Raw genomic sequence first — 110,042 nt, 5'->3', positions numbered from 1 at the left:
TCTGGGAAGGGCAGCTCGAAGCTCCGCCACAGGCCACCTTCGACGGCGGCATGAACGAGTACAGCATCAGCGCCTATGCTGCCGACGACCCGAACAACGAGAGGGGCGCGAATTTCAAGTTCCGACCAGGCTATCCCAACGCGAAGAACAAGGACACGGGCGATCTCATCGGCGGGATGCCGACGGAGTGTCCTGAGTCCATCCGCGTTCAGGTCGAATCGACGAACCTCTCGCAGTTTGAGGTGCTGGCACTACTCCAGTCGTTGGCGTCACACCTCGGCATCGACGGCGGGTACTTCCAGCGCCCTCACGAGTGGTCGTCGATCTACGCGTTGGAACTCTACGGTCGGATCGACCGTGAGACTGCAACCGGCTGTATCGCCGGCAAGGGCGGCGTACTCGAACACATCGCCCAGTTCTCGAACGGTCGAGGTCGTGGCGAGCACAAGTGGGACCACGAAGATATCAAGGGCCACTACGAGGCTGTATCGCTGTCTCCTGAGAACTGGCAGCGGCTCCTGCCCGAGCAGTCGCTCGCGAAGCGCCTGAAGTGCTACCAGCCCAAATGGGTCCGTTCGGAGGACACCGGCGACGATCCGCTGTATCACCACAAGATCGAGTGTCAGTACTGGGCGGACTACTACCCTGACGGCGAGTCACCGATCCAGTGGACCGGCTACGAGTCCGCCGTCGGCGAGTTCCGGGAAACCGTCGTGAACGCGTTGCACTGGGCTGGCGTCGACTTCGCACCGGACTCGGACGTGTGGATCGAGGACCCGTACTTCGAGCCCGGACAGGCCGACGACGCGGTCGAGGTCTATCCGAACCCGATGCCCGATCTCGAACAGCAGACCCGTGCCGATGCAGTCGACCAGCTCCGTGGCCCGGAGACCACCGAGAGTGAGTGGGACGTGCTGGTCGCGATGACTGACGGTGGCGGGCGACACTACCAGGATGTCGCTGAGGAAGCCGGGAAGTCGGCCTCAACGGTGTACCGCGCCGCCGAGAAGTTCTCCGATATCATCGAGATCGACAACGGCATGGTCCAGTTCCGCGACGGCGTCGTTCGCGACCAGATCGAGACTGTGGCCGAGCGCTGGCAGGCCGCGAAGGACACGACGATGGACGCACTGGAGCGGGTCGCCGAACGTGCGTCACCGTTCTCACGCCGTAGCGAGGACGACGATCCCAGCGCCCTGGAGCGATGGGCCAACCGCCACGGCATCGTCGTCCATTCGACGCAGGACCCGATGGAGATGGAGCTGAAGCGACCGGTCAGCTTGCAGGAGATCTTGAAGATACTCCGTTCGGGGCTCGATGCTGCGGAGGGTTCATCCGTGCCGACCGAGCGCTTCGAGAACGCGCTCATCGACTGGACTGGTCTCGATGGCGAGGTGCGGAAGGACCGCCGGATCGTGAACAACGGCCGGTTCCTCGGTAAGCACAACGTGGACCGACCCATCTGGTAGACGGCTCCGGCAGAGAGGCATCACTGTTCAGCGGTGTCGTTCCTTTATAAGTAACCCGCGTTCCGGGCCGTTCGTCGGTGTAATTTTTTGGGGTGGTCGCCTCACCAGCACCGGTTGTCGCGGTCGCTTTCGCACCAGTTGGGCAAGGCCCCCTTCGGGCGTGTACCGAATGGTACAGAATCCAAATACCCACCCCTCCCTTCGGTCGGGCTGGACCGCACCGCAAAACCGCAATACTACCGCCCCCGCACCGCAGACTCCAGATGAACCAGGAGAAACGAAGGGGTTGTCAGAAGGAGCGTCAACGACGGCCGCAGGCTGGACACCAGCCCGTCCGCCGTTGTTCGGCTGCGCACCGCACGCAGGCGACCAGTGTCGACTCGTCGAGCTTGCTCATGGCAGGACCACCCGGAGCCCGTCAGCCACGAGATCGAACCCATCTGCGACCAGCCGTCCCAACACTGTGAGGTTCGCATCGACGGATATCTGAAGCCCCGGAACCAGCCCAGACGAGACGACAACGAACACGAACAGGAGTACGCCAGCAACGCGAGCTGCGAGGCCCAGCGTTCCGAACAGCGCCAGAATCTCCCGCCCGTGTTTCAGTCCGACCAGCGCCACAGCTATCGTGACGATGGACCCGCTGACACCCAGCGAGTGCAAGAGGTCAGCGACGACCATTACTTCCGGTTTTCACCTCGTTCGCTGCCGCCAAGACTGAACGACCGATTCACGACGACCTGGGGACGCCCCCAGCGACGGACGGCGAGATAGCCGAGTGCACCCACGACGATCAGTGCCAGCGGCATCGCCTCGGCCAACCCGAGCCCGACACCTTCGAGGAACCGGGCGAAACCGACCGCGATACCGCCCGCCAGCGAATACTGCGACAGCAGCTCTAAGGCGAGCACACCGCCGACGACGGCCTCCGCGACGAACAGCGTCTGCCAGCCCAGGTTTGCGTCGCCGAACTGCCGAGAGATGACCCACGCGCCAGCGATGACGACCGCGACCACGACGATGATACCCACATCACCGAGCGAGGTCGACCCGACCGCACCCTGTGCGGCACCGGAGAGTTCGTCGAGACTGGTTGGGCCGGTTTCGTTGGTCGGCCCACTCGATCCGGTGTCGTCGATCAGGAACGCCAGCGTCTCGTCGCTGTCGTCGTCAGTCAGTGTGATGGGCGAGTTCGCCGTTCCCGAATCTCGGACGATTTCCTCAGTGGCCGACCAGAGGACGTAGTCCGTGTCGTCTTGGGCGTTCAGATACGTGAACGCGACCGTGTCGCCCGAGCCGCCGGGACCAGGATCGACGACGAACTCCGGTTCCGATCTGGTCGGGTCCTCGACACTGACTCTCGCGCCGCCGGTCTCGGCGTCAACCTCTACTGGGATAGTCGAGACGCGGGCGAGCGAGCCGCCCGACGCGCCCGGCATGTAGAGGCGCTGTTCACCAGTCTCGTAAATCTCCACGTACTCGTCGGGAGCTGACCAGGACTCGTTGTAGGTGTAGCGAACGAGGTCACTGCTGTTGCGGACCTTGATGTAGCTGTCCGAACTCCACGAGTCCATTCGAATGGCCGTATCGAGGCGTTGACCGGGAGCCGTCGTTTCCTCGACGGTGATCTCGCCGTTGTGGACCTGTACCTTCGAGGCGGCATCGCGGACTTCGACCGTGTCGCCGGCCTGGACATCGCCGATATCGGCCCGAACAGTCGTCCCGTTCAGTTCGTAGGCCTGGCTGGTCAGTTCCTGCCACGAACCGCCGTTCGTCCGATACTCTAGCGAGCGGACGGCGACGATCTCGCTGGAGTGGTCCAGATCGACTGTGACATCGTTCTGTGATGCATTGAACTGTTTCTCGACGTTGTAGCGCTCAGACCATGTTTCGTCCGTGTAGGTCTGGTTGATCCGGTCGGTCGCGTCGTGGGTGTAGACCATCTGGACCTGCGGGTTCGGTGCGTCGCTGCTGACACCCTCACCGACACGGACCTCAACTGTATTGTCTCCCGAGGCCAGCCACGAGCTGGAGCCGTCGACCTGTACCGTCTGACCGTCGTCGAGTGTTCCGGTGTAGCCCGCTCGGTTCCCGTTGATGATGATCGCCGGGTCGACCGAGCGCTGGCGCTCTTTGAACCGGAACGACACATCCGATGTCCCAGCTGCCGTCGAGACCGTCGCGCTGCTGGTCGAGGTCGAGAGGTCGGCGAGTTCGTACGTCTCGGTCGCCCCCGGCGAGATGATGCCCGAATGGCTAACCTCGGTTGAGCCGTCGCCGTCCAGATCGACGCTCGGATCTTCGGTGTGGGTGCGGCCAGTCGCCGAGACCGTATAGTCGACAGACCCAGCCGTCAGCGAGGTTTCGAGCGTCGTCGACCCCTCGCTCAGGGTCTCGGCACTGACCGACGCTGTCTCGCCCGAGCGCAGGATGCCGGAATAGCTGGCATCAGTGACGCCGTCGCCGTCGAGGTCGAGGCCTGGGTCCTCGCTGGCCGTTCGCACGGTCATGTCAATATCTACGTCGACCTGGTGGCCCGTCGAGACGCTGGCCGTGTGCGAGCCAGTCGAGAGGTCCGAGACGCTCGCCGTATGCGTCTCGCCAGATTTCAGGACGCCCGTGTAACTGGCGTCAGTCGACCCGTCGCCGTCCAAGTCAATCGACGGGTCCTCGGTTGCGGTTCGCTCAGTCCATGACAGCGACCAGTCCGGTTGTGGGCCGTTCGTTGTCGAAGTCGAGACGCTGTTATCCCCGACTGAGAGACCGCCGACGGACTTGGTGGTTGTCGACGCCCCGGCCGAGTATATCCCCGACCAACTGGCTTCAGCGGTCCCGTCTCCATCGATATCAATCGATGGGTCCTCGGTCGCGGTCCGTTCCGTGTAATCTAACGTGAAATCGTACTGCCCACTGTTTGCACTGACGCTGAGACTTGTGGCTGACTCGGTGATGTCGAACTCTTTAGTTACCGTCTCTCCGTTCGACATACTGCTGAAACTTACCGATGTTCCGTCACTTGCGCTGATTGTGGGCGAACCCGGCGGTTCGACGTAATCAACAGCAGAAAAAACCCGCAGGCTTGCTCGATCACCCTTCGCTATCGAACCCCCGACGTACTCACCAATGGCGACGATGTTTCCGTCTGCGTTCGATACCTCGTTATTCGAGAAATCTTCTAATGGAACGGGGTAGTCCGTGTTTGTGGCATCCGGAACCACTACCGCGTATTCCCCGGTGCCCTGCTCCCACGGGATAGTAACTGTTTTGCCGTTGTTTGGGTCCGCTGAATAGCTAGTCAGTAGATCGCCGTCGCTTTCTCGTCTGACCTCAATCTCAGTTGCCCCTTCCAGATTGGGCGCTCCGGTCAGTTTGAGTTCCTCGATGGAACTCTTTTTAACATCAATTAGTATCCCATGAGTGTTAGGATCGTATTGATCGCTGGGGAAATTCCACGAGGCCGCTCCGGGGGAGTAATTCGACGCCGTTACTTGGATTGTGGGTTCGCCGTTGGCCGACGGGCCATTCGGGTCGAGATTGCTCGTTAGACTGATTGAGTCCGATCCTCCCGCGGGTATAGACCCGCTCAGGGTCTGAGAGGTCGTCGACGTGTCTCCCGTAACCGACACGCTCTCGTCGGTCGGTTGGAGATTCCCGCCAACGTCGACCGACCCGCTTCCGGTCCCGCTACCGGACCCGCTGGCTGTTGTCGAATCTCCGGTAAACGTCACTTGTGGGTTCGTTGCTGGGATATTCCCGCCGACGCTGTAACTGAACGAATCGCCGTTCGCAAGGTTCGACTGTGAGACGGTTCGAGCCGTCGTTTGCTCGGTCCCGGTGAACTCGACGGTCTCGGCGTCGGGGTCGACGTTCCCAGGCACCGAGACCGATTTCGTCGAGCCGCTGGTCGCGCCGGTCGCCGACGCTGACCAGGATGTCGTTTGTTCAGTCCCAGTGAACTCCACGACCGGCTCGCCATTCACCGACGGCCCGGTCGGGTCCTGATCGCCGGCGACAGACAGGTCGAGACTCGACCCGCTACTGACGCCGGCCGAGGTCTCGTTATCCCATTCGGTCGCTGTCTCGCCGGTGAACTCGACTGTCGGCGTCGAGGCCGAGTCCAGATCAGTCAGGTCGTAAGAGAATGTCGTGCCATCGGATGCTGGTTGTCCAGACAGCTTGACTTCACCGGTGAACGAGACATCGCCAGCACCCAGTGCTGTCGTCGCTGGCGACGCGAGTAACAGCAGCGCGAACAGCGCGGCAAATGCACGATTACGCACCGAACTCACCCCCTCCCCCCTCCAGTCCATTTAATACCCGCGCGCGTAGGGGGCGTGCTGAGAGTGGGCAGCTCCGAACCGCTATCGGCGGATTCTGGTCGACCCCAGTTCTGAAATAGTGCTCATTTCTGCCTTGAGCCGCTGAGCCGACTGTAATCGGGCGATTACAGGGCATGAATCGCCTCCTCTCGTCGGGGGTAGCGGATACTGATTTCCCCACGGAACTGATAGCCTTCGTCCTCGCCGAGACGGAGCCGCCGGTACGGATTCGGCCAGGAGATATCAGCGAAGTTCTGGTTGCGCCAGACCACGGCTTCGCCGGTCGAGAAGTCCCGTTTGCCCGTGTAGTTCGTGTCGACCGGGACGTTCCCGATGCCCGAGAGCGACTGACTCGGGGCCGGCGTGTTCGGCATCGTCGCGAACCAGCGGTTTTTCTCCCTGACACCTTCGTCAACGCGGGCGATAGAGTGCGACAGCGAGATGACCGAGAGGTTCTTTTTCCGGGCCTTGCCGAGCGCCACCGGGTAGCCCTTCACTTTCGTGTTCGTGTCAGACTCGTCGTTCTCCGGATTCAGCGGCACGAGGTCGCCGAACTCGTCGGCGATGATGACCGTCGGATGCAGGAACTCGTCGTCTTTCGCACGGGACTCCAGCAGCGCGAAGATGTTGTCTCGGAGCGGCGTCACTTCGGCCGGTTCCTCGACCTCACGAGCCGGGTTGAACGCCGCCCGACAGAGTTTCTCGCACCCGCGGAACAGCGGGTCCGGCAGGATGGCGTAGAGCCCGCCCGGCACGATCTGCTGCATGAGGTCCCGCGGTGACGAGTAGGTCAGCGTCGAGCGGAACACGTCGGTTAGCTCGATCTCGACTGCCGGCAGCGACGGGTTCCGTGGCTTGGCCTCGACGACGTACTCGATGCCCTCGGGAACCGCGACCTGCATCCACGGAGCCAGCGGCAGACACTCCAGCTCGTCGAGCGTCAGCGGCCAGAGGACTGTCTCGTTGTTGACCTCGGGCATCCGGACGCCGCCGATGACGTTCGCGAACGAGGTCTTACCCTCGCCGGGCTCGGAGTGCGCCCAGATCTCCGTGCCGCCGTCACCCATCGCGCTCAGGACGTGTGAGTTCTCCTCCTGGGCGAGCCATCGCAGCACCTTCCGGCGCGTGGGCGGCGCATTGGCGATGATCGGATCATCCAGCCGACCGTCCTCCAGCGCCCACTTTTCGCTGTCGTCGAGATGCAGTAGGGCGTTCAGGTACGCCTCCGGATGCCGATACACTGGATGTGCTTCCTCGATCCCGTAGCGGCGTGCTGTCCGGGTGAGCGAAGCCAGCACCTTGTGCATCGGCTTCATGTGGGTGCCATCGTCCCAGACGAACTGCTGGTAGATGTGTTCGCCATCGTTGCGGTACTTGCCGAGCCGGTCGTAGGACTTCTCCTCGTCGTCGCTGTGGTGGAGTGCTTGCCGGCTCTTCGTCCACGCCTTGAAGTCGGCGTGGAGCATGTCGAGAACGTCCTGTTTGCCTTTCTCGCGTCGTTTCTGTGCGGATTTACTCATGTTCTGAAGGGAGTGTGCGTCGTCGTGTCTTCGTCTGCCTGTTCAGTCGCTGCTGCCGCGGTCTGTCGGAGTGCGGCGTTCATCGGCCGCAGGAGGTCATCGGCCAGCATCAGGTGGAGTGTCGCCGACGAGGGATCGCCACGAAGTGCGTCCAGCCGATGGGGCGACCAGAGGAACTTCTCGGTCGCGCCCTGGTCGTGGCCTTTCGTCGCCCGGATCACCGAGCGCACCCACTCGCGAACGTCTGCCCGCGAGCCCAGTGGCTGCCCGAAGCCGAGCGGGCGTTCCAGTACCTCGCGCTGCCGGTCGGCGAGATCGTCGACTGCCGGGCGCATCGCGAGATAGGATTGTTTCGAGGTATCGACCGCCTCGCCGGTGTACTCAGACGAGGACCGTGCGAGGACGGTCATGCCGGCGCGACACGCCTCGACCAGCGAGTCGTCGGCCAGCACTGCCCGCTCGACCGCGGCACGGTCTTCGGGTGCGACGGCTTCCGAGGCCGCTTCACGCTGGTTGCTGTCGGCCAGCAGCGCGGTCAGCCGGTATCGGGTCGCGAAGAGGTCGGCGAACCAGCCGTCGGGGAGCTGGCCGAGCGTCCGGAGGCTGGCGTCGTGACACCACAGGAGGATCTCCTGGCGACTCTCGAAGCCGTCGTGGAGGCGCTCGAACAGGTCGTCCTGTTTGCGCGTGAGATCATCCAGCGCCGGCTCGACAGAGGTTGGGGAGGGAGTACTGCTAATCGTCGCTCACCCCCGCATCGGTCGCCGGCGTGTCCATCTCGACGGATGGCTCGGACTGCTCTGGCAGCCCACCGGCGTCGTCGCCACCGATGAGCCGGTCGATCTGGCCCCGCAGTTGGCCGATGTAGGCTTCGGCAATATCGACGGCCTGTTCTGTCGTCGTCGCGTCGGCTTCGGCCATCTTCTGCTGGAGTTCCTCGAACGTCTCGGCGATGGCGAGTTCCTGCTGTTCCGTGACGACACGCGCTTTCGCGGCGGTCGCATGGGCCGGTGCCGGGTCGAACGAAGCGGTCCCGTCGACGCGCCGGACGGTGGCCGCGAACATCCCGACGGTGAATCCGAGGATGCCCATCCCGACGCCGCCGAGTGCGACGTTCGCGGCCGCACCCGTCAGCAGGCCGAACAGACCTGCACGGGTGAGTCGGTCGCGGTCCCACTCGTTGGTGGTGACTGTGCGTTCCTCACCCTCTTCGACGCCGTCGTCGCCGGGAAGGCCGACCTGCTCAACCTGCCGACGGAGGCCGTCGGGACCGAACTGGAGTGCCGGCCACTGGATGTAGACCAGCTCCGGATCGGCCTCGATGTCCTCGTCTCCCTCGGGTTCGCTTCCGTAGAACTTCTCGTCCTCAGGCGAGGAGCCGCGACTTTTGACTCGCGTCTGGAGATCGGTCAGTGACAGTGTCGGCGGCTTCGCGCCGGCCAGCAGCGTCACGAAGTACGTCAGCGAGGGTTTGACCAGCGCAAGCCCGTCATCGCGCTGGACGTAATGCAGGTGCTCGGCCCACTCCTCGGAGATGTCGGGGAGATCGTCACCGAGCGGGTTCTGGGCGTCCGTCGTGACGATACTCTCGAACCGCGCTTCCTCCGTTGGATCGGCGAGTTCGAGCGTGGCGACATAGGCGATCACGTCGACGAACACGCCCATCACCCACGGCGCGCTCGTCAGCAGCAAGGCGACCGACCGATGGCTGAAGTACAGCGCGAGATACGAACACAGTCCCAGCGCGATGAGCCACCAGACGACGCCTTTGCCCGGCCCCGTATAGGTGTAGTCCAGGGTCTTGTACGCGCCAGCGATGGCGACCGGCACACCAATCGCGGTAATCAGCAGGAACCGCGTGCTGAACCACGAGAGGTACGCGCCCCAGGACTGTCCGAACGGCACAGTATCAGAAAGCGCGACCGGGTCGTGCGGGAACGTCCAGCGAGCCGACGGATACTCCTGTACGAACATGGTGATTCGCTGGGGTTCTTCGGTATCCGGCAGCGAGACGGTCGCCGTCTCGAACGCGTTTGAGAGGGTTACCTCGGTCGTCTGCCGCCGGACGTTCGTCGCGACGGTCTCCGTGGTCGTCGTGTTGCCCTCCGTCACCTCACGCTCCTCGACGTTCCACGAGAGGACGACAACGTGAATCGTCTCCTCGCCACCCGTTGACGGCCGGTTGAAATGCATCGTCACCTCGTTCGTATCGACCGTCTTGTCCGGGCTGACGACCTTGTCGACCGCCCAGTTGGGCTGCTGCGCGCCCATCTGCTTGACGAGGTTCGTCTCCTGATAGCTCATATACACGGACCCGCGCTCGCCGAGCCAGCGACGGGACGGATCCGCGCCGTCGATCTGCTGACCGCCTTCAGCCAGCTCGCCGACGGTCATGTTCTCCGTCGAAGTCGTCGCGAGTGACTGCCCGCCAGCCGCCCCGAGAACCGCCGGGACAAGAGCCAGAACGACCAGCAACCCGACGAGCGCGCGCCGCATTATGCGCTCGCCTCCTCCGCGCTGGCGTCGGCGTCAGTGTACTCACCGGCGCGGACTTTCTTGACCGTCCTGAGCCCCGACAGCACTCGCGGCGCACCAACTCGAAGCGCCAGCAGGCCGACGACTGTCGCTGCGGCTCGGCCCGCGAGTGCGTAGGAGACAACCAACGTCCCCGACACGGCCGTCGCGTCTTGAATCAGGAGGTAGCCCCCCAGCGAGACGACGAGCCCGAACAGCAGCCGTGCAGCGGCGTCTGCCGGCTCGGCCTCGGCCAGCGCTTCGGCTTCGACGGCGGCCGCGTCGACCTGGTCGCGGAGCCAGCGAACGATTGTCTCCGCGCCGTGATGGGTCTCGAATGAGGTCATCCGTCGGCCCCTCGTGCGACACCCGTTGCGACGATGACCAGCACCGCCAGCACGGCGATTACTTCGACCGACAGCAGGCCCGATGCGCCACCGATGCCCAGAATACCGATGATGAACTGCCCGGCGAAGGCCGGTGCTTGACCGAGCACATCGACCAGGGCGTCACCGAACCCGAACAGGATCGTCGCGACCGTGCCGAGGACGACCGTCGTCGTGTTGATGAATCCGCGGCTGGCCGTCGACGCCCGTTCACCAGTCTTCTCGACCGCGTCGGTAAACTCGTCGTCGTCCTCGACTTCGTCGAGCGCCCAGTAGCCGATGAGCCCGATGATGACGAGCCCAGCGACCAGCCGGAGGTTCGCCGTCAGCATGGCGACTGGGCCGGCGACAGCGGCCGCCAGCGATGTGTTCAGGACGACCCACAGGCCGCCCAGGACCGCGACGACAGCAAGGACAGTGCCAACCGGGCCGAGTCGGTTCAGTGGCACGGCTGTCCCTCCTGTCGTCGGTATTTGTGTGCGATACGTCCGTTCGTGCGATGTGTCTGGTTCATGAGTCGTCAGTTGCGTTGTTGATGAGATCGGCGGCGAGAATGCCCGCGTAGGCCAGCGCACCGATCAGGAACAGTTGCTCGAACAGTCCGGTCGGGAGCGCCGGGACGACGCCCGCGACTGAGCGGAGCGTCGATAGCAGCGGAAACCACGTCGTTACGGTCGCGGTCAGGAACGCCAGCAGCGGCTCAATCATGTCGACCGAGCCGACCAATGCCGTCGCGACAGCTGCAGTCGCAGCGGCCGGATGGGTGAGCCAGTAGCTGAGGTCGCGGTCCTCGCTCATCGGCCGATCCCCCTGAGCCAGCGTAGTAGGTCTCCGAGCTGCGGGACCACCGAATCGACGAGGATCGCGACCACCTCGACGCGGACGTAGATGATTATAGCAGCAAGACCGAACATGATGATCGGGCCGAACGGACCAGCAGCAGCGACGAGTGCACCAGCCAGATCGGCCACGATTCCGATGCCGCCGATGAAGATGCCGCCGATAGCCCTACCAGCATCGAGGATTCCTTGCGCAGCCAAGACCGGCGCATTCGCCGCTTGCTCGAACGCTTGGAGGAGCAGGTCGACTAACTGTGACAGCACGTCGAGAATCCCGCCGAGGACGAACGACAGCACGACATCGAGGATGATGTCTCGAAGCGTCCCGGTCGGGTCCTCAGCGAACGACGTGAGAAATCCGACAACGCCAGCGAGCGGAGCCAGTCGCCAGACGAACCCCGGCACTCTCTGGTCCTCACTCATTCGATGGTCACCCACAGGTACAGCGCCAGCAGTGCGATGGCGATACCGAGCGGGCCAGCGCCGATGCCAAACGGTTCGAGCCACGCGACCGCGGCCCCGAACGAGAAAATCGACTCGACGATCCCGAGGTATGCGCGATACAGGTCGCCGTAGAACGACCCGAACCCGTCGGTCAGCATCAGCAGCGCCGAGCCAGCTCCGCCGAGCACCTCGGCGAGACCAACCGCCGCAGTGAGCAGCCAGCTCCCCAGCGACAGCAGTGCGAGTTTGCCCCAGCGGATGGTCGTTGTCTGACCGTCGTCGTTGGTCACCGACAGCCACCCGCGCAACATCTCTGCGCGCTTCTCATCGGCCAGATTGTAGAGCTTGGTATCGCTGTCGCTACCCGACATAGTTACCCCCGTAACGAATCGTCGAGTGCGAGCAGGCCGATGCGGGCATGGTTACGTGTCGTCCTCGCCGTCGACACCGCTGCTGTCTGACTGGAACAGGAAGTCCGGCAGGTCGATGACCAGCCCGAAAATGTCCGTGTCCACGACATCGAGGAAGTACATGAACTCCCACAGCATGACGAGGAACACGAACACGCCGAGTGGTCCCTGGAACGGCCCAAGCAGCGCTGTCCAGCCGCTGCCGAACGAGCCACCGGTCGCGTTCAGGACGCCGCCAATGAAGTTCGCGAGCCCGCCGAAGATGGCGACGTTGAGTTCGGCGACGCTGAACCCCAGCGCATCCAGAATGGCGATTGGGACATTCAGAACCGCGTTCAGGAGGTCCACCCCGCCGAAGATGATGGCGAGGAAGATCGTCCCGAACGCGGACTTACCGAGACCCTGCCAGCCCTGTTCTTTGATGATGCCGCTGGTCCGACTCAGCAGCCTGAAGCCGTACTCGCTACGGCCACTATCCCCCGAACTCGCAGACATAGTTAGCTGAGCCTCTTGAGGAACGCCGCCAGCGTGGCGATGATGCCACCGACCAGCGGGATGTTGTTGCCGAGCCCGCCCATCGCACCGCTGCCACCGCTACCGCCCTGGGCGACGATGTTGTCGAACTGGTCGGGCGTGAGCTTGTACGTGTACTTCAGCACGGAGGTCTGACCGACCTGGATCGTGTCGTCGACCGTGACGCTCGATCCTTCACCGGAGTACGAGCCGGTGACATCCGTCCAGCTCCCGTCGGAGATGTTGCCGAACTCGGTGTCGCTGACACCTTCGGCGTACTCGACGGAGATTAGCCGGTCACTGTTAACCGACTGCGTGTCCGTCAGCGCGGCCCCAGAGAAGGCAAGATCGTAGGCGTCAGGCAGCGAGAGCCGGACGTAGACCGTTGCCGTTCCCTTGTAGCCGGGGTAGTTCCCACTCTCGACGGACTCGTCTTCGGTGCGCTCGACCATCACGTCCTCACTGCCCGCGAGTTCGCCGGTGAACTCCATCGGGGCCGTGAGATCGTGGATGCGCGCGTCGGAGAACGACGAGCCCAGCGTGTCCAGGGCCCTCAGCGAGACTGCACCGCCGGCGTAGTCCTCACCGATATCGACGGTTTCGAGCGATCCGTCACCGTCGGTGTCTTTCTGCTGGTCGCCGAGGTCGTACGGCGACATCTTCTCGGCGTTCAGCCCGACGAATGTCAGGCTGGCGTCGGCATCGGAGACGACGATCTGGAGCTGCTGAATGTCGTCGAACGTGCCGTCGCCCGAGCCCTCGGTGGCGATGTTGCCGAGTTGCTCCTGGGTGACGACGCCGTCAACGGCGGTGCTGTTCGAGACGACCGTCTTGTAGTCGCCGTCACTGTCGACGTATCGGAGTTCGTAGGTGACGCCCGAGTCGGCGCTGTTGGCGTTGTAGACGGCCTGTGCGAAGCGCTTGTCTTCGTCACTCGTCACCGAGAAGTTGCTGAAGGTGAACGTCGCCGCGTCACCGCTGGACTGGGACGACGTTGAGATGCGAACGCCCTCGACACCGGGCGCGGTCTCGACGTTCTCGACCGTACCAGTGCCGGCGGAGCCGCTCATGTCCTTCGTCCACTCACCGGCGTCAATCGCCGACACGTCGCTTTTGTCGTGCGGGAACGCGCCGTAGTCGGTGTGGTTGACTTCGGTGTAGTGGAACGTATAGGGGTTCTGGGCGGAGGTGTTGACCTCGGCCTCGACTTCGGTCAGCGAGCCATCATCGCCCTCGTAGGTGCGGACGGCCTCGGCCGACTGGCCCCAGGCCATGTTGTGGACGGCTTTGGTCACGTCGACCTCTGTCTGTGCCTGGGGTGCGGTGTCAGCGCTCCAGTTGAGCGACTGTCCGGCCGCGGCCGCCGGCGCGGTCGTCGCGACCAAGAGTGCGGTCAGTAGCGTCAGCATCGCGAACGCTCGACCGCCGAGTCGCTCACGAATCATGCTGCCCTCCGCGTGGATAGTTGCGTACTGTACTGCCGTTCGAATGGATGTGCGTACATCAGTTCTGAGAGCGGTTCCGGTCGCTACCCGTGGTTTCGAGTTCGTTCAGAAGCATGTCGTCGCGGACCGCGCCGCTGCCATGTTCGTCGATGGCGTCGACGAGTTGCTGGCGACGGGTTCGGCCGTCGCCGTCGGTCGCTGCGAGCCGGCTGGCTGCTGTCTCTGTGTCGCCTCTCGACGGGAACGTCATCCGACGCCGTTCAGCATCGGCCTCGGCACATGCTCCCGAGCAGTAGAGGAACTCCGCTCCCCGACGCTGGAGCACCGCAGAGATCGGACCCAGTCGCCCACGGCGCGGGTCTGAACTGCAATGGACGATGATGTCCTCGTCGTAGCCGGCACGACTGGAGTGAGTGACCACGCGCTCGCCGCAGTGGTCGCAGACTCCGTCAGCCTCCGGCGTGGCACTCTCGTAGGCGACAGCGCCGCCGAGGAGCACAGCCCCGAGGCCTGCGGCCAGCCCTGGAAGGACTTCGCCGCCAGCGACTGCCCAAGACATGAGCGTCCAGCCTGCGAGCCCGATCCCGGTCACAGCAGCACCGACACCGAACCACCCCTTTACCGAGAGGTCGGATCGGCGAGCACCATCGACGGCGATGAAGCCATCGGATTCTGGACTCACGCGCCACCTCCGACCAGTTCCCTGGCAGGGAGATCGCGGCTCGCACCGGCGGCTTCGTGCCGGGCTCGCTCGCGGCGGCGCTCGTCGAGGTTATGCCAGTCGATTCGATACGGTCGATGCGCGGTCTCGCCCGCGCTATCCGGCGGATTCCGCCCACCGGATCGGTTAGTCGTCATGGGTAGGGGTACTCCCCCGCGGCTGGGCCGCGGGTTGGCCGCCGATGTCCCCATCAGTCCATATACCCCTCGTTGAGTTACAGAAAATGGGGACGAATGTTACACAGAGGTTACACAGAAGCTACGTTTAATAGCCAGAAACTGGCCCCTCCACTATGCAGAAATTACAGAACCGAAGCGGCTCCGGACTGGTGACGCTCCCGAAGGACTTCCTCGAACGCGATGGGCTGCTCAACAGCGATGGCGATCCCGACGAAGCGCATCTGACCGTCGACCGGCTGGGCGAGCGAGCCTACGTGGTTCGCGTGTGTGATGGCGACGTGCCCGAGTTGTCCGAGTGCGAGGCGATCCAGCGGCTTGCCGCTGAACGGATGGTCGACGAAGACGTGTTCGGGCAGCAGAAAGGCGAATGAACGACGACATAGATGAACTGGTGGAGGTTGCTGTTCTACTTGTTGGCGGCTACGTGGCCCTGATGCCGACGATTAACGTGCTTGAGGCAGTGTCCAGTCTGACCGCGGCTACCGCCAGTTCGTTTCTGGCTGTTTCTTCGATGGTACTCCCGCTACTGCCTGTATTGTTGGTCGCCGGGATCGGCTTCGCTGTTGTGCATGCCTTAAGGAACTCGCCGCGACCCTACGACTCGCTGGCAGTAGGCGAGCGGCGTCGCGTTGTCGAGACTGAGAAATCAGTATCGGAGTGTGTGAACTGCGAACTCGAAGGCGTCGATGGTGTTCTCCGTGAGGCACGCCACGAGTTCGCTCTTTTCGGGTGGGTCGGTCGGGTCTACGACACGACGGTGAACGAGGAATGTACGGTCTGCCACGAGGCCGACACCGTCGAGTACGGCCTCCGGGCGGCCCAGGCCGATCCCGCGCCGCCTGGTGGCCACGACGAGGAGACGACCGACGAGACAGAAGCCAAGCGCGAGGGTGACCTCACGCGGATTATGCACGTCGGCGACGCGGTTGCGCGGAACCTCCGACAGCACGGCTTTGAGACGGTCGCCGACGTTCGTGACGCGGACCTGGAAGAACTGGTCGACGTGCCACGTATCGGGGAGCAACGTGCCGAGGATGTTCAGCTCGGTGCGACGCATATCGGCCTGGAGTTCGGTGTCGACCTCGCGCGCCGGCTCGACCGCGAGGGCTTCGAGACTGCGGCTGATATTCGAGCGGCGAGCGTCGAGGAACTGACCGAGGTTCGCGGTGTCGGCCAGGTGACTGCGAAAGGTATCAAATCGGCTGTTCCGGAGGTCAGTGCGAGTGAACACGACGTTCAGGAGATTACAGAATGACATTCCTCAAGTCGCTCGCGAAGCAGCTCAACCCGAACGTAGTCCGCTGCCCGAAGTGTGGTGAGCCGAACTCCCGCACAGACTACCGGAAAGACATGATCGGGACGGCGCTTGCCGCCTACTACTGCCCCAACTGCGGCGAACGGGTGTTCCCCCAATGACTGGAAATCTGCCCTTACGAGCTATTCTCGTCACTGTCACGGTCCTGTTGGCTGGTTGTTCAGGCATCGGACTGAGCGGTCAGCAGTCGCCAGAGGCGGCCACACAGACGCAAGTGCCCACTGAAGCCCAGACCCTCACGATTCCCAATGAATCGGGATTAGAACCCAGTAACACGACGGTCGAATTCAAGGGCGATATCACTGAAACGCCGGAAAACAGCCCAGTCGACGCTGGTACTGTCGAGCAGGAAATCAAACGAATGGGCCATGCCGATGAGGTGAAAGTGAGAGAGAAACGGTACGGCTACGCCGTACTGGTCTATCGGAACACGACCGACATGAGCGAATTAGGTCGGACTATGAAAGCGACGTATGAAGCCATCTACCGGCTACATACTGCCGGAGATGTTGGAGAGGTGAAGGTAACACACACCTGGGAAGCAGCGCCTCCGCGCCAGCAAACCATCAATCAGACAATGCTCACTAAGTTCGAATCAGGCGAGTGGGATACAGCCGAGTTTGAGGCACAGATCGGGCTGACCTCAGAACCAGTCAACGAATCGGAGTGGGACGAATGACCGAGAACACGCGGTGGCCAGACGACCTCAGCAACGCGAGCGAAGTGTACGATATCGAACCGACGGCGAACTCGGATTTCAGGCTGTCCGGGGAGTCGTTCGACGCATACGTCGAAGAGATTCAGGCCCGATGGCGCGTCGACGAGATCTACGGCGGATTCGTCTATCTCGGCGGACTCTGGAAGGGTGAGTCGCGGCGCGCGTCGACCGGTGCGAGGCTCGATCCGGACAGCGCTCGCGAGCTTGGTCGGGCGCTGGTCCGGGCGGCGGAGTACGCTGACCGGCAACAGGGCGATGAAGAATAAGCTAAAAGTCAAAAATTACTAAATCAGGCGCTTTATCCTCTATTTCATGGAGGTACTATACTGTCATTCCTGTGGGTGGAACGGTCACTCTGAATGTGACTGGTGCCCAGAGTGTCGCTCGCCACTGTTCGAATCATCATAACCGATGGTAGCCGTCCTTACAACCCGACTTTCTCGAACGCGTCGTCGATCACGTCCTCGCTCGGGGCGTTCAGATAGGGCTCGATGGCGGCGAAACTGTCCCAGCCGCCGACAGCCATCACCACACGCGGGTTCATCTGTTCGTCGACCAGGAGGCGCTGGGCGAACCGGCGGCGGAGATCGTGCGTGCTTACCTTCTCAAAGTCGGCGTCGCCGGTCGCCTCGGCAGCTCGGGCAGCAGTGCGACGGACGACCGCGCGAACACCGGGCTGTTTCAAATCGATAAAGGGGTCTTTCGGCGCGATGTTGTGCTCGTTCTGGTAGCGCTGGAGGTCGCGCTCGACGCTATCGGGGAGGTAGGCATCGCGCGGCTTCCCGCCGTTGCCGCTGGTGTCCTTCCCGGCGCGGACTCGGAGGCGGTACTGGTCGCTGTCGGTGGCTTTCACGTCGACGGGACGGACCTGTGGAATCTCGAAGGCGCGCAGGCCGACGAACGCGCCCAGTTGGATGATGAGGTCGTCGCGCTGGCTGTTCGTCGCTCGGCGGAGGTCCTCGATCTCGCTGTCGGTGAGCCAGACCTTGTGTTCGTTCCCTTCGGTGGCTTCGATTCGCATTACGATTCTTTCAGTTTCCGTTAGGATAGTGGTTGCGGACGGTGTGATCGGCGCGGGGACACACCGGATTTCGAGTGAAAAACGCGGTGTCTGTTACGACTTGTTACACAAGTCGTTATTTCTTGTTTCAGGTGTATCATAGAGATATAGCCGCTCGGCATATCTGTGAATTGACCATTGATTACCTATCAATTCCAGATAAAGCTCGAAGCGCCGTGCAAGATACAAGGCGCGTATGTTGCATGAGGGTGATTGATGTTTCCGGACTGTGAGATCCCCTGCCTTCGATAAAAATATTAGCTTCTGTGATTTATTCTCGATTTGTTGCCAGTTGAAACAGTATACGAGAATATTATTAAAATCGACCTATAAGGAGTGAAACAAAGTGGCGGATATTAATGTCTCAACGCTTGTCCCGCTAATTCTGCTGGTTATCGCGGCACTAGCCAATACATCACGACAAGTCAAAATTATTGAAGTCGCTAACGAGGCGCACAACGATGTCTACCTGCTTGATGCTGGACCCTTCGAGGCTTACGTACGAAGGATCATGGACCGATCACTCTCACCAACCGATAGGGCTGCTACCCTCAAAGAGGACGAACTGAGTGGTAAAGAGCCCAAACTGGGACGTTTCAATCATATTCATGCGTTCAACTCATTTCTGATCGCAGTTTCACAGATACTTATCGTCCTTTCTGAAAATTCGCTATCGGGCGCAATACTGGCGGGGACGATCGGTGTCTTCTGGATGGTTTTACCGATAATCGAGATCGAAGAATATGACCTAATGCTTCGCACCTTCGAACCGGATGACCCTTTGTACTCATTAACAATTCATATGGTTTTAACGTTCATTCTAACAGTTCCGGCAATTGCGCTATCGCTTGTCGATGTCAACTCTTATTCAGTTCCATTGACACTTAGCGCGGCTGTCGTGTATATTGTGGCGAGTGTATTCGTTGGGAACCTCTACCAATCGTTTCTAGACGACGAACTTGAAATATTGCGGCAGCGAGGGATCCAGAGTACAGAAGAAAAATGAAGCAGTAAAGAACGTTCCGAACGAACGGTCAACAGAGTGATTATAAACCAACGAGGACAGAACTTCTACCTGTCAATCTTGTGGGTTGGCGTAACGAGTTCGTGGAATGATAGACAGACCCTCTGTACTGTCCGCTACAGCGGCTTGTCTAACAAGTCGTTACTGGAGAATTTCGCCTTATTTCCAGTATCAATCAGGCGAATACACTGGCCAATCTATGTGCGTACTGACCATTGAAACAACCACACTATTTTATCCTATGCTAATAGATAACATAGTGGCGGCCCTGATAAGATGGTTGGGGCCGAGGAGCGCACTTAGGGCCAACACTCCTCACCTATAGATAGTGAACGGGGCGACTGCTGCACGTAGCGATTAGTGTCCTGTATTGACCAGGTTGCGGTTTGTGTAAGATATCGTTATTCTGGATCAAGCTCAGGATTCGGTTCACCAGGAGATCCTTCTAGCTGACTGGTGTGTTGTAGTCCCTCTCGTTCAACGTAGACATCGACATCTTCAGCCAGTTCCTCTAGCTCTGCCATGAGCTCATCTTCATGCGTTTTCAACGTCTCCTGCATTTCTTGTGTCAGCTGGTCTTTCAGAAGATCTGTATACGCAACCCGGTATTCGAACGGTGCATCTCGAATCAATCCAGATTGCGCTCCTTCGATAATACCACGGTGTTTTTGCACGTCTCGATCGGTCCAGCCTTTAAGCTGCCAGATAAATCCACTCTCAATCTGGAGCTTTTCACGATCGCTTTCGACAACCTGATTGTGCCACTGTTTCACCTGGTTAACGACCTCTCGTCGGAACGTCCAATCAAGTTCATCTAAACTTCCCGAATCAACGGCTACAAAGACATCTCCTGAGAAGACGACACTCATATTAGCGAAGATGTCTGTTCGAGTCTCTTTTTCGCCCTCTTTCGTCCGCTCGCTCACTTCTCCAGTTAGCAGCACCCGGATAGCGTCTTGATGGATGATTGGAAATGTATCCCGTTCTTTTCGGGTATAGCCATAGATCCCTCCTCCAGTGGCCACAATCCCGAGTAGAGTCCAGAGGATGCCAGCGCCGCCAATCCCAAGTAGCAGCATCACAACTCCCAAAATCGCGCTCGCGGCTCCATGCGGGCCATAGGGTCTGTATTCTAATTCGCCATTGCCGACTTCGAGCCAATCTGAATCGGCTCTCAATCTGCCTTTTACTGTTCCCGTTTTTTGTCCAACCTCTTCGCTTTCAATCTCAAGATCAGCATTCTGGGTTCCTTCGGTTTCGTATTTGAATCCATTGGGGTCCTGAATCTCTTCGACTGCCCGTTTTAATTTCCGATAGAAGGATCGAGGATTGATACCGCTGTAATCACCCTCAACAAATTTCGTTGCCTTTCGGAGGTCTTGTCGAGTGAAACTCTCTAATCCACCCTCATCGGCCTCTGTCATTTCTATATCAAAATCATTAACCTGAGGTATAAGTGTTGGGTGCTATAATCAATTTTGATTTCTTTCGTCAACGGTTCTGACCAATTCTCGGCTGGTATGAGAAGTCGTTACCACAGACATAGCTTCGAGTCAAAATCATTGATTGTTTCTCCACTATTTCACCGATAACTTCCCAACCGGTTCTATTTCGTCAATAGCAGTTGAGTCCAAGATTAAGTCTCTGCGGCCGTTATTAATGAAATCATTTGCATCAGTGGTTGCAAGCACAGTTTCTCCATCTGTGTTCACAGCTAAATCATGCGCATCAATGCAGACCCACATATCCTCTTCTTTAGATTCTTTTATTTGCTTGAGAGCATCTTGGACATCTGGATAGTCCTCGCTCCGGGCCCATATTCCAACATAGTCATCAAAATCTGATTTTCTTTTTTCAGCTCTCGATTCAATATCATTTGCTAAATCACGGAGTCGCTCAGTCAATTCATGTTTCCGAACAAATGATCCCACTTCTTCAGAATACCAATTCAATAAAAATCTGCGGGCATCGTTTTTTGAATGTATCATCTTCTGACAGTCTTTCAAATCAGTGGGCCCTAATTGGTCTGGAAAGTTTCCCCTCTTTATATCTGCTTGATGTTCAAGTATGTCGGTTGATAGCTCTCTCGATATATCTGATTTCTTTTTATTGAATATGGTGTCTATTTCTTGGGTAATATACAAATCGGAATCGGAATCCTCGATGTATTCATCACATTCTGGGTGGAATTCGTGGATAGTAAAGCAATAAGCAATTACAAGCCCGTTATCGAGGAATACAGATACCATTCTTAGATTTTTTCCATAATTACTTCGTCGTATATGTGCGCTATAGACTCTAACTCTCCGCTCTGTTCCCTTCGAGATAAGCACTCCTTACGAGTCTCTTCAATACCTTCATTTAGTTGTTCGATTTTATCATCTCTTGCCTCCTGCCAACTTTCTAATCTCTCTTCGGGGATTGCATGGTTGTGTTCAAACCGGAGAGTGATTTCACTCAACTTCTCGACGAACAATTCTAAAAACACCTTTTGTTCGTGGATGCTCCTATTCTGTTCTACAAGCATCCGCATTGTGTCGTCCCATCTCAAATATAGACGATATACATCGGGGTATTTCTCTCTGGGATAGGTGGTAACCATCTTATCCAACAGTTTCTCTATATGATCTCTCTCTTCATTCTCAATGAAATCATGTAAATCAACCTGCCGGGTGTTATCGTTGTCCTCTGTTATGCTATCTAATTTCTCCAGGTGTTCACGCAGCTTGCTATAGGATTCTATGAAATCATTCGGAGCAAACTCATTGTACTGTATCTCTTTGAGGCCTTGCGCACTCTTATCTTGGTATTCTCTGACCGTTTCAAGTGCTGCTTGGCGAATGACTGTCTTCCTTTCATTATCGACCTCAAAGGCGGTTTCTGGGATCTCTTTCGAATGGTACTCTTGACCTTGCCAAAATCTGGCCTTTGGAGCTTTGAAGAAGTCTCTTGTCAGTGAGTGGGCTTCGCCCACTTCCCCATATTTGTACCAATGCCGGGGGAAACTAATATCAAGACTATATTCTCTTATCAGGTGACGGTCAGTCAGACAACACAATTTCCAAAAGACTGAACGAGAAATAGGCTGTCCACCTGTCTCCTCTCTTATTCGGAGGACCCAATATCCTAAATATTCTTTCTCTCCTAGTTCCAATTCATCTAAGCTTTCATCTGGTTCTGTGCTATCTCTGTCACCCCCGTCTGGACTCTCTCCATTGTTATTATCCCGGCTATCTGTAGACATCTCTTATCTTGTTTAACGAGAATTAGAATAAGAACCTTCTCATTTCTTATTTATAAAGTTTCTTTCTGAGTGGAAATCAGTAACTTATGAATAAGATTTAGATATACAAGGACCCTCTAATCCCTTGCGTGTGATAGACTGAACTCAGGTGTTAAGACAAGCGATAATTCACCTCAAAAGGGCCGAAATCCCAAACATGGAGTTCTCCAACGATTCGTTCCGCAAGATCCCTACCCTTGAAAACGCCGACCTGACGTGAGTGAGTTCCTTTGGCTCTGTAGTTTCGGTACACAGCGGTCGATTTCACGGAAATCTCACGCTCCGACGGAGGTTGTAGACGGTGGCTTTGAGCAGCATTTCTCGGAACTCAAGCCACCAACTCCGCGCACGCACGGCAGCGCCGAGCGTGCGCTTGATGCTTGAGAAGACGGTTTCAGACATCGAACGCTGGTGGTACCGATCACCGTCCATGCGGGCGTTATGAGCGTGATCGAGTGAGTTGAACAGACGGTGTTTAATCAGCGGACGGATGCCGTTTTGACGGAGTTCGTCACGGAAGGCTTTTGCATCGTACCCTTTGTCAGCAGCGAGGCTCCGCAGGTCGCCCGCGTTCCGGCGGGCGACCTGCGGGCCGATCTTGGCGTCGTGTTTCTTCGAGGTAGTCGAGTGGATGTCAGTGATATACAGCGTTTCGACATCCACCAAAGCAGTCACTTTCAATGCTCGGACGCGGTAATCTGTGCGGTTGGCGTAGTGTCGGCTTGGCTGGTCACGATCAAAGCCAGTTGCATCGATCGAAGCGTGGCCTGTGCGTTTCTCGGCCGACGCGCCGAGAAACGCACGCCACGTCTTGGTCGGAATCCGCTCAAACCACGTGCGGAGAACCGTGTAGTGAGGGAGTCGCGTGAGCCCAATCTCGTCAAGAACACCGGGCATCTCGCTGAGCAAATCCACTGCGACGCGGTATGATTTGTTGAGTTCGGTGCGCAGGACATGCAACGTGAGCATCGCCCATTTGGCGAACCCGCCACCCCCTTCGGGGTCGGCGGGTTCGTCCGGGTTAGAGACAACTGATTTAGCTTTTGCCACCGTAACACGGGTGAGGAGACGGAATTCCGAAGTCAAAGCATTCTGTCTCTTCGCTTTCTACGGCAATAACGCAGTCGTCGCCGTTGCGTCTAGCGAAACTACAGTGCCGTTCCTTTTTATAATGCCTCTGTTGTCAGCAGGATTTCGTGGGCGGTGACCTGCCCGCTGCGGCCGTTTGTGTTTGGATTCCCCTCAAAACGAACAGTTTCGCCAGCACTCACCTCCGTTTCGTTGGTCCAGTAATGGCCGATAACTTCGTCGGCGTCGTTGTATACCTTCCCGACAAACTCCAGATAGTCGATTTGGGTATCGCGCGTATTGGTGGCGCTGGCCCGGACGATCACTTCTTCGGAACTGGCACGGTGTTGGGCATTCGACACCGTCACACCCTCGGGGCCAAAGGCCGTTGTAGGACGTGCTTGTCCCGGCGAGACTTCGAAACTATCGATTGCGTCGTCGTTGTCAACATCGATGCTTGGGCTGGCACGCGCTAACCATGTCTCGCTAGCTCGCAGGCCGCGTGTCCTGACCGATGTTGAGGCCAAATAGTCATCGTTGGCATCAAACCAGTCCACCGTGACAGTGGCTACGCCGGCGATCCCGCCACCGGTGTTGGTCACCGCCACCTCGGCCATCTGGATTGAGTCGTATCCCAAATCCACTTCGACCAGTCCCGACCGGCCGACTTCGAGACCGGCATCTGGCGCGACCACTTCGTATGTGTGGCCGGCGTCGGCGTCGAGGACGGTGTATTGGACTTCCATAGGTTGGTCGAACGTGATAGGGTCACTCGTTAGAGTTTCAGTTTCTCCAGGTTCGATGGGGCCGATTTCGATATCAGTCTCGTTCCAATCCGTTGTTTGTGAGGTTGAAAACCGGATCCGTCCCTGATACGTTCCTACCGTGTCACCAGTGTTCCTGACGGTTATTTCCAGGCGGTGCTCCTCACCGACAGATACCTCGTCGGGACCCTCAAATGATTCGACAACAAACGATGCTGAGGCATCCGACTCTGTTGGCTCCGGAGTGGGTGTGTTGGGTTCTGTCGGTATGTCGGTCGCTGTATCCGTTGGCGGCGCTCCACCGCCGTCAGAAGTAGGTGTGGCTCCGCTATCGTCACCCGAGCTACCACACCCTGCGAGGAGACCAGTCCCGACAAGTGCCAGATACGTTCGTCGACGCATGATATGTCAATTTAAACGATAGATAAGTAAAACTTCGCCCTGTTGATATGAAACGGGCGTAATACTGTGGAGTTGGCTGCTTAGTTTCTCTTTCAGTGTGATGTTGGATCTGTCGATCAACTCTAACAGGGTAAGCGTTCAGCCACAGTACTTTCTGATTTTATTCTCAATATGCCACAGACAGACCCACTTTCACTTTCACTCCGGATGGCGCGCTCTTTTCATCGAATCCCGGCATCCATCTACCACACCATGATTACCGACGCCAGAGCGCTCCGGCCTGAGTATGTTCCCAGAGATCTCCACCATCGTGATGGACAGATCAACCACCTCTCTTCGATTCTCGCCCCGTCAGCACTGGACCGTACCGAAGATATCTGTCTGTTCGGTCCCAGCGGCGTCGGCAAGACCACCATCGCGAAGTTTGTCCTCGACCAGCTCGAACGCGAGATGTTGGATCTGCGGTGGGGCTACGTCAACTGCATGCGCGACAACAGTGCGAGCGCAGTCCTCCACGAGTTCGCCCGTGAAGTGGGAATCGGCGCTGATCTCCGGCGGGAAGGTACGTCTCGCTCGGTCGTGATCGACCGGCTCCGGGACCGTGACGAGCAGTTCATCGCCGTCCTCGACGAGGTCGCCGTGCTCGACGAAGAAACTCTGCTCGCCCTCTATGAGGTCCCGAACGTATCGCTCATCTGTATCACAATCAAGGAGGATCAGTGGATGACCTCGCTGGGACAGGCCGCCACGTCGCGGATGCACAGCGCCGCGACAGTGCAGTTGGATAAGTACAGCCACGCCGAACTCACGGACATCCTTGATGCTCGTGTTGTGCATGGGCTGGTCTCGTCGCGGGTCGCCGACGGGGCTGTCGAGTACATTGCGGATTTGGCGGCTGGCGACGCTCGGGATGGGATTGCATTGCTCCGACGGGCCGCAGTCTACGTCGAGAACAACGAGATCCGTGAGCTGACAACAGAGGTTGTCGATGCGATTTCCGAGGATGCTCGCCGCGACGTGCTTAAGGATCGAGTCCGCTCGCTGGGGACTCACCAGCGACTTCTGTGGCGGATCATCGACGAAGCTGGCGAACTCGATTCTGGAACGTTGCACGCTCGCTACGAGGACCGGGCGAACTCGCCGAAGTCGAAGTCATCCCGACGCCGATATCTTGAGCACCTGGAACACTACGATCTGATTGAATCGGCTGGCTCGACTCGCGGTCGCCGTTACCGGTCGACTGCCTCTTTCGCCCACAACTGAAATCACCAGACGGCAGTCCTTTCGCTCACATTCGCCCACGTATTCGCCCACGCCTTTTCATGTGGTACAGCCGCTATACGGCCAGATTCAGTTCAGAAAGCGGCAATCTGCTCACTTTCGCCCACGCGCCCGCCGCAGTCCTTTTACATACCACATCGTCGCCACGAGTATGTCGCGTACTCAGACGCCAGACCGAATCGAGAGCGAGACAATCGATGGCATAGACACAAAGGTCTATATTTTCCACAGTGACCCCGAGTACAGCAGTCGCATCGAAGTCGAGCGCGAGGACTCCTGGGAGTTCGGCATCGATAGCGAGGCCGTCGCAACGCTACTCTCGACCAGCGAAGTATCCGACGACCTGCTCGCCGAACCCGACCTGCCCGAGTGGCTGATCGAGTCGCTGCTGGGGCTGGGTATCGAGGAGATCGAGGGGGTGGCCTGACATGGCGGACGCAGTCTTTCCGTTCCCTGGTGGGAAGAGCCGGCTCTCGTCGTGGATTCTCGACGCCGTGCCGGAGCATCGCTGTTTCGTTGAGGCGTTCGGTGGCGCGGCTGGCGTGCTCGCGAACAAGGACCCGGAAACAAGCACGGTCGAGGTGTACAATGACCTCGACGAGGACCTCGTGCACTTCTTCCGGGTGCTACGCGAGCAACCCGGCGACCTGGTCGAATGGCTCTCGTCGGTCCCATACTCGCGGTCTATTCATTCTGAGTGGGCGAAAAAGTACTATCGCGGCTACCGTCCCAAGGATAGCGTGAAGCGAGCCGGACAGTTCTTTTACCTCCGGTATTCGCAGTGGGGCGGCGGGTATGATTCGTTCAACGGATTCGCCACGAGCAAGGTATCCAGTCGGGCACTGAGTTTCGCAAACAAGATCGACCGGCTTCGGGAGTTTGCCGAACGGTTCGATGAGGTTGTCATCGAGAACCTGCATTGGCGGGAGCTCGTTGAAAAGTACGACAGCACGGATACGGTGTTTTACTTCGATCCGCCATACGTCGGAACTGAGGATTACTATCCGACCAGCGAGATTGAGCACGAGGAACTTGTCGACACACTCAATCAACTGTCCGGATTTGGGCTGTGTTCGTACCAAGACCTACCAGAGCAGGTCGATGGGTTGTGGGTTCTCTCTCGTGACAGCAAGAACTACATCAACAATGGCACAAGCGGGTCCGCGAATGAGACTTCTGAACGCCTGCTCTTGAATTTCGACCCTGCGGAGGTGGTGTCATGAAGCGCCGTCGTCAGGGGACCGCAGATGAGAGCCTTCCCGAACTGGAGCCGGGCCTGACGCTACTGGAAACACCTGATCCTCGATCAACCGCGCTCCACCAGTTGGCACTCAACACGATCCAGCAAACCGACGGGATTGCGTACTGGGTGGACGCCCGGAATACCAGTTCCTCGTACACGCTCCACGACATGGCACCGCATCGGCGTATTCTCCGTCGAATTCGCCTTGCGAGAGGCTTTACTGCGTACCAGCATTTTCAGGTGGTCCGCCGCGTCGTCAATCAGGCCACCGGACGAACCGGGTCGATCATCCTCCCGAACCTGGCATCGCTGTACCGTGACGATGATGTCCCGATGCACGAGTCTGAGCCGATGCTGAACGCAGTTCTCGGGGCGCTTTCCGAGGTGGCCGATGTGTACGATATTCCGGTCCTTGTGACTGACGCGGCTGCCGATGCATTCACCGAGTTGGTCGCGGAGCAGGTTGCTACCTCGTACGAGTGTGAGCGGACGCCGATGGGCTACCGATTCGTCGGAGACGACTATGAGACGACGGTCTACTGGGCAGACGGGTACTGGCAGACGACGATTCCCTACTGGGTGGACCTCCTTGGGGTCGCAGAGGAACAGGCTGACACCGCGGGAATCGGTCCGATCACACCGGCCACGATGGGTGGTACCTGATGGGCCGAACCAACCCAACCTATCGTGACTTCGTCGGCCGCTTCGAGGACCGATGCCAGCCGTTTCGGCGGGCGCTACGCCGGGAGTCCAAACCGGCTTTCGATGAAATCTTTGAGCAGGCGAAACAGCACGCCGATGCCGCCGGCTATCTCAATAGCACCGACCCCGAGTTTGCCTTGCTCCTTTCAGTGCTGGTCGCTCAACAGCGGGAACTCCAGGTACTTCGTGAGGAGGTGCAGGACTGACCCATGCCGCTCCTCACGTGCGAATTCAGAGCGGACGGGGTTCGAGAATGGCATGCCACCAGCGACGGGGTCGAGCGTCACCACAATCGTGACTACGAACCCGCGTTGATGGTCGCGGGGAACGGTCTGGATGCTCTGAGGGACCGGCTTCGATCAGACCCGAAAGTCACCAGCACGCGATACGAAGAGTGGTTCACCTCACTGAGTTCAGAAACGAAATCGACAGTCCTCCGTGTCGGTCTTGAACGGGCGACCGAGGTACGAACGCTGGCACACGAAATCCGGCGATTGTATGAGATCGAGCAGTTCCACCCCGGAGCGTTCCGACTGTTCAACGTCGACCTCGCGCCACAGTTCCGCTACTGCGTCGAGACGGGGACCTCTCCGGTACCGGAACGTGACCTTCGTGTTCTGGACCTCGCTATTCCGGAGACTGCGCTCCGCGACCAGGATGTGACTGCGCTGACCGTCGACGGTGATCGGCTTGGAGACAGCCCGGAGGCAGTTCTCACTGCCCTCGATCGGCGGGTACAGACTGCGGATCCAGATGTGTTACGCTGTTCGACGGCGCGGATCATCCCCTTCTGTCATGAGCAGGCCAACGAGCTTGGGATCGATGACTTCCGGTTAGGTCGAGCAGATGGCTACGAGAAACTGGCTGGGTCCAGTACGTACGAGAGCTACGGACAGGTCGGGCACTCGCCAGCTCGCTTTCGTGTGCCGGGACGGGCCGTTGTCGATGAGTCGAACTCGTTTCTGTTGGACGAGTCGGGCATCCCGGGCTTGCTTGACCTCGTGGAGCGGTCTTGGCGGCCGCTTCAAGAGACAGCTTGGGGATCGATTGGGACGATATTGACAGCGATTCAGGTCCGCACCGCGCTCGAACGTGACGTACTGATACCGTGGAACAAGTGGGAGCCGGAGCAGTTCAAAACCGTCGCGACGCTACACGAAGCTGACCGTGGCGGCTTCACCTTCGCACCGGATGTCGGGATGCACGAGGACGTTGTGCAGATCGACTTCGGGTCACTGTACCCGAACATCATGTGTGAATACAATATCAGCCCGGAGACGGTCTGCTGTGACTGTCACGACTCCGATGATGTCCCCGGAATCGGATACAGTATCTGTGACCGGGACGGGTTCATTCCCAATGTCCTCCGTCCAATCATCGATGATCGCGCCAGCATCAAGCGGGAGATCGCCGCGACGAGCGATCCTGACCGGCGGCAGAACCTTCAGGCCCGGTCGAACGCCCTGAAGTGGATTCTGGTCAGTTGCTTCGGGTACCAGGGCTATCGAAACGCCAAATTCGGCCGGATCGAGTGTCACGAGGCGATCAATGCCTTTGCTCGGGAGATTCTGCTGGACGCCAAGGAGACGCTTGAAGCGGGGGGCTGGCGGGTGGTCCACGGGATCGTCGACAGTCTCTGGGTCCAGCCCGTCGACGGGGAGAGCCAGACACCGATTCCGGAGCTGTGTGACCGCATTTCTGAGCGGGAGTCCATCCCGCTGGAGCTGGAGGACCGGTACGACTGGATCTGTTTCGTCCCGCTTCGTGATTCCGACGCGGGAGCACTCACGAAATATTTCGGTCGCGTGGCCGGTTCGGACGAGCTCGTCACGAAAGGGATTGAGGCGGTCCAACGAAGTACACCGACGTTTATCGAGGCGCTTCAACGCGACCTCATCTGGACACTTGACCGCGAGCGGTCACCAGAGGCTGTCTGTGAGCGTCTGTATCACGGTATCCAGACGCTTGAAGCGGGCGATGTTGACCCGCAAAACCTGCTAATCAGAAAACGCGTCTCCAAATCGGTCGAGGAGTACGACCAGCGAACACAGACGGTGGCCGCCCTCCAGCGGGCGAAGGACCAGGACCTCCCGCGGCATCCCGGCCAGGATGTCGAGTATCTCGTTGTCGACGACAGCCGTCGGTCGAAGGAGCGGGTCAGATTAGCCCACGAGCCCCTCCGCGAATTCGACACTGAGGTCTACCGGACATTGGCCTTGCGAGCCGGTGAGAGTGTCCTCCGTCCGCTGGGGTGGGACCGCTCCGACTACCGCCGCTATCTCAACGGCATCACGACGTTGTCTTTGGAGGGATTTCAGTGAGGATGGAGGCACTGACTCTACGCGTTGCGGTCGATCCACTCACAGAAGGCGTCGAAGTCGTTCGCGCCGGCGCTGTCGGCGATGTTCCGAAGCGTTCCCGTTCGGAGTTCGTCGTGGAGTGGGACCGTAACCTGCCGGCGGTCGTCCTCGTTGGTCGGGTGCTCGTAGTAGAGTTGAGCGTGATCGCCAGTCGTCCGTCGCCACTCGAAATCCCCGACGTTCACGAGAACCTTCACGACCTCTTTGCCGGAAAACGTACGCCGCCCCATTTACTGCATGAAGTCGGGGAGTTCACCGTCTCCGGTGGTGTTATCCTCGGGGTCAATACCCATCTCTCGGAGTTCCTCGTCAGTCGGCTCGTGACCGATCTCGCCCCTGTGGAGTGCGACCGCTTCGTCGAGCATCTCCAGGGCCTCCTGACGGGTCTCGCCCTGCGTGGTGACGCCGGTTTCGATGTGGGTGATGACCCAGCCATCGCCCTCGGGCCACATTCGGATCTCGTCCTCGTGGACATCTCCGTCACGCGTCGAACTGGCCATTATAGTCGTATTTGCCGTATCAGCGGCATAAACGTTCGGCTGAGAAACGATGAACGGAGATGGGGGAAGTGGGAATCGGTCGTAATGGGGTTAGGGGGTGATGATAACGACCGAACTCCCATTCGCCGGTCTGAATGCTTGGTTGATAAAGACTACTTATTGGCTTGGGTCCGGCTCGTCACGAAGATCGGCTTCCCCTTCGAGATACGCTTCGCCGCGTTCAGTAATAGCGTAGTACTTCCCTTTTCCGGGAAGAATCCTCACGAGATTTGCCTCTTTAAGCTTTGGCAACCTTCGAGTGATAGTTTTATACGAGATCTCGATTCCTCTATCCTCGAAATTGTTCGCGATTCCTTGGTAGTTGTGACCGGCACCGGTGTCGTTCAAAAATTCCAGGATAGCATCATCGCTTCCTGTCATCCAATTTGCTCGGTGCCGAGGCATAGGCCTATCCCCGAAGAGCCATCTAAAACCCTCTTCGGAATTTCTCAAATTGTCCATAAATCTAGACATACTGTACAATCATTACCCCAAAGCCTAATAGCTATGGGAAATCATTTGGACACTACAGTCGACGCGACGCTCCTTCAGGGTTGTAGCGCTCCGGAAAACGGAGTGCGACGCCGTGTCACCAGCACGGGCGTCGCGTCGGTTGCAGGAGCAACCGTGATAAACGCAACACGCGGGGGCGACAAAAGCCTCCCGCACGATTTAACCGGTTACGAACAGGCTACTAACTGGAAAGTAAACGTTTCCTGTCCATTTTGTGGCACGCCCGTCGATGGGCTCGCCGCGGACGACCGGACGACCATCGACCCCTGTGGCCACAGCGCGGCCGCATTGACGACTGAACGCGTTTTGGAGCAAGCATGAGTGAAACTACCGACAGCGACGAGCGAACCGACAGCATCGGACTGCGCGACATTGAGGACATCGGCGTCGCCGACGGCGAGTCCTGGGCCGACGCCGCGGCGCGACTTCGCGGACGTGACGACGACCGCTGGCACTATTGCGTCTGTGGCGCGCGGTATCGGTCGCGTGGCCCCGCGCTTCGGTGCTGTAGCGAGCGCTTTGCGGAGATCGTCACGGACGGCGGCACACCGACAGCCACAGAGACCAAGCACTACGCCGACGGCTCGTTTGTCACCTGTCCTGACTGCGGTGGCGACCTGCAGTACCAGAACCGGGAGGTCGTCATCTGCCCTAACTGCGATGCCGAGTTCAGCCACTTCTACCACACCGACGGGACGAACCAACTGTTCCGAGCTCCGGATATGGAGCAGGTGACGACGGTCTACGATCCGGCCGACGACCAGCGCGATGGTGACGAGCATCTCGTCACCGACGGTGGGCAAGACCAGACACCTCTGGATCGCCTCTTCGTCGAGGATGCCGACGACCGGCCCGACGAGATCGTCGTCGAGGACCTGACGACGATGGATGCCGACGAGTTCATCGCCCGCCTGGAGTCGCTGGCCGAGGCTGCCGAGACGGTCACCGATATGACTGCTGATCTTGAACGACTCCGGGAGACTGGTCTCTCAGATGACGACGCACGAGATCTCATTTACGGGCGAAACTCGGGCGTGGCGAAGCGAGATATCGAGTCGCTGTTCGATGCTGTGGACCAGCTGAAGGACGGCCGGACGAAGCGCGACCCGGCCGAGCGGCTGCTGGCGGAGGTGTCCGGACTGTCGCTCTCGGAAACGTCGGAGCTAATGGACGAACTCGACCGCCTCCGGCGTCGCTACGGAGGTGACGACTGAGATGCCGACCTGCCAGGGCTGTGGGTCGATGGTCACCGACCAGTACGCTCGCGTATTCACGCCGGACGATGTCGACCAGCCGCGCACCTGTCCGTTCTGTGAGGAGATGATTCGAGACGGTGCGGAGGTCCGAGAGGCGCGGTCGCATCGTGGTGGCGACGGTTCGGACTCGGTTCGGTACGAGCCGGAAAAAGCCTGACAGCGGACAGTAGCAACTCGGCGGTTCTGACTCACTGGTGGAACTCGGGTTCGATTCCCGAGGGGTCATTCGACAGTGGGCGCGTCTAGCTTGGAACCCTGGCCGCGCCCGCTGTCATCAACAGAGACCCATGCAAACGCACACAGACCACGGATTTGGTAGTTTCGGCGTATCGACCAGAGGTGGATCGGCGTGAGCGGTCGCCGTCGCCCCAACCCCGAGGACCTCTCACCGCGTGACGCAAAGGAGCGATATCTCCGACGACGCCAGTCGGATTCGACCGAGAAGAGTGTTCACGGCTGGGAATACCGGCTCAAGCTCTTCGTCGAATGGTGTGAGGGAATCGGCATCACGCGGGTCAGCGACCTTCGGAGGTACGATATCGACGAGTACTACGAGTTGCGGAGCGCGAAGGTCGCTCCAGTCACCCTCGAAGGTGAGATGTGGACGCTGAAGATGTTCTTCGAGTTTCTGGAGGATATCGGAGCCGTTGAGGACGGCTTCGCCGAGAGCGTTCGCATCCCCGATATCGATGCCGAGGAGCGCTCAAGCAACAAGAAGCTCCACGCTGACGACGCCAAACTTCTCCTAACACACTATCGGCAGTCGGAGCAAGATTACGGGACCCGCCAGCACGCGTTTCTGGAACTGGCGTGGTTCACCGGTGCTCGACAGGGTGGGATTCGCGGTCTCGACATCCGGGATGTCCACTTGGACGAGAACCCGTACGTTTCCTTCCGGCACCGACCTGATAGCGGCACACCGCTGAAAAACAAGCGCCGCGGTGAGCGGCCAGTCGGCTTGCCACCTGAGACTGTCGATGCCCTCCAGACGTACATCAACGAGAACCGCCATGACACCCGTGATGACAACGGCCGCCAGCCGCTCCTGACGAGTCTTAGGGGACGGCCGAGCAGCAATACTGTCCGTATCTGGAGCTATCTGGCGACGCTCCCCTGCACGTACAACGCTTGTCCTCACGGGAAGGAGATCGCGACGTGCGAGTGGCGGGACCGCGCCCACGCAAGCAAGTGCCCGTCCAGTCGGTCACCGCACCAGATCCGGACGGGCACGATCACGTGGCTGTTGAACCTCGGCTGGCCCCCGCAGGATGTCGCGGAACGCGTCAACGCGACGCGCAAGACCATCGAGGAACACTACGACAAGGCCTCCCCCGAGGAGCGGCGGCGACGCCAGCGCGAACGCATGGAAGACCGCCGCCGACAGCTCGTCAACCAGCTTGATTTCACCCCTACCGATGATCAGTAACACCCACTCTCGAAAACCCACGAATCACCCAGCACAGCACCCGCAAAACAGCGAACAATCCGAATCGCGCCGGCCCATTTTTCAACTTCGCTTCTGGAGAGTACCGAGACCCTCTCCCCCTCTCGAATAGCAGTCGTCGTTCCGGCTCCGAGTGACTTCGCAGCCTGCCCGCGGAACCGGAATCACCGACTGTTCGTATCGTCCCCGAGCACGCCGTCCACGGTCCGTTCGCCGGTCTCGATGACAACGCGATGCACGTTGCCAGACAGGAATGGGTAGGCGTTACGAAACTCGCCATTGTATGCGGCGAACCTGCCGCTCGCCATCACCTGTTCGGCGATAACCTCCTCGTCCGCGCTGTCAGCGCGCGCCAGCGTGAACGTCGCGTCGGCCGAGCGCATCTCGTCGCCGTAGCGGCCGGTCGTTACCCTTCGAGTGTCGCCGTCACGCGCTGTCGATGCACGTAAGTCGCCGACCGGCTTCGAACCTGTATGCGCCAGTTCGTCATCATCGGCCACGACGCCCCGACGACGCCGGAGTTCTCCCTCGACGACCTGGCCGGCGCTGCCGGCCGGCTCGATGTGCTCTGTCGGTGTGTCACCAGCGCGTTCTTCCTGAGCCACGCCATCCGCGAGGACGTGCGGGTCCACCTGATTCTCTCGGACGAGTACACCGTCACGTTCGAAGGAAGCGACCTCCGCCGGCTGAATCCCGATGAGCGGTCCACAGCGGCGCTGATACGGAAGGCCCTCGAAGAGCGCGAAGAGGCCATCGGACACATGCCGGTCGAAACATCGCCCGGCGTGTCGCTCACGAGGCGGGGGTTCGAGGGGACGCTCGACGACGTGGCCCGTCGCGGAACCGTCGTCCAGTTACACGAAGACGGCGACCCCGTCGTCGACGTTGCCCCACCGTCGGACCCGGTGTTCGTCCTTTCGGACCACCGCGACTTTCGGGACGAGGAAGCGGCGTTCTTAGCCGACCATGTGGAAAAGCGTGTTTCGCTGGGACCGAAGTCCCTCCATGCGGATCACGCTATCACGGTCGCGCACAACTACCTCGATACGGCCGGATTCAAGCAGTACTGATCCCCTGCCAGAAGGGTTTTCCCCTGCGATTCGCTGAAAGGCGTATGGGATTATTGGGCTCGGAAACCTGCGATCGTCGGAGTTTTAGACGATTGACACGACATCGACAGGGGGACCGATGAGCGACAGCGAGCGACTCTCTCGCCGCGCGGTCCTGCAGTCCGTCGCCGGGGTCGGTTTCGCGTCTGTCGCCGGCTGTTCGGCGTTCGAAGGCGGGAGCGATGACGTAGCGACACCGGTAGACAACGAGCGGGCCGCGGAACTCGCACGCAGGTTCGCACCGACGCTGTATTTCGACCAGGCAGAGCCGTGGTTTCCGACGGACCCACGACCTTACACTAGCGAGCAGGACGGCGAGACCATCGTCGACGGGTTCGACGCCTTCAACGGGTACCACGAGCGGATGACCGACGGCGAGCCGCCAGACCCGACGGCGTTCTACAACGCTGTCGAGTACGAGAACTCGCCGCTTGCGGTCGTCCAGTTCTGGTTCTACTCGGCGTTCGATCAGTTCACGACGAACTTCCACTGGCACGACTGGGAGGTCCTGCACGTGTTCGTCGACACCGAGACCGAGGATCCGCAGTTGTATGTCGCCAGTTCTCACTCCCGGAAGGTCCCCAACAACGAGTTTCTGGACCCCGACCCGGAGATGGTCCCGCGCATCCTCTCGGAACTGGGCTCGCACTCCAGCGCACTCTCGGTGAACGATGTCCGCGACCGATTCACCCGGCTGCCGGAGGGCGACCGGTTCGCGGACATCACGAACAGCGCCGTCGAGACTATCGAGGACCTCGCCGAGATCCCCGTCGCCTACGGGCTCCCGCGCGACGAGGGCTCCCGGCTCCCCTACCTCGTCCCGGAGTACGAGGGCGCGCCGCTGTACGAACACGAGCGGCTCCCGTCGGTCAGCCGCGAGGACCTCGTTTCGGAATCGCTCACCGTCCGCTCGTTCGACAGCCTCACCCAACCGCCGACAGATCTGCCGACGAGAGAGACGGGGCTGGTCTTCCAGCACACCGACCGAGGTGAGGCTGACCCGGATATCGAATACGACCTCGTGCCGAGCAGCGAACTGGAGCACATCGCCGATTTCACCGGGCCGCAGTTGAGCTTCGAGTTCGCCGTGCCAGAGTTCGCCGAGGACGCTGTCTCGGGCCACATCACCACGACGGGCGCGCCCTGGAACCAGCCGCGGTACGAGAACCCCGCCGCGGACATCTCTGAGCCGAACCACCGCGCGGCACTGGCCGAGCGCTACGACGCCATCGGCGAGCCGGCGGAGATACGGACCCTCGTCGCCAGCCTCTCGGAAGCCGTTTCGAACGACGACGCGCCCGAAGACGAGGGACTGACGACCTAGGACACGTCCGTCGAATCTGTCGCCCTGCTGGAGAGCGATCCCGAGGCCGTCCCGACCTTTTCGGGACTGTCAGTTATTCAGGACGTGCCCGCGGGCGAGCACCGATTCACCGTCAACGGGGCCGGCGTCGCGCCACACAGCGAAACGGTGTCTGTGTCCGACGCGGAGACAGCCGACGGGCCGACCAGAGCGGGCGTCGACGGTGAGGTTCCACTCGTCGCTCAGGAGAACGCCACTCGCCTCGAAGTCGATCCGTCCGGAGCCGACAGCGATCTCACCGACCTCGCTGTGGAGGACGACTTTGCTGGCCGGCTGTACGACGCCCCGCTCTCGGAACCCGACGCCGTCTACGTCCACGGCGGCGGCGCGTACACGACGGAAGTCCGGGACAGCGACGACGAGGTCGGTGCGTTCCGGGTGAATCCGGACCCGTCCGCGGATGTCGCCGCCCAAATCGACGAACCCCGAACCGGCAAGGCCTCACTCGCCTCGTTCCTCGTCGATATTGCCGAGGAAACCCGGGAGTCGGTGGCCGAACAGCTGGACGACGACGGCGACGATGGAGACACTGATGGCGACGATGACGACACTGGGAACGGCAACAGCGGCGGTGGCTCCGGGAACGCTGTCCAGGGCCTCGAACGGGCACTCGCCGCCGTCGTCGAAGCCGCGAGACGGGCGACGGAACGCGCCGAAGCCGGGGACCGCGGGAACGCCGACAAGCAACTCCAGGCCGTCGCCGACCGACTTCAGCGCGCCGCAACCAGAATCGAGGACGCCAGCGACGACCTCGACGACCCACTGACGAACGCTGCCCGGAAGCGCCTCGAACAGGCGGACCGACGGGCCGAGCAGGCCCAGGCCGCCGATAAACTGTAGGTCGCTGTCGCGTTTTCAGAGACCGAACCACCGAGCCAGCGCGCCGACCACGAGCACCAGCCCCCCGCCGATGAACGTACCGGGGACCGGGAGGACGAACAACACGACGCCGAGCAAGAGAACGATAGTCGATATTTTCATTTCACTTTCACGTAGTGCGGCCCGTCGTATCTGTCTGATGCCTGCATTTGCGTGGACCCATGTGGATTTTGTCGGTGGGAGCCACACTGCCGGTATGGACGAGGAACTCGCCTGGGAGACGCTCGGTGCCGAAACCGCCTACGCCTGTCCGGGGTTCGATGTCATCCGCGAGACCGTTCGCCTGCCCGACGGGACCGACGGAGCGTTCGACTACGTACAAAACGGCGACAGCGTCGTCATCCTCCCGTTCACCACTGATGGTGATGTGGTCGTTATCGAGGAGTGGCGACAGCCGGTCCGGCGGGTCAACCGCGGCTTGCCGGCCGGAACGATGGAAGACGAAGACGGCGACCCGAAGGTCACCGCCGCCCGGGAACTCGGTGAGGAGACGGGGTACGAGGCCGATACGCTCGACCACCTCTATACGGGCGAACCGGCCAACGGCAACACCGACTACGTGTTCCACTACTACGTCGCACGCGGGTGTGAGGCCACGGCCGACCAGGACCTGGACCACAACGAATCGATTCGCGTCGACACCGCGGACTTCGATTCACTGGTCCAGGCGGTACGGGACGGCACGCTCCGAGACGGTCGCGCTGCCTTGGGTATCATGTACTACGCGCTGTTCGAGCGCTGAACCGACGACAGCTTGAAGCCATGGGAAATGGTACCATTAAGCATATGGCCTCGATTGCACTCGATGAACAGACGGAACGCCGGCTGGACAAACTGCGCGCGGCCGTCCGCCGCCGGACTGGCCAGCCGATCTCGCGTGCGGAGTTGCTCGAACGGCTCGTCGAGGACGCCTACGGGTCCCGCGGCGAGGTGGTCGATATGTTCCGAACGTCGCAGGCGTACGTCGCCGACGAGGAGTCCGGGACCGTCCACCGGCCCCAGCGCAAACTGGTCCCCGGCGGGCCGGAGCGACCGGACGAATAGACGAACACAACTCTTAGGCGCGCTGGCCGACGACGGGGTGTAATGACGAATTTCGAGGTCCGCCAGTACGACGCAGCGGGCCGGCTGGGCGAGCTAACGGTGCCGCGGGCCGGCGTCACCGTCGAGACGCCGACCATTCTGCCCGTGGTTAACCCCCACGTCCAGACGGTTGCGCCGGCGACGCTCGAATCCGAGTTCGGGGCGGAGATACTCATCACGAACAGCTACATCCTGCACGGCTCCGAGGACCTCCGGGAGCCCGTACTGGAGCAGGGCCTGCACGACCTGCTCGGGTTCGACGGGGCCATCATGACCGACTCCGGCTCGTTCCAGCTCGCGGAGTACGGCGACATCGACGTAACAACCGAGGAGATACTGGAGTTCCAGCACGAGATCGGCTCGGACATCGGTACGCCGGTCGACATCCCGACGCCGCCGGACGTAGACCGCGAGCGGGCGACTGAGGAACTCAAAACGACCCAGGAGCGACTCGAACACGCCGCGACTGTCGATACCGGTGAGATGCTCGTTAGCGCACCGGTCCAGGGGTCGACCTATCCAGACCTGCGCGAGCGTGCCGCCGCGGACGCCGTCACCACCGGACTCGACGTGTTCCCGCTGGGGGCTGTCGTCCCGCTGATGAACGAGTACCGCTACGCCGAGCTCGCCGATGTTGTCGCGGCCTGCAAGCGCGGGCTGGGGGAGGTCGGCCCGGTCCACCTGTTCGGCGCGGGCCATCCGATGATGTTTGCGATGGCGGCCGCGCTTGGCTGTGACCTGTTCGACTCCGCGGCGTACGCGCTGTACGCCCGCGATGACCGATATCTCACGGTCCAGGGGACGGAACTACTGTCCGAACTGACCTACTTCCCGTGTCACTGTCCGGTCTGTACCGCCCACACGCCGGCGGAACTCGACGGGATGGACGCCGACCAGCGCGAGGAACTGCTCGCCCGGCATAACCTCCATGTCACCTACGGCGAAATCCGGACGGTCAAGCAGGCGATTCGCTCGGGCAACCTCATGGAACTTGTCGACAGCCGCGCCCGCGGGCACCCGGCGATGCTCGACGGCTACCGCGCGCTGCTCGATCACGCCGAACAACTCGAACGGACCGACCCCGTCTCGAAGGACGCGTTCTTCTACACCTCAACTGAGAGCGCTCGACGGCCCGAAGTCCGACGGCATCAGGATCGACTGGAGCGGCTCCCTGTCGAGGGCGACGAGGTGCTCCTGACTGAGGGGAGTTCCAGCGCCCGCTACGACGAGACCTGGGGCGTGCTGCCGCCGTTTGGCCCGTATCCGCGCGAACTCGCCGACACGTATCCCCTGACCGCGGAGGTCCCGGACCAGACCGACCGGGCGGCCTACGAGGCCGCAGCGGACGGCGTCCGGCGGCTGGTCGACCTCCATCCTGACGTGTCCTTCACGCTGGTCCACGACGACTGGCCGGCGACAGCGCTTGACCGCGTGCCAGAGGGCGTCCGCCTGCGGGACCTGCACGCCCGCGACTGATACCAATTGTCTCGCCAACCGGTCAGACTACCGGCACGTCCACGTCCTCATCGGCAGCATCGCGCCAGGATCGGGCCGGCTCCCAGCCGAGTCGGTCCGTGGCTTTGGCCGTCGCGTACGCCGGGTCGTCCCCAGTGACGGTGCAGTCGTCCGGAACTGCGCCGTAGTGTTCCTGCATGAGTTCGACCAGCGGGCGGCCGAGCGCGTTGTCCGGGCCGACGCAGTTGAACGCCTCGTGGCCTTCGACCTCCCCCACGAGGGCGGTCTCCACGAGGTCGACTACATCCCGTACGTCCACGTACGACCAGTAGTTGCCCGCCCCGGCCGCGAGGTCGTTGACGTAGTCGTCGTCTCGGCAGGGGTACACCCCCGGAATCTGTATCCACGACGGGCGGATCGACGCCACCGAGATGCCGTCCCGGCGGGCGATCGTCTTCCCGATTTCCTCGGTGACGACCTTCGAGAGTCCGTAGTCGTCCTCCGGCCGGAGCGCGTGCCCCTCCGTAATCGGGAGTTCGTCCGGGATGGGCGTCTCCTCGGCGAAAAAGAAGCCGTACGCGCCGTCCGAGGACCCCTGGACCACGTCAGCGCTGACGCGGCCGGCCGCCGAGAGGACGGTGTGCGCCGCAAGCGTGTTGTTCCGAAAGAGGTCCACCCCGGGGTGGGTTCCAGCCACCGGGATCGCCGCCCAGTGGACCACTGCATCGGGGTCGATGGCAGTCAGTGAATCGAAGACGCTCCCGGCGTCTGTCAGGTCCAGTGCCCGGTAGTCGACGGCCGGATGGCCCCCGTCGTCGGGGAGGCGGCGGTCGAGCACCGTCACGTCGTGCGGTCCGGCGAGTCGGTCGACGATCCAGCGCCCGGAACTGCCCCGACCGCCGGTCACGGCAACATTCATACCGGTTCTGAAGTCGCGGGCATCCAAAGCGTGGCGGTGTGGCTGCCCCGACTGGGCGACACCGCTCGGCCCGCTACAGGTCGAGCCGGAACCGCTCGCCGTGCGAGAACGTCGTCCAGCCGAGGATGCGTTCGTCCCGGTGCGGTCGGTCGGGGTCGTTGATTGCAGCCTGCTGGGCCGAGACGTACGTCGGGACGTTCTTCACCGGCCGTCCGCTCTGTTTGAGCGCTTCCAAGTACGTGTCTTTCTCGTAGTAGGAGTAGGCCACCTCATACAGCGAGGACGCGGCCTCCTGCTTTCTGGCGGGGAACCCGTGTTCGTTCTCGAACCGCTCGGGGTCACCCTCGCCCAGTGCTTCCCAGGCCTCGGGGTCGCCCACGTACGGTGCGTGAGCATCGAGAATCCGCTCGATAGCGCCTTTGTCTCCCCCAAACTTCTCGTGTTCGTACAGAGTGGGGCCATCAAGCTTGTCGGCGTAGATCCGGCTGAGTTCCGCGGCGGTGACCAGTGCTTTCGCCGCGTACAGTGAGTACGCCAAGCTCGACGCGCGAACGATCTCGTTTTCCAGCAGGCCATCTTCCCGGAGTTGATTGAAGCCGTCCTCGCGGTTTCGCTGCATGGCGTCTCGGAACCGGTCCCAGTCCCGGAGATACACCGCACCGGCGGCGTGGGACATTTCCTGCCAGTTGAAGATGTTCTGTTGGCCAAAAGAGGTCGGAATGTCGTGGCCAACGTCGTCCAGGAACGTCTGGATCCATTCCTGTAGATCGGCTTCACTGCCGACGCTGTCATCGTTCCACCTCTCGTGGCCGCGAACGAGCTCCGCACCCCACCACATCTTGGGGAGCGTGATGAACAGTTCGATGCTGTTGGTCTTTACCGGGGCCATCCGCGTCTCGGAATCGAGGAACCAATGGTTCAACAGTTCGATTGCCTTCTCGGCGTACTGGTCCGAACCGGTGTACTGGTAGGCGAGGCCGAGATCGCGGATCCGATCCCCGGTCCTGATGGCTTTGACGTAATCCTTTCGCGCCTCGGGGTCTTCGGGGCCTTTCGTTTTGAACTCGTGGCCGTCGCCGTTGTCCGTGACGCTTTCCGGAGCGGCTGCCATCGCATTCTGGACATCGGCCGTAAATGCTTCGTAGGCTTCCGCCCACGGGCTGGCACCGCTCTCGACGCGGGACCGAATCGCGGCCACCGTATCGAGATGGATGAACATCGCGGGCCTGCTCGGAATTCCTGACTCAGATGCCCGTTCCGTCGGTAGCGGCTCTGTACCCTGCGACGCGGCTTTCGCGTTCGAGTCCTCCGAGGAGAGGCCGGTCGAACAGCCACTCAACGCCGCGGCTGTCCCCGAAAGAGCGAGCAACACGTCTCGTCGTGACTGGCGCTGCACGAACGATGAATCAGCCTCTACGGAATTAGTTAGGGTGCGATTAATCGGGAGATGGCGGCCCCTTCGCGATAATCAGGGTCAGTTAACTGCACAAACTGTCAACCATCCGCTAGTAGATGCTCGCTACCCGTGTCAGTGCCGGCCCAAAGGCAAGATAGTTGGTCGCGCGTGGCTGACGCCATTGCATGACCGACTACTTCGAGGTTCACGAGCGCGACAGCGCCGCGCGAGTGGGCGAGTTGCGCCTCGCCGACACCGTGACGACGCCGGCGCTGGTCGACGACGTGGACACCGATACGCCGGGCGATTGCCGGCACGTCCTCGACGACGCCGGGAGCCACTGGCCGACCGAGCAGGCCGACCCCGAAGGAAACGAATCGTTGCTCACCGTCCTGCCCCACCGAGGACTTCCCGCCGGCACGCCGGATGAAGTTGCAGATGCCTTCGCCGTCGACTACCCCGACGTGGATTTCCCGAGCGCGGCCGTCGTCTCGCCCGACACCGCGACGGACCACGGCAGCGACGCCTACGTGCTCGCCGGTGCGCCCGGTTACGTCGGACACGCCTCGGCGTTCGTTGACGCTGTCACCACCGTTCGGGAGGCAACGCCCGCCGACACCGCACTCTATCTTCCCGGCGTCGCCACGCCGCGAAACGTCGCCACGCTCGTCTACGCCGGCGTCGACCTCGTGGACCCCGACCGGGCTGTCATCCGCGGGACCGAAGGCCGGTATCTCACGACCGACGAGGCCTATTTCCTCGAAGACCTCGATGAACTCCCCTGTTCGTGCCCGGCCTGCCAGCAACCGCGCGAAGCGTTCGACCGGGAGGACTGTGTCGCGCACAACGTCAACGCGCTCGCCGCGGAACTCCGACGGGTCCGCCGCCGCATCCGTGACGGCCGCCTCCGGGACTACGTCGAAGGGCAGGCCAGACAGGACAACTGGCTCACCGCGACGTTCCGACAGCTGGACCAGCAGTACAGCTACTTGGAGGAGCGGACGCCGCTCATCCGACGAGCCGACCTCTCGGCGGCCAGCGACGACTCACTTCGCCGCGTCGAGATCCAACGGTTCGCCGAGCGCGTCACCGACCGCTACGTCCCGCGCTTCGACGACCGCCCGCTCGTGTTAGTCCCGTGTTCAGCGCGCAAGCCCTACAGCGATTCCCAGAGTCACAAGCAGTACCACGACGCGATCAAGTGGCGCGCCCACGTCGTCTCGATGACCTCGCCCATCGGCGTCGTCCCGCAGGAACTCGAACTCACCTACCCCGCACAGCACTACGACTCGGTGGTGACGGGCAACTGGACCGCCACCGAAATCGAGTTCGTCAGCCGCGTGCTCGAACGCTATTTAGAAGATACCGACTACCCGGAGATTATTGCCCACGTTCCCGGCGAAGGCTACCGCGAGATCTGCGAGCGCGTGGCCGACTCGCTGGGCCGGGAGTTTACCTACACCGTCACTGACCACCCGACGACGGCGGACTCGCTGGGGAACCTCGCCGCCGAACTGGAGGGCTGGGACCGCTACCCGAAGCGGGAACGCGAACACAACACCATCCGCGCTGTCGCCGACTACCAGTTCGGCGAAGGCGCTGGCGACGAACTGTTCGACGACCTCTCGACGCAGGGCCGGTATCCGCAACTGCGGGCCGACGACGCCGACGGCGAACAGCTGGCGGCGCTCGCCCAGCAGTACGGCGTCCTCTCCTTGACCACTGCCGGGGCGCGCCGCTGGGTCGAGAGCGACGTGCCGACGAAAACGGTCGAAATCGAACCCTTCGTTCCCCACGGCTCGGTACTTGCGCCCGGTATCACCGACGCCAGCGACGACATCCGCGTCGGCGACGACGTGGTGATTCGGGGCGACGCGGCCTTCGGCGTCGGTCGCGCACAGATGAGTGGCCCGGAGATGCAGTCCTCGACTCGCGGTATCGCCGTCCAGATGCGCCATACGGAAGAGCAGTAACAGTCTCTGTCAGCTATCGTGGACCTCGGCAGGCGTCGGCGTCTGACCGCGCGACTTATCTCCGGAGCGGGGCAACCGCCGATATGGACTGGTCGGGACGCCGACGGTACCTGCCCGCTGTCGGGTTTTCTCTGTTGTTACTCGGCACCTCGCTGCTTCCGGTTCCTGAAGGGCCGAGCGAGCAACTCCCTGTGTTGCTCGGCGTTTCACTCGATAAGTGGGTCCACGCGGCGAGCTACGGGGCGCTCACGGCGTTGCTGGCGTGGGCGCGACGCGCACGTGGGTGGGTCACAGTGGCGGCGCTGGCGGCCGTCGCGGTTCTCTACGGGGCCGGTGTGGAACTCCTCCAGGCTCTCGTCCCCTCGCGCGGGACGAGCGGCGCTGACTTCCTTGCCAACACCGTCGGGGCTGTCCTGGCCGGGCTGGCGTGGCTCGCAATCCGGCGGTCGGACCGCACCGACCCGGGCGCCTCGAAGTAACGAAGCGGCTTTACGCGCTCATCGGCTACCTCGCCCCAATGAGCAAGCCCAGTCCCGAGGTCTACGAGGAGGGCAAGGGCATGGACGCCCACAACTCCGTGATGCGCGACATCCGGTCGCGCAACGACTCGACGTACGACCCTCGCGAGCCGACCCGCGTGTGGCTCGACGAAGACAACACGCCAGACGGCGTCTACCAGAGTCTGACCATCATCCTGAACACCGGTGGCTGCCGGTGGGCCCGCGCCGGCGGCTGTACGATGTGTGGCTACGTCGCCGAGAGCGTCGAGGGCGGCAGCGTCGCCCACGAGGACCTCATGGCACAGATCCAGCACTGTCTGGACCACGAAAGTGAGAACAGCGACGAGAAGAGCGGCCTCATCAAAATATACACCTCCGGGAGCTTCCTTGATGAGCGCGAGGTCCCGGCGGAAACACGCCAGGCTATCGCCGAGACGTTTGCTGACCGCGAGCGCATCGTCGTCGAGTCGCTGCCGGATTTCGTCGACGAGGAGACGGTCGGCGATTTCGTTGACGTGGGTCTGGAAACCGACGTGGCCGTCGGTCTGGAGACGGCCACTGACCGCGTGCGCCACGACTGCGTGAACAAGTACTTCGACTTCGAGGACTTCGAGAACGCCTCCGAAGCAGCGCAGGCAGCGGGCGCTGGCGTCAAGGCGTACTTGCTGATGAAGCCGCCGTTCCTCTCGGAAGCCGAGGCCGTCGAGGACATGAAGCGGTCGGTGCGACGCTGTGCCGCGGTCGACGGCTGTCACACCGTTTCGATGAACCCCTGTAACGTCCAGCGGTACACGATGGTCGAGGAGCTGTACCACGATGGCGGCTACCGGCCGCCGTGGCTCTGGTCGGTCGCCGACGTGCTGGAATCGACCGCTGACGAGGATGTCATCGTCGTCTCGGACCCCGTCGGCCACGGCAGCGACCGCGGCCCACACAACTGCGGGGAGTGCGACGACAAAGTCCAGCGAGCTATCAAGGACTTCGACCTCCGGCAGGACCCGTCGGTGTTCGAGCAGGTGAGTTGCGAGTGCGAGGCGACGTGGGACGCCGTCATCGAGCGCGAGCGGAGTTACTCGCTCCCGCTCGCCCGGTAGCGCCGTCGAACCGACGATCTGTGAGTGGGTTTGTGACGAACTGTCGACCAACTCTTATCCGGCTCTCGCGCATAAGACTGTTCGATATGACCCCCAACGGCAACCAGAACAGAGGCAGTTTCAACACACGCGGAACGGTCACGGAGTGTGACCTGTGCGGTGAACGGCGGCACTGTATCGACGGCGACGGGATGGTCGCCTGTACCGCCTGTCAGTCCGACCTGCTGCCGTCCGGCTGGGGCCTCTGAGCGCTGACGGACGTGGCTTTTTTCGGCTCGATCACGACGATTCGTCCGATGCTGGCTGTTCGATAGCAGGAATGACGCCGACAGTCGCGGTCGCTTTGAACGACGCGACCAGTTCCGCGCCCGCTGTGATGTCGAGTTTGTCGAGGCTCGTGTCGGTCACGAGCGCGGACAGCGTCGTGTTCGGATCGATAGCCAGTGAAACCAGCGCGATAGACGCGCCTTCGTCGACGCGTTCAACAGTCCCGGCAAACTGATTTCGCGCGCTCGTGCCCGTCGGCTCCGGCGCTTCAGGTGGCGCGTTCAGCGTCACCGTATCGGCGCGGATGCCGACTTCGACCGCGTCGCCGGCTTCGGCGTCGGTGTCGACGATGGCCCGGACTGTCCCCGGCGGTGTCTCGACGGTCGCCAGTTCCCCGTCGCGGTCGACGACAGTCCCACGGAGGACGGTCTCCTCTGCTGTCGCCACCCCGTCGAACTCGGCCTGGAGGCGCTGGAAGCGAGCGAGCAGTTGCTCGGCCGTCGCCGTGAGTTCACTGCCGCCGCCGCCGCTGCCGCCGCGGCTGCGGTCGACCAGCGGCCCGAACGCGTCCTCTAGCTCGACTATTCGGCGCTGGGCGTGGGCGTAGGACCGCCCGAGCGCGTCGGCGGCGCTGTTCAGCGATCCGTGGGCGGCGACCGCCTGCAGGAGCGTCCGGTCGCGGGCGGTCAGCGCGGTGTCGCCCTGCCCCAGTTGCACTTCGACATCGGCGGTCGCGTCCATACTATCACATGGCCGTGCCCTCACAAAGGCGTTGCCGCTGGCCCACTCTCCGTCTGCGGATTGTATTTGACAGGAGTGTGCTACACGACGGCGTTGGGACGCGGTCAGTACACCAATTCGCCGGAGATGAACTGTCGGGTGCGACTGTCCGACGGATTCTCGAAAATCACCTCTGTCGGGGCAATCTCCGTGATACGCTCGTTGAGCAGTACCGCGACCCGGTCTGCGACCCGCTCCGCCTGGTGCATGTCGTGTGTCGCCACGACGACGCCGATACCTCGGTTCCGGGCCTCGGAAATTGCGTCTTCGATAACCGCGGTGTTTCGCGGGTCTAAATCCGATGTCGGCTCGTCCAGCAGCAGGATATCCGGATCATACGCCAGTGCGCGGGCAAACGAAACCCGCTGGGCCTCGCCGCCTGAGAGTGACTGAGCGTGTTGGTCCATCTTCTCCGATAACCCGACGACGTCGAGTGCCTCATGAACGGCGTCAGCGGTCCCGTTCGAGCGCAGTACCGAGCGAAGTTCGCTCTGGAGCCGGTCTGTCCACGACCTGCGGATACGGAGCCCGTATTCGACGTTACGGTCGACTGGGGCATCGAACAGGCTCGCTTCCTGAAACACCATTCCGATGCGTCGCCGCAACGAAAGCCGTTCGGCCTCGTCGACGGCCCACACGTCCGTCCCATCGAAGGTGACCGTCCCGTCGTTGGGCTCTAGCGAGAGCGCGAGCATCCGAAGCAGCGTTGTCTTTCCGACGCCGGACGGTCCGATAATTGCGACGACCTCTCCGGTCTCGACATCGATGGAGAGGTTCCGGAACACACGTTCGTCCCCGTACCACTGTGAAACACCAGTTGCCTGAAGCATTAGCGTCGTACCTCCTGGTCGCCTAACCGGACGACCACGGCGTTTACCGCCAACACGAGTGCGACCAGAACCGCGCCGAGTATCATCGCTGTCTCGTACTGCCCTTGGCGCGCTTCGAGCTGAATCGCGGTTGTCAGCGTCCGCGTCTTCGAGATGCCCTCCGCGCTCGTGATATTCCCGCCGACGATGAGCACGGAGCCGACCTCGCTGATAGCGCGGCCAAAGCCCGCCAGAATCGCCGTCGCGATGCCGTACCGCGCCTCCTTGAGCACGACCAGCGCCACGTCCAGACGCGTCCCGCCGAGGACGTGTGCGGCGTCGCGGACGCCCTCGTCCACGCCACTGATGGCCGCGAGACTGATGGCCGTTATCGGCGGCGTCGCAAGGACGAACTGTGACATGATCATCGCCTCCTTGGTGAATATCAGCTCTAGCGTCCCCAGCGGTCCCTGATTGGAGACGGTGAACAGCACCACGAGACCGACGACCACGCTGGGAAACCCCATCCCCGTGTTGATGACTGATTTCACGAACTGCTTGCCGGGGAAGTCGGCAAGCCCCATCACGACGGCGACCGGGATGCTAAACAGCGTACTCAGCGTCACGGCGATGACGCTTACGTACAGCGAGACGTAGATGATGCTCGACACGTAGCCGTCCCGGAACGGAAGGTCGACGACGACCGGCAGCAGTTGTCCGACTGATTCGAACAGCACGCTTACTCGTCAGACGAGTTGCTACTCCACCCTTCCGGAACGTATTGCTGGAAGTTCGGATCTTCGGAGACGGCTTCGGGGAAGAACAGCTGTTCCCCGTTGACCTGATAGCTCGAAATAGCGTCCTGGGCTCCGGGACTGGTTATCCACCCGATGTAGGCCATCGCCAGGTCGTAGTTGGCGTTGTCGTGGACCCCGGGGTTCACGGCCATGATTCCGTAGGGGTTCGCGAGAATCTCCGGCCCGTCCTCGATCGGGCCCTGGACCAGAATGACGAGGTCGATCTCCGAGCGCTGGGAGATGAACGTTCCCCGGTCCGAGAGCGTGTATGCGTCCTGTTGATTGGCGACATTCAGTGCCTCGCCCATCCCGGTCCCGGTCTCCTGATACCAGTCGCCGCCTGGATCGGTTCCCGCCGCTTCCCAGAGGTTCAGTTCCTTCGTGTGGGTCCCGGAGTTGTCCCCACGCGAGACGAACGGCGCTCCCGAATCGGCGATAGCGTTGAGCGCCTCGGTCGCTGAACTCATCCCCTGAATCCCCGCCGGGTCGCTCTCCGGCCCAACGATGACGAAGTCGTTGAACATGAGGTCGCGCCGGTTGATCCCGTAGCCGTTGCGCATGAACTCGTCTTCGAGGCCGCGAGCGTGGACCATCACCACGTCGGAGTCACCGTTGCGGGCCGACTCCAGGGCCGCACCGGTCCCCTGTGCAACCGCGTCGACGGATACTCCGTACATATCCTCGAAGTCGGGATGAATCTCATCGAGGAGCCCCGTGTCATAGGTGCTTGTCGTCGTCGTGAGCGTGAGGGTTTCGCCGGCTACTCCCGCCTGTCCGCCGCTTTCTCCGTCGGACTGACTGTTGCTTCCCCCGATCTGAGAGCATCCGGCTGTGGTCGCTAGCGCTCCTGTGCCTATCGCTGCGATGAACTCTCGGCGTTGTATCGGCATAGATACACCGAAGCACCAACATCAAATATAATTTACGTAGTAATATTGTCATTATTGAAAAGAGACGTAGCACAATGTGCGGCGAAGCCGTCGTTCATGGCACGTCCCTCGGGATTTTGGTACGGGGCCTTGGCCACCGATAGTTCCGCCCGATTTTCGTTCTCGCTGGTAAAATTCACGCCCGGGACCGCATCACAGTCGCCGGCAGGGGACTCGTGGCTAGCGATTTCACTTACACTCCGGTAAGCGTGTGTTTATACGGCTTGACCTCCAAAGTCACAGTAGGGACCGCCGGACTATGTCACACGCTCCGCTGGTCCCTCCCCTTTGAAACAAAACTCATAGCGGCGCGACTGGTCTCCGTTCCGGGCTTTCAGCGCCCGTCAAAACTGACCGCGTTACTCGGCGAAGCCCGTGAGAACACCTTGGCCGTCGGTCCGACCCAGGTCTGATAGCGTCGCCCGCTCGGGATGGGGCATCATGACGGCGACGTGGTCGTTCTCGCCAGTGACGCCAGCCACGCTGTGTTTCGAGCCGTTTGGGTTCGCCTCGGGCGTAACCTCGCCGTTCTCGTCGCAGTACTTGAACAGGATTCGGTCCTCGGCTTCGAGTTCGTCCAGGCGGTCGTCGGAGATTTCGTAGCGGCCCTCGCCGTGGGCAATGGGGAGTTCGACGACCTCGCCCTCGTCGTACTGGCTGGTCCAGGGCGTGTTGGCGTTCTCGACGCGCAGGTGGACGTGCTCACACTGGAACCGGGCACTCTCGTTGGTCGTGAACGCGCCGGGGGTCAGCGACGACTCGCAGCCGATCTGTGCGCCGTTGCAGATGCCAAGTACCGGCGTCCCCTCGCTCGCGGCCTCGCGGACCTCGGCCATGATGGGCGAGCGGGCGGCCATCGCGCCGGCACGGAGGTAATCGCCGTAGGAGAAGCCGCCGGGGAGGACAACGCCGTCGACATCCTCGGGGAGGCCGTCCTCGTGCCAGACGAGTTCGGCGTCGAAGCCGAGCGACGCCAGTGCCTGCACGGAGTCGCGGTCGCAGTTCGAGCCGCCGAACTGGATGACGGCGATAGTCACAGTGACCACTCCGTGTGGGAACAGAGTATCGCCGTCAGTTTTGAGGCGATAGTCACGCGAGCCACCCCGTGTGGGAACAGAGTATCGCCGTCAGTTTCGAGGCGATGGTCATTCTGTCTCGGTCACCTCGATGTCGTAGTCGTGGATGGTGGGGTTCGCCAGGAGCCGCTCGGCCATCTCCTCGGCGCGGTCGGCCGCGTCTTCGGCGCTGTCGGCGTCGAGGTCCAGTTCGAACACGTCCGCCGAGCGGAGGTCGTTCAGCTCGAAGCCGAGCCGTTCAAGCGAGCGCTGTGTCGTCTCGGCCTCGGGGTCGAGGACGCCCCGCTTGAGTCGGACGGTGACGGTCGCGGTAAAGGCGGTCATTACTGGCAAGCGAGCGGGCAGCGGAGAAAACGCTTGTGTTCTCCCGGCAGCTTCAGGTCCGAGCGCCGACCGGCGTCCACTCGGCCGATTGGTCGCGCAGCCCTTTGACCCGGAGTTCGAGGTCGCCCGCGTCGGCACGGACATCGACCCGGCCGTCGAAGAACTGCGCCACGCTTTCGACGACCTGTTCCTCGTGGGCGTTCGGGTCGAGCACGCAGACGCCCAGCCCGTCCGCGGAGCCGATCCGGCCGGTGATGGTGTTGAGAAACCGGTACACCGTCCTGACATCGTCGCTGTAGACGAGCAGCGGCGTCAGCGTGATGATGCCGGTCCGTACCCGCGTGTAGCCGCTGGCGTAGGTCGATTCGTAGTGCCCGGAGTACTCGATACCGATGCCGGTCAGGTCCGCCGGCGTGCTGACCGCGGACACGCTGTCTTCCGGGAGGTCGCCACCCTCCTGTGCGCAATCGACGACGCGGACCCGCTCGCGGTCGAGCACGCCGCCGCAGCCCTCGAAGTCCTCGAGGATGGCTGTCGCACCGCTGTCAGTCGAAATGAGGACGGTCCCGCCGTCGGCGTCGGCGCTACAGAGCAGCCGCAGTCCAAGCTCCCGAGCCCCGTTCAGCACCGGCCCGGTGACGAGCAGGTTCGTTCCCGGCTCGACCGGGTTCAGCGGCAGGCCGTCGAACGCGTATCGGTCGTCTCGTCGCTGTGCCATCAGGTACCCCTCTGTAGTCGTCGCCGCAACCGCAGTTGTTCCTCGACCTCGTCGGCGAACCGCCGGAGGTCGTCCAGTTCGGCCCGCGTGTAGCGCCGCGGCTCCCCGTTGGTACAGCAAACCGCACCGATAGCGTTCCCATCTTTGTCTGTGATTCGGACGCCGGCGTAGGACCTGATGTCGAGCCGGTCAAGTTCGTCTACTTCGGCGAAGCGGGGGTCCTCGTGGGTGTCCTCGACGACCATCGTCTCGGTCGAGAGAATCGTGTGGGTACAGATCGAGTCCTCCCGGGAGAGGGTTCGCCAGTTGGCCCCCTCACACGCGAGGAACCGCTCCTCGTGTTCGTCCATCAGGCCGACAAAGGCCACGTCGATGTCGAAGTGACTGGTCATCAGCGCCGTCAGCCGGTCGAACGTGTCGGCTGCTTCCAACTGTTCCACGTCGTACTCGCGGACGGCAGCCAGCCGCTCCGTCTCGGTGTCCGGAACGGGGTAGGCCGCCTGGGTCACTTCGGCGGCGGCCATGGCGGCGATGTCGGCGAGCCGCTCCCGGGACTCCGGGACCGTCTGTGGCACGTACTCGACGACCTGTTCGGGACTGCCACGGGGGAGGTCCGAGGGCGCATGTTCCGTATAGAGGATGACCACACAGTCCGGGTATACCTCACGAACCGCATCCACCACGTCGAACCCGTCGCCGTCCTCGAAGTCGAAGGCCGTCACGACACAGTCGATCGACCGGTCGAGTGCCACCTCCAGGCTATCGACCGAGCCGACCTCCTCGACAGCGAGTCCGGCGTCGGTAAGCGCGTCGGCCGTCTCCGCCCGTTCGTCAGTATCGGGTTGGGCACAGAGAACGGTCGGCGAATCACTCATCACTGCCGTACATACACGGACCGAGACACAAAGCGTTGGCGTCTACGCTGTGTGGAAAACGAAGGCTTTTGCCGTGGGACTGCCGACTCTGGGGCAAATGGATCGCGACGCTGTCCGGTGGTGGGTATCGTGACACGCGGCCTGACAGAGATCACGGTCGTCGGCGAGGACGACACGGGCCTCATCGCCGAAGTGACCTCGCTGCTGTTCGAGCGCAGCATCAACATCGAGGACCTCGACCAGGCCGTCCGGGAAGGCGTCTTCCGGATGACGATGCGCGTCGACACCTCCGAGATGGTGACGACCGAGTCGAAACTCCGCGAGGACCTCACCGAACTGGGCGACGAACTCGGCGTCGACGTGCAGGTCCGGTTCCCTGCCGACCGCGAAACCCAGACCATCGCCGTCCTCGTCACGAAGGAGTCCCATTGTCTGGAAGCCCTGTTCGAGGCCTGGGCCAACGGCGATCTCGGGGCCGACATCGAGGTGGTCATCGGGAACCACGACGACCTCGCACCGCTGGCGGCCAAGTACGACGTACCCTTCCACGACATCGGCGACGAGAAGGGAACGCCGGACGAGCAACAACTGCTTGACCTACTCGCGCAGTACGACGCCGACCTCATCGCGCTGGCCCGCTACATGCGCATCCTCTCGCCCGATGTCGTCTTCCGCTACGAGAGCCGCATCATCAACGTCCACCCGAGCCTGCTGCCCGCCTTCCCCGGCGCGTCGGCGTACATGCAGGCCATCGAGGAAGGCGTTCGCATCGCCGGCGTCACCGCCCACTACGTGACGACGGACCTCGATCAGGGACCGATAATCACTCAGCGGGCGTTCAACGTTCCCGACGACGCCACCGAGGAGGAGCTTCAGCAGATCGGTCAGCCGCTCGAAGCCGAGGCGCTCATCGAGGCCATCAAACTGCACCTCAACGACGAGGTGACCGTCCACCGCGGCCGGACGAAACTGCGTGACCCCGAGGAGACGGACGTGCAACTCGGCGCACCGGAGAAACTCGACCAACTGAACCCTGACCGTCCCATCGACGGGCTCGGCGAGTTCGTCGCCGAGGACGACGGTGAGGTCGAGGCCGACGACTGAGGGCGTCGCTCAACGGTTCAGCCGACGAGCAGCGACAGAATCGTCGCGACGGCCATTAGCACGAACAGCAGGACGAGCATCCAGAACATGAAGCGGTCGGCTCCGTCCATATACTGAGTGACAGGTCGGCCGACACAAAAACCACACTCCGGTGTCCCGACTCGCGCTGTGACTCAGTCGAAATACGGTCGGACACGTGACAGCAGGTCGAACCGGTCGACGAGTCGCTTCGCGACGACGAACGCACCGACGCCGATTGCCACGCCGGCCACAGTGTCCGAGAGGTAGTGCGTGCCGAGATAGACCCGCGAGAACGCAATCATCGCCGCGAGGGCGGCCACAGCGCCGAAGGGCAACCGCGGCGACTGCCGTGCGGTCATCGCAAAGACCACGACAGCGGCCGCGTGGCCGGAGGGAAACGACGTGGCGACGCTCTCGGCGTCCCCGGTCAGACACACCGGGTCCGGCGGAAACGGCCGCTGTACCGTTTGCATGAGTACCCCGACGACCACGCCGGTCAGCGCCAGCGCGACGGCGGCCGTCAGGAGTTCCTCCTCCCAGCCCGCCAGATAGAACATTCCGAGGAATACGATTGCTGCCGAAGCCGATCCGAGGCCGGTCACGGACGTTAGTATCTTCGTTGCGAAGGGGCCGCGCAGGTCGAGTATCAGCGACACGGTACGCTCGTCGATTTCGACGACGAAATCGAGTACGTCCGCGACGAACTGCTCCATGTCTCTCGTCTGAAGGGCTGGTGTGGTATATTCCCACTGGGTACGGTGGAGACGGGGCTTTGGTCGCAGTCCAGCTTTGAGGTGTCGCCGACCAGTTACCGAGGCAGCTACTGGTCGGCCACGGCGTCGCTGCTGTCCCGGCGCTCGGCCACGACGACGACGGCAAGCGCCACCCACAGGAGCACGTCCAGATAGAACGACGGCGTGCCGAGGTAATACCAGATGAAAGACCCGGGCGGAATCGCAAGCGGGTCCGGCGGGACCGTGAGCGGCCAACCCAGAAACAGCGCGTCGCCAGGCCGGCCGTTGACGACGACGTGGAGCGCGTCGAGCAGCAGATGCGAGACCCAGCCGACCGCCGTGGCGAGTCCGGCACGGCCCGACAGCGCAATCGGAACCATGAGAACCACCAGAAGCGCGGCGTGCCCGACCGAGTGATAGAGATCGACGACGCCGAGCAGCCCCAGCGGCTTGTCGACCACGTCCGGCAGCGCCGCGCCGACGACGAGCCACCACGGCGACAGCCGCGTTACTCTGCTCAGTAGCCCGGCGGCGACGAGGTGTGTCGGAAAGAGCACGATTCACCGTAGGTACGCAGTCGTATATCAGTCCTGTCCGCCCGCGAACGATTCGGGCAGCCGTCCGCTGATAGCGAGGAAATCGCGGCCGAACACCAGCAGCGACGGCGCGAGCACGAACGGCGCGGTGGTCCAGACGAGCGCCGTCGGAATCGTCGGGACCAGCGCGACCGTAATAAAGGCCATCTGGACGCCCGCCAGGTACTTCCCGAGGTTGCTGTCCGGCGTGTCGTACACCGGCCGCCCTTGGTACCGTCGCCAGTAGAGTGCGGCCAGAAACACGTAACGGGCCGCCGATATCGAGAGGTACCAGACGGGGAGTCGACCCCACAGCACCGCGACCAGCGGCGCGGCGACGAAGCCGAAGGTGTCGAAGGCCATGTCGAGGCGAGTGCCAAGTTCCGTCTGTTCCCCGACGGTCCGGGCCACGGCCCCGTCCAGTCGGTCAAGCACTGCGCCGGTCCCGTAACAGGCTGCGGGGACCCACGCGAGGCCGGTTGACGGGGGGACGACGACGAACCCGGCGACGACGGCGTACAGCCCGCCGCGGAGCACCGTGAGTCCGTTCGCCAGACCGACGAGCGTGCTGGCGATTCGGGTCGTGTCGACGGAGCGGCCGACGTACCAGAGCTGGCCGGCCCAGCAACAGCCGGCGATGGTCGCCGGGTGGAACATCCACCGGAACATCTCGTCCGGCGGGAACAGTCCCCGGAGCAGGACGGCGAGCACGAGCGCGCCGACGACCGGCATCGCAACGCGTAGCCCGACCTGAACCGGCAAATCACTGTACCGTTCGGCCATCGCCACCTCCCGCTGCCAGTCGCTGCAAACGGAGCGCAGGCCACAGCCGACGACCGTGTCTGCTCATTCAGTTAGCCCTGAAACAAATTCGTGGCGGACACGCTTAAACGCAGGACCAAATCAGATGGTGCTTGTCAGGACCGCTGGCGGAGCAACACGACGAGGACGGCGATGAGTACGATCTGGGCGATTTTGTCGATAGCACCCAGCGTCCCTATCTCACCGGGGAACGATTTCCCCATCGCGACGAAGTTGACGTAGTACCAGGCGACAATCTGGACCAGCGTGAACGGGACGCCGACGGCGTACACCGTCCGTCGGCGGTAGTCCACCAGCACGAGCGCGATAGCGCCGAGAAAGCCCAACCCGGCGAGGATGAAACTGATACCCAGCGGCGACGGCGCGAACCCGACGCCGAGCCTGATGTGAATGACGGCACTGACCAGTGCGGCGACGATACCCGTCCATTCGAGTCCGCCAAGTGATGCGGTTCGGAGGGACAGTCCCTGTGTTTCGGCTGTGGCCATGTCGAACTGTTTGGGTGTCTGTCACATAATCGTACTGCCAGAATGCCCGGATCACCGCTCGAAACTCGGGTCCTGTAGCGCTTCGATGCGCCGACAGTCCGCGTCGCTGAGCCGTTCGGCGGCTGCCGCGAGGTTGGCGACGACGTGCGCTCGCGTCGTACTCGACGGAATCGGCACGACGCCCTGAGCGACATTCCAGGCCAGCACGACTTGCGCCGGCGAGAGGCCGTGGGTCTCACCGATTTCCTGTAGCACCGACTCGTCCAGCAGCCCGGGGGCCGACAGCGGCGAGTGAGCGACGACCGCGATGCCCCGCTCTTGACAGAAGGCCACGAGGTCCCGCTGTGGCTGGTAGGGGTGGCGCTCTATCTGGACCACTGCCGGCCGAACAGTTTCGGTGTCGAGGATTGTCTCTAATTGTGGCCGCGAGACGTTACAGACGCCGAGGGTCCGCGCCCAGCCGCGCTCGTGGACCGCTGTCAGGTTCTCCCAGGCCTCTGGCAGCGAGATGTCGGCCGTCTCGATGTCGCCCGCCTCGTCCTCGGGAAAGGTCAGCGCTTCCTGCTCCGCGACCGGCTTCTCGGCAAGGCGAGTCAGCGGCCCGCGGTGGGCCCACGCCTCGGGCCAGTGGAGCATGTAGCAGTCGAAGCTCTCAATCCCCAGTTCCGAGCGGCTGCTCGCACACGCCTCGATGAGGTGCTCCCGTCGGTGGTTCGTCCGCCAGACCTTCCCCAGGATGGTGAGGTGCTCGCGGTCCGGCGACCCCGGTGCGGCCAGCAGGTCGCCGATGCGGTGCTCGTTGCCGTACAGTTCGGCGCTGTCGAGCAGGCGGTAGCCGGCGTCCAGCGCCGTCTCGATGGAGTCGGTTCGTGACACGTACTCGCCGTCACGATAGCGCGAACAGCCGAAGCCGATGGGCGGGAGGCCAAGCGACGCTGCCCCCTCGTTCTGGCGCTCACTGTCGTCTTTCGGACTCTGTAGTCCCTCGCTGACAGGGTCCGGCAGCGGCGTGCTCGTCGCACCGAGGTCCCGGACACTAACTGGGCCGCCGGATTCCGCGGCCGTCTCGATGGCGTTACAGACTGCGACGACGTGTGCGCCGCGGCGGCCGGTCGCTCGGGACGGGTCGCCATGCTCGACGCTCCTTGCGAGTCGCTCGACGCCGTCGAGGTACGCTGTCGGCTGTGTCGGGGACTGGGGCGGGACGGGCGTGTACTCCCGACCGATGCGGCCGTACCGTACGTCGTCGGTCGCGGTGTCCATCGCGCCGGTGCCGGCCAGATACAGGCTGCCGTCGTCGCCGTGCAGTTCCAGGCCGTAGAACTCCCGGCTGCGATGGGGCGCGTAGAAGCTTGCCGTCAGGCGGACGACCGGCCCCGCCCGGAATTCGAGCGTGGCTTCGACGTGGCTCGGCACCGCGGGCCGCCGGGACTCTCGGGCCGGCCAGATGTCGAGCGCGTCGGCGACTCGAACGCGCTCGACGGGGCCGAACCAGGCGACGAGTAGTGCGAGGGGGTACACCCCGCCGTCGTACAGCGGCCCGATCTCCAGAAACGATGCCGGCCGGTCGTGCCAGTCAGTGACCCGGCCGACGTGGGCGTGTGCATAGCCCAGTCGGACAGGACCGAGTCGACCATCAGCCAGCAGGCGGCCCGCTCGCTGCTGTGACGGGCCGCGCTCTGGCTCCGGGGCACAGCCAAGCGCGAGGTCCCGCTGCTGTGCCAGCGCAACGAGCTCCGCTGCCGTGTCGGCGTCCAGCGCCAGCGGCTTCTGCGAGTAGACGTGCCGGTCCGCCTCCAGCGCGGTTCGCGTCACTGCCGCGTGGGCAGCGTGGCTCGTCAGGTTCACCACGACCGGGGCCTCGACTTCCGCAAGCGCCGTCTCGAAATCGGTGAACGATGGACAGCCGTGTTCGGAAGCGAGGGCTGTCGCGCGCTCGCCGTTGAGGTCACAGACGCCGGCGAGGGAGAGCGTACTGTCCGCCAATCCGGCCGCGTACTCCTGTGCTATCGCCCCAGCGCCGACGAACAGGCAGTTCACATACACACCGCGGCTGGCGAGCATAAATGTCTCCCGCCGATGGCGTTTTGCCCCGCCCGCGCTATCTCAGAACGTGACGGAACCGGGCATGAGTCGGCTGGAGACCGCTTACCTCCGGGCGCTGCAGGCGGTCGGCCGGCGACTCGACTACGGGACGAACGTCTTCGACCGCGAGTGGGATGTCCTCGTGGTCCTCGACGCCTGCCGAGCGGACGCTCTGGAGGCAGTCGTACCGGCGTTTGACTTCCTCAACGGCGTCGACTCGCTGCGCTCGGTCGGCAGTTCCTCCTCCGAGTGGCTCGAAAACACCTTCCTCGGGCACCCCGAGACCGCGCGGACGGTGATGGTCACCGGCAACACCTGGACCGACCGGTATCTCGACGCCGACGCCTTTGCGGCGCTCGACGAGGTCTGGAAGTACGCGTGGGACGACGACCTGGGAACGGTTCCCGCCGCAGCGATCACTGACCGAGCCATCGCTCACGCCCGCGAGCGCGACCCCGAGCGGCTGGTCGCCCACTACATGCAGCCCCACCATCCCTTCGTGCCGGATCCAGTGGCCGGCGACGACGGTCTGGCCCGGACTGGGAGCCACAGCAACACCGGGAATCCATGGGTGTTGCTTCGCCGCGGCGAGGTTTCGGTCGAGCGGGTCCGACGGGCTTACCGGGCCAATCTCCGGCACGTCCTGTCTGAAGTGGCGACGCTACTGGAGAATGTCGATGGTCGCGTCGCTATCACGGCTGACCACGGAAACCTCTTCGGCGAGTGGGGGCTGTACGGCCATCCGATGGAGACGCCTGTGCCGGCGCTGCTGGCGGTACCGTGGGCGGAAACGTGGGGAACGGACCGCGAAACGAGGTCGCCAGCGCTCGACCCGCCTGAGCCGCTCCCGGTATCCCGGGTCTACGGTGCTGAAGGCGACCAGGACCGGCTCGACGCACTGGGATACCTATGAGCACGGATACTTTTTAGTCGCAGTAATCCTGGGTGGTAGACGTGCAACCCCCGACGACTCGCGGATTCGACGCCCCGGACGGGACAGCACATGAACAGACCACTCCAGAACTCACAGGAACCGGTGGAGTCACCCGATGACCGGCCGGGCGCTGTACTTCACCGACCCCTACACCGTCGATATCCGGGAAACGTCGGTCCCCGACCCCGGCCCCGAGGAGGTCCGGGTTCGCGTCGAGCGGTCGGGTATCAGTCCGGGTACCGAACTGCGGGTGTACCGCGGGGAGTTCACGCCCGGTACGACGGCCGACGAGACCATTGCGGCGCTTGACGAACCCTTCTCGTACCCGCTGCAGTACGGGTACACCGCTGTCGGTGAGGTGACCGCCGTCGGTGACGACGTGGCCGAGGAGTGGCTCGGCCGACAGGTGTTCGCGTTCCAGCCCCATGCGAGCCACTTCGTGGCCGACCCGGAGACGCTCATTCCGACGGAACTCCCGCCGGAGCAGGCGCTGTTCATCCCGAACACCGAGGCCGCGACCAACTTCGTCATGGACGCCCGGCCGCGAATCGGTGCGCGGGTCGTGGTCTTCGGCCAGGGGCCGGTCGGACTGTTGACGACGAAACTGCTCGCTGAGTTCCCGCTCGCCGAACTGGTGACGGTCGACCGGTACGAGAACCGGCGTCGGCTCTCGGAATCATTTGGGGCCGACCGATCCGTCGCGCCGGGCGAGGCGGCCGAGGCGCTCCGGGCCGACGCCGACATCGCCTTCGAACTGTCCGGAAACCCGGACGCACTCGACAGTGCAATCGATGTGACCGGCTTCGCGGGGCAGGTCATCGTTGGCTCCTGGTACGGGTCCGAGGAGGTCACCCTCACGCTCGACGAGGCGTACCACCGCAGCCACGTCCGGGTTCGGAGCAGTCAGGTGAGCCGCATCGACCCGGACCACACCGACCGCTGGGACAAGGACCGCCGGATGGACGTGGTGCGGTCGTGGCTGGCCGACGCCGACCTCGACGGCCTGCTGACCCACCGGTTCGACATCGCCGACGCAGCCGACGCCTACTGCCTGCTTGAAGAACGCCAGGACGAGGCGATACAGGTCGCGCTCACCTACGGGTGAATTTAGTGGCTGCCGTCCCTTGCTCGGGTATGTACTCGACGACGGTGCTGACCGACTTCGTCGCACAGCACTACCTCACCGTTCCGGACCCGGGACCGGAAGGAGTGCCCCACTCTCATCATTACGAGGTGGAACTGACCTTTCGCGGCCCGGAACTCAACGAGTACGACTACCTCGTGGACATCGACGACGCCGAGGCGGCGCTGGCCGAGATCGCCGACCGCTACCGCGACGAACTGCTCAACGACCAGCCGAAATTCGCGGGGGACAACCCAAGCGTCGAACGTTTCGCCCGCGTCATCTTCGACATCGTGACTGACATCGTCACCGACGACACCGTCACCGAACTGACCGTGACTGTCTGGGAAGACGACGAAGCCGCCGCCAGCTACGACGCCGCCGTATGAGGGTCGGGATGACGCTGTATGGCAGCCTCGACGAGCGCTCCGGGGGATTCCGCTACGACCGACGACTGGTCGAGGAACTCCGGGCGGGCGGCGACGCCGTCGAGGTCGTGGAACTGCCGTGGCGGTCCTACCCCTGTGGGCTGCTCGACAACGGCTCCCGACGGCTGCGGGACCGTCTCGACGTGGACGTTGACGTGATGGTGCAGGACGAACTCGCTCATCCCTCGCTCGTCCGGACGAACCGCCACCTCCCATACCCTATCGTGAGCATCGTCCATCACCTCCGGGCGAGCGAACGACGACGGCTGGCCCCGCTGTACCGCGCCGTCGAGCGCCGCTACCTCGACACTGTCGACGCCGTCGTCTGTACCAGCACCGTCACGCGCGATGTCGTCACGGGCCTCGGCGTCGACGGCGATGCAACCGTCGTCGCGCCGCCGGCCGGCGACCGCTTCGACCCCGCCATCGGCGCGACGACGATTCACGAACGGGCACACGAGGACCCGCTCCGAATCGTCTTCGTCGGCAACGTCACGCCACGGAAGGGGCTCGATTCGCTCATGACGGGGCTGGCGGCCGCCGACACCGACGCCGAACTCACGGTCGTCGGCCGCGCGCTCGACGAAGACTACGTCGCGGGCGTCCGCCGGACCGTCGCCGAGCGTGGCCTCACCGACCGCGTCCGATTCGCCGGCGAACTCTCCGACGCCGACCTCGCGGCGACGCTCCAAGCCAGTCACGTCCTCGCCGTTCCCTCGCACTACGAGGGCTTTGGTATCGTGTATCTGGAGGGGATGAGCTTCGGCCTGCCGGCCATCGCCTCGCGGGCCGGCGGCGCGACGGACATCGTTACGGATGGTGAGACAGGACTGCTCGTCGACCCCGACGTACCCACGTCCATCGCGCGTGCCATCGAGACGCTGGCGGGTGACCGCGACCGACTGGCCGAGATGGGGCAGGCTGCCAGACATCGCTACGAGCGCCACCCTGACTGGGGCGAGACGACTGCCCGTGTCCGTCAGTTGCTCGAATCCGTGGCTGCGACCGCTGAGGTGACAAAATGACGGACTCGTTCCAGCGGTATCTCCGGGCGAAACGGACGGTCGACGACCGCGCGCTGGACCGCCGCGTTGTCGAGACGTTGCGGACGGAACTGGCCGCCCGCGCAGACACGACCGACGGCCCGCTCCGGGTGCTGGAAATCGGGGCCGGCATCGGAACGATGGTCGCCCGCGCTGTGGAGTGGGATCTGCTGCCGCCCGGCCGAATCGAGTACACCGCCCTCGACCTGAACGGGGACAACGTTGCGGCGATGCGCGAGTACTTTGCGGACTGGGCGAGCGACCGACCAGTGACGGTATCCGGTACCGACACCGTGGAACTGGACTGTTCCGACCGACAGGTCGTCGTCGAACCGGTGACTTCGGAGGCCGTGACCTACGCCGCCGACACCCCACAGGAATTCGACCTGCTCGTCGGGGCGGCGCTGCTCGACATTCTCGACCTGAACGGGCTCGACACACTCCTGGAATCGCTCGCTCCGGGTGGGCTGTACTACTTCCCGATAACGTTCGACGGCGCGACGCGATTCCGGCCGTCACATCCTGCCGACGAGACTATCGAGGGCTACTACCACGACCACATGGACCAGAAGCCGGGCGGCAGCAGCCGAGCCGGCAGCGACGTGCTCGAACGGCTCCGGGCGATGCCGGGCGTCGAACTCCTCGCCGTCGCCGGCTCGGACTGGATTGTGCGCCCGGACGACAGCGGCTATCCCGGCGACGAAGCGTACTTCCTCCGGCATATCTTGGACACTGTCGAATCGGCCGTCGGCGAGATGGGTGGCAAGGCGTTCGACGAACTCGGCCCGTGGCTGGCACAGCGCCGGGCACAGGTCGACGCCGGCGAACTGGTGTATCTCACCCACCAGCTAGATTTCCTTGGCCGCATCGAGAACAGCGAGTGAGCGGCGGCGCTGCTTGCCCCTCAGAGTTCGCTGGCGGCGTCGACAGCCACCTCCAGCGGCGGCGCGTCGAACACGTCGCCGCCGACGTACGCGTTCGTGCCGGCACAGTAGAGGTCCCGGGCGACCTGAATAACGCTCTCCTCAAGCGGTTCCGGCGACTCCGTACAGAGCGATTTCCAGTCGGCCACGCCTTCCTCGTCGGCCCGCTGTTTGGCCGCGCTCACGGCCTCGACCCACTCGGGCTGAGTCCGCTTGTGGTACTGGCGGATGACCTCCTTCGAGACCTGCTGGCCGCCGTAAGAAAAGCGGTTCTCGTCGAACGTGCCGACCACGTCGGCCACGCGAATTTCTCCGTTGTAGTACAGGCACTCGATTTTCCCGTCCTCGTGGACCAGGTCGGCCTCCGCGGCCTGCTGGGTAACGATGTGGTTGACCGCGCGAGCCAGTTCTTCGAGGCGGTCGATACTGGCCGTCCCGGCGATGCGGTCGGCCGCCTCCCGGTCGAGATACCGGTCCTGTTCCTCGTATTTCGTCGAAAACTCCACGATGGGTTCGTCGAGATCGACGACTTCCTCGGGCCAGGTGTCGTAGTCGAGGCCGTGGTCGGCGGGGTCGGTCCGGGAGCGCAGCGACGACCCGACGCCGACGCGGTTCCGGAAGACGACTTCCAGCGGAATGAGGTAGTTCTCGCCCGCCTCGGCGTGGTAGGCGTCGTAGTCGTAGCGCCCGCCCTCAAAGGGCAGGTCCGGGACCTGCGTGAGTTCGATGACCATCTCCTCGGGGGCGGCGTCGGCCGACAGCGCCTCGCCGAGGTCCAGCACCTCGTCGCTGTCAGGGAGTCTGACGCCCTCGTAGTGTGTCGGGACGTGGTTCTCCTCGAGTAGCTGGAAGTTGTACGCGCCCATCGTACACAGCGACGCGCCCTTGTCGGGAATCTGGTCCGGCATTTTGCCCCAGTCGAACACGGAGTAGTCGTCCGTGAACACGAACGCGCCGCGGCCGAGCCCCTCGGCCGTCGCCGGTTCGTCCACGCGGAATTCCTTGACGCTCGTCATTGTGCCCGCCTTTCGGGCCGGGAACAAAGACGTTTCTCATACTGTCGGCTGTACGTCTGTAACGAATTTCGTCACCGCGAATCTCTTAAAATAGTTACAGCCGACAGTATCACTCGCCACCGAGGTCAACTGTTTTCCGTCGCGGTCCCGACCGACCGCCTGATGGCTCCCAATTTATTGGTCCAAGTGGCAATCATCGTCGCCGCGACGGTCGCGATCTGGAAGGGGAGCGACTGGCTGGAGTCTTCAAGCGAACGGCTCGCGACGTACTACGGCCTCCCAGAAGTCGTCCAGGGGGCGATCATCGTCGCCGTCGGGTCCAGCTTCCCGGAAGTCGCCACCGTCGTCGTCGCGGCGCTTGGCGGGTCGATGCCGCTAGGGGTCGGTGCCATCGTCGGGTCGGCGATCTTCAACATCCTCGTCATCCCCGCAGTCGCGGGCATCGCCACGGACGACCCGCTTGAATCCAACCGGACGCTGGTGTACAAGGAAGCCCAGTTCTACATGCTGGCCGTCTCCGTGTTGCTCATCACGTTCGCGCTGGCGGTCATCTACTACCCCGGCGAGGCGACGCTCTCGGGGGTCGTCACGCGGCCGCTGGCGGCGATTCCGCTCGCGCTCTACGGGCTGTACGTCTTCATCCAGTACCAGGACACGGCTGACCACGAACCGGGGGCGGCCCGGGACGACGGCATCTCGGTCGGGCGGCAGTGGCTCTTCCTCCTGCTCGGGCTCGGTGTCATCCTCGTGGCGGTGGAGAACCTCGTTCACGCCGTCCGCGTCATCGGTCAGGCCGCCGGAGTCCAGGAGTTCCTCCTCGGTGTGACGATTCTGGCGGCGGCTACAAGCCTCCCCGACACGCTCGTCAGCGTCCGGGCGGCCCGCGACGACCGTGGGCTCACGTCGCTCGCAAACGTGCTCGGCTCGAACACGTTCGACCTGCTCGTCGCGATCCCGCTCGGTGTTCTCATTGCCGGCGCGTGGACTGTCGACTTCGCGATGGCCGTGCCGATGTTCGGCGTCCTGACCGGAGCAACGATTCTCCTGTTTACCGTACTCCGGACCGACCTCGTGTTGAGCGAACTCGAATCGTATGCGCTGCTTGGGGCCTACGCGGGATTCGTTGCGTGGGTCGTCGTCGAGACCGCGGGCTGGGTGGGGGGCGTACTACCGACCTGACGGGTGGCCGCCCAGCACTTTGGTCGTCCGTCGCTGCTCACCACCTTGCTGGCCTTGCGAGCCATGTGTGGACCCATACGCTTTTGACCGTTCTTTCCCTCCTGTCCAGCAATGCCGGATGTCTCAGCGACTGTCGATACACCGGACGGGACCGTCGAGTTCGACCACCGTCCGACGACCGACCAGTCCTTCGAGAACGCGCTCGCCAAGGCGCGCGACGGGACGCGACTGACGGTCGATGACGCGGTCGAACTCTTCACGACGGGCACCGACCGGGACAGCATCGACCACCGCCGGAAGGAACAGGTGCTCGAAGCGGCCGACCGACGCCGGGCCGAGGTCGTCGGCGACGAGGTCACTTTCGTCGCGAACCTCAACAACAACGTCACGACGGCCTGCAACACGGGCTGTCTGTTCTGTAACTTCAAGGACCGCTCCGAGCAGTTCCGAAGCGAGTATCAGGAGGACCACGGCGGCTTCACGAAGACGCCGAGCGAGTCCCGCGAAATCGTTCGGGACGCCCTCGACCGCGGTATCTACGAGGTCTGTTCGGTGTCGGGACTCCACCCCGCGCTCGCGCTGGACGACGAACACCGGGAGATTCTCGAAGCCAGCGACCGCGGGGACCTGAACTACCGCTCGCCCGGCGAGTACGAGAAAGACCCGGCTACCTACTGCGAGCAACTCAGCGCGATGAACGTCGGCGGCGTCCACGTCCACTCGATGACCCCCGAGGAGGCCTACCATGCCCGCCGGGGCACCGACTGGTCCTACGAGGAGGTGTTCAGCCGACTGCAAGACGCCGGCCTCGACAGCGTGCCCGGCACGGCCGCCGAAATTCTCGTCGACGAGGTGCGGGATGTCATCTGCCCGGGGAAGATCCGCACCGACGAGTGGCTCGAAGCGATGGAGGCGGCCGCGTCGGTCGGGCTCGACATGACCTCGACGATGATGTACGGCCACGTCGAGAACGAGCGCCACCGCGCGCTGCACCTGCAGCGCATCCGCGATCTACAGGACCGGACCGGCGCAATCACGGAGTTCGTTCCGCTCTCGTTCGTCCACGAGGAGACGCCGCTGTACGAGCGTGGCATGGTCGAATCCGGCGCGACGGTCGACGAGGACGAACTACTCATCGCCGTCTCCCGACTCTTCCTCGACAACGTCGATCACATCCAGTCTTCCTGGGTCAAATACGGCGACACCCAGGGCCTGAAGATGCTCACCTGTGGCGCAGACGACTTCATGGGGACAATTCTTTCCGAAGAAATCACCAAGCGCGCCGGCGGCGACTACGGCGAGTTCCGGTCGTTCCAGGAGTACGCCGACATGATTACCGCCATCGGACGAACGCCAGTCGAGCGCTCGACGGACTACGAACAGCGCCGAGTCATCGACTCCGACGCCGACGTACTCGGGCCGCAACTCGGTCCGAGAGCGGACGGGACACCGCTGATCGAGTGACTGCGGTCGCTATTTGTACTGGTACAAAAGCGGAAAACCACGGCTGGGCAGGCCGTGGGTGGTCGGCACAGTTCGGCCCGGGATAGCTGTCAGAGGCACGCCCCAGGCATGATATATATTGGTCGACTCGATATATGTAGATATAGCCTAGAGGACTAGGCAATAGCTACTTGTTACCAAACAGCACTCCCATTGCGATATCAAAGCACCATGTTGTGGCGGTCCACTGTCACGTGCTGACCGGGTTCTCGCCGTGGCCCAGTATCGACCGGAATCGCTTGCCGGCGGCGTCTTCAGCTTCGATAGCCGCCTCGATGGGCTTCGAGAGCCAGCCGTCGTCGACGAACCGCTCGTAGACCGGTAACCGTTCGCGGAGTGGCACATCGGCGGCCTCGGCGACGGCCGTCAGTTCCTGCAGGGCGGGCCATTCGTACTCGGGGTTGATGTGATCGACAGTGACGGGAGAGACACCGCCCAGATCGTCGATGCCACAGTCGGTCAGGTCCCGGGCGGGTGCGAGATTTGGCGGGACCTGTACCGACACCTCCTCGGGAAGCGCCGCGCGGGCCATCGCCGTCACCCGGCGCATCGTCGCCAGGTCGGGGGAGCCGCCCTGCCAGCGCTCGTTTTCGACGACGGGCTGGACGATGACTTCCTGAATGTGGCCGTAGCGCTCGTGCATCTCGCGGATGGCGAGCAGGCTCTCGGCGCGGTGGTGCCAGTCCTCGCCGATACCGACGAGGATGCCCGTCGTGAACGGGACGCCGAGTTCACCGGCTACGCGAAGGGTATTGAGCCGCTGGCCGGGGGTCTTCGCCCGCGGGCCGCCGTGAGCCTGGACCTCCGTAGTCGTCTCCAGCATCACGCCCATCGAGGCGTTCAGGTCGGCGACGTGGGCCATCTGCTCCCGCGTCTGGTCGCCCGGATTCGCATGCGGGAGCAGCCCCTCCTCCAGCGCGATTTCACAGGCCTCTCGGAGGTACTCGTGGATGGACTCGTGGCCCCACTCGGCGAGCTGGTTGTGGATCGCACTGTAGCGGTCGTCCGGGTCGTCGCCGAAGGTGAACAGCGCCTCGGTACAGCCAGCGTCGGCCCCGCGGCGGCAGGTCTCGCGGATCTCTTCGCGGTCCATCAGTTCGGCCTGCCCCGGCGGGTCGTAGTACGTGCAGTAGGTGCAGGTGTACCGGCAGGCGGTCGTCAGCGGCAGGAACACGTTCCGACAATAAGACAGCGCGGGCGCGGCCTCGACATCTTCTGGCATCACCGACAGCAGGCGCTCGATGTCGGCGTCCGGAACCTCGATGTCGATGTCGTACGCCTCCGTGCCGGGTATCACGTCCCGGGGTCTGCACCCCATAGACAAAAACCTTCACTCGCGGCTGACAGTGACACGCCCGTCTGTGAGCGACAGGCTGAACCCGGCGTCGGCGAGCCAGTCGGCGGCCGCGCCGTCGCTGTGCAGCAGGACCTCCGCGAGGTCAGCCGGCTCGTCGATATCGGTCGCGAGCCGCCGGGAATCGACCTCTACGGTTTCGGCTCCCACCTCCTGTGCGATCCGTCGGTGATCCCGGATCGACGCGCCGTGGTAGTCGACCCGGAATTCGGGGTGCCGACAGACAAAGGCGTTCGTCCCGCCGCCCAGTCCCGGAGCCAGCACCACGTCGGCGTCGGGGGTGAACAACCGCTCGATGCTTTCCTGTGTCACGAGCGGAAGGTCGGCCATCACGACGGCGAGAGCACTCTCGTCATCGGTCACTGTTGCGGTGAGCAAGTCGTTGACGAGCGGGTCGAGTCCGCGGTCGTCGATAGTGACCGGCGCGGCACAGTCAAGCGGTGCCGTCGAGATAACGTCGGGTTCGTGGCCCGCTGCTGTCACCGCGTCAACGACATCGGCGAGCATCGCTTCAGTAAACCCACGGCGCTCGTCAGGTGAGAGAACAGTTGTAAGCCGCGTTTTGGGGTCAGACCCCGAGACGGGGACGACGAGACGCATTACAGCTTGGAGTAGTCGTCACCACCCATCTGGGTGTACGCGTAGTAGCCGCCCCCGACCAGCAACAGGAGGACGACGAGCGCGCCACCGGCCATGAGCAGTGTCCGCTGGGTCTGGGCGCTCTGCTGGGCCTGTTCGGCCTGGGACTGTGCCTGGCCGGCGAGGTCCTGGGCGTTCTGGAAGTTCTCGTTCTCGTAGGAGGAGATAGCGCTATTGATTAGCTCCTCGGCCTCCTCGTTTCCACCGGCTTCGTCGATTGCAGCCTGTGCGTCGTCGATCGCCTGTCTGGTCGCCTGACTCTCTTCAGTGTAGTGGTGGGCGGTGTCGTTGCGGAACTCGTCTTCGTTGTTCCCGCTGATCCGGCTGAGCGAGGCCACCTGGTAGCTCTGTGCCGGGTCGTAGGTGTAGTTCGAAACCGCCGGCGTCGTTCCGACGAGTTCGATGCGAACCTGATCCCCGTTGTTGTCGATGTTGAGGTCCTGCTCGAAGGACTGGTCACCGTAGGTCTCCTGGTCCACCTGGTCGCCCGCGCGCAACACAGTGACTGTCCAGCTGACGTTCTGGAGTTCGGTCGACCCGGAGAGCGTCCACTCGTTTGGCGCATCGGTGAACGGGTCGTCGATGGTGTACGTCACAGATACCTCTTCGTCGACGGCGGTCTCGCTCGGGACCCCGTCGGCAGAGACAGAGAACGCACTCGCTGTGCCGGCAGTCGCGAGCAACGCGACAACACAGAGGAGTGCGGCGGTCTTGTTAGAACAACGGATCAAGTTCATCTTCGTCGTCTTCGACCAAGTCCTCTAAGTTATCTTCGCTTTGGTCACGGATGTCGTCGATGTTGTCCTGGGCCTCGATGGCGACCTGCTGGAGTTCCTTGATGCGTGGAACATTGTGGACGCCGGCCAGCAGGATAGATGCGGCCACCTTCGGGGCGTTGGTCGGATAGTCGCCACCGCGGACCTCCATCGAGCCGGTCTGCTCCTCGAGCCACTTCCGGCCGCGTTCGATTCCCTTCCGGTTCAGATGCTTCGGCGGCCCGGCCATTACCAGTAGCGCGCGCTCCGCGCCCTCGATCTCGCAGGGGAGCGTGAGCCGACCGAGTGCGGCTTTCCGGACGAGCGATGTAATCCGGTTCGTCGTGTTTGCCGTGTCCATCCCGTCGTCAGAGGAGTCGTCGCCCTTGAACCGCGAGAGCAGGCCCCCGCCGCCCGAGGAGACTTCTACATCCTCGGAGGCGTAGCCGACGGTAGACACGCCGCCGCCGTCGAGCGTGTTGATGATCTCGGAGGAGTCGACGACGCTCTCGGCGACGTTGTCGCCGGCCTCGATCTCGCCGGCCCCGAACAGCACGCCGAAACGCCGGACGATCTCCTCGTTGATGTGGTCGTAGCCGCCCTCGACGGACTCGCCGGTCTGTCGCCAGGCGTCGTTGTCGAACACCATCAGGTTGTCCACCTCGCGCACGAACGTCTGGAACGAGCGAGCGGCGTTGAGAGTGTAGATGCCACCCTCGTCGCTGCCCGGCAGCACGCCCAGGCCGTACACCGGTTCGGTGTAGATGCGCTTGAGGTGTTTCGCGACGACCGGCGACCCGCCCGACCCCGTCCCGCCGCCGAGCCCGGCGACGATGAGGAAGGCGTCGACTTCGTGGACGGGGATGTTGTCGATCGCACCCTGCACCTCGTCGATGTCCTCTTCGGCGATTTCCGCGCCGAGTTCGTTGTCTGCGCCGACGCCGTGGCCCTTGACGCGGGCCTGGCCGATAAGCACTCTATTCTCTTCCGGAATGTGTTCTAGCCCAAGCAGGTCTGCTTTTGCTGTGTTGACTGCAACAGCTGAGCGGACAATCCCCGAGCCGGTCTCCTTGTCGTACTCGAGGAATTTGTCCACAATTTTGCCACCGGCCTGCCCGAAGCCGATCATCGCCAGTTTCATTATATGGTTCTCCGCTTAAAGGGTCAAAGAGCGATAGCGAGTATAAGTGTTTTGCCCAACTCTCAGCCGTGAAACTCACACTTGAAAATTAATACTGTCTGACACCGGGGTCTATAGGGGGTGACTACTCCCGTGGCTTATCCGCGGAGGTATCCGCTGAGTGTCGTTAAAGAGTCACTACTGACCCCGAACGCGTCGATTTCGTTCGCCGATGGGCTGTTATCGAACTTGAGTGACCGGTACTGGTCTGTCCCCATCGGAAAGCCGATGCTGCCGAGGACCGAAAGGCCGACCTTTGCCAGTGGCATCGGGAGCGGCACGATGCTCACCGAACGCCCCTCCGCCTCGTACACTTGATTGGTCACGTCTCTGAGCGTCAGCACCTCCGGGCCACCGATCTCGTAGGTCTCGCCGACGTGTGCATCGGACTCGATACTGTCGACCAGCATCGGCACGAGGTCGCCGACCCAGATCGGCTGGAACGTCGTCTGTTTGCCGCCGCCGGGGAGCGGATACAGCGGGACGCCGGGCGCGAACATCCCCTTGAGGCGCTTCGTGAAGGAGACGAACTCCCCGCCCTCGCCGAAGACGACCGACGGCCGGAAGATGGTCCAGTCCAGCGAGGACTGTGTGACGACCTGCTCGGCCCGGCCCTTCGACCGGATGTAATGCGTGTCACCGTCGGGGTCCGCACCCAGCGCGCTCAACTGTACGAACCGCTCGACGCCGTGTTCTTCCGCGGCCTGGACGCTGTTTTCGGTCCCGCCGAGGTGGATTCGCTCGTGCATCGTGTCGCCGCCGTCCGGCTTGAACAGGGGTGACAGTGCGACCAGATAATACACCGCGTCCTGGCCCTCGAACGCGCTCTCGATGCTTTCGTAGTCCGTCACGTCTCCGGAAACGGTTTCGACACCGTCGGGAAGCGTCGCGTCGCCCGGCGACCGAGACAGTGCAGTGACAGCGTGGCCCCGCTCGTCGAGTTCGCGGCACAGGTGCTGCCCGATGAATCCAGTCCCGCCGACGACAAGTACATCCATAGAGTCCAGTACGGGCGGTAGACCCGTAAAGGTGGGCGTAATTGCTCCGCCGACCGGCCCGCAGTCCGGCTACTTGTGTCAGCAGTCGGACGGACTGCCCAGGTCGGGGCGCTTACGTCCCCCCGCACGGATTGTGGGGTATGCTCGTCACGCTCGAAGGTCTGGACGGGAGCGGCAAGACGACCGTGTGGGAACGGCTCCGGAGCGACGACATGGTTCCCGATGAGACCGTGTTCACGCGCGAACCGACCGACACCTGGTACGGGGACGCTGTCCAGCGGTCCATCGACGACGATGACGCGGACTCGCTGGCCGAACTGTTCCTCTACACGGCCGACCACGCCGCGCATCTCTCGAACACAGTTCGGCCGGCGCTTGAGGAGAACCGGCTCGTCGTCTCCGACCGCTACAGCGACTCCCGGTACGCCTATCAGGGGGCGACACTCGCGGACAGCGAAATGCTCGACGATCCGCTGTCGTACGTCCGTGAGGTCCATGCCCCCTGGACCCGACCGCCGGACCGGACCGTCTATCTTGACCTCGACCCCGAAACCGCCGCGAAGCGAAGCGGTGCGACGAACAAGTTCGAGACCGCCGACTACCTCGCCACGGTACGTGACAACTACGAGCGACTCATCGAAGCCGACCCGGAGCGGTTCGTTCGCGTTGACGCGACGGCCGACCCGGACACCGTGTACGAACGGGTCCGGGACGCGATAGTTTAGTCCATCGACGCCGGTAGTTCGACCTCGTCGGGGGCCGGCATCCAGAAGTAATCGAACGTGATGCCAACGGCGAGCGGGATGATGACTGTCACGAGGATGACGGCCGTCTGACTCCCGAGGTTCGCGCCGAGCCTGAATACACCGCTCAGTATCAGGAGGATGACGACCATGACTACCGGACAGAGCAGAATCGCGTAGACGAGACTCCCCCATCGCGTGTGCAAGCGGACGCGGAAAAAGCGCGTCATGAGCGCCGTCACAGCACTGTTGACCAGCACGATGACGAGCAGGCCGATGATACCGACGACACTGACCATACCTCCCGTTGGTCGGGGAGTCCCTTTGCCGTGTCGAAACGCAGCAGGCGGACGCTACTCCAGACAGATGTACGTCCGCGTATCGGCGACGCCGTCGAGACCCCGAACCCGATTGGCGACGGACTGCATGATGTCGTACACTTCCGTGCCCGTCGCCTCGGCGATGATGTCGTACTGGCCGGCGACGATGTGTGCCTCGGTTATCCCCTCGGAATCACGAACCGCTGCGAGGAGGTCTTCGGATTTCCCGGCGGCCGTCTTGATCATAATAAACGCGGTAACCATATTGTGGTATGTCGTATCATAACACGAAAAGGTTTCCGCCATGAGAAAACAACGCCTCTATTGTTTGATATGAGGGTCAAGATGTCCGGTGGTTCCACCGGGTGGGTACTTTTATTCACCCCCGTCCCATAGGGGTGTGTATGCGATTCGTTATCGTGGGTGCAGGTCGTGTCGGATTGCGGACGGCTCGCGTCCTGCAAGAGAGCGGCCACGAAGTTGTCCTCATCGAGCGCGATGAGAACGCGGTTGAGCGCGCACGGACCGCCGGGTTCGAGGTGATCGCGGGCGACGGCGCTATCGAGGAGACACTCGGCAACGCCGACCTCGAAGCTGCCGACGCGCTCGGCGCGCTCACCGGCGATCTGAACGACAACTTCGTGGCCTGTATGATCGCCAAGGAACACGGTTGTCGAACCGTCATGCGCATCGACGAGGACTACCGCGAGGAGATTTACCGACGATACGCCTCCGACGTTGACGAGGTCATTTACCCGGAACGTCTGGGTGCTATCGCCGCGAAGAACGCGCTGCTGGGCGGGAACATCCGTGCAGTCGCCGACATTGCACAGAACCTCCAGCTCGTAGAGTTCACGATTCAGGAGCAATCGCCGATGGAAGGGTACTCGCTATCGGAACTGGAACTCCCGTCGGACTCCCGGCTCATGGCCCACGGGAAAGGCGAGGCCCCGCTCGCTATCCCCGACCCCGACGAAACGCTAGAGGCAGGCGACCGGGTCGTGATACTCGCGGACTTCGGAACGCTCTCCGATGTCCGTAGCATCGTCGTCGGCGAATCTGGTCGCGCGACCGCGCTCGGAGGTGCCTGAACATGGTCATTGCCTACGTTATGGTCAAAGCCCACACTGGTGATGCGGACCGTCTGAAAGACGATATCGAAGCCGTCGACGGCGTCGTCGAGGCCCACATCGTCGCCGGCGATGTCGACTTCATCGCGAAAGTCGAGGTCGAGACGCCCGCCGAAGTCAAGGATGTCGCGGCGACACACATTCAGGAAATTCAGGGCGTCGAAACCACGCAGACGTATATCGCGATGGACTGAACGACCCGACCGCGGTTTTCCGATCTCGAATTCGGCCAGCTACAGCGGCGTCCCGCCGCGAGTCCCGTCGCTGCCGCCGGTACTCGCCGAGTCGAGCAGGTCAGCCACGACGCCGACGTAGTCGTAGCCGGGGATGACGCCCTCGACGTACGTCCCCTCGACGTACTCGACGAAGGTCTTCGCAACGTCTGCGGCCTGGCGCTCGCCCCCCATCGTGTACTCGAACGTGACCACGACCTGCTTGCCGTCCTCAATGACGCTGTAGTCGTCCAGTTCGACGTTCGTTCGGGTCGCTTTCGGTGCGTCTTCCAGCCGTCGTTCCAGCGTCTCGAACCAGCCGTCGATGACAGCGTCACCGACCTCATCGCTTGTCGCAGCCTGCAGCGACGGCGCTCTGACCGTGACCTCGTAGTTCGTCCGCCACTCCTCGCCCTCGGTCGCGGTCACGCGACCGTCGAAGTTCGTCGTCTCGACGGCATAGTTGTCCCCGGCCGGGACGAGCGCGTCGTGTCGGTCGAACGCCTCGGCAACGTCGTCTGGCACATCAGTCATTAGGCCGGTATAGGCCGTAGACGTGGAAAAACGCGTCGTGTCGGGACAGACTCGCATACGTTCGTTGTCCGGGGCTGTCCGTCCGAACCCCTCACCTGTATTTGTTCACACATGTTTGCCACATGTGGGACGAGCGGGGTCATAGTGTGTGCCACGGACGGAGTTCAGAGGACTAGTCGCAGATGAATCTGTGACCCACAGTTCACTCGTCACAGAATGCGAGGGATGGGATTCGAACTCGAATGCAAACGCTCGCGTTGCTCGCGTTTCCGTAGTTCGAATCGCCATCCAAACGTTTCACACGCTCTCACAACTGTTCGAGCGAATTCATGCGAGGGATGGGATTCGAACCCGATGCAAATCCTCACTTCGTCCGGATTTCCGTGATTCGAATCCCGCTCGCATCGCTCCTCGTGATAACTCGTCACAGAATGCGAGGGATGGGATTCGAACCCACGGACCCCTACGGGAGCGGGTCTTAAGCCCACCGCCTTTGGCCAAGCTCGGCTACCCTCGCGCAGATTGAACTCTGCGGGGGCTGATGAATGGTCCTTTCGATATGCCTGTGATAACTATGGCAAATGTGCCACGCCGACGCTATAACTCAGACTGCTGTTTTCGGCGGATTATACGCCTTCTGCATCAGGTTCTGTGAAAGTATTACTTGGAAACAACCCCTTGATTTATTATAGCTACACTTCACGATGGCGGTGTGTTACGTTAGCATGACGCTGCCTGAGTCCTCCAACCGATCCGGCGTATCACGACGTAAACTATTGCGAGCGCTCGCTGGCGGGAGCGCGGCCGCCTTCCTCGCTGGCTGTCAGGGTCCGACTGACGGTGGAGACAGTGGAAGCGGCGGCCAGACTGGCGACAGCAGTGATGGCGAGAGCGGCGGTGACGGCGAAAGCGGCGGCTCGCGGCTCCGACTCGCACAGGCGAAATCACCGGTAGAGTTCGACCCGGTCGTGCTCAACGACGTGCCGTCGCTCGAAGTGGCGATGATGATTTTCGACCCGCTGTACGCGTACAACGAGGACGGGACCGAACTCGTCCCGAAGGTTGCGGCAGAGATGCCGACGGTCGAGCGGGACGGCCAGCGCTGGATCGTCCCCCTGAACACCGACGTGACGTTCCACAACGGCGACACCGTCACTGCGGAGGACGTGAAGCACACGTTCCTCGCACCGGTCGAAGAGGAGACCGAGAACGCCGGCGAGGTCAACATGATCGACTCTATCACCGCCGTCGACGAGGCGACGGTGCAGTTCGACCTCAAGTACCAGTTCGGCGCGTTCAAGTACTACACGAACCGCAACATCGTCCCCAAGAGCATCCGGACGGAAGACCGCGAGGCGTTCAACAAGCAAGACCCCGTCGGGTCCGGTCCGTTCACGCTGGAGAATTGGACCGAGGGCGAGTCCGTGGTGCTCTCCCGGTGGGACGACTACTGGGGAGAGCCGATGCCGAACCTCTCGACGCTTGAGTTCGTCCCCGTCGAGGAGCCCACGACCCGTATTACGACGCTCAAGAACGGGAAGAACGACGTGGTCAAGAACATCCCGCCGAAGTCCTGGGGCACGGTCGAAGGGATGGACAACGCGAGCATCGAATCCGCTCTCGGGATGAGCTATTTCTACCTCGCCTTCAACTGCAACGAGGGACCGACTGCCGACCCCGAAGTCCGGGAGGCCATCGACTACGCCTTCTCGATGCAGACGGCCGTCGATCGGTTCGTCGAACCCTCCGGCGTCCGTGCCGTTTCGCCGATTCCCAAGACGCTCGCCGAGGCCTGGGACTTCCCGCAGGACGACTGGGGTGACATCATGCACGACCAGGACATCGACCAGGCGAAATCGATGCTTGACGACAACGACAACGTGCCTGACGACTGGCAGGCCCGCATCATCGTGCCGCCGGACGAGAAGCGCGAACAGATCGGCACCTCTGTCGCAAACGGGCTCAAGGAGGCTGGCTACGACGCGTCGGTCCAGCGCCTCGACTGGGGCGCGTTCCTCGACCAGTACGTCTCCGGGAGCGCCGACGACTACAACATGTACACGTTGGGCTGGTCCGGGTCACCCGACCCAGACACGTTCATGTATTTCCTCTTCTCCCAGGAGCAGGAGGGAGTCACCAACGGGACGTACTACCGCAACGACGAGGTCGACTCGGCTATCATGGACGCCCGGCAGGAAACCGACCGCGAGACGCGCCGCGAGCTATACATTTCTGCGGTGGAGACGCTCATGCAGGACCGGCCACACATCCCGGCGTACACGCTGAAGAACAGCTTCGGCGTTCGCAACCGAGTGCAGGACTTCATGGCTCACCCGATAGACCAGTTCTCGCTTGTCAGCGAATACAACAACACCTCCGTCCAGTAAGCGGACCGCATTCTCTTGATCACATATGAGTCTGTTACGCTATTCAGGGCGGCGGGTCGTCCAGGCTATTCCCGTACTCCTCGGTGTCGTTGCGATCACATTCACGCTCATCAACGCCGCACCAGGAAACCCCGTCGAGATAATGCTCGGCCCGTCGCCGAACCAGGCGGCCGTCGAGACGCTCAAAGCCAAGTACGGCCTCGATCAACCGCTGCACGTCCGCTTCTGGAAGTACTTGGTCAACCTCGTCCAGCTCGATATGGGCCGGAGCATCTATTACGACGCGCCGGTCACGACGAAGATCGCCCAGCGGCTCCCGCAGACGATACTGCTGATGGTGTCGAGTTTCGCCTTCGCCATCGCGACGGCGGTCCCGCTTGGGGTTATCTCGGCCAAACGCCGGAACAAGCCGACCGATCACGTCACCCGCATCGTGTCGCTCGTCGGCGTGAGCACACCGTCGTTCTGGATCGGGCTGGTGCTTATCCTCCTGTTCTCGTACAACCTCGGCGTGTTACCGGCGACGAACCTCGTCATGCCGTGGGCGCACCCCTCGAACGTCACCGGTGCGAGCACCCGGCTCGGTGTGCTCTACGTTGCGGGCGCGCACCTCCTGTTGCCGATGCTGTCGCTCGGGACGCTCCAGATGGCGGCGATAACGCGAATCGAGCGGTCGTCGATGCTGGAGGTGCTCTCCGACGACTACGTCCGACTCGCGCGTGCCTACGGCGTCACGGAGCGGACGATCCTCCGGAAACACGCCTTCCGGAACGCACAGTTGCCGGTCATCACCATCATCGGTCTCCAGTTGACGACTGCTATCGGCGGCGCGGTGCTGACCGAGACAGTGTTCGAAATCAACGGGATGGGACGGCTCATCGTCAGTTCCATCTCGCGACAGGATTTCCCGGTGGTGATGGGGACGACGTTCGTGTTCGCGCTGGTGTTCGTTGTCGGCGTCATCCTCACGGACATCTCCTACGCGTACATCGACCCACGGGTCTCATACGGTGATCAGGAGTAACTATGGCTACGACACATTCGGATTCCGAGACGCTCGGTGGCGAGTCGGTCGAGGACTTTGACGAATCGGAGCAATCTGTCGAGGCCCGCGTGGGCTGGCGCTACACGCTCGCCCAGGTGCGGAAAGACCCGACGGCGTTCGCGGGATTCATCATCATCGCCGTCGCCTCGGTCGTCGCGCTGGTGACGACCATCGACGCCGTCGTCTTCGAGTATCTGGCCCAGTATCAGGTGTTCGCCCAGTTCGGCGTCGAGAAGTACTGGCTCGCCAAGACAATCTGGATGAGCCCGACCGCGGAACCGGCCGGGACGCCGACGCTGCTGCCGCCCGTCGGCATGGAGAACACGTTCGGCCAGGGGACCTGGGCGCACCCGCTCGGCACAGACGACCGCGGCCGTGACATCCTGCTGCGCCTGATCTATGGGACTCGAATCGCGATACTGGTCGGTGTGCTGGCGACCGCTATCGGCCTCGTCGGCGGCATGGTCATCGGAGCCGTGTCGGGCTACTACGGCGGCTGGACCGACGACGTGCTGATGCGCCTGGCCGAGACGCTGTACGCGATTCCGTTCCTCGTGCTCGTGCTCGCGTTCATCGCCGCGTTCGGCCGGAGCATCACCTTCGCGATGGTCGGCGTCGGCGTCGCATCGATACCGAAGTTCGCCCGCCTCATCCGCTCACGCGTCGTCAGCGTGCGCGAAGACGAGTACGTCGAGGCGGCGAAAGCGGCCGGCGTCCGCGACCGGAACATCATCCTTCGGCACGTCATCCCGAACAGTTTCGCGCCGGTGCTCGTCCAGGCGACGCTGCAGGTCGGCACGGCCATCATCATCATCGCTGGCCTCTCGTTCCTCGGCTTTGGCATCCAGCCCCCGACCCCGTCCTGGGGGCAGATGCTGTCGGTCTCCCGCAACTACATGATTCAGAACCCGTGGTTCAGCGTCTGGCCGGGGCTGTGTATCCTCGTCACGGTGGTCGCGTTCAACATGTTCGGTGATGGCCTCAGAGATGCGCTCGACCCCCGACTCAACAACTAACCATGTCTGCCCCACTCCTCCGCGTTGATGACCTCCAAGTCCAGTTTTTCACCGAAGACGGCGTCGTCCGGGCTGTCGACGGCATCAGTTTCGATGTCCGCGAGGGCGAACTGGTCGGCCTGGTCGGCGAGTCCGGTGCCGGCAAGAGCGTCGCCGTCTCGGCCATTATGCGACTCGTCGAATCGCCGGGCCGAATCGTCGGCGGCCACATCGAGTTCAAGGGCGAGACGCTCATCGAGGTCGAACGAGGTGACGACGGCGAGTCGTACCGAACCGACGCGACGATACCCGACGGCGAACTCCGTGAGCGCATCCGCGGTCGGGAGATCGCGATTATCTTCCAGGACCCGATGGAGTCGCTCAACCCGGTGTTCACCGTCGGCGGCCAGCTCCGGGAGTTCATCGAACTCAACCGCGACCTGTCGGAGGAAGACGCCCGCGAAGAAGCGGTGCGGATGCTCCGCGAGGTGGGCATCCCCGAGGCCGCGGCCCGGTACGACGACTACCCCCACCAGTTCTCCGGCGGGATGCGCCAGCGCGTACTTATCGCGATGGCGCTGGCCTGTGAGCCGGCGCTCATCATCGCCGACGAACCGACGACGGCGCTCGACGTGACCGTCGAGGCGCAGATTCTGGACCTCGTCGACGAGTTACAGGAGCGGTACGACACCAGCTTCGTCTGGGTGACCCACGACATGGGCGTCGTCGCCGAAATCTGTGACCGGGTGAACGTGATGTATCTCGGCGAAATCGTCGAGCAGGCCCCGGTCGACGACCTGTTCTACGACACACAACACCCCTACACCGAGGCCTTGCTGGACTCAGTCCCGCGGCCCGACGAGACGGTCGAGGAACTGAACCCGATCAAGGGTGTGATGCCGGAGGCGATCAACCCGCCCGCGGGCTGCCGGTTCCACACGCGCTGTCCGGACGCCCGCGAGGCCTGCAAGACGACGAACCCCGACTGTCGGGATGTCACCGACGGCGTCACCGAACACCGGGCTGCCTGTATCAAACACGACGCCTTCGAGACGACCTACGAGGGGTCGCCGCCGCTTGAGACCGGGAGCGGCGGCGGGTTCGACGTGTCCCTGTCAGGCGGTGAGACCGATGACTGAACGCGCCAGTTCGGCATCCGACGGCGCGGATGCCGTCGGCTTCGGCGAGCCGCTCGTGGAGATACAGAACGTCAGCAAGCACTTCCCGAACGAGGAGGGGATGTTCTCTTGGCTCTCCTTCAACCGCGACGCCGACGGCCTCCCCATCGAGACCGGACGCGAGTGGGTTAGGGCCGTCGAGGATGTCTCCTTTACTATCCGCAAGGGCGAGACCCTGGGACTGGTCGGCGAGTCGGGCTGTGGCAAGAGCACGCTCGCTCGGACCATCCTCCGCTTGCTGGAACCGACTGAGGGAAGCATCTACTTCAAGGGGACCGACCTCGCTGACCTCTCGGGCGAACGGCTCCGGAACACCCGCAAAGACATCCAGATGATCTTCCAGGACCCGCAGTCCTCGCTGGACCCCCGGATGAAGGTCGGAAAAATCGTCGAGGAGCCGATGCAGGCCCACGGGATGTTGGACAGCGAGGGCCGGGCCGCCAGAGCCCAGGAACTGCTGGAGAAGGTCGGGCTGGACCCACAGCACTACAACCGCTACCCACACGCTTTCTCCGGCGGACAACGCCAGCGAATCAACCTCGCTCGGGCACTGTCGGTCAACCCTGACTTCATCGTCTGTGACGAGCCGGTCAGCGCGCTGGACGTGTCCATTCAGGCCCAAGTGCTGAACACGATGCGGGACCTCCAGAAGGAATTCGGTCTCACGTACCTGTTCATCGCCCACGACCTCTCGGTCATCAGGCACATCTCCGACCGCGTGGCGGTGATGTATCTGGGCCAACTGGTCGAACTGGCCGACAAGCAGGAGCTATTCGAGAACCCAACACACCCGTACACGCAGGCGCTACTCGATTCGATTCCCGTGCCGGACCCCCGTGCCGACGGCCACCGCGGCGTGCTGGAGGGCGACGTGCCGTCGCCCATCGACCCGCCCTCAGGCTGTCGGTTCCGAACCCGCTGTCCGGAACTCATCACCCCCGCGGAGTACGACCTGACCGACGCTGAATGGGAGCGCGTGCGGTCGTTCATGCGCCACGTCAAGCGCCGGGATTTCACCGAGACGGACCCCGACGCGCTCAGTCAGCGGTACTTCGACGGACAGATTCCGAGCGGCGACGCCGGGGACAAGGTCTCGGCGGCCATCGACGACATCGCCGCCGACGACTGGGACGCCGCTGCCGAACGGCTCCAGAACGCGTTCGCGGAGCAGAGTATTTGCGCACGGGAAGAGCCGGACTACGAGGTCGACCCCGAGTACGGAGCCGACCGTCACACGGTCGCCTGTCACCTGTGCCGTGAGTGACCCGTCCCGGCCCGGACCCGCTACCAGTCGACCGAAAGGGAGCCGTCGCCGTTGGGGTCCGGCGCGATCTCCTCGTTCGTCCGCCGGTCGATGACGTGGATGATGCCGCGATCTTTCTTCGCCGGACAGGCTTCCGCGGCCGCGACGTTGTGGTCGAGGTCCTCCTCGCCAATGAAGTAGGTCTCGGGCTTGGCGATGCCGGTGTCGAGATCGAGCGTCCAGTTACGCGACTTCTCGGCGCACTTGCCCGCGCCGAAGCACTTGTTCGCCTCGAAGATGATCTTGTAGGGCTTTTCCTCGACCGGGGGGCCGTCCTGTTCGCCGAACTCGCTCGGGTCGACGGTGTCGTCCGCGTCTGCCATTATTTCCAGTTCGAGACGGACCGCCTTTCGATTGTCGGTCTCCCCGAGATTCGCGCGTTACGTCTCGACCGCCGACACGACTTCGACGGAGTCCCCGACGGCGAGGGTCGCGCCGCGGTCGGCCTCGGGGACGCGGGCGATGAGCATCAGCGTGTAGAAGTGGTCGAAGGCGTCTTCATCGGCCCACTCCGGGAACGTCTCCCGCCGGCGCTCGATGAACCGCTCCCGGAACTCGGGGGTTTGCTCGCCGGTGTCAGGGTCCCGCTGCGGGACGACACAGCGACCGCAGGGTGTCACCCCCTCGAAGCGAACGTCACCGACTTCGAAGGCGGGGGCGTCCGACCCGACGAAGCGGTCCTCCCAGAACGCCGGGACGCCGCCGATTTCGACGTTCGCCCGGAGCCGCCGACGCAGCCCTTCGACGGTCACGTCGTCGAACCACGACGCAACGGTTTCAAGCGTCGCGGTACTGATGACCGACGGCCCCATCTCCCGGCGGTCGACGTACCCCCGCGTCTCGTCGCGCTTGACCGTCAGGTCGACATCGAAGAACGCGCTGAGCCAGTCGGTCGCCGCGGCCCGGCCGTCCTCGCTACGGAGATTGAATGATGCGCTATCGTCGTCGGTAGTGACGGTCAGCGTCCCCGTTTCGGGGTCGTAGCCGGTGTCGATATCGTGGACGCGAGCCGTTCGTTTCCCGTTGACAACGTCGCCGTCGGCGTCGAACATGGCGAACTCGCGGTCGTGAGCCAGCGTCCCGCCCGGTCGTACCGATACCGATTCACAATCCATGCCGTCCAGCGCCTTGACGGGGTAGACGGTGAGTCGCTCGACGTGTGCCACTGGGTGTGGTTTTGTCGCCCGGTCGTATAGCAGTGCCCGTTCCGTCTGCGGCGGCTGGTAACTGTTGACTGTCCGAGCGCGATGACGGTGAGGTTAAGAGCGTTCCACAAGTACCAGTGGATATGTTTCTGTTAGCGTCGCGTTTCTCAAGGACTCGCTGTCGGCGGACCGGCGGCTGGTGGGGGGAGTACTGTGAGTAACCTCCTCGACACTGTGTTGCTCCCGGTCGCGAGCGAAGACGATGCGCGGTCGTCCGCACGCGCTCTCGCGGAACAGGACTACGGCACGGTGACCGTCGTCCACATCATCGAGAAGGCTGACGGCGCACCTGACAAGGCGAGCGTCGAACAGCGTGAGCAGGCCGCCGAGGAGATGTTCGAGGCGGCGCGGGCCGAACTCGGCGATATCGAGACCGACGTGGTCTACGGTGCTGACGTGGCCGAGGCGATATTCGACGCGGCGACAGACCGAGACGCTTCGGCTATCGTCGTCACGCCGCGGGGCGGCAACCGCTTCATCCGGCTCATCACGGGTGACGTTGCGCTCCGACTCGTGACCGAAACCGAACATCCAGTGGTCGTACTGCCCGACAGAACCGACGAGACAGCCGACACCGAAACCGATGAGTGACGAGGAACTCGCGAAGGACATCGGCCCGCTTGCGGCGCTGACAATCGGCGTCGGGACGATGATCGGGGCCGGTATCTTCGTCCTGCCCCGGGCGGCCATCAGCCAGGCCGGCTCTTTCGCTATCGTCGCGTTCACGCTGGGTGGCGCAATCGCACTTCTCACGGCGTTTTCGGCGAGCGAACTCGGAACGGCGATGCCGAAGTCCGGCGGGGCCTACTACTACGTCAACCACGCGCTCGGCCCGATGTTCGGCTCCGTCGCCGGCTGGGCGAACTGGCTCGGCTTGGCCTTCGCCTCCGCGTTTTATATGGTCGGCTTCGGCCAGTACATCCAGCAGATATTCGGGCTCACGGCCACGGTCGGCGTTGGCCCCGTCGCACTCGACCCGGTGAAACTCATCGCGCTGGCCGGCGCGTTGCTGTTCATCACGGTCAACTACGTCGGCGCGAAGGAGACCGGCCGGCTCCAGAACGTCATCGTCATCATCCTGGTCGCCATCCTGACTGTGTTTACTATCTATGGCGGCCTGCGCGCCGACCCAGCGAACCTCCCGCCGACGGCCGGATTCAGCGATACGATGGCAGTCACCGGCATCATTTTCGTTTCCTATCTCGGATTCGTCCAGATCACGAGCGTCGCAGAGGAGATACAGGACCCCGGCGTCAATCTCCCGCGTGCGGTCATCGGCAGCGTCCTGCTCGTGACGGTGATATACGCGCTCGTTCTGCTGACGATGGCGGCCGCCGTCGAGCCAGGGTTCATCGAGGCGCTTCCGACGGAACAAATCGCTGTCGTCGAAGTCGCACGAATTCTTCTCGGGCCGATTGGGGCCATCGCGATGTTGCTCGGCGGCCTGCTGGCGACAGCCTCCTCGGCAAACGCCTCGATTCTCGCCTCGTCGCGTATCAACTTCGCGATGGGCCGGGACGGCATCGTCAGCGAATCACTCAACGAGATTCACCCGCGCTTTGCGACCCCGTACCGCTCGATTGCGGTGACGGGCGGGCTCATCCTCGTGTTCATCGCCGCCGGCACCGTCGAGACGCTCGCCTCGATGGGGAGCGTGCTCCACCTGATAATCTACGGACTGTTGAACATCGGCCTCATCGTGATGCGCGAGGCCGAACCGGCCGAGTACGACCCCGATTACACCGTCCCGCTGTACCCCGTGGTTCCGATTCTGGGGGCGCTGACCTCGCTGGGGCTTATCGTGTTCCTCGCACCGGTGGCAATCGGCCTGAGCGCCGTGCTCGTCGCCGGGGCCGTCCTCTGGTACTTCGTGTACGCTCGCTCCCGGGCCACGAAGCAGGGCATCCTCTCGCAGTACATCCTCTCGCGGTCCGAAGCGATGCCGGACGCCGCCGTCAGCGCTGCGACCGGTGTCCAGCCGGACGGCGGAAACTACCGCGTGATGGTGCCGCTCGCAAATCCCGAAAACGAATCGGACCTCATCACGCTCGCCAGCGCTATCGCGAAACAGCGGGGCGGCACTGTCGTCGCGACACATATCGTCACTGTGCCGGACCAGACGGCTCTTGCCGGTGCGGCCGAACGCTCTGACGAGATCGACGAGACATCCCAACACCTGCTCGACAGAGCGCGGGAAGACGCAGAGACGTTCGGTGTCGATATCGAGACGCATACGATTATCTCGCACAAATCCTTCGAAGGGATTTTCGACGCCGCCAAATCACACACCGCTGATCTCGTCGTGATGGGCTGGGGGCCGGACTCCCATGGCTCACCCGGCCGCGCCGAGTCGGCGATCGACGAACTGACCGAATCCGTCCCATGTGACTTCCTCGTCATGCGCGACCGCGGCTTCGATCCCTCGCGCATTCTGCTTCCGACTGCCGGCGGCCCGGACTCGGACCTCACGGCGTCGGTCGCGAAACTGCTCCAGGCAGAGTACGGCTCCGAGGTGACGCTGCTAAACGTCGCGGACGACGGTGAACGCGACGATGCAGAACAGTTCCTCGAAACGTGGGCCGAGGGCCACGGACTCGAAGATTCCACACTCCGCATCGAAACCGGCGACGTTGAGACAGCTATCGAGCGGGCCGCTGAAGACGCAACCCTCCTGCTCATCGGTGCGACAGAGGAAGGGCTGTTACGACGACTCGTCGGCGGGTCGCTCGTTCTCGATGTCGTCGACGACGTCGAATGTACGGTCGTGCTGGGCGAGAAACACCGACATCGGGGGCTCCTGGACCGGCTGTTCTGAGCGGGTCCGAACCGCTTTGCTCTGTCGCCAATTATCGGAACTCCGCGGCCTCAAGTCCCAGACAGCCGAAAACGGGACAAGGATGACTGTTCAGAAAGTCACTGGAGCGATACTATTACATATCGACTGGGGTAATCAGTTGCCAGACGAATGGTTGAGCACACCCGAACGCTAGACTTCAAGATCGCGTTCGCGATCGGGTTGGGAACGATGATCGCTGCTGGAATTTTCTCGCTGTCGGGGACCGCCGTCGCAGCGATTGGGTCGAGCGCAGTCATCGCGTTCGTCATCGCCGCCGTCATCGCGGGTGTCACCGCCGCCGCGTACTCCGAGTTCGCGTCCGTCTACTCCGAGAACGGCGGCGGCTACCTCTTCTGTTCGCGGACCTTCGAGGACCGAGACCTGCTAACCTACAGCATCGGGATGTCGCTGTTTCTCGGCTACACAGGCACGACGGCGTTCTATCTCGCCACGATGGACGAGTGGGTCGTCCGCTTCATCCTCCCTGAATCGCTTCACTTCCTGCCACACGGCACTGCCGGTGTGGCGACGGCGCTCCTGCTCGGGACCCTCAACGCACGCGGGACGGAAGAAAGCGGGAGCTTTCAGCTCATCGTCACGGGCGCGAAGGTCGCCGTCCTGTTCGCGTTCATCGGCGGCGCGTTCGCCTTCCGTGGCCCCTCGGTGGCCGTCGGGAAGTTCGCGGCGAACTTCGGGGGCGGCCCCGTCGACATCCTCACGATCTCCGCGCTGGCGTTCATCACGTTCTTCGGTTTCTCGGCTATCGCGGCCAGCGCGGGCGAGATAATCGAGCCAAAGCGGACCGTTCCCCGTGCCATCGCCGCGAGCATGCTTACAGTCACCGTCCTCTACGCGTTCGTGATTATCGCGATGGTGAACTCTCCGATTCCCGCGGAGGTCATCGCACAGGAGGGCGAGACCGCAATGGGCCGGGTCGCCGCCTCGTTCCTCGGCAGCATCGGTGAGAGCCTAATCGTCGCCGGGGCCATCTTCTCGATGGTGTCGGCTTCGAACGCGTCGATCCTCGCCGCGAGCAGCATCGGCTCGCTGATGGGCACCCGCGGACAGGCCCCGCGGCGGTTCTCGCGCATCCACCCGGACTACGGGACGCCGTCCTGGAGCGTGGCGACCGCGACGGTGACCATCGTCGCGCTCATCGTGTTCTTCATCGCGCTGTTCCCGGCGGAGGGCGGCCTGCTCGCCGGGCTCGGCCTCCACCTGGGGCTGAACGCCCTGACCGGCTTCGCGACGCTGAACCTCCTCTTGCCGCTGGCCGTCGTCAACGTCGCGCTCATCTACTCTCGGCGGCGGTTCCCGGACATCACGCGAGGCTTTCGGGTCCCCGGCGTTCCGATCGTGCCGGTCATCGGTGTGCTCGCGAACCTCGGACTCATCTACAACCTCCCGCCGAAGGGGGTCGTGACCGGGCTGGTGCTGACGGCCGCGATGGTCGTCGCGTACCTCGCCTGGGGCGGCGCGCCAGAGACCGAGGACCTGCTCCGCGAGGTTGTCCCGGAGACACCGGCGTCGCGCGGGGCGGTGGAGGGAACCGAAACCGAAGCACCTGCCGACGCCGGCGGCTTCCGCGTGCTCGTCCCCGTCGCGCGCCCGGACCGCGCCGTCCGCTACGTCGAACTCGCGGCAGCGCTCGCGAAGGTGTCCGACGAGGACCCCATCGTCCACGTCCTCAACGTGACGCAGGTCCCCGACCAGACGCCCTGGGAATCCGTGCAGGACACCGCGAAGGCACGAACTGAGCGCATTCGGTCGGAACTGGACGAGAACGACTACGGAGCCGAACTGTTCATCGAAGGCCACACCTGTCGGGACGTTGCCTTCGACATTCTCCAGACGGCACGCGACGACGACGCCGACCTAATTCTCATGGGGTATCCCGAGCGCCATCAGGACGTGACCGAGACCGTCGAGCGCGAAGCGCCCTGCGACGTATTCTTCGCCGACCAGGCGACCACGGCAGACGACCTCGACGTGATCAACATCGGTGCGGGCGGTGGTCCGCACCACCAGGCTGTGCTCCCGCTCGTGAACGCGCTCGGTCAACGGGGGAGCGAACTCCATCTCATCAACGTCAGCACCGAAGACGAAGGGTCCAACGAGGCCTCGGGGACGACGCTCGACGCGCTCGAAGGCGTCGAGACGACACAGGTCCACAATGTCCGGGCCGGTTCCGTTGCAGACGGCCTCGTCGAAACCGCAGCAGAGAACGGCGGGGTGCTGGTCATCGGCGCGTCCCGAGACCGCTGGCTCAGGCAGGCCTTGTTCGGGAGCACGCCGGACGAGGTCATCGCCCTCGCCGCTGAACGGGACGTGCCGGTCCTAGTATATGCCAGCCAGACCGGCGTCTCCGGCCGGCTGAGCGAACGGCTGTTCCCGGTCGCACGGTATCTCAGAAAGCGGTTATCACGGTCCAGCCCGAAACAGGGGTCGAGCCCCGACTGGAACTAGCTCGGTCTCAGGCCGGTTATCGGTGAATCTCGACCGATTCGAGCAGCATCTCCTCGGTCGGCGCGTCGTTGCGGTCGGTGTCGACGCTGCCGATTGACTCGACGACCTCCATCCCGTCGATGACTTTCCCGAAGACGGCGTGCTTGCCGTCGAGGTGGGGCTGGGCGTCGAGCGTGATGAAGAACTGCGAGCCGTTGGTGTTCGGGCCGCTGTTGGCCATGCTGAGGACGCCCGGGCCGTCGTGGCTGAGGTCGTCGTGGAACTCGTCGTCAAAGGAGTAGCCGGGGCCGCCGCGGCCGGTGCCGGTCGGGTCGCCCATCTGGATCATGAAATTCTCGATAATGCGGTGAATCTCGATGTCGGTGTACAGCGGGTCGATGCGCTTTTCGCCGGATTCGGGGTCTTCCCACGCGCCGGTTCCCGGCCCGATTTCGGTGCCGTCGTAGTCGTCGGCCCCTTCGGCCAGGCCGACGAAGTTCTCGACGGTAGTCGGCACGCGCTCGTCGTACAGTTCGACATCGATCTCGCCCTCTGTCGTGTGGAGGGTCGCGGTCAGGTCGCTCATACTCGGTCGGAGGGAAGCCCGGCAGAAAAGCCTGCTTACTACACGGCCACGACCCGGACATTGATATACCAGACCGAAGCCACGCCCGCTATGTCCTAACTAGCGACCGCGTGGCGTCAAGCGGGTGTCCGACACGCCGCCACGCGAACGGGAGTGTCGGCTGTTCGCCACTGCGGGCTACGGCAAGTGTGACAGCAGGTGCTTCGACACCTGCTCAGGGGCGTCGAACTGGACCCAGTGGCTCGCCGCCGGGAGCCGCTCGACCCGACAGTCCGGGACCCACTCGTCGAGGCCATCGGTCAGTGAAAGCGATAGCGCGTCGTCCTGCACGCCCCAGATCAGAAGTGTCGGAGCCGCTACCGGGCGGTCGCCGACGCCGCCCTGCGTGAGCGTTAGCTTCGCGTTCCGACGGGCGAGCGCCCGGTAGTAGTTAATCGCCGCCGTCAGCGCGCCCGGCTGACCGAGCGCTCGCTTGTACCGCTCGATGTCCGTTTCAGTGAACGCGTCGGGGCGGGTCGGGCCCTTCGTTAGCATCCGCTGTAGCAGGGCGAAATCGTTCCAGCGGAGGCCGAGTTCCGGCAGGACCGGGAGCTGGAAGTACAGCACGTACCACGAGCGCAGGAGCTGGTCGGGCGAGCGACGGAGGTGCCGCTCGTAGGCGGTCGGATGTGGAGCGTTCAGCACTGCCAGCCGGTCGACGACAGCGGGGCGGTCGATAGCGGTCTGCCAGGCCACCAGGCCGCCCCAGTCGTGACCAACCACGTGGGCCTGCTCGCGGTCGAACGCCGAGACGAGGCCCGCAACGTCGGCGACCAGTTCGTCGATGTGGTACGCCGCGACGCCGTCGGGCTTGTCGGAGTGGTTGTAGCCCCGGAGGTCCGGCGCGACCACGCGGTAGCCGGCGTCGGCGAGTGCCGGAAGCTGGTGTTTCCAGGCGTACCAGAACTCCGGGAAGCCGTGTAGCAGGACGACGAGATCGCCGTCCGGCGGTCCGGCGGTAACGGCGTGGAGCCTGATTCCGTTGGTGTCGACCAGCTCGTGGGTTCCCGGCGTCGCCGACGCGGGTACCGTCCACCCACTGCTGTCACGAGCGCTGGCGTGTCGTCCCATCGGAACATATTGGCCCGTTCGACAAAAGTGGGTTCCGCTCCGTGGCTCCGTTGTCAGATTAGAAGGACCGGAGCTCGTCGAGCGTGTCCGCCGCACTGCCGTCGGCAATAACGTCACGGGCCTGTTCAAGTCCGTCCTGAATGCTGTCAGCGTCCTCGCGGGCGTAGATGCGGAGCGCTGCGTTGAGCGCAACGGCGTCAGCGAAACCGTCCTCGCGCTCGCCGGTCAACACGGCCTCGGTTATCGCCGCCGACTCTTCGGCCACGTCATCGACCTGCAGGTCCTCGCTCTCGATATCCATCCCGTACTCGCCGGTACGGATCTCGAAGTCCGCGATGTCCTCGTCGTCGGACTCGTCGCCCTCGACGGGCCACTCTGCGACGACGGTCTCCCCGGGACGAACGTCGTCGTAGCCTTCCATTCCCTGGAAGAACAGCGCCCGTTCGACGGTGCTGGTCTCGGATTCCTTGAGCGTACGGACCATCTTCTTTGCGAACGCGAGGTGATAGAAACTCCCGAGGTGGACGCTGGCGTTGGCCGGGTTCGCGAGCGTTTCGACGGTGTTGACGAATGTCCGAACGCCCATGTTGTCGCGGCGCTCGAACAGGGCGTCGATGCCAGGGTTGAACGCCGGCTGGTAGTAGAAGCCGAAACCGACTTCATCGACCATATCGGCGCTCTCGCTCGGTTCGATTTCGGTCCGGACGCCGAGTTCGTCCAGGACGTGTTTGTAGGCGTCCTGCTTCTGTGTGGGGACACGGTCGCCCGAGTGGACGACGACGGGTGTGCCGGCGGCAGCAGCGACGACGCCCGCGCCGACGCCGAGAATCGCGGACCGGCCTTTGCCGTCGTAGTTCGCCCCGCAATCGACGGGGTCGGCTTCGGGGGTCGCCGTCTCGACCGATTCTTCGGCCATTACGTCGACGTACCCACCCAGTTCCTCGGGGGTGTTGCGTTTCCAGCGATTGGCGAGCCAGAACGCGCCAAGCGTCGTGTGATCCGGTTCGCCGCCGAGGATGCGCTGGAACGCTTCCCGGGCCTGTGTCCGCGTCATGTCGTCGGCCGATTTATGTCCGGAGCCGACGACTTCCGTCATGAGTCGTTTGAGCGGCCATTCACCGTATTCCCGGGTCGCTTGTGCCATGCGAACCCGTTCGGGCGCGAGTTCAAAAGCCCCTGTGCTTCATTCCCATTTTGCGAGAACACGCCCGGTTCCCGAAAGGGATACACGACTACACTCCTAACCGAAACTAATGAGTCTCCAGTCGGGCGAGTGGCGCGAGCGGATCGACGAGGTAGATGCCGCGCTCATCGACGAGTTCCAGAGCGACTTCCCGATTCAGGAACGTCCGTTCGAGGCTGTCGGTGACGCGCTGGGGGTCTCGGCTGAGACGGCACTCGACCGCGTTACTGCGCTCCGTGACGATGGCATCTTCCGTCGGTTCGGCCCGGTCCTCAATCCGCCGGTTATCGGCTCCTCGACGCTGGCTGCTGTCAGCGCCCCTGAGGCGCGGTTCGACGAGGTGGCCGAGATCATCAACGGGTACCGGCAGGTGAACCACAACTACGCCCGCGACCACGAATGGAACATGTGGTTCGTCGTCACCGCAGGGTCCCGACAGCGGCGGGACGAGATTCTTGCCGACATCGAGGCCCGAACCGGTTGTCCGGTGCTCGTCTTGCCGATGCTGACGGACTACTACATCGACCTGGAGTTTCCGGTCGTCAACGGGGACCGGTTCGCACGGGAGAGTTTGGAGACAACTGACGCCAGTGCGACCCGGATAAGCGAAGACGCCGCCGTCGACCTCTCGGAACTGGACCGACGGCTCCTGCTTGAGATCCAAAGCGGTTTCCCGCTCGTCGCGACACCCTATCGGGAGGTAGCGGCGGCCGTCGACGCCGACGTGACCGAAGTCCTTTCAGCTATCAAGCGGCTCCGCCGAACCGGCTGTATCAAGCGCATCGGCTGTGTCGTCAACCACATCGATACCGGGTTCGACAACAACTGCATGGTCGTCTGGGATGTGCCAGACGAGGCTCTTGACGAGCGTGGCGAAGCTGTCGGCGAACTTCCATATGTCACGCTCTGTTATCACCGGCCACGGCGCCCGGACCAGGACTGGCAGTACAACCTCTTTACCATGATTCACGGCCGCGAAGCCGCCGTCGTCGACCGGAAAATCGACGAACTCGCGACCGAACATCTCCCCTACGACCACGACCGGCTGTACTCGACGGCGACGCTCAAACAGACCGGCGCACGGTACGACGACATTGTCGGCCAGTAGCGCTTGGTAAATCAGGTAAGGCTGGGTGAGATGGCCGGAACCCTTTTCAAATCCTATCTAAAACCTGCTAGGTAATGACAAAGGGTCGGCGAGCGAAAATCCTCGTGGTCGATGACGAGCCAGAGGTGGCCGACGTGTACGCGGAACAGTTACGCGACCGGTACGCGGTCGAGACGGCATACAGTGGTGAGGCGGCCCTCTCGGCGTTAGATTCCGCTATCGATGTCGTCTTGCTGGACCGACGGATGCCGGACCTCTCCGGCGACGAGGTCCTCTCGGCGATCCGCGAGAAACGCTACGAGACCCGTGTCGCGATGGTGACCGCGGTGGATCCCGGCTTCGATATCATCGAGATGCCCTTTGACGATTACGTCATCAAGCCGGTGTCGAAAGCGGAACTGTTCGAGACAATCGAGCAGCTGCTTCTGTACGCCGATTACGAGGAGCGACTCCGGGAGTGTTACTCCCTCACGGCGAAATACGCCGCCCTGGAGTCCTCGAAACCGGAGGCCGTCCTCGAGGAGAGCGAGGAGTTCGCCGACCTAAAAGCCGAGATCTCGGAGGTGCGGGACGAACTTGACGAGATCACCGACTCCTTCGACGCCACGGACTTCGAGATGCTGTTCCGGGACTTCGAGACGGGCGAAGCGATGTCGGACAACACGCGGCCGTAACTGGCTCGGCGCGGTCGGTCTCGTGGCGGCGCGGCTCACGGTGACCCGCCTACCCTTTCGAAAGCACTAACCGATTCTCCCCCCTAGGAGTGGCAATGAGTCAGCAACTCCCGGACGTGCAGGCGTCGAGTCCGGACGTAACGGTCGGTCTCAATCGCGTCGGTGTGACGGGCGTCGAGAAACTCGTCAAACTGGGGCGTCGTGACCGCGATCCCATCGTACTCATGGCGGAGTTCGAAGTGTTTGTAGATCTGCCGTCCTGGCGAAAGGGGGCGGATATGTCCCGCAATATGGAGGTCATCGACGAGACGCTGGAAACCGCCGTGTCGGAGGAAGCCTACCGAGTGGAGGATGTCTGTGGCGACGCAGCCGAACTCTTACTTGAGAAACACGACTACACGACGAAGGCGGAGGTCCGGATGGAGGCGGAGTACGTCACCCACGAGTCCACGCCGGCCTCAGAGATGCCCACGCAGTCGACCGCCGACATCATCGCCTCGGCGACGGCGACCGAAGACGGCACGAGCGAGGAGATCGGCGCTCGCGTCACGGGGATGACGGTCTGTCCGTGTTCTCAGGGGATGTCTGCCTCCCGTGCCCGCGAGACGCTTCAACAGCTCGACGTGGACGACGATGTCATCGAGGAGTTCCTCGAAGCTAACCCGCAGGCCGGCCACTCGCAGCGGGGCCACGCCACGCTCACCGTCGAAAGCGACGGTGCGCCCGAAGTCGACCTGAACGAACTCATCAAGGTCGCCCGTGATTCGATGAGCGCTCGCATCTACAACCTCGCGAAGCGGCCCGACGAGGACCACATGACCTACGAGGCCCACAAAGACGCCAAGTTCGTCGAGGACTGCGTTCGCGCACTCGCCGAGGGCGTCGTCGAGACGTTCCCGGACCTGGCGGACGACGCTATCGTGACGATGAAACAGTCCAACGACGAGTCCATCCACCAGCACAACGCCCACGCCGAGCGTGTCGCGCAGCTGGGCGATTTGCGGCAGGAAGTTAGTGAATAGCGAGGGCTGAGCGAAGCGAAGCCCTCGGAATGTCGAGGGGGGAACGGAGTGACCCGTGAGACTGCGGTAATTTTTGAGCGAAGCCCTCGGAACGTAAAGGGGTGAGCGCGAGACGTGACGCGTCTCGGTTGCGAACGGCGAAGCCGTGAGCGTAGCGACCCGCGAGGCTGCGGTCACTGTCTGTAACTCTGGTTCTAACGGTCTGCTACACCCAGCTACGGCGGCCCGACCGGCGTCGCCTCGGCCCAGTGCTCCTCGAACGCCTTGGTGATATCGGCAGTGAAATCGGAGTCCTTCATGTCGATGACGCCGAAGGTCTCCTCGCGGCCAAGCGGGTGTGGGACCTCGATACAGACCTCGACGCCGTCCAGTAGCTCGAACGCCGACCTGATGTTCGAGCTGGCGCGGGCGCTGTAGTTGTCGTAGTGGAAGAGCCGGTCGTAGTACTCGCGGTTGGCCTCGTCGGGCAGGCTCTCGAACAGATCCGGCCGGACGAGCAGGGACACTTCGACGCCCCGTTCCAACGCCGCTTCGAGTTCGTCGACGATCCGCTCAGTGCTAGAGAGTATATCCACCTGGCGGGCGGGTGAGGACCCGACCATGATGATCTCGTCGTCGGCGGCGGCCAGCCGTTCGAGCAGCAGGTCCAGGGAGTCCTCGGGGCCGACAGCGGCGGTCCAGAACGGCTCCTCGACGGGGTCGGCCGATTCTAGCTGGGATGAGAGGTCGTCGACGATCTCCTCGTACTGGCCGACCTTCTCCTGGAGTTCGCGTTTCTTGTCTTCGAGCAGGCGGTCAAGCGCCGTGTCCGGCTCGACTGCGACGTATTTTTTGGGTCGGCTGGCGGTCTGGCTGCGGACCAGATTATACGTTTCGAGGCTGTTGAGCACGTCGTAGATGCGGCCCATCGGCACGTCGCTGGCCCGGGACAATTCTTTCGCTGTTGTCGGTCCCGTTTCCAGCAGCGACCGGTACGCTCTGGCCTCGTACTCGGAGAGACCGAGGTCTCTGAGACTGGACATACCAGTACATCACGGCACGCGCGCAAAAACTTATCGGGGGTTTACCGTTTGTCACCGTTTCCGGCAGTTGAAACGAACTCTCAGTTCTCGCCGGTCAGTGCGGCTTCGAGTTCAGCCGGCGTCGTCCCTTCGGCGACGATGGCGTCGCCGTCGAGGAGCCGCGCGGTGCCGTCGCCGTCCGGGTCCGGGACGACGGTGGTCTCGTGGTCGGCCATCCGGAGCGCGGCCCGATGGAGGTCCGTTCCTGCTTCGGTCCCGACAGTGAGCGTCTGGGGTTGCTGGAGGCGGGCCGCCACGCTGGCGTAGCCGGCCACTTCGACCCCCATCCGTTCGGCCGCGCCGGCGAAGGACTCGACGGCGGCAACCGCCGCGTTGCGGTACCGATCCTCGCCGGTCAGCGCTGCCAGGTCGACCAGAGCGTCGGCCAGTTCCACCGTCGCGTCGAGGGGGTGGAGCGAGCGGCTACAGAGTCCAGCCCCGCTGGCGGGGCCGTCCCTGAACGCGCCGCTGTCCTGCTGGCGGTTCTCGATCGTCCAGTCGGCGACGGCTTCGGCTGGCCCCGGCTCGCCGAGGACCTGCCAGCTCGTCGTCAGCCCCTGCAGGAGCTGGGCCTGGTCCAGCAGCAGGCCGGTCTCGCTGTCCGGGCCGTCGTAGTGGGCCACTTCGCCGTCGTCGACGAGGGTGTCACAGACGGCGTCCCGGGCGCGGCTCGCGTACTGCTGTGCCCGCTCGTCGTCGGTGTAGGCAGCGACCCACAGCAGGGCGTCGATGGCGAGGCCGTTGCGGTCCGCGAACACCGTCTCGTCGACGTTTGGCGGCACCGTTCCCTCGCGCTCGCTGGGCTCCAGCCGGTAGTACTCGTCCGACCCGGCTTGGCTCGCAGCGAATGCCTCGTCGGCCCACAGCGTCGTCGTAAGGTAGTCGACGGTTCGCTGGGCGGCGTCCCGGTACGCTTCCGTTCCTGTGTAGCGGTAACCGTGAGCGAACGCACGAACCAAGGCGGCGTTCTCGTCCAGCAGTTTCTCACGCCGTGGATTCCCCCAGTTACGCTCCGTCGAGTACCGGAAGAAGCCGCCGTCGTAGGTGTCGAGCAGATGCGTGCGGATCGCTTCGAGTGTCCGAGTGGCCTGGTCCCGCGCGCGAACGAGCGCGAACTCGACAGTCCGCGGGAGCGGGAACTTCACGTCGGTCCCCCAGCCGCCGAACTCGTCGTCGAACGCCCCCAGCAGTTGTTCGATCATGTGTTCCTCGATGCGGGATCGGAGTTCACCGGCCGGCGGCGATTCGTCCTGTAGCTGTCGGGGAATCGACCCCGCCGCCGCGCCCTGGGCGTCCCAGGACTCCCGGACGGAGTCGAGAATACCGCGGAACCCGTCCGGGCCGAGGAACGTCGCCCCGGTGATGACCTCCCCGTCGGGAGTCAGGAACACCGTTGAGGGGAATCCGCCCATCGTGTACCGCTCACGGACCCGGGGGTTGCGGTCGGCGTCAACACGGAGCGGAATGAATCCGTCGTTGATGTTGGCCGCGATGCGTGGCTCGCCGAACGTCCGGCGGTCCATCGCCCGGCATTCGGCGCTCCACGGAACCGTCAGCGCCAGCAGCACCGGCTTGCCGGCGTCGGCGGCGTCCTCGAAGGGAGTCGTCCCCCACTCGCGCCACTCTACCTTCGTGTCGCGTGCGTATTCGTCCATACCTGCCCTGGGCGGCGGTCGTACAAAGGCCCTCTCACTCCCGGCGAAAGACCGATTGGCGGGGCGGTCCAAGCGTCGACGATGGACTCCCAGCAGGCGATTACCGAAGCGTCGGAACCGGTCACGCCGGGCGACCGCCCGCCACGTCTCGGTCGCGTCCCGTTTCTCGACAACACCGTCGCGATGCTGCGTGATCCGCTGGGATTCTACGACCGCGCCGGCGCTCACGAGTCGGATATAGTGGGGTACAACGTCGCTGGGACGACGGGCTACTTCGTCTGCCATCCCGACCTCGTCGAGCGAGTGCTGGTGACCGACGCCGACGCCTACGAGAAGGGGCAACTCCTTCAGGACACGCTCGGTCAGTTCATCGGCGAGGGGCTGTTCCTGCTGGAGGGCGAGGAGTGGCAGCGCCAGCGAACGGCGCTGCAGCCAGCGTTCTACCGCGAACGAATCGCCACCTACGGCGAGACGATGACCGGGTTCGCTGACCGAACCGCGGCGGCGTGGGCCGACGGCCAGCGCATCGACGTACTTCCGCAGATGCAGTCGCTGACGCTGAACATCCTCGGGAAGACGCTGCTTGATGTGGACATCGAGACCACCGCGGCGGCGCTGGAACCGCTGCTGGACGCGCTACGAAAGCGACTGGACCCGCGGTCGCTGTCGGCGTACGTCCCGCTGTGGGTCCCGACGGGAACGAACCGCGCTGTCAACCGCTCGCTCGCGGCCTTTCAGTCGACGCTTGACGACGTTATCGCCGCCCGCAAGCGCGAAGACGCGAGCGCCCGCGAGGCACGCGACGACGTGCTCTCCCTGCTGCTTTCCCTTGATGAGGAGACGGTGGACCGCGAACGGCTGAGCCACCAACTGCTGACCTTCCTCGTCGCCGGCCACGACACGACGGCGCTGACGCTGACCTACGCCTGGTTCCTGCTGGCGACCAACCCCGAATGCCAGCAGCGCCTCCATGACGAACTCGACGCGACGTTGGGGGACAGCCAGCCCACTCCCGAGGACCTGTTCGAACTGCCGTATCTCGACGCGGTGCTGAACGAGGTCCTGCGATTGTACCCCCCCGCATTCACGGTGTTTCGCCAGCCGACGGAGCCGGTAACGCTCGGCGGGTATGAACTCTCACCGGACGCACAGCTCACCCTCCCGCAGTGGCTCGTCCACCGTGACGAGCGCTGGTACGACGCGCCCGACGCCTTCCGTCCCAAGCGATGGGACGACGACCTCGAAGCCGCCCTTCCGGACTACGCCTACTACCCCTTCGGTGGCGGCCCGCGCCACTGTATCGGAATGCGTTTCGCCCGGATGGAGGCCAAGCTCGCGCTGGCGACCATCGCCCAGCAGTACGCCGTCGAGGCGGTGACCGAACCGCCGCTGTCGCTGGCGATGCAGATTACGCTGAGCCCGACTGAACCCATCGAGGTCCGACTGCGGGAACGGTGAGCGATTGGTCCGCCGCACCACGCTCCGGGTCCCGCTCTCGAAAGGCGTTTGGGGGCGGGCCTGCAAGCGGTAGTATGCTCCGGGTCATCGGGCTGTTGCTGCTCATCCCGCTGTTCGACATCGTGTTGCTGGTGACGGTCGCGATACCGTTCCTCGGCCCTTACGTGACAGTCGCTCTCGTCGTCCTGACGGCGCTGGTCGGCATGCTACTGGTCCGCGCTGAGGGTCGTGCGACGCTACAAAAGATACAGCAGCGCCTCGCTGTCGGCGAACTCCCCACCGACGAACTCATCGACGGCGGGCTGCTCATCGCCGCCGGCGCGTTCTTCCTCACGCCCGGGTTGGTGACGGACTTCGTTGGCCTCCTGCTCGCGGTGCCGTTCACCCGATACCCGGTCCGCGCCGCCACGCGCCGCTGGGTCGTCCGGCCCTACATCGACGCCAAGACCGGCGGTTTCGCCAGCGGCCAGGTCTACATCGGCGGCTTCCCGGACGACGAAGGCGGTCCAGCCGGCTCCGGCCCAACCAACCCGGATGGCGGCCCCGGCCCGAGCTCTGGTTCCAGTACCGGCTCCGGAACCTCTTTCGACCCCGACGAAGCCACTGATGTCGACTTCGACGATAGCGACGGAAACTGAAGCCCTGACGCGGTTTCACATCCCCAACCGCCCGCGAAACGTTACCCTTTTCAATACCCCTCGGGTACAGACGAATGCGTTGGGCCAATAGCTCAATCAGGTTGAGCGCTCGGCTGATAACCGGGAGGTTCGCGGTTCAAATCCGCGTTGGCCCACTATTCTGTGCCACATAACGAGAAACAGAGTGACAGGTCTGTGGCACATGACTCGTGCATCCGAGCGGATTTGAACCCTGGAAGTCGCAGCGGACGAACGTCGTGAGTCCGACCGTCTTCCTCCGGTTCACAATCCGCCTTGGCCCCTGACGTTTCGGGGTCAACAGGCCAGCCACGCCGTTGCGTTCCAGCGACAAGCCGACCAGAAAACTTTCGGCCCGGTTACCTGTCAGTGACTGTATGCGACGACGCCAGTTCCTCGCGAGCGGAACAGCCCTCCTTTCCGTCGCCGTCGCTGGCTGTGGCCATCCGTCGGTCGTCCTCGACATGGACGATGCCACGGCGGCCGACATCGCTGACGAAGTTGCGATGTCGCCGGAACCGGACTCGGCGGAACACGCGGTCGTTTCTTCGGCCGCCGAAAACGGCTCTTCGACGCGCCGCGGCCGATCCGACCTGTTCGACCGCACTGATACAGTCCGTATCGGGGACCACTTCTATGAGGTCTCCGAGACTCGACTTTCGAGCAGCGAGGTGACGGTGTACGACGTGCGAATCGACTTCGACCCGGCGGATTCGACGGCAGAACTCGGCGAGATCACTTACGAGGAGCTACCGGCGGCGGACCGTCAGCGCCTCGATCAGATACTCTCGGACGACGACCCACCCAGTCAGGATGGGTACGACGTGGGTGTCGGGTACGGGACCGCTGAGGAAGTGGGCGACGGATCAGTGTTCGTTCCGGAGCAGCAGTACGACATCATCGTTCACGACGGCGACCGCTATCGAGTTGAAGTGAACAGCCGAACCACAACCGAGACGGAATACCGATACGAGGTGACAGCGGTCGCGTCCGGCGTCGACTCGTTTGCCGACCGGATTCGAGACCAGTATCTGTTCACGCTCTCGGGGCTCTCCGACGCCGAACGGGAAGTCGTCGAGGAAGCTATCGACGGTGGATACTTCGAAGATGACGAGGCCTTCCAGTCGGTGACCGACCGTATTCGGGACCACGAGGGGATCGAAGTCACTGACAGCTACGGGACGTGGCTCATAGAGTACGAACAGACCGAGTATCTCACGTACGTCGAGTGGTAGCCGTTCGCTATTCTGTGTACTCGTCGAACAGGTCGTTGACACGGCGCTCAATCTCGTCTCGGATGTCACGGACCCGTTCGACCGATTGCCCGTGTGGGTCGTCCAACGCCCAATCGCGCACCGTTACATCGGCGTCGAGTTCGAGCGTCGAACAGCCCATCGTCGTAACGACGGTGCAACTGTTGAGTTCCTCGTCCGAGACCGCCTGCGGTACCCGGCCGGACAGGTCGATGTCGAGTTCCCGCATGGCTTCGACAACCTCCGGATGCACTTCGTCCGCGGGGTCCGTGCCGCCGGTCAGGATTTCGACATCGTCTTCGAGTCCGCGGCGGGCACGTTCTCGCTCGGCAAAGGCTGCAGACATCTGACTTCGGCCCGCGTTCTGTACGCAGACGAATCCGAGTTTCAGCGGCGTATCAGTCATACCGCTGTGGTCCCAAGCGAGCGAGATAACAGTTCCTAAGACCGCTATTGAGGGCTATATATCCAAGATCCACGGCTGTACGGTAGCGGTGTCCGCGAACTGTCTTGAGCGGTGCCACCTTGCGTACCTATACCCCCTCCACATTGAGGAGGTAGTTCCTTCGCCTATCCCAGTCCGTGCCTCAGTACATGCCGGAGTACCGCTTCACGTGCCCGCACTGTAATGCGTGTGCAACGGTTGACGGTGGTGTCCGGGAGCGTCTCCTGGTGGCCGGGTGCCCGGTCTGTGCCGGGTCAGTTGATGCCCCGGCGTTTGTCGAGATCTCGCCACACAGTACCGACACGCCCTGATAGTGATTATTGTAGATTATTTCCGGATAGCGCCGCCACCGGGGTCGGCGCGTCCCGGTAAATCGCTACAATAATCACTATGAGTCTCCTGTCGCTGCTGCGAGAGTCACGCTGCCGGAAACTCAGTTTTCAGCGCGTTCACAACTTATTTAACGCTATATTATGACTGATTATCATATGATAGAGGACGCACTTCGCTATCAGACACAGGGCGACGACTGGGTCAAACGCGTCGCTCTCGGTGGGGTCGTACTGTTTTTCGGCTTCTTCATCGTTCCGTTGTTTACGTTCCAGGGGTACATGCTCGAAGTGATGCGCCGGGTTCTCAGGGGCGAGACTGACAGGCCGCCGGCCTGGGACGAACTGGGCCTGGTCGATATAACCGTCGATGGGGTCAGACACACCGTCGTCGTTCTGGGGTATGGGCTGTTGCTCACCCTTGTGCTCGCAATTCCGGGCGCGATGATTATCGGCGGCGGGCTCGCTGGCTCAGAGGGACTACTGCTTTCCGGGGTCCTCGTCATCGCGTTGCTCTATTTCGTCGGCGTCATCGCAATGACAGTGATTCTGCCCGTTGCGACGGGGAGCTTCCTCCGGGCGGACAGTATCGCCGCGGGTTTTGACCGCGACGTTCTCACATCGGTCGGGACGAACCGAACGATGCTGATGGCCGTGGTGATGGCGTTTGCCGTCAACATCATCGTGTCCATCGGATCGAGTATCTTGGGAATCACCATCATCGGCTATCTTGCGGTTCCGTCCCTCGCGTTCGTCGGCCAGTCGGCGATCATGTACGTCTGGGGACGTGGCTTCGCTGACGCATACGAGGAGGAGTACGGCGAACCGCCGCTTGCCACCGTGACCGACGGGACACACACCGGGCCAGCCACGACAGGGACCGCCTCGGGCGTGGACGATCAGACTGGCGACAGCGATGCCGGTGACGCTGGCTGGAGCGATGACACCGACGGTGACGGATTCGGCACCTCGGCCTGGGACGACGCCGGTGACGGAGACAGCGGCCGACGCTGATCGCGGTCGCTGGACTGCCGGTCAATCTTTACCCGAATACGACGGCCCTTCAGAAATCGCTCAGCTGCGACTGGAGTCCGGCGACGAGTTCGGACTTGCGCCGTAACTGGCCGAGGCTGACGGGGAGCTGGTCGGCGACGGCCGTCAGCGTCTCTCGGAACGACTGGGCGGTTCCGGGCTCGCCGTCGAAGGCATTCCGGACCCCTTCCCGTACCTGCCAGACCCCGACCGGTGCCCAGTAGTCGTCGGTCATCTCCCGCAACACCAGACATTTCGCCTGCTTGTCGCGCTCCTGTAGGTGTTCGAGGACGCCGAGGCGCGCCGCGTAGTACGCCCCCGCGGTCTCCTCGACGTAGGCCGTCCGCCCCTCGTAGCCCTCGTGGGCACTCGACATGTAGTAGCCCGTCTCGGGGCGTGGGTTCCAGACGCTCTGGGGCGCTTTCATTTCGACGAGTTCGAACTCCCAGCGGCCGGGCGCGAGGACGACCCAGTAGCGGTTCCCCATGTACTCGTTGTACCACAGCTCGGGCTTGTCGATGGTGTCGGCGTTGCGGAGCGTCCCGCGGACGTACTGGCCGACCGTGTCGTCGACGGCCGTGATCGACCACCGCGTCGGCACCAGCGACCGCTCGCTGGCCTGTCCGAGCGCGCCCGCCGAGAGGATCGTGTTGATGTCGTACACGTCGAATCCCCGGCGGTACAGGTACGCCATTGCGCCCTCCGCGCGCCAGTCGTCGTCCGACAGGGTCTTTTCGACGGGTCGGGGGACATGGGGGTTCTCCGCGAGGTCGGCCCCCGTCGCGTGTGCCCGTGGTCCCGTGGGCGTTCCAACGTCGTCGAAGCTCACGTCCATCTCGGGAGTGCCGTCGAGACCGACCTCCACGTCGACGGGATGGTCCGCGATGGCGACCTCCCGCTGGACGCCCACGAAGCCGTTCCACACGTCGTGGACCCCGCCGCTGCCGCGACCGCTACCGGCGCTGACCGAGTCGACCGACGTGGTCTGCGTGGAGTTCACCATCCCCGTTCGACGCTGGAGCACGTCCTCGATGCCCAGCCCCTGCTGATACCAGTCCCCGCTCGTGGCGAACCCGGAAGCGGCGGCGTCGGTGTCGACCGGGGAGAGTAGCCCCGTCGAGACGTTGGGATATCCCGAGCGGCCGACGAATATCTCCGGGGCTGTCGACCCGAACAGCGAATCGCCCTGCACCGCTGCCTCGAACTGCCGCTCGACATCTTCGAGGTGGTCCGTGATGGCGTAGGACTTCTCCGCTGCGAGGCGACGCCGCTGTGCGGCTTCGTCTTCCTCGAACCCCTCGATGAACTCGTCGAGTTGCATCTGTCACGCTTTCGGCCCTCCCCGATAAGAACCTTTCCGGGGGGTCCGTGGGAGAGCAACTCTTACAGGGCTGGATTGAGTAACAACAGGTGATATAAATCATGGTAGATACCACGAAGTGGTTCCTGCTCGGGGCCACACTGGTCAGCATCTTCGCCATTGTCGTCTCGGCGATCATCCCGGTCGCGTATCAACAGGCCCTCGTCAACCTCCTTGTCGGAGAACTGGCGGCTATCGCACTCGCACACTCCGCCTACCGCGTCTCGTCGGGCAAGCAGGCGAGTTCGACTGCAGCGGCAATAGCGGTTGTCTCTGGCATCATCCTCTTTCTCTCGCCAATCTTCATCGAGCCTGTCGATCCGATCCTCTCGATAATGTTTGCCGCCGGGGCCGTAATCACTCTCGGTGGACTCGTCGGTATCCTCGGTCGCTTCCTGGGCGGTGAGGAGGGCCGACGGACCGGTGCGGAGCGGATCAGCGGTCGTGCTGGGAACTGAACGGCCGACCACAACGTCTATACCGACGGGTCAGCCACCCCTGGACAATGCCGGTCATCGAATGCGACGAGACGACGGCCCGCGAGCGCCTGGCAGACGCGGGACTCGACATCCAGCAGGGAAACACTGACCACGAGCGCTGGCGCGCCGAATACGGCGGTGCAACGGCGGTCGCCTACGACGGAAAAGTCGTCGTCCAGGGCGAGGGGACCGCACAACTGGAAGCGCTGTTGCGCGACAGTGACGGCGGTCGCGTCCACGCGTACTTCGACGGCGCGTCACGGGGCAATCCGGGTCCGGCCTCGGTCGGCTACGTGCTGGTCGACGACAGCGGAATCGTCACGGAGGGCGGGGAGACAATCGGGACGGCGACGAACAACCAGGCGGAGTACGAAGCGCTCATCCGGGCGGTTGAAGTCGCGCGCGATTACGGGTTCGACGACGTTCACATCCGGGGCGACTCGGAACTTATCGTCAAGCAAGTCCGCGGCGAGTGGGACACGAACGACCCCGAACTGCGGGAGAACCGTGTCCGCGTGCGCGAGCTACTGACTGGGTTTGATGACTGGCAGATCGAGCATGTTCCGCGGGAAATAAACGACCGCGCGGACCAACTAGCAAACGACGCACTCGACGATGACTGACCTGCCGACAGACGTGACCGAACAGGCCGAACGGCTGACCAGACTCGCTCGCGAAGCAGTCGATGACGCCGAGGCGGACGCCTACAGGGCCGAACGCGACGAAATCCTCGCCGAGTACGACTACACCGCCCGTGTCAGGAACGACGAGACTGGTGACGTGCTCGTCTGCCATCCCGTCGAATGGGTCGAGGACGGCGTCATCCGTCCGGAGCGGGTCGACGACATCGACCGCGGCGTCGAGATACGGCTTTCCGGTCCTGGGGACCCGGATGCATGGGCGGAGATCGACGCTGAAAACCGGGCCGTCGTCGAGGCTGTTACCGAAGCACACGGTGAGACACACGGCGCGAACGCGAAGCTCCTCGCTGATTTCATGGGGAATCACTACGCGAAACCGATCGCCGAGGCGACGGCGGACGAACTACAGGAGTTCCGGGACGATTACGTCCGACGAAACGCATGGCCGAGTGAGAAACAGCAGTCGGTCCTCGACCGATCGATCCGTCTCACTGTCGAAGAAGCGGGTGGCCGCGTTCCCGAGGCGTAGTCAGCTACTACACCTGTCGGTAGTCGGCGTTTAGTTCGGTTAGGAATGGATTAACAGCAGTTCGCAGTGCCCAGTTGCGACTCTACTGCTGTGCCGCGATCAGATCGCGGAGTTCGTCTGCTCGACCGTCATCGGAAATGAACTTCCCGAACACCCATCCGAGCTGGTCAAGGACCGCGTCCTTGCCCGTCTCAGTCAGGGAGTACTGGTTCGTTCGCTTGTCGAGTTCGCTCTTCTCGACGAGGTCCATTTCGACGAGATCGTCGAGGTTCGGGTACAGGCGACCGTGGTTGACTTCGTCGTTGTAGTACTCTTCGAGTTCTCGCTTGATAGCGAGACCATACCGCGGCTCCTCAGCAAGTATCACTAGAATGTTCTGCTGAAAAGCGGTGAGTTCTTTTGCGATGCCCGGGGTGTCAGTTACTGTTTGTGCCTCTGACATAGTTGGGTAAATGTCAGCAGGCTATTTAACACTTGTTAAATTTGGTGCACAACGCCTTCTGTGGGGCATTAACCACGGTACAACTAGCATCCCCATTTATAACAGTAAACTTATGAATACTGGAGCGCACCGAATCGGATTTTCTATTTATTTGCTCTCTGATTGTCGATTACAGGGAGTAAGTGTAATCTAAGAATATATCTATACTTAGATATTTTTGGGTTATATAACACATAATAGCGGTTGCTGTAGCTATTACGAAAGGATTTTTTGACGGCGTCGCGCAGTCGGCGGTGATGACGAACCTCTGGGAAGACCTCGAAACCGGACCGAACCCGCCGGAAGAAATCTACGCCGTCGTTGAGTGCCTGAAAGGAGAGCGTAACAAGTACGAGTACGAGAAGGACATCCCCGGCGTTGTCCTCGACCGCGTGCTTCATTCAAACGTTCACTACCCCTCCGACTACGGGTTCATTCCGCAGTCGTACTACGACGACGAGGACCCCTTCGACGTGCTGGTCCTGGTCGAAGACCAGACGTTCCCCGGCTGTGTCATCGAGGCTCGTCCCGTTGCCATGATGAAGATGGACGACGACGGCGAGCAAGACGACAAGGTCATCGCCGTCCCCATCGAGGACCCGCGGTACGACCACATCGAAGACCTCGACGACATCCCACAGCAGACCCTCGACGAGATCGACGAGTTCTTCTCGACCTACAAGAACCTCGAAGAAGGCAAGGAAGTCGAAACGCTGGGTTGGGAGGACAAGGAAGCCGCCAAGGACGCCATCGTCCACGCACAGGAACTGTACGACGAAGAGTTCAACTAGGGCTTTCGGACGTTCCCCGTTTGCGGTTTTTTCCACCACTGCGTATTTCCAGAAGTAATACCGGCAGGTCTCTCCGATTATGTATGAGCATGGGTAATCTTTTGTCCGTACAGTGGCTACCGATATGTGTATGGCTACTGATGACACCGACGCGGCGCTGGACCACACGACTGTCGTTCCGCGAGCGAAGCGGCGGTCGACACCCGGTATCGCACATTTGACTGTGGTCCCGGAGAACGCGGACCAGTCGTCGTGACCGTTGGGCCGTGCCGAGGATATTGCCGCTTTCGGTGACGCGGCGGCGAAAAGAAGTTTCTTGTTCCTGACCTGACTAACGGGTCGTATGGGATTATTCGACCGTCTGAAGGGAGACGACGCACCGCGTGTTGCCTTCTTCGGCATTGACGGCGTACCGTTCAGCCTTATCGACGAACACCCCGACGTGTTCCCGAACCTCTCAGAGATGGCAGCGGAGGGCAGTGCTGGCCCTATCGACAGCATTGTTCCGCCCGAGTCTAGCGCCTGCTGGCCGGCGCTGACGACTGGCGTCAACCCCGGACAAACCGGTGTGTACGGTTTCCAGGACCGCGAAGTGGGCTCCTACGATACGTACGTCCCGATGGGACGTGATGTGCAGGCGACGCGGCTTTGGGACCGCGTCACCGACGAGGGCCGAGACGCGACGGTGCTGAACGTCCCGGTGACCTTCCCACCACAGCGGAACGTCCAGCGGATGGTGTCGGGCTTTCTCTCACCGGGCGTGGATAAGGCCGCATATCCCGACGAACTCCGGGACCACCTCCAGGAAAGCGACTATCGAATCGACGTTAACGCCAAACTCGGTCACGACGACGACAAGAGCGACTTCGTCGAGGACGCCCACGAGACGCTCGACAAGCGCTACGAGGCGTTCAAACACTATGTCGACCAGGACGACTGGGACCTGTTTTTCGGCGTGTTCATGACCACGGACCGGGTGAACCATTTCCTGTTCAAGGACTACGAGCGCGACGGCGAGAACAAGGAGGCCTTTTTGGAGTTCTACAAGCAGGTGGACGCCTATCTCGGCGACCTGCGCGACCGACTGCCCGACGACGTGACGATGGTCGTCGCCTCGGACCATGGCTTCACCTCCCTCGACTACGAGGTCCACTTCAACGAGTGGCTCCAGCAGGAGGGGTGGCTCGATTACGAGACCGATGACCACTCCGAACTCGGCGACATCAGCGAGGATACGAAGGCCTACTCGCTCATTCCCGGACGCTTCTACGTCAACCTCGAGGGCCGCGAACCGAACGGCGGCGTGCCAAAGGACATGTACGAGTCTGTTCGCGCCGACCTCAAACAGCGCCTCGAAGCACTGGAAGGCCCTGACGGCAAGAAGGTCGCCGACCGCGTTGTCACCAAGGAGGACGCCTTCCGCGGCGACCACGACGACATCGCGCCGGACCTCACTGTCGTCCCGAACCACGGCTTCGACTTGAAGGCTGGCTTCAAAGGCTCCGAGGATGTCTTCGGCGTCGGGCCGCGAAACGGCATGCACAGCTTCGACAACGCGACGCTGCTGGTCGACGACCCGGACGTTCGCATTGAGGACGCTGACCTCTATGACATCGCGCCGACGATTCTAGACCTGCTCGACCACGACTTCGACCGCGGCGAATTCGACGGTAGCAGCCTCGCCTGAGGAACGGTCTCAGTCGAGTTCTTTCTATCTGCAGCGAAAACAGTCTAAAACAGGCCGTCCAGGTCGTCGTTCGTGAACTCGTCCGGATCGGTTGTCTCGCCCTGTGAGTTGGCCGCCTCGCGGGCGCGGTCCATGAACTCCTGAATCCGCTCGGACCGTTCGACGCCGGACAGGACGATGAGTGAGGCGATCTTGTCGGAGCCGAGCGGGAAGTCGCCCCCGCGGACCTCCATACTGCCGGTCTGGTCTTCCACCCAGCGACGCGCCCGTTCGACGCCTTTCCGTGAGAGGCGTTCGGGATCGCCCGCGACGACGAGGAGGGCGGAGTCGGCCTTGACAGCGTTGGGGAGGCTCATGCTCGTGAGGAGGGCTTTCCGGGTGACGCTGGTGATGGTGTTGACGTTCTCGCCGGCGTCCTCGCTGGCCTCGGCGCTGGCGTAGCCGATGGAGGCGATACCGCCGCCCCGGAGCGTGTTGATTATTTCGGAGGAGTCGACGACGCTCTCGCCAACGCCTTCGACTGCCTCGCCGGAGGCAAACAGCAACCCGACGCGCTGTGAGATGGCGTCGTTGACGCGTTCGAAGCCGGCGGCGACGCTGTCGCCGCTACCACGCCAGGCGTCGTTGTCGACGAGGAGGAGGGAATCGGCCTCGCGGGCGGCGGTCTTGAGCGAACGACCGGCGTTGGCCTGATAGAGGCCGCCTTCGTCCCGGCCGGGGAGGATGCCGAGGACGTACACCGGCTTCTCGTAGATGCGCTTGAGTTCGCGGGCGAGCATCGGTGCGCCGCCGGAGCCGGTGCCGCCGCCGAGACCGGCGACGACCACGAGAGCCTCGGCCTCGGTCGTGATGCGGCCGTCGAGCTCGTCGAGCACCTCGGTGGCGTTTTCCTGCATGATCTGGGCCCCGAGCTCGTTGTCGCCGCCGACGCCGTGGCCTTTCACACGGTCTTGCCCGATGAGGGCCGTATCGATGTCGAGGTTCTGTAGGTCGGCTTGTGCCGTGTTGACGGCGAGGGCGCCACGGACGGCGTCGAACCCCATGTCGTAGTCGAATTGGGTGAGGGACTGGGTGACTTTCCCACCGGCCTGCCCGACACCAATCAGGACGACTTTCATACACAATGTCTTGTGAGGGTGACTAATCAACGTTGTCCTCACACGACCGATAGATGGAACAGTGGGAACACGCAGGCGACCCACGGGAGCTGGACCTTACTCGACCTGCAGCGTGTAGATCCGTTTCCGGGCATCTGAAAACGAGAACCGAGAGTCGATGACGCCGACATCTTCCAGCCGGGAGAGGGCGTACCGGACCGTCCGCGGCGGTAGTAGCGTCTCTTCGGCGAGTTGGCTCTGGGTCAAGGTGTCGTTGTACTCGAGGACTTTCGCGACGAGCTTCGCGCTCGGTGGGAGGTCACGAACGGCGTCCCACCCGCTGTTCTCGTGTTTGCTGTCGGCATCAACGGACTGGATATCGGATGCACTCATCGTACTTTCCCCTTTTCAATACAGGATAATAATATTTACTGTTCCTAATTATGCTCTGTGAAAATAATACGGCAATATGGGCCGCCAAGACTGGGGCCGATGCCCGAAAGTTTACCTTCAGTACCTCCGGTGTCACAGACGTGGACGAAGTCGAGGTCAGCACGGTCGTGTACGTCCCACCCGAGGAGGTCCACGAGTTCCTGTTGGACTTCCCGGGCTATGCTCGATACTCGGAGTATCTCGACCGCGTGACACAGGACGGCGACGGCTCGCCGGGGACGAACTACGACCTCGTGTTCTCGTGGTGGAAGCTCTCCTACACCGCTCGGTCGGCGGTGACTGACGTGTCTCCGCCGACACGGATCGACTGGCGTATCGTCAAAGACATCGACGCCGAGGGGTACTGGGCGGTCGAACCCGACCCCGACGGCGTCCCGGCGGATGTGGAAACAGCGTCACGCGTCCGGTTCCACGTCACCTTCGATCCCGGGTCGGCGTCGGACGACGCCGTCGACCTTCCCCGGTTGGTGTCGATGGACTGGGTCATCGAGAAAGTGAAGCCACTCATCAAGAAGGAGGCGACGAAAATCGTCGAACGCGTCGTTGAAGACCTCGAAGGACAGAAGCGGGACGTTGATTTAGAGATTCATACGGGTCCGGACTCGGTGTGACAAAGCGCGGCCCGAAGAACGGGACACCGCTATTCGGGTGTCTCGTAGTCGCCGCCGTAGCGGATGAAGAAGTACGCGAGTCCAAGCGTCGCGACCATCACGAACGAGGTTGCGACGCCGAGCGTTTTCGCGCTGTTTGGCACTTCCGGCGGGCCGGAGCTCCCGCCGCCACCGCCGCCACCGGAGGACTGTGTCGGGTAATCGGTGCCGACGACGACGGCCCCTTTCATTCCGAGTCCCTCGTGGGGGACACAGACGTAGGGGTAGATGCCGTCTTCCTCGAAGGTGTGCTCGTAGTTGACGCCGGCGCTTGAGACAGCGCTACCGGAATCCAGCGGCCCGTCGCCGTCAGAGACGACGTTGTGGCCGCCGCCGTTGCCCGTCCATTCGAACTGGACGGTCGCGCCGTTGTCGACGTGGATCGCTGCTGGGCCGAAACCGTAGGCCCCGCCGTTTGCTTCGACGCCGACCTCGACCGTCGCCGTGTCCTGCCCGGTCGCATCGGTGACCGACCCGTCGAAGTTTCCGACCCCGTCGAGGAAGCCGCCGAAATCCGGCGGCCCGCCGCCTCCGCCACCACCGCTTGTGCCAGTCTCCTCCTGTGCGGTCGCGGTGCCTGCAGCGGCCGACGCAGCCGTGGCTCCGGCCGCTGTCCGTAAGAAGCCCCGACGGGACACGTCCGCTCTACCGTCTGTCATACCTGACCGTTTGGGACTCCCCGTCCTGAATATGTCGGTTTCGAGTCGGTGCTCCTCTCGCAGCGTTATCACGCATGGCGCAGGTGCCGTGAAACATTTAACGCCGGTAGACCGAAACCACCGGTATGTCTACCGGAAGCCACGGGGTCGTCGGCGGTATCCGTATCGACCTCAATAGGTTACATGAAACGTGGATGGAGCTCGTGTATCCACGCCAGCGAAACGCTGACAACACCGTCCTCGGGACGTGGACGCCGGACTCCTCGTTCGGGATGGCCCTCTATCGCCTCTGGTCTGCACTCGGGGTCCCAGTCATCGCCGTGGTCTAT

121 protein-coding genes, 2 tRNA genes and 1 pseudogene (2 of these 124 running past the window's edge) are annotated in these 110,042 nt (G+C 62.8%); 61 read left to right on the top strand and 63 right to left on the bottom strand.

All coding sequences use genetic code 11. From position 1 onward, the window contains the following. Nucleotides 1-1,469: the 3' portion of a DUF7845 domain-containing protein gene (locus Harman_RS05980; RefSeq protein WP_137682880.1), read on the top strand. The gene continues 193 nt to the left of window position 1, outside the view; the window shows 1,469 of its 1,662 coding nt (coding positions 194-1,662); its start codon lies beyond the left edge, outside the window; it ends in the stop codon at nt 1,467-1,469. Nucleotides 1,470-1,862: 393 nt separating this feature from the next. On the opposite strand, the gene Harman_RS05975 is transcribed toward Harman_RS05980, so the two are convergent. The 14 genes from Harman_RS05975 to Harman_RS05910 form a co-directional block, all read right to left on the bottom strand. Then, entirely contained in the window at nt 1,863-2,150 is a 288-nt protein-coding gene (locus Harman_RS05975; RefSeq protein ID WP_137682879.1) for a hypothetical protein, read from the bottom strand. Further along, nucleotides 2,150-5,749, bottom strand: coding sequence for a hypothetical protein (locus Harman_RS05970; protein WP_137682878.1), 3,600 nt, complete (start codon nt 5,747-5,749; stop codon nt 2,150-2,152). Before Harman_RS05970 ends, Harman_RS05975 begins: the two co-directional genes overlap by 1 nt. A gap of 164 nt (nt 5,750-5,913) precedes the next feature. Continuing rightward, on the bottom strand, nt 5,914-7,308 hold the full coding sequence (locus Harman_RS05965; RefSeq protein ID WP_137682877.1) for a hypothetical protein: 1,395 nt from the start codon (nt 7,306-7,308) through the stop codon (nt 5,914-5,916). Next, on the bottom strand, nt 7,305-7,760 hold the full coding sequence (locus Harman_RS05960) for a hypothetical protein (protein WP_137682876.1): 456 nt from the start codon (nt 7,758-7,760) through the stop codon (nt 7,305-7,307). Before Harman_RS05960 ends, Harman_RS05965 begins: the two co-directional genes overlap by 4 nt. 283 nt (nt 7,761-8,043) lie before the next feature. Further along, nucleotides 8,044-9,804: a hypothetical protein gene (locus Harman_RS05955; protein WP_137682875.1), complete on the bottom strand. Its 1,761-nt coding sequence runs from the start codon at nt 9,802-9,804 to the stop codon at nt 8,044-8,046. Continuing rightward, entirely contained in the window at nt 9,804-10,169 is a 366-nt protein-coding gene (locus Harman_RS05950; RefSeq protein WP_137682874.1) for a hypothetical protein, read from the bottom strand. The genes Harman_RS05955 and Harman_RS05950 overlap by 1 nt, the downstream gene beginning before the upstream one ends. Then, nucleotides 10,166-10,657 carry a hypothetical protein gene (locus Harman_RS05945; RefSeq protein WP_137682873.1) on the bottom strand — a complete coding sequence of 164 codons (492 nt, stop codon included), beginning with the start codon at nt 10,655-10,657 and terminating at the stop codon, nt 10,166-10,168. The genes Harman_RS05950 and Harman_RS05945 overlap by 4 nt, the downstream gene beginning before the upstream one ends. A gap of 61 nt (nt 10,658-10,718) precedes the next feature. Continuing rightward, nucleotides 10,719-11,006, bottom strand: a complete 288-nt coding sequence (locus Harman_RS05940) for a hypothetical protein (protein WP_137682872.1) — start codon at nt 11,004-11,006, stop codon at nt 10,719-10,721. Then, a complete protein-coding gene (locus tag Harman_RS05935; protein WP_137682871.1) occupies nt 11,003-11,470 on the bottom strand; it encodes a hypothetical protein in 468 nt (155 codons plus the stop codon). The genes Harman_RS05940 and Harman_RS05935 overlap by 4 nt, the downstream gene beginning before the upstream one ends. Beyond that, on the bottom strand, nt 11,467-11,862 hold the full coding sequence (locus tag Harman_RS05930) for a hypothetical protein (RefSeq protein WP_137682870.1): 396 nt from the start codon (nt 11,860-11,862) through the stop codon (nt 11,467-11,469). The genes Harman_RS05935 and Harman_RS05930 overlap by 4 nt, the downstream gene beginning before the upstream one ends. A 51-nt stretch (nt 11,863-11,913) precedes the next feature. Further along, the gene (locus tag Harman_RS05925) at nt 11,914-12,396 is read right to left on the bottom strand and encodes a hypothetical protein (RefSeq protein ID WP_137682869.1); all 483 of its coding nucleotides are present in this window, start codon (nt 12,394-12,396) and stop codon (nt 11,914-11,916) included. Between the two features lie 2 nt (nt 12,397-12,398). Beyond that, nucleotides 12,399-13,859 carry a hypothetical protein gene (locus Harman_RS05920; protein ID WP_137682868.1) on the bottom strand — a complete coding sequence of 487 codons (1,461 nt, stop codon included), beginning with the start codon at nt 13,857-13,859 and terminating at the stop codon, nt 12,399-12,401. Nucleotides 13,860-13,917: 58 nt separating this feature from the next. Beyond that, on the bottom strand, nt 13,918-14,541 hold the full coding sequence (locus Harman_RS05915) for a hypothetical protein (RefSeq protein WP_235007164.1): 624 nt from the start codon (nt 14,539-14,541) through the stop codon (nt 13,918-13,920). Beyond that, entirely contained in the window at nt 14,538-14,717 is a 180-nt protein-coding gene (locus tag Harman_RS05910; protein ID WP_137682867.1) for a hypothetical protein, read from the bottom strand. The genes Harman_RS05915 and Harman_RS05910 overlap by 4 nt, the downstream gene beginning before the upstream one ends. 155 nt (nt 14,718-14,872) lie before the next feature. Between Harman_RS05910 and Harman_RS05905 the strand changes: the two genes are divergently transcribed. From Harman_RS05905 to Harman_RS05890, 5 genes are read left to right on the top strand one after another with little or no spacing between them, the layout of a single operon-like run. Beyond that, nucleotides 14,873-15,130: a hypothetical protein gene (locus Harman_RS05905; protein ID WP_137682866.1), complete on the top strand. Its 258-nt coding sequence runs from the start codon at nt 14,873-14,875 to the stop codon at nt 15,128-15,130. Further along, nucleotides 15,127-16,014 carry a helix-hairpin-helix domain-containing protein gene (locus Harman_RS05900; RefSeq protein ID WP_137682865.1) on the top strand — a complete coding sequence of 296 codons (888 nt, stop codon included), beginning with the start codon at nt 15,127-15,129 and terminating at the stop codon, nt 16,012-16,014. Before Harman_RS05905 ends, Harman_RS05900 begins: the two co-directional genes overlap by 4 nt. Beyond that, entirely contained in the window at nt 16,011-16,175 is a 165-nt protein-coding gene (locus Harman_RS21205) for a hypothetical protein (protein ID WP_160140675.1), read from the top strand. The genes Harman_RS05900 and Harman_RS21205 overlap by 4 nt, the downstream gene beginning before the upstream one ends. Next, complete coding sequence (locus tag Harman_RS05895; RefSeq protein ID WP_137682864.1) at nt 16,172-16,753, top strand: hypothetical protein; 582 nt, start codon at nt 16,172-16,174, stop codon at nt 16,751-16,753. Before Harman_RS21205 ends, Harman_RS05895 begins: the two co-directional genes overlap by 4 nt. Further along, nucleotides 16,750-17,058: a hypothetical protein gene (locus Harman_RS05890; RefSeq protein ID WP_137682863.1), complete on the top strand. Its 309-nt coding sequence runs from the start codon at nt 16,750-16,752 to the stop codon at nt 17,056-17,058. The genes Harman_RS05895 and Harman_RS05890 overlap by 4 nt, the downstream gene beginning before the upstream one ends. A gap of 158 nt (nt 17,059-17,216) precedes the next feature. On the opposite strand, the gene Harman_RS05885 is transcribed toward Harman_RS05890, so the two are convergent. Beyond that, nucleotides 17,217-17,813 (bottom strand): site-specific integrase, encoded by a 597-nt coding sequence (locus Harman_RS05885; RefSeq protein ID WP_137682862.1) that lies wholly within the window; start codon nt 17,811-17,813, stop codon nt 17,217-17,219. A 385-nt stretch (nt 17,814-18,198) separates the two neighbouring features. Between Harman_RS05885 and Harman_RS05880 the strand changes: the two genes are divergently transcribed. After that, entirely contained in the window at nt 18,199-18,858 is a 660-nt protein-coding gene (locus Harman_RS05880; protein ID WP_137682861.1) for a hypothetical protein, read from the top strand. Between the two features lie 419 nt (nt 18,859-19,277). On the opposite strand, the gene Harman_RS05875 is transcribed toward Harman_RS05880, so the two are convergent. The 5 genes from Harman_RS05875 to Harman_RS05855 form a co-directional block, all read right to left on the bottom strand. Then, nucleotides 19,278-20,300, bottom strand: a complete 1,023-nt coding sequence (locus tag Harman_RS05875) for a hypothetical protein (RefSeq protein WP_137682860.1) — start codon at nt 20,298-20,300, stop codon at nt 19,278-19,280. Between the two features lie 153 nt (nt 20,301-20,453). Further along, nucleotides 20,454-21,125 carry a hypothetical protein gene (locus Harman_RS05870; RefSeq protein WP_137682859.1) on the bottom strand — a complete coding sequence of 224 codons (672 nt, stop codon included), beginning with the start codon at nt 21,123-21,125 and terminating at the stop codon, nt 20,454-20,456. Between the two features lie 2 nt (nt 21,126-21,127). Next, on the bottom strand, nt 21,128-22,120 hold the full coding sequence (locus Harman_RS05865) for a hypothetical protein (RefSeq protein ID WP_137682858.1): 993 nt from the start codon (nt 22,118-22,120) through the stop codon (nt 21,128-21,130). 303 nt (nt 22,121-22,423) lie between these two features. Continuing rightward, nucleotides 22,424-23,245, bottom strand: a complete 822-nt coding sequence (locus Harman_RS05860) for an IS5 family transposase (protein WP_137682857.1) — start codon at nt 23,243-23,245, stop codon at nt 22,424-22,426. A gap of 80 nt (nt 23,246-23,325) precedes the next feature. After that, a complete protein-coding gene (locus Harman_RS05855) occupies nt 23,326-23,973 on the bottom strand; it encodes an FxLYD domain-containing protein (protein WP_137682856.1) in 648 nt (215 codons plus the stop codon). A gap of 591 nt (nt 23,974-24,564) precedes the next feature. Between Harman_RS05855 and Harman_RS05850 the strand changes: the two genes are divergently transcribed. From Harman_RS05850 to Harman_RS05825, 6 genes are all read left to right on the top strand, one after another. Beyond that, entirely contained in the window at nt 24,565-25,656 is a 1,092-nt protein-coding gene (locus tag Harman_RS05850; protein ID WP_235007163.1) for a Cdc6/Cdc18 family protein, read from the top strand. A 169-nt stretch (nt 25,657-25,825) separates the two neighbouring features. Then, on the top strand, nt 25,826-26,101 hold the full coding sequence (locus Harman_RS05845) for a hypothetical protein (protein WP_137682855.1): 276 nt from the start codon (nt 25,826-25,828) through the stop codon (nt 26,099-26,101). Between the two features lies 1 nt (nt 26,102). Next, nucleotides 26,103-26,897, top strand: a complete 795-nt coding sequence (locus tag Harman_RS05840; protein WP_137682854.1) for a DNA adenine methylase — start codon at nt 26,103-26,105, stop codon at nt 26,895-26,897. Further along, nucleotides 26,894-27,580 carry a hypothetical protein gene (locus tag Harman_RS05835; RefSeq protein ID WP_137682853.1) on the top strand — a complete coding sequence of 229 codons (687 nt, stop codon included), beginning with the start codon at nt 26,894-26,896 and terminating at the stop codon, nt 27,578-27,580. Before Harman_RS05840 ends, Harman_RS05835 begins: the two co-directional genes overlap by 4 nt. Continuing rightward, on the top strand, nt 27,580-27,825 hold the full coding sequence (locus Harman_RS05830) for a hypothetical protein (protein ID WP_137682852.1): 246 nt from the start codon (nt 27,580-27,582) through the stop codon (nt 27,823-27,825). The genes Harman_RS05835 and Harman_RS05830 overlap by 1 nt, the downstream gene beginning before the upstream one ends. Before the next feature lie 3 nt (nt 27,826-27,828). Beyond that, entirely contained in the window at nt 27,829-29,940 is a 2,112-nt protein-coding gene (locus Harman_RS05825) for a type B DNA-directed DNA polymerase (protein WP_137682851.1), read from the top strand. A gap of 17 nt (nt 29,941-29,957) precedes the next feature. Here the strand turns inward: Harman_RS05825 and Harman_RS05820 are convergent, their stop codons facing one another. The 3 genes from Harman_RS05820 to Harman_RS05810 all read right to left on the bottom strand — a co-directional run bounded on the left by Harman_RS05820 (nt 29,958) and on the right by Harman_RS05810 (nt 30,899). After that, nucleotides 29,958-30,209: a type II toxin-antitoxin system HicA family toxin gene (locus Harman_RS05820; RefSeq protein WP_137682850.1), complete on the bottom strand. Its 252-nt coding sequence runs from the start codon at nt 30,207-30,209 to the stop codon at nt 29,958-29,960. Continuing rightward, entirely contained in the window at nt 30,210-30,479 is a 270-nt protein-coding gene (locus tag Harman_RS05815) for a type II toxin-antitoxin system HicB family antitoxin (protein WP_137682849.1), read from the bottom strand. Nucleotides 30,480-30,635: 156 nt separating this feature from the next. Further along, on the bottom strand, nt 30,636-30,899 hold the full coding sequence (locus tag Harman_RS05810; protein ID WP_137682848.1) for a winged-helix domain-containing protein: 264 nt from the start codon (nt 30,897-30,899) through the stop codon (nt 30,636-30,638). A 449-nt stretch (nt 30,900-31,348) separates the two neighbouring features. Between Harman_RS05810 and Harman_RS05805 the strand changes: the two genes are divergently transcribed. The 3 genes from Harman_RS05805 (at nt 31,349) to Harman_RS05795 (ending at nt 33,713) form a co-directional block, all read left to right on the top strand. Beyond that, nucleotides 31,349-32,245, top strand: coding sequence for a hypothetical protein (locus tag Harman_RS05805; RefSeq protein WP_137682847.1), 897 nt, complete (start codon nt 31,349-31,351; stop codon nt 32,243-32,245). A gap of 1 nt (nt 32,246) precedes the next feature. Then, on the top strand, nt 32,247-32,444 hold the full coding sequence (locus Harman_RS05800; protein ID WP_137682846.1) for a DUF7563 family protein: 198 nt from the start codon (nt 32,247-32,249) through the stop codon (nt 32,442-32,444). Nucleotides 32,445-32,636: 192 nt separating this feature from the next. Then, nucleotides 32,637-33,713, top strand: coding sequence for a tyrosine-type recombinase/integrase (locus tag Harman_RS05795; protein ID WP_235007162.1), 1,077 nt, complete (start codon nt 32,637-32,639; stop codon nt 33,711-33,713). A gap of 182 nt (nt 33,714-33,895) precedes the next feature. Here the strand turns inward: Harman_RS05795 and Harman_RS05790 are convergent, their stop codons facing one another. Next, entirely contained in the window at nt 33,896-34,231 is a 336-nt protein-coding gene (locus tag Harman_RS05790; protein ID WP_200830831.1) for a hypothetical protein, read from the bottom strand. On the opposite strand from Harman_RS05790, the gene trmY reads away from it, so the two are divergent. Both trmY and Harman_RS05780 read left to right on the top strand, forming a co-directional pair. Beyond that, entirely contained in the window at nt 34,205-34,801 is a 597-nt protein-coding gene (trmY, locus tag Harman_RS05785; RefSeq protein WP_137682844.1) for a tRNA (pseudouridine(54)-N(1))-methyltransferase TrmY, read from the top strand. The genes Harman_RS05790 and trmY overlap by 27 nt on opposite strands. Before the next feature lie 91 nt (nt 34,802-34,892). Then, nucleotides 34,893-37,043 (top strand): annotated as a pseudogene (locus tag Harman_RS05780) (hypothetical protein). A 15-nt stretch (nt 37,044-37,058) separates the two neighbouring features. Here Harman_RS05780 and Harman_RS21935 read toward each other — a convergent pair. After that, complete coding sequence (locus Harman_RS21935) at nt 37,059-37,184, bottom strand: hypothetical protein (protein ID WP_268812789.1); 126 nt, start codon at nt 37,182-37,184, stop codon at nt 37,059-37,061. Nucleotides 37,185-37,278: 94 nt separating this feature from the next. Here Harman_RS21935 and Harman_RS05775 point away from each other — a divergent pair, with 94 nt between their 5' ends. Genes Harman_RS05775 through tgtA form a run of 3 tightly spaced genes read left to right on the top strand, consistent with a single transcriptional unit; the run spans nt 37,279 to nt 39,641 of the window. Beyond that, nucleotides 37,279-37,824, top strand: a complete 546-nt coding sequence (locus tag Harman_RS05775) for an NUDIX hydrolase (protein WP_137682843.1) — start codon at nt 37,279-37,281, stop codon at nt 37,822-37,824. Nucleotides 37,825-37,868: 44 nt separating this feature from the next. After that, on the top strand, nt 37,869-38,126 hold the full coding sequence (locus Harman_RS05770; RefSeq protein WP_137682842.1) for a hypothetical protein: 258 nt from the start codon (nt 37,869-37,871) through the stop codon (nt 38,124-38,126). 42 nt (nt 38,127-38,168) lie between these two features. Then, nucleotides 38,169-39,641: a tRNA guanosine(15) transglycosylase TgtA gene (gene tgtA / locus Harman_RS05765; protein ID WP_137682841.1), complete on the top strand. Its 1,473-nt coding sequence runs from the start codon at nt 38,169-38,171 to the stop codon at nt 39,639-39,641. Nucleotides 39,642-39,663: 22 nt separating this feature from the next. Here tgtA and Harman_RS05760 read toward each other — a convergent pair whose 3' ends face one another. Beyond that, complete coding sequence (locus Harman_RS05760; RefSeq protein WP_137682840.1) at nt 39,664-40,539, bottom strand: NAD-dependent epimerase/dehydratase family protein; 876 nt, start codon at nt 40,537-40,539, stop codon at nt 39,664-39,666. A gap of 73 nt (nt 40,540-40,612) precedes the next feature. After that, nucleotides 40,613-41,758 carry an alginate lyase family protein gene (locus Harman_RS05755; protein WP_200830850.1) on the bottom strand — a complete coding sequence of 382 codons (1,146 nt, stop codon included), beginning with the start codon at nt 41,756-41,758 and terminating at the stop codon, nt 40,613-40,615. Between the two features lie 362 nt (nt 41,759-42,120). Here Harman_RS05755 and arcS point away from each other — a divergent pair, with 362 nt between their 5' ends. The 4 genes from arcS to Harman_RS21425 all read left to right on the top strand — a co-directional run bounded on the left by arcS (nt 42,121) and on the right by Harman_RS21425 (nt 45,750). Continuing rightward, complete coding sequence (gene arcS, locus Harman_RS05750; protein WP_137682838.1) at nt 42,121-43,908, top strand: archaeosine synthase subunit alpha; 1,788 nt, start codon at nt 42,121-42,123, stop codon at nt 43,906-43,908. An 83-nt stretch (nt 43,909-43,991) separates the two neighbouring features. After that, nucleotides 43,992-44,387, top strand: a complete 396-nt coding sequence (locus tag Harman_RS05745; RefSeq protein WP_137682837.1) for a VanZ family protein — start codon at nt 43,992-43,994, stop codon at nt 44,385-44,387. A 38-nt stretch (nt 44,388-44,425) separates the two neighbouring features. Next, entirely contained in the window at nt 44,426-45,502 is a 1,077-nt protein-coding gene (locus tag Harman_RS05740) for an archaeosine biosynthesis radical SAM protein RaSEA (RefSeq protein ID WP_137682836.1), read from the top strand. Nucleotides 45,503-45,588: 86 nt separating this feature from the next. Continuing rightward, complete coding sequence (locus Harman_RS21425) at nt 45,589-45,750, top strand: hypothetical protein (protein ID WP_200830830.1); 162 nt, start codon at nt 45,589-45,591, stop codon at nt 45,748-45,750. Between the two features lie 31 nt (nt 45,751-45,781). Here the strand turns inward: Harman_RS21425 and Harman_RS05735 are convergent, their stop codons facing one another. The 8 genes from Harman_RS05735 to Harman_RS05700 all read right to left on the bottom strand — a co-directional run bounded on the left by Harman_RS05735 (nt 45,782) and on the right by Harman_RS05700 (nt 52,077). Continuing rightward, the gene (locus Harman_RS05735; RefSeq protein WP_137682835.1) at nt 45,782-46,510 is read right to left on the bottom strand and encodes a TOBE domain-containing protein; all 729 of its coding nucleotides are present in this window, start codon (nt 46,508-46,510) and stop codon (nt 45,782-45,784) included. A 104-nt stretch (nt 46,511-46,614) separates the two neighbouring features. Next, the gene (locus tag Harman_RS05730; RefSeq protein WP_137682834.1) at nt 46,615-47,379 is read right to left on the bottom strand and encodes an amino acid ABC transporter ATP-binding protein; all 765 of its coding nucleotides are present in this window, start codon (nt 47,377-47,379) and stop codon (nt 46,615-46,617) included. Next, on the bottom strand, nt 47,379-48,095 hold the full coding sequence (locus Harman_RS05725; RefSeq protein WP_137682833.1) for an ABC transporter permease: 717 nt from the start codon (nt 48,093-48,095) through the stop codon (nt 47,379-47,381). Before Harman_RS05725 ends, Harman_RS05730 begins: the two co-directional genes overlap by 1 nt. A 2-nt stretch (nt 48,096-48,097) precedes the next feature. Next, nucleotides 48,098-49,045: a substrate-binding domain-containing protein gene (locus Harman_RS05720; protein ID WP_137682832.1), complete on the bottom strand. Its 948-nt coding sequence runs from the start codon at nt 49,043-49,045 to the stop codon at nt 48,098-48,100. A gap of 398 nt (nt 49,046-49,443) precedes the next feature. Next, on the bottom strand, nt 49,444-50,121 hold the full coding sequence (purQ, locus tag Harman_RS05715) for a phosphoribosylformylglycinamidine synthase I (RefSeq protein ID WP_137682831.1): 678 nt from the start codon (nt 50,119-50,121) through the stop codon (nt 49,444-49,446). A gap of 108 nt (nt 50,122-50,229) precedes the next feature. After that, nucleotides 50,230-50,484 carry a phosphoribosylformylglycinamidine synthase subunit PurS gene (purS, locus tag Harman_RS05710; RefSeq protein ID WP_137682830.1) on the bottom strand — a complete coding sequence of 85 codons (255 nt, stop codon included), beginning with the start codon at nt 50,482-50,484 and terminating at the stop codon, nt 50,230-50,232. Nucleotides 50,485-50,536: 52 nt separating this feature from the next. Next, the gene (locus tag Harman_RS05705; protein ID WP_137682829.1) at nt 50,537-51,202 is read right to left on the bottom strand and encodes a DUF7504 family protein; all 666 of its coding nucleotides are present in this window, start codon (nt 51,200-51,202) and stop codon (nt 50,537-50,539) included. Next, nucleotides 51,202-52,077, bottom strand: a complete 876-nt coding sequence (locus tag Harman_RS05700) for a GAF domain-containing protein (RefSeq protein ID WP_137682828.1) — start codon at nt 52,075-52,077, stop codon at nt 51,202-51,204. Before Harman_RS05700 ends, Harman_RS05705 begins: the two co-directional genes overlap by 1 nt. 120 nt (nt 52,078-52,197) lie before the next feature. On the opposite strand from Harman_RS05700, the gene Harman_RS05695 reads away from it, so the two are divergent. Then, a complete protein-coding gene (locus Harman_RS05695) occupies nt 52,198-53,181 on the top strand; it encodes a formyltetrahydrofolate deformylase (RefSeq protein ID WP_137682827.1) in 984 nt (327 codons plus the stop codon). Between the two features lie 173 nt (nt 53,182-53,354). Here Harman_RS05695 and Harman_RS05690 read toward each other — a convergent pair whose 3' ends face one another. The 5 genes from Harman_RS05690 to Harman_RS05670 all read right to left on the bottom strand — a co-directional run bounded on the left by Harman_RS05690 (nt 53,355) and on the right by Harman_RS05670 (nt 57,861). Then, nucleotides 53,355-53,915, bottom strand: a complete 561-nt coding sequence (locus tag Harman_RS05690; RefSeq protein ID WP_137682826.1) for a phosphatase PAP2 family protein — start codon at nt 53,913-53,915, stop codon at nt 53,355-53,357. A gap of 107 nt (nt 53,916-54,022) precedes the next feature. Further along, nucleotides 54,023-54,493: a metal-dependent hydrolase gene (locus tag Harman_RS05685; protein WP_137682825.1), complete on the bottom strand. Its 471-nt coding sequence runs from the start codon at nt 54,491-54,493 to the stop codon at nt 54,023-54,025. Between the two features lie 27 nt (nt 54,494-54,520). Next, nucleotides 54,521-55,294, bottom strand: coding sequence for a CDP-alcohol phosphatidyltransferase family protein (locus tag Harman_RS05680; RefSeq protein WP_137682824.1), 774 nt, complete (start codon nt 55,292-55,294; stop codon nt 54,521-54,523). A 134-nt stretch (nt 55,295-55,428) separates the two neighbouring features. Further along, complete coding sequence (locus Harman_RS05675; RefSeq protein ID WP_137682823.1) at nt 55,429-55,821, bottom strand: DUF7475 family protein; 393 nt, start codon at nt 55,819-55,821, stop codon at nt 55,429-55,431. A 51-nt stretch (nt 55,822-55,872) separates the two neighbouring features. Further along, the gene (locus Harman_RS05670) at nt 55,873-57,861 is read right to left on the bottom strand and encodes an aldo/keto reductase (protein ID WP_137682822.1); all 1,989 of its coding nucleotides are present in this window, start codon (nt 57,859-57,861) and stop codon (nt 55,873-55,875) included. 88 nt (nt 57,862-57,949) lie between these two features. Between Harman_RS05670 and Harman_RS05665 the strand changes: the two genes are divergently transcribed. The 5 genes from Harman_RS05665 (at nt 57,950) to Harman_RS05645 (ending at nt 62,318) form a co-directional block, all read left to right on the top strand. After that, nucleotides 57,950-58,819: a hypothetical protein gene (locus Harman_RS05665; RefSeq protein ID WP_137682821.1), complete on the top strand. Its 870-nt coding sequence runs from the start codon at nt 57,950-57,952 to the stop codon at nt 58,817-58,819. 136 nt (nt 58,820-58,955) lie between these two features. Next, complete coding sequence (locus Harman_RS05660; protein WP_137682820.1) at nt 58,956-59,945, top strand: zinc-binding dehydrogenase; 990 nt, start codon at nt 58,956-58,958, stop codon at nt 59,943-59,945. A 29-nt stretch (nt 59,946-59,974) separates the two neighbouring features. Further along, the gene (locus Harman_RS05655) at nt 59,975-60,352 is read left to right on the top strand and encodes a 6-pyruvoyl trahydropterin synthase family protein (protein WP_137682819.1); all 378 of its coding nucleotides are present in this window, start codon (nt 59,975-59,977) and stop codon (nt 60,350-60,352) included. Further along, nucleotides 60,349-61,416: a glycosyltransferase family 4 protein gene (locus Harman_RS05650; protein WP_137682818.1), complete on the top strand. Its 1,068-nt coding sequence runs from the start codon at nt 60,349-60,351 to the stop codon at nt 61,414-61,416. Before Harman_RS05655 ends, Harman_RS05650 begins: the two co-directional genes overlap by 4 nt. Continuing rightward, nucleotides 61,413-62,318 (top strand): hypothetical protein, encoded by a 906-nt coding sequence (locus tag Harman_RS05645; RefSeq protein ID WP_137682817.1) that lies wholly within the window; start codon nt 61,413-61,415, stop codon nt 62,316-62,318. The genes Harman_RS05650 and Harman_RS05645 overlap by 4 nt, the downstream gene beginning before the upstream one ends. A gap of 20 nt (nt 62,319-62,338) precedes the next feature. Here Harman_RS05645 and Harman_RS05640 read toward each other — a convergent pair whose 3' ends face one another. Next, nucleotides 62,339-63,373 carry a phosphoribosylaminoimidazolesuccinocarboxamide synthase gene (locus Harman_RS05640; RefSeq protein ID WP_137682816.1) on the bottom strand — a complete coding sequence of 345 codons (1,035 nt, stop codon included), beginning with the start codon at nt 63,371-63,373 and terminating at the stop codon, nt 62,339-62,341. Between the two features lie 162 nt (nt 63,374-63,535). On the opposite strand from Harman_RS05640, the gene Harman_RS05635 reads away from it, so the two are divergent. Continuing rightward, entirely contained in the window at nt 63,536-64,552 is a 1,017-nt protein-coding gene (locus tag Harman_RS05635; protein ID WP_137682815.1) for a sodium:calcium antiporter, read from the top strand. 111 nt (nt 64,553-64,663) lie between these two features. Next, on the top strand, nt 64,664-66,016 hold the full coding sequence (gene cofH / locus Harman_RS05630) for a 7,8-didemethyl-8-hydroxy-5-deazariboflavin synthase subunit CofH (RefSeq protein ID WP_137682814.1): 1,353 nt from the start codon (nt 64,664-64,666) through the stop codon (nt 66,014-66,016). 229 nt (nt 66,017-66,245) lie between these two features. Here the strand turns inward: cofH and cofG are convergent, their stop codons facing one another. From cofG to Harman_RS05605, 5 genes are all read right to left on the bottom strand, one after another. Beyond that, on the bottom strand, nt 66,246-67,352 hold the full coding sequence (gene cofG, locus Harman_RS05625) for a 7,8-didemethyl-8-hydroxy-5-deazariboflavin synthase subunit CofG (protein ID WP_137682813.1): 1,107 nt from the start codon (nt 67,350-67,352) through the stop codon (nt 66,246-66,248). Between the two features lie 33 nt (nt 67,353-67,385). Beyond that, nucleotides 67,386-68,009, bottom strand: a complete 624-nt coding sequence (cofC, locus tag Harman_RS05620) for a 2-phospho-L-lactate guanylyltransferase (RefSeq protein ID WP_137682812.1) — start codon at nt 68,007-68,009, stop codon at nt 67,386-67,388. Continuing rightward, nucleotides 68,009-68,785, bottom strand: coding sequence for a hypothetical protein (locus Harman_RS05615; RefSeq protein WP_137682811.1), 777 nt, complete (start codon nt 68,783-68,785; stop codon nt 68,009-68,011). The genes cofC and Harman_RS05615 overlap by 1 nt, the downstream gene beginning before the upstream one ends. Next, complete coding sequence (locus Harman_RS05610) at nt 68,763-69,944, bottom strand: tubulin/FtsZ family protein (RefSeq protein WP_137682810.1); 1,182 nt, start codon at nt 69,942-69,944, stop codon at nt 68,763-68,765. The genes Harman_RS05615 and Harman_RS05610 overlap by 23 nt, the downstream gene beginning before the upstream one ends. A gap of 137 nt (nt 69,945-70,081) precedes the next feature. After that, a complete protein-coding gene (locus Harman_RS05605) occupies nt 70,082-70,981 on the bottom strand; it encodes a complex I NDUFA9 subunit family protein (protein WP_137682809.1) in 900 nt (299 codons plus the stop codon). Nucleotides 70,982-71,121: 140 nt separating this feature from the next. Between Harman_RS05605 and tmk the strand changes: the two genes are divergently transcribed. Next, nucleotides 71,122-71,706 carry a dTMP kinase gene (gene tmk, locus Harman_RS05600; RefSeq protein ID WP_137682808.1) on the top strand — a complete coding sequence of 195 codons (585 nt, stop codon included), beginning with the start codon at nt 71,122-71,124 and terminating at the stop codon, nt 71,704-71,706. Here tmk and Harman_RS05595 read toward each other — a convergent pair. Continuing rightward, nucleotides 71,703-72,023, bottom strand: a complete 321-nt coding sequence (locus tag Harman_RS05595) for a hypothetical protein (RefSeq protein ID WP_137682807.1) — start codon at nt 72,021-72,023, stop codon at nt 71,703-71,705. The genes tmk and Harman_RS05595 overlap by 4 nt on opposite strands. A gap of 54 nt (nt 72,024-72,077) precedes the next feature. Continuing rightward, complete coding sequence (locus Harman_RS05590; protein ID WP_137682806.1) at nt 72,078-72,308, bottom strand: Lrp/AsnC family transcriptional regulator; 231 nt, start codon at nt 72,306-72,308, stop codon at nt 72,078-72,080. 140 nt (nt 72,309-72,448) lie between these two features. Here Harman_RS05590 and Harman_RS05585 point away from each other — a divergent pair, with 140 nt between their 5' ends. Then, nucleotides 72,449-73,135 carry a potassium channel family protein gene (locus tag Harman_RS05585; protein WP_137682805.1) on the top strand — a complete coding sequence of 229 codons (687 nt, stop codon included), beginning with the start codon at nt 72,449-72,451 and terminating at the stop codon, nt 73,133-73,135. Nucleotides 73,136-73,137: 2 nt separating this feature from the next. Then, entirely contained in the window at nt 73,138-73,368 is a 231-nt protein-coding gene (locus Harman_RS05580; protein ID WP_137682804.1) for an Lrp/AsnC family transcriptional regulator, read from the top strand. Nucleotides 73,369-73,407: 39 nt separating this feature from the next. On the opposite strand, the gene Harman_RS05575 is transcribed toward Harman_RS05580, so the two are convergent. Together Harman_RS05575 and Harman_RS05570 are read right to left on the bottom strand one after the other, a co-directional pair. Further along, nucleotides 73,408-73,920: a DUF5813 family protein gene (locus tag Harman_RS05575; protein WP_137682803.1), complete on the bottom strand. Its 513-nt coding sequence runs from the start codon at nt 73,918-73,920 to the stop codon at nt 73,408-73,410. 432 nt (nt 73,921-74,352) lie between these two features. After that, a tRNA-Leu gene (locus tag Harman_RS05570) sits at nt 74,353-74,437 on the bottom strand. A gap of 208 nt (nt 74,438-74,645) precedes the next feature. Here Harman_RS05570 and Harman_RS05565 point away from each other — a divergent pair. The 5 genes from Harman_RS05565 to Harman_RS05545 are packed head-to-tail and all read left to right on the top strand — an operon-like array spanning nt 74,646 to nt 80,789. Continuing rightward, a complete protein-coding gene (locus tag Harman_RS05565; RefSeq protein WP_137682802.1) occupies nt 74,646-76,307 on the top strand; it encodes an ABC transporter substrate-binding protein in 1,662 nt (553 codons plus the stop codon). Between the two features lie 25 nt (nt 76,308-76,332). After that, complete coding sequence (locus Harman_RS05560) at nt 76,333-77,331, top strand: ABC transporter permease (protein ID WP_137682801.1); 999 nt, start codon at nt 76,333-76,335, stop codon at nt 77,329-77,331. A 2-nt stretch (nt 77,332-77,333) separates the two neighbouring features. Further along, the gene (locus Harman_RS05555; RefSeq protein ID WP_137682800.1) at nt 77,334-78,368 is read left to right on the top strand and encodes an ABC transporter permease; all 1,035 of its coding nucleotides are present in this window, start codon (nt 77,334-77,336) and stop codon (nt 78,366-78,368) included. Nucleotides 78,369-78,370: 2 nt separating this feature from the next. After that, nucleotides 78,371-79,486, top strand: a complete 1,116-nt coding sequence (locus tag Harman_RS05550; protein WP_137682799.1) for an ABC transporter ATP-binding protein — start codon at nt 78,371-78,373, stop codon at nt 79,484-79,486. Then, nucleotides 79,479-80,789: an ABC transporter ATP-binding protein gene (locus tag Harman_RS05545; protein WP_137682798.1), complete on the top strand. Its 1,311-nt coding sequence runs from the start codon at nt 79,479-79,481 to the stop codon at nt 80,787-80,789. The genes Harman_RS05550 and Harman_RS05545 overlap by 8 nt, the downstream gene beginning before the upstream one ends. A 20-nt stretch (nt 80,790-80,809) precedes the next feature. Here the strand turns inward: Harman_RS05545 and Harman_RS05540 are convergent, their stop codons facing one another. Beyond that, on the bottom strand, nt 80,810-81,151 hold the full coding sequence (locus Harman_RS05540) for a ferredoxin (RefSeq protein ID WP_137682797.1): 342 nt from the start codon (nt 81,149-81,151) through the stop codon (nt 80,810-80,812). 57 nt (nt 81,152-81,208) lie between these two features. Then, entirely contained in the window at nt 81,209-81,994 is a 786-nt protein-coding gene (locus Harman_RS05535; protein ID WP_137682796.1) for an MOSC domain-containing protein, read from the bottom strand. Between the two features lie 192 nt (nt 81,995-82,186). Between Harman_RS05535 and Harman_RS05530 the strand changes: the two genes are divergently transcribed. From Harman_RS05530 to Harman_RS05520, 3 genes are all read left to right on the top strand, one after another. Next, nucleotides 82,187-82,624, top strand: a complete 438-nt coding sequence (locus Harman_RS05530) for a universal stress protein (protein WP_137682795.1) — start codon at nt 82,187-82,189, stop codon at nt 82,622-82,624. Beyond that, nucleotides 82,617-84,848, top strand: a complete 2,232-nt coding sequence (locus Harman_RS05525) for an amino acid permease (RefSeq protein WP_137682794.1) — start codon at nt 82,617-82,619, stop codon at nt 84,846-84,848. The genes Harman_RS05530 and Harman_RS05525 overlap by 8 nt, the downstream gene beginning before the upstream one ends. Nucleotides 84,849-84,998: 150 nt before the next feature. Continuing rightward, on the top strand, nt 84,999-87,335 hold the full coding sequence (locus tag Harman_RS05520) for an amino acid permease (protein WP_137682793.1): 2,337 nt from the start codon (nt 84,999-85,001) through the stop codon (nt 87,333-87,335). Between the two features lie 16 nt (nt 87,336-87,351). Here the strand turns inward: Harman_RS05520 and Harman_RS05515 are convergent, their stop codons facing one another. The 3 genes from Harman_RS05515 to Harman_RS05505 all read right to left on the bottom strand — a co-directional run bounded on the left by Harman_RS05515 (nt 87,352) and on the right by Harman_RS05505 (nt 90,154). Then, entirely contained in the window at nt 87,352-87,900 is a 549-nt protein-coding gene (locus Harman_RS05515; protein WP_137682792.1) for a peptidylprolyl isomerase, read from the bottom strand. Between the two features lie 177 nt (nt 87,901-88,077). Next, nucleotides 88,078-89,010, bottom strand: a complete 933-nt coding sequence (locus tag Harman_RS05510; protein ID WP_137682791.1) for an alpha/beta fold hydrolase — start codon at nt 89,008-89,010, stop codon at nt 88,078-88,080. A gap of 58 nt (nt 89,011-89,068) precedes the next feature. Next, on the bottom strand, nt 89,069-90,154 hold the full coding sequence (locus Harman_RS05505; RefSeq protein WP_137682790.1) for an anthranilate phosphoribosyltransferase: 1,086 nt from the start codon (nt 90,152-90,154) through the stop codon (nt 89,069-89,071). Between the two features lie 109 nt (nt 90,155-90,263). Here Harman_RS05505 and ahbB point away from each other — a divergent pair, with 109 nt between their 5' ends. From ahbB to mptA, 3 genes are all read left to right on the top strand, one after another. Continuing rightward, on the top strand, nt 90,264-91,301 hold the full coding sequence (gene ahbB / locus Harman_RS05500) for a siroheme decarboxylase subunit beta (RefSeq protein WP_137682789.1): 1,038 nt from the start codon (nt 90,264-90,266) through the stop codon (nt 91,299-91,301). A gap of 74 nt (nt 91,302-91,375) precedes the next feature. After that, nucleotides 91,376-91,975, top strand: a complete 600-nt coding sequence (locus Harman_RS05495) for a response regulator (RefSeq protein ID WP_137682788.1) — start codon at nt 91,376-91,378, stop codon at nt 91,973-91,975. Nucleotides 91,976-92,070: 95 nt separating this feature from the next. Then, nucleotides 92,071-92,997: a GTP cyclohydrolase MptA gene (mptA, locus tag Harman_RS05490; protein WP_137682787.1), complete on the top strand. Its 927-nt coding sequence runs from the start codon at nt 92,071-92,073 to the stop codon at nt 92,995-92,997. 215 nt (nt 92,998-93,212) lie between these two features. On the opposite strand, the gene Harman_RS05485 is transcribed toward mptA, so the two are convergent. Both Harman_RS05485 and Harman_RS05480 read right to left on the bottom strand, forming a co-directional pair. Next, nucleotides 93,213-94,019 (bottom strand): TrmB family transcriptional regulator, encoded by an 807-nt coding sequence (locus Harman_RS05485; protein ID WP_137682786.1) that lies wholly within the window; start codon nt 94,017-94,019, stop codon nt 93,213-93,215. Nucleotides 94,020-94,099: 80 nt separating this feature from the next. Next, the gene (locus Harman_RS05480; RefSeq protein WP_137682785.1) at nt 94,100-95,713 is read right to left on the bottom strand and encodes a DUF255 domain-containing protein; all 1,614 of its coding nucleotides are present in this window, start codon (nt 95,711-95,713) and stop codon (nt 94,100-94,102) included. Nucleotides 95,714-95,794: 81 nt separating this feature from the next. Between Harman_RS05480 and Harman_RS05475 the strand changes: the two genes are divergently transcribed. The 4 genes from Harman_RS05475 to Harman_RS05460 all read left to right on the top strand — a co-directional run bounded on the left by Harman_RS05475 (nt 95,795) and on the right by Harman_RS05460 (nt 99,062). Next, a complete protein-coding gene (locus Harman_RS05475; RefSeq protein WP_137682784.1) occupies nt 95,795-97,171 on the top strand; it encodes a cytochrome P450 in 1,377 nt (458 codons plus the stop codon). 74 nt (nt 97,172-97,245) lie between these two features. After that, nucleotides 97,246-97,809 (top strand): FxsA family protein, encoded by a 564-nt coding sequence (locus Harman_RS05470; RefSeq protein ID WP_137682783.1) that lies wholly within the window; start codon nt 97,246-97,248, stop codon nt 97,807-97,809. An 81-nt stretch (nt 97,810-97,890) separates the two neighbouring features. Further along, nucleotides 97,891-97,964: transfer RNA gene (locus tag Harman_RS05465), tRNA-Ile, on the top strand. Between the two features lie 240 nt (nt 97,965-98,204). Beyond that, on the top strand, nt 98,205-99,062 hold the full coding sequence (locus tag Harman_RS05460) for a hypothetical protein (protein ID WP_137682782.1): 858 nt from the start codon (nt 98,205-98,207) through the stop codon (nt 99,060-99,062). Nucleotides 99,063-99,069: 7 nt separating this feature from the next. Here the strand turns inward: Harman_RS05460 and Harman_RS05455 are convergent, their stop codons facing one another. Then, nucleotides 99,070-99,486, bottom strand: coding sequence for an arsenate-mycothiol transferase ArsC (locus tag Harman_RS05455; RefSeq protein WP_137682781.1), 417 nt, complete (start codon nt 99,484-99,486; stop codon nt 99,070-99,072). Between the two features lie 188 nt (nt 99,487-99,674). Between Harman_RS05455 and Harman_RS22235 the strand changes: the two genes are divergently transcribed. Together Harman_RS22235 and Harman_RS05445 are read left to right on the top strand one after the other, a co-directional pair. Beyond that, a complete protein-coding gene (locus tag Harman_RS22235; RefSeq protein WP_137682780.1) occupies nt 99,675-99,836 on the top strand; it encodes a DUF7560 family zinc ribbon protein in 162 nt (53 codons plus the stop codon). Nucleotides 99,837-100,013: 177 nt separating this feature from the next. After that, nucleotides 100,014-100,868 carry a DUF4013 domain-containing protein gene (locus Harman_RS05445; protein ID WP_137682779.1) on the top strand — a complete coding sequence of 285 codons (855 nt, stop codon included), beginning with the start codon at nt 100,014-100,016 and terminating at the stop codon, nt 100,866-100,868. Between the two features lie 49 nt (nt 100,869-100,917). On the opposite strand, the gene nreA is transcribed toward Harman_RS05445, so the two are convergent. Continuing rightward, nucleotides 100,918-102,207 (bottom strand): DNA repair protein NreA, encoded by a 1,290-nt coding sequence (gene nreA, locus Harman_RS05440; protein ID WP_137682778.1) that lies wholly within the window; start codon nt 102,205-102,207, stop codon nt 100,918-100,920. A gap of 101 nt (nt 102,208-102,308) precedes the next feature. Here nreA and Harman_RS05435 point away from each other — a divergent pair, with 101 nt between their 5' ends. The 3 genes from Harman_RS05435 to Harman_RS05425 are packed head-to-tail and all read left to right on the top strand — an operon-like array spanning nt 102,309 to nt 103,895. Continuing rightward, nucleotides 102,309-102,704 carry a hypothetical protein gene (locus tag Harman_RS05435; protein WP_137682777.1) on the top strand — a complete coding sequence of 132 codons (396 nt, stop codon included), beginning with the start codon at nt 102,309-102,311 and terminating at the stop codon, nt 102,702-102,704. 47 nt (nt 102,705-102,751) lie between these two features. Continuing rightward, nucleotides 102,752-103,348, top strand: coding sequence for a ribonuclease HI (gene rnhA, locus Harman_RS05430; protein WP_137682776.1), 597 nt, complete (start codon nt 102,752-102,754; stop codon nt 103,346-103,348). Next, entirely contained in the window at nt 103,341-103,895 is a 555-nt protein-coding gene (locus Harman_RS05425) for a DUF7108 family protein (RefSeq protein WP_137682775.1), read from the top strand. The genes rnhA and Harman_RS05425 overlap by 8 nt, the downstream gene beginning before the upstream one ends. An 82-nt stretch (nt 103,896-103,977) precedes the next feature. Here the strand turns inward: Harman_RS05425 and Harman_RS05420 are convergent, their stop codons facing one another. Continuing rightward, the gene (locus Harman_RS05420) at nt 103,978-104,337 is read right to left on the bottom strand and encodes a PadR family transcriptional regulator (RefSeq protein WP_137682774.1); all 360 of its coding nucleotides are present in this window, start codon (nt 104,335-104,337) and stop codon (nt 103,978-103,980) included. A 296-nt stretch (nt 104,338-104,633) separates the two neighbouring features. On the opposite strand from Harman_RS05420, the gene Harman_RS05415 reads away from it, so the two are divergent. From Harman_RS05415 to Harman_RS05410, 3 genes are all read left to right on the top strand, one after another. Then, nucleotides 104,634-105,167 (top strand): inorganic diphosphatase, encoded by a 534-nt coding sequence (locus Harman_RS05415; protein WP_137682773.1) that lies wholly within the window; start codon nt 104,634-104,636, stop codon nt 105,165-105,167. A 130-nt stretch (nt 105,168-105,297) separates the two neighbouring features. Then, the gene (locus Harman_RS21930; RefSeq protein WP_268812788.1) at nt 105,298-105,423 is read left to right on the top strand and encodes a hypothetical protein; all 126 of its coding nucleotides are present in this window, start codon (nt 105,298-105,300) and stop codon (nt 105,421-105,423) included. Between the two features lie 87 nt (nt 105,424-105,510). Then, the gene (locus Harman_RS05410; RefSeq protein WP_137682772.1) at nt 105,511-106,854 is read left to right on the top strand and encodes an alkaline phosphatase family protein; all 1,344 of its coding nucleotides are present in this window, start codon (nt 105,511-105,513) and stop codon (nt 106,852-106,854) included. Between the two features lie 44 nt (nt 106,855-106,898). Here Harman_RS05410 and Harman_RS05405 read toward each other — a convergent pair whose 3' ends face one another. Together Harman_RS05405 and Harman_RS05400 are read right to left on the bottom strand one after the other, a co-directional pair. Next, complete coding sequence (locus Harman_RS05405) at nt 106,899-107,972, bottom strand: tubulin/FtsZ family protein (protein ID WP_137682771.1); 1,074 nt, start codon at nt 107,970-107,972, stop codon at nt 106,899-106,901. A 96-nt stretch (nt 107,973-108,068) separates the two neighbouring features. Then, nucleotides 108,069-108,344: a MarR family transcriptional regulator gene (locus Harman_RS05400; protein WP_137682770.1), complete on the bottom strand. Its 276-nt coding sequence runs from the start codon at nt 108,342-108,344 to the stop codon at nt 108,069-108,071. A gap of 140 nt (nt 108,345-108,484) precedes the next feature. Between Harman_RS05400 and Harman_RS05395 the strand changes: the two genes are divergently transcribed. Next, complete coding sequence (locus Harman_RS05395) at nt 108,485-109,015, top strand: SRPBCC family protein (RefSeq protein ID WP_137682769.1); 531 nt, start codon at nt 108,485-108,487, stop codon at nt 109,013-109,015. A 29-nt stretch (nt 109,016-109,044) separates the two neighbouring features. On the opposite strand, the gene Harman_RS05390 is transcribed toward Harman_RS05395, so the two are convergent. Next, the gene (locus Harman_RS05390; RefSeq protein ID WP_137682768.1) at nt 109,045-109,713 is read right to left on the bottom strand and encodes a halocyanin domain-containing protein; all 669 of its coding nucleotides are present in this window, start codon (nt 109,711-109,713) and stop codon (nt 109,045-109,047) included. A gap of 125 nt (nt 109,714-109,838) precedes the next feature. Here Harman_RS05390 and Harman_RS05385 point away from each other — a divergent pair, with 125 nt between their 5' ends. Continuing rightward, a protein-coding gene (locus Harman_RS05385) for a hypothetical protein (protein WP_137682767.1) crosses the window boundary here: on the top strand, nt 109,839-110,042 show its beginning. It continues 546 nt past the right edge of the window; only the first 204 of its 750 coding nucleotides appear in the window; it begins with the start codon at nt 109,839-109,841; its stop codon lies off the right edge, out of view.

The sequence above is a fragment of the Haloarcula mannanilytica genome, from assembly GCF_005406125.1.
GTDB lineage: Archaea > Halobacteriota > Halobacteria > Halobacteriales > Haloarculaceae > Haloarcula > Haloarcula mannanilytica.
Note: the sequence above shows the minus strand (reverse complement) of the source record. Positions and strands in the feature narration are given on the sequence as shown.

Excerpts from the sequence above, each read along its gene's own strand:
- Harman_RS05665 (WP_137682821.1), top strand. The coding sequence starts at position 57,950 with ATGAGTCGGCTGGAGACCGCTTACCTCCGGGCGCTGCAGGCGGTCGGC.
- Harman_RS21425 (WP_200830830.1), top strand. The coding sequence starts at position 45,589 with ATGACCCCCAACGGCAACCAGAACAGAGGCAGTTTCAACACACGCGGA.
- Harman_RS05740 (WP_137682836.1), top strand. The coding sequence starts at position 44,426 with ATGAGCAAGCCCAGTCCCGAGGTCTACGAGGAGGGCAAGGGCATGGAC.
- Harman_RS05520 (WP_137682793.1), top strand. The coding sequence starts at position 84,999 with ATGGTTGAGCACACCCGAACGCTAGACTTCAAGATCGCGTTCGCGATC.
- Harman_RS05390 (WP_137682768.1), bottom strand. The coding sequence starts at position 109,713 with ATGACAGACGGTAGAGCGGACGTGTCCCGTCGGGGCTTCTTACGGACA.
- Harman_RS05425 (WP_137682775.1), top strand. The coding sequence starts at position 103,341 with ATGACTGACCTGCCGACAGACGTGACCGAACAGGCCGAACGGCTGACC.
- Harman_RS05690 (WP_137682826.1), bottom strand. The coding sequence starts at position 53,915 with ATGGAGCAGTTCGTCGCGGACGTACTCGATTTCGTCGTCGAAATCGAC.
- Harman_RS05865 (WP_137682858.1), bottom strand. The coding sequence starts at position 22,120 with ATGTCTACAGATAGCCGGGATAATAACAATGGAGAGAGTCCAGACGGG.
- Harman_RS05805 (WP_137682847.1), top strand. The coding sequence starts at position 31,349 with ATGAGTGAAACTACCGACAGCGACGAGCGAACCGACAGCATCGGACTG.
- Harman_RS05835 (WP_137682853.1), top strand. The coding sequence starts at position 26,894 with ATGAAGCGCCGTCGTCAGGGGACCGCAGATGAGAGCCTTCCCGAACTG.
- Harman_RS05705 (WP_137682829.1), bottom strand. The coding sequence starts at position 51,202 with ATGGCACAGCGACGAGACGACCGATACGCGTTCGACGGCCTGCCGCTG.
- Harman_RS05580 (WP_137682804.1), top strand. The coding sequence starts at position 73,138 with ATGGTCATTGCCTACGTTATGGTCAAAGCCCACACTGGTGATGCGGAC.
- Harman_RS05885 (WP_137682862.1), bottom strand. The coding sequence starts at position 17,813 with ATGCGAATCGAAGCCACCGAAGGGAACGAACACAAGGTCTGGCTCACC.
- Harman_RS05900 (WP_137682865.1), top strand. The coding sequence starts at position 15,127 with ATGAACGACGACATAGATGAACTGGTGGAGGTTGCTGTTCTACTTGTT.
- Harman_RS05540 (WP_137682797.1), bottom strand. The coding sequence starts at position 81,151 with ATGGCAGACGCGGACGACACCGTCGACCCGAGCGAGTTCGGCGAACAG.
- Harman_RS05545 (WP_137682798.1), top strand. The coding sequence starts at position 79,479 with ATGACTGAACGCGCCAGTTCGGCATCCGACGGCGCGGATGCCGTCGGC.
- Harman_RS05890 (WP_137682863.1), top strand. The coding sequence starts at position 16,750 with ATGACCGAGAACACGCGGTGGCCAGACGACCTCAGCAACGCGAGCGAA.
- Harman_RS05730 (WP_137682834.1), bottom strand. The coding sequence starts at position 47,379 with ATGCTTCAGGCAACTGGTGTTTCACAGTGGTACGGGGACGAACGTGTG.
- Harman_RS05920 (WP_137682868.1), bottom strand. The coding sequence starts at position 13,859 with ATGATTCGTGAGCGACTCGGCGGTCGAGCGTTCGCGATGCTGACGCTA.
- Harman_RS05615 (WP_137682811.1), bottom strand. The coding sequence starts at position 68,785 with ATGAACTTGATCCGTTGTTCTAACAAGACCGCCGCACTCCTCTGTGTT.
- Harman_RS05495 (WP_137682788.1), top strand. The coding sequence starts at position 91,376 with ATGACAAAGGGTCGGCGAGCGAAAATCCTCGTGGTCGATGACGAGCCA.
- Harman_RS05975 (WP_137682879.1), bottom strand. The coding sequence starts at position 2,150 with ATGGTCGTCGCTGACCTCTTGCACTCGCTGGGTGTCAGCGGGTCCATC.
- Harman_RS05755 (WP_200830850.1), bottom strand. The coding sequence starts at position 41,758 with ATGTTCATCCATCTCGATACGGTGGCCGCGATTCGGTCCCGCGTCGAG.
- Harman_RS05935 (WP_137682871.1), bottom strand. The coding sequence starts at position 11,470 with ATGAGTGAGGACCAGAGAGTGCCGGGGTTCGTCTGGCGACTGGCTCCG.
- Harman_RS05660 (WP_137682820.1), top strand. The coding sequence starts at position 58,956 with ATGACCGGCCGGGCGCTGTACTTCACCGACCCCTACACCGTCGATATC.
- cofH (WP_137682814.1), top strand. The coding sequence starts at position 64,664 with ATGCCGGATGTCTCAGCGACTGTCGATACACCGGACGGGACCGTCGAG.
- Harman_RS05950 (WP_137682874.1), bottom strand. The coding sequence starts at position 10,169 with ATGACCTCATTCGAGACCCATCACGGCGCGGAGACAATCGTTCGCTGG.
- Harman_RS05825 (WP_137682851.1), top strand. The coding sequence starts at position 27,829 with ATGCCGCTCCTCACGTGCGAATTCAGAGCGGACGGGGTTCGAGAATGG.
- Harman_RS05855 (WP_137682856.1), bottom strand. The coding sequence starts at position 23,973 with ATGGAAGTCCAATACACCGTCCTCGACGCCGACGCCGGCCACACATAC.
- Harman_RS05680 (WP_137682824.1), bottom strand. The coding sequence starts at position 55,294 with ATGGCCGAACGGTACAGTGATTTGCCGGTTCAGGTCGGGCTACGCGTT.
- Harman_RS21935 (WP_268812789.1), bottom strand. The coding sequence starts at position 37,184 with ATGAAAATATCGACTATCGTTCTCTTGCTCGGCGTCGTGTTGTTCGTC.
- Harman_RS05720 (WP_137682832.1), bottom strand. The coding sequence starts at position 49,045 with ATGCCGATACAACGCCGAGAGTTCATCGCAGCGATAGGCACAGGAGCG.
- Harman_RS05400 (WP_137682770.1), bottom strand. The coding sequence starts at position 108,344 with ATGAGTGCATCCGATATCCAGTCCGTTGATGCCGACAGCAAACACGAG.
- Harman_RS05955 (WP_137682875.1), bottom strand. The coding sequence starts at position 9,804 with ATGCGGCGCGCGCTCGTCGGGTTGCTGGTCGTTCTGGCTCTTGTCCCG.
- Harman_RS05510 (WP_137682791.1), bottom strand. The coding sequence starts at position 89,010 with ATGGGACGACACGCCAGCGCTCGTGACAGCAGTGGGTGGACGGTACCC.
- Harman_RS05830 (WP_137682852.1), top strand. The coding sequence starts at position 27,580 with ATGGGCCGAACCAACCCAACCTATCGTGACTTCGTCGGCCGCTTCGAG.
- Harman_RS05605 (WP_137682809.1), bottom strand. The coding sequence starts at position 70,981 with ATGGATGTACTTGTCGTCGGCGGGACTGGATTCATCGGGCAGCACCTG.
- Harman_RS05415 (WP_137682773.1), top strand. The coding sequence starts at position 104,634 with ATGACGAACCTCTGGGAAGACCTCGAAACCGGACCGAACCCGCCGGAA.
- Harman_RS05480 (WP_137682785.1), bottom strand. The coding sequence starts at position 95,713 with ATGGACGAATACGCACGCGACACGAAGGTAGAGTGGCGCGAGTGGGGG.
- Harman_RS05525 (WP_137682794.1), top strand. The coding sequence starts at position 82,617 with ATGAGTGACGAGGAACTCGCGAAGGACATCGGCCCGCTTGCGGCGCTG.
- Harman_RS05650 (WP_137682818.1), top strand. The coding sequence starts at position 60,349 with ATGAGGGTCGGGATGACGCTGTATGGCAGCCTCGACGAGCGCTCCGGG.
- Harman_RS05810 (WP_137682848.1), bottom strand. The coding sequence starts at position 30,899 with ATGACAGGAAGCGATGATGCTATCCTGGAATTTTTGAACGACACCGGT.
- Harman_RS05840 (WP_137682854.1), top strand. The coding sequence starts at position 26,103 with ATGGCGGACGCAGTCTTTCCGTTCCCTGGTGGGAAGAGCCGGCTCTCG.
- Harman_RS05610 (WP_137682810.1), bottom strand. The coding sequence starts at position 69,944 with ATGAAACTGGCGATGATCGGCTTCGGGCAGGCCGGTGGCAAAATTGTG.
- Harman_RS05645 (WP_137682817.1), top strand. The coding sequence starts at position 61,413 with ATGACGGACTCGTTCCAGCGGTATCTCCGGGCGAAACGGACGGTCGAC.
- Harman_RS05635 (WP_137682815.1), top strand. The coding sequence starts at position 63,536 with ATGGCTCCCAATTTATTGGTCCAAGTGGCAATCATCGTCGCCGCGACG.
- Harman_RS05550 (WP_137682799.1), top strand. The coding sequence starts at position 78,371 with ATGTCTGCCCCACTCCTCCGCGTTGATGACCTCCAAGTCCAGTTTTTC.
- Harman_RS05800 (WP_137682846.1), top strand. The coding sequence starts at position 32,247 with ATGCCGACCTGCCAGGGCTGTGGGTCGATGGTCACCGACCAGTACGCT.
- Harman_RS05460 (WP_137682782.1), top strand. The coding sequence starts at position 98,205 with ATGCGACGACGCCAGTTCCTCGCGAGCGGAACAGCCCTCCTTTCCGTC.
- purS (WP_137682830.1), bottom strand. The coding sequence starts at position 50,484 with ATGACCGCCTTTACCGCGACCGTCACCGTCCGACTCAAGCGGGGCGTC.
- trmY (WP_137682844.1), top strand. The coding sequence starts at position 34,205 with ATGCGCCAGTTCGTCATCATCGGCCACGACGCCCCGACGACGCCGGAG.
- Harman_RS05405 (WP_137682771.1), bottom strand. The coding sequence starts at position 107,972 with ATGAAAGTCGTCCTGATTGGTGTCGGGCAGGCCGGTGGGAAAGTCACC.
- Harman_RS05930 (WP_137682870.1), bottom strand. The coding sequence starts at position 11,862 with ATGTCGGGTAGCGACAGCGATACCAAGCTCTACAATCTGGCCGATGAG.
- Harman_RS05870 (WP_137682859.1), bottom strand. The coding sequence starts at position 21,125 with ATGGTATCTGTATTCCTCGATAACGGGCTTGTAATTGCTTATTGCTTT.
- mptA (WP_137682787.1), top strand. The coding sequence starts at position 92,071 with ATGAGTCAGCAACTCCCGGACGTGCAGGCGTCGAGTCCGGACGTAACG.
- Harman_RS05875 (WP_137682860.1), bottom strand. The coding sequence starts at position 20,300 with ATGACAGAGGCCGATGAGGGTGGATTAGAGAGTTTCACTCGACAAGAC.
- Harman_RS05940 (WP_137682872.1), bottom strand. The coding sequence starts at position 11,006 with ATGAGCGAGGACCGCGACCTCAGCTACTGGCTCACCCATCCGGCCGCT.
- Harman_RS05845 (WP_137682855.1), top strand. The coding sequence starts at position 25,826 with ATGTCGCGTACTCAGACGCCAGACCGAATCGAGAGCGAGACAATCGAT.
- Harman_RS05515 (WP_137682792.1), bottom strand. The coding sequence starts at position 87,900 with ATGAGCGACCTGACCGCGACCCTCCACACGACAGAGGGCGAGATCGAT.
- Harman_RS05595 (WP_137682807.1), bottom strand. The coding sequence starts at position 72,023 with ATGGTCAGTGTCGTCGGTATCATCGGCCTGCTCGTCATCGTGCTGGTC.
- Harman_RS05965 (WP_137682877.1), bottom strand. The coding sequence starts at position 7,308 with ATGAGTAAATCCGCACAGAAACGACGCGAGAAAGGCAAACAGGACGTT.
- Harman_RS05445 (WP_137682779.1), top strand. The coding sequence starts at position 100,014 with ATGATAGAGGACGCACTTCGCTATCAGACACAGGGCGACGACTGGGTC.
- Harman_RS05485 (WP_137682786.1), bottom strand. The coding sequence starts at position 94,019 with ATGTCCAGTCTCAGAGACCTCGGTCTCTCCGAGTACGAGGCCAGAGCG.
- Harman_RS05555 (WP_137682800.1), top strand. The coding sequence starts at position 77,334 with ATGGCTACGACACATTCGGATTCCGAGACGCTCGGTGGCGAGTCGGTC.
- tmk (WP_137682808.1), top strand. The coding sequence starts at position 71,122 with ATGCTCGTCACGCTCGAAGGTCTGGACGGGAGCGGCAAGACGACCGTG.
- Harman_RS21205 (WP_160140675.1), top strand. The coding sequence starts at position 16,011 with ATGACATTCCTCAAGTCGCTCGCGAAGCAGCTCAACCCGAACGTAGTC.
- Harman_RS05655 (WP_137682819.1), top strand. The coding sequence starts at position 59,975 with ATGTACTCGACGACGGTGCTGACCGACTTCGTCGCACAGCACTACCTC.
- cofC (WP_137682812.1), bottom strand. The coding sequence starts at position 68,009 with ATGCGTCTCGTCGTCCCCGTCTCGGGGTCTGACCCCAAAACGCGGCTT.
- Harman_RS05590 (WP_137682806.1), bottom strand. The coding sequence starts at position 72,308 with ATGGTTACCGCGTTTATTATGATCAAGACGGCCGCCGGGAAATCCGAA.
- Harman_RS05470 (WP_137682783.1), top strand. The coding sequence starts at position 97,246 with ATGCTCCGGGTCATCGGGCTGTTGCTGCTCATCCCGCTGTTCGACATC.
- Harman_RS05565 (WP_137682802.1), top strand. The coding sequence starts at position 74,646 with ATGACGCTGCCTGAGTCCTCCAACCGATCCGGCGTATCACGACGTAAA.
- Harman_RS05820 (WP_137682850.1), bottom strand. The coding sequence starts at position 30,209 with ATGGGGCGGCGTACGTTTTCCGGCAAAGAGGTCGTGAAGGTTCTCGTG.
- Harman_RS05700 (WP_137682828.1), bottom strand. The coding sequence starts at position 52,077 with ATGAGTGATTCGCCGACCGTTCTCTGTGCCCAACCCGATACTGACGAA.
- rnhA (WP_137682776.1), top strand. The coding sequence starts at position 102,752 with ATGCCGGTCATCGAATGCGACGAGACGACGGCCCGCGAGCGCCTGGCA.
- tgtA (WP_137682841.1), top strand. The coding sequence starts at position 38,169 with ATGACGAATTTCGAGGTCCGCCAGTACGACGCAGCGGGCCGGCTGGGC.
- Harman_RS05410 (WP_137682772.1), top strand. The coding sequence starts at position 105,511 with ATGGGATTATTCGACCGTCTGAAGGGAGACGACGCACCGCGTGTTGCC.
- Harman_RS05760 (WP_137682840.1), bottom strand. The coding sequence starts at position 40,539 with ATGAATGTTGCCGTGACCGGCGGTCGGGGCAGTTCCGGGCGCTGGATC.
- arcS (WP_137682838.1), top strand. The coding sequence starts at position 42,121 with ATGACCGACTACTTCGAGGTTCACGAGCGCGACAGCGCCGCGCGAGTG.
- Harman_RS05815 (WP_137682849.1), bottom strand. The coding sequence starts at position 30,479 with ATGGCCAGTTCGACGCGTGACGGAGATGTCCACGAGGACGAGATCCGA.
- Harman_RS05640 (WP_137682816.1), bottom strand. The coding sequence starts at position 63,373 with ATGACGAGCGTCAAGGAATTCCGCGTGGACGAACCGGCGACGGCCGAG.
- Harman_RS05895 (WP_137682864.1), top strand. The coding sequence starts at position 16,172 with ATGACTGGAAATCTGCCCTTACGAGCTATTCTCGTCACTGTCACGGTC.
- Harman_RS05735 (WP_137682835.1), bottom strand. The coding sequence starts at position 46,510 with ATGGACGCGACCGCCGATGTCGAAGTGCAACTGGGGCAGGGCGACACC.
- Harman_RS05905 (WP_137682866.1), top strand. The coding sequence starts at position 14,873 with ATGCAGAAATTACAGAACCGAAGCGGCTCCGGACTGGTGACGCTCCCG.
- Harman_RS05775 (WP_137682843.1), top strand. The coding sequence starts at position 37,279 with ATGGACGAGGAACTCGCCTGGGAGACGCTCGGTGCCGAAACCGCCTAC.
- Harman_RS05560 (WP_137682801.1), top strand. The coding sequence starts at position 76,333 with ATGAGTCTGTTACGCTATTCAGGGCGGCGGGTCGTCCAGGCTATTCCC.
- Harman_RS05435 (WP_137682777.1), top strand. The coding sequence starts at position 102,309 with ATGGTAGATACCACGAAGTGGTTCCTGCTCGGGGCCACACTGGTCAGC.
- ahbB (WP_137682789.1), top strand. The coding sequence starts at position 90,264 with ATGAGTCTCCAGTCGGGCGAGTGGCGCGAGCGGATCGACGAGGTAGAT.
- Harman_RS05745 (WP_137682837.1), top strand. The coding sequence starts at position 43,992 with ATGGACTGGTCGGGACGCCGACGGTACCTGCCCGCTGTCGGGTTTTCT.
- Harman_RS05850 (WP_235007163.1), top strand. The coding sequence starts at position 24,565 with ATGCCACAGACAGACCCACTTTCACTTTCACTCCGGATGGCGCGCTCT.
- Harman_RS05675 (WP_137682823.1), bottom strand. The coding sequence starts at position 55,821 with ATGGCCACAGCCGAAACACAGGGACTGTCCCTCCGAACCGCATCACTT.
- Harman_RS05910 (WP_137682867.1), bottom strand. The coding sequence starts at position 14,717 with ATGACGACTAACCGATCCGGTGGGCGGAATCCGCCGGATAGCGCGGGC.
- Harman_RS21930 (WP_268812788.1), top strand. The coding sequence starts at position 105,298 with ATGGCTACTGATGACACCGACGCGGCGCTGGACCACACGACTGTCGTT.
- Harman_RS05585 (WP_137682805.1), top strand. The coding sequence starts at position 72,449 with ATGCGATTCGTTATCGTGGGTGCAGGTCGTGTCGGATTGCGGACGGCT.
- Harman_RS05925 (WP_137682869.1), bottom strand. The coding sequence starts at position 12,396 with ATGTCTGCGAGTTCGGGGGATAGTGGCCGTAGCGAGTACGGCTTCAGG.
- Harman_RS05505 (WP_137682790.1), bottom strand. The coding sequence starts at position 90,154 with ATGGCACAAGCGACCCGGGAATACGGTGAATGGCCGCTCAAACGACTC.
- Harman_RS05420 (WP_137682774.1), bottom strand. The coding sequence starts at position 104,337 with ATGTCAGAGGCACAAACAGTAACTGACACCCCGGGCATCGCAAAAGAA.
- Harman_RS22235 (WP_137682780.1), top strand. The coding sequence starts at position 99,675 with ATGCCGGAGTACCGCTTCACGTGCCCGCACTGTAATGCGTGTGCAACG.
- Harman_RS05475 (WP_137682784.1), top strand. The coding sequence starts at position 95,795 with ATGGACTCCCAGCAGGCGATTACCGAAGCGTCGGAACCGGTCACGCCG.
- nreA (WP_137682778.1), bottom strand. The coding sequence starts at position 102,207 with ATGCAACTCGACGAGTTCATCGAGGGGTTCGAGGAAGACGAAGCCGCA.
- Harman_RS05455 (WP_137682781.1), bottom strand. The coding sequence starts at position 99,486 with ATGACTGATACGCCGCTGAAACTCGGATTCGTCTGCGTACAGAACGCG.
- Harman_RS05575 (WP_137682803.1), bottom strand. The coding sequence starts at position 73,920 with ATGACTGATGTGCCAGACGACGTTGCCGAGGCGTTCGACCGACACGAC.
- Harman_RS05770 (WP_137682842.1), top strand. The coding sequence starts at position 37,869 with ATGGCCTCGATTGCACTCGATGAACAGACGGAACGCCGGCTGGACAAA.